At 67.3% G+C, this 112,381-nt stretch carries 104 protein-coding genes (2 of these 104 running past the window's edge); 70 read left to right on the forward strand and 34 right to left on the reverse strand.

The genetic code is table 11. The features are described from left to right. The 14 genes from KBW95_RS03325 to KBW95_RS03390 form a co-directional block, all read left to right on the forward strand. Positions 1-830 carry the 3' portion of a nitric-oxide reductase large subunit gene (locus KBW95_RS03325; protein WP_211527476.1) on the forward strand. The gene continues 1,438 nt to the left of window position 1, outside the view, so 830 of the gene's 2,268 nt are visible here — the last part of the coding sequence; its start codon lies off the left edge, out of view; its stop codon occupies positions 828-830. Between the two features lie 68 nt (positions 831-898). Continuing rightward, the gene (locus tag KBW95_RS03330; RefSeq protein WP_211523733.1) at positions 899-1,162 is read left to right on the forward strand and encodes a DUF2249 domain-containing protein; all 264 of its coding nucleotides are present in this window, start codon (positions 899-901) and stop codon (positions 1,160-1,162) included. A gap of 10 nt (positions 1,163-1,172) precedes the next feature. Continuing rightward, entirely contained in the window at positions 1,173-1,601 is a 429-nt protein-coding gene (locus KBW95_RS03335) for an Rrf2 family transcriptional regulator (protein WP_211523732.1), read from the forward strand. A 9-nt stretch (positions 1,602-1,610) separates the two neighbouring features. After that, entirely contained in the window at positions 1,611-1,859 is a 249-nt protein-coding gene (locus KBW95_RS03340; RefSeq protein ID WP_211523731.1) for a DUF2249 domain-containing protein, read from the forward strand. Further along, positions 1,844-3,142 (forward strand): permease, encoded by a 1,299-nt coding sequence (locus tag KBW95_RS03345; protein ID WP_211523730.1) that lies wholly within the window; start codon positions 1,844-1,846, stop codon positions 3,140-3,142. Before KBW95_RS03340 ends, KBW95_RS03345 begins: the two co-directional genes overlap by 16 nt. Continuing rightward, positions 3,139-3,603, forward strand: a complete 465-nt coding sequence (locus tag KBW95_RS03350; protein WP_211523729.1) for a chemotaxis protein CheW — start codon at positions 3,139-3,141, stop codon at positions 3,601-3,603. The genes KBW95_RS03345 and KBW95_RS03350 overlap by 4 nt, the downstream gene beginning before the upstream one ends. A gap of 184 nt (positions 3,604-3,787) precedes the next feature. Beyond that, a complete protein-coding gene (locus KBW95_RS03355) occupies positions 3,788-4,465 on the forward strand; it encodes a c-type cytochrome (RefSeq protein WP_229429513.1) in 678 nt (225 codons plus the stop codon). Then, positions 4,462-5,760: a c-type cytochrome gene (locus KBW95_RS03360; protein WP_211523728.1), complete on the forward strand. Its 1,299-nt coding sequence runs from the start codon at positions 4,462-4,464 to the stop codon at positions 5,758-5,760. Before KBW95_RS03355 ends, KBW95_RS03360 begins: the two co-directional genes overlap by 4 nt. Before the next feature lie 18 nt (positions 5,761-5,778). Further along, positions 5,779-5,952, forward strand: a complete 174-nt coding sequence (locus tag KBW95_RS03365) for a hypothetical protein (protein ID WP_211523727.1) — start codon at positions 5,779-5,781, stop codon at positions 5,950-5,952. Between the two features lies 1 nt (position 5,953). Beyond that, positions 5,954-6,514, forward strand: coding sequence for a cytochrome C oxidase subunit II (locus tag KBW95_RS03370; protein WP_211523726.1), 561 nt, complete (start codon positions 5,954-5,956; stop codon positions 6,512-6,514). A 13-nt stretch (positions 6,515-6,527) separates the two neighbouring features. Continuing rightward, positions 6,528-8,132 carry a cbb3-type cytochrome c oxidase subunit I gene (locus KBW95_RS03375; protein ID WP_373888752.1) on the forward strand — a complete coding sequence of 535 codons (1,605 nt, stop codon included), beginning with the start codon at positions 6,528-6,530 and terminating at the stop codon, positions 8,130-8,132. Then, positions 8,129-8,920 carry a c-type cytochrome gene (locus tag KBW95_RS03380; protein ID WP_211523724.1) on the forward strand — a complete coding sequence of 264 codons (792 nt, stop codon included), beginning with the start codon at positions 8,129-8,131 and terminating at the stop codon, positions 8,918-8,920. Before KBW95_RS03375 ends, KBW95_RS03380 begins: the two co-directional genes overlap by 4 nt. Before the next feature lie 315 nt (positions 8,921-9,235). Next, the gene (locus KBW95_RS03385) at positions 9,236-9,487 is read left to right on the forward strand and encodes a hypothetical protein (protein ID WP_211523723.1); all 252 of its coding nucleotides are present in this window, start codon (positions 9,236-9,238) and stop codon (positions 9,485-9,487) included. Between the two features lie 130 nt (positions 9,488-9,617). Then, positions 9,618-10,862: a hypothetical protein gene (locus tag KBW95_RS03390; protein ID WP_211527478.1), complete on the forward strand. Its 1,245-nt coding sequence runs from the start codon at positions 9,618-9,620 to the stop codon at positions 10,860-10,862. Here the strand turns inward: KBW95_RS03390 and KBW95_RS03395 are convergent. After that, complete coding sequence (locus KBW95_RS03395) at positions 10,859-11,530, reverse strand: hypothetical protein (RefSeq protein WP_211523721.1); 672 nt, start codon at positions 11,528-11,530, stop codon at positions 10,859-10,861. The genes KBW95_RS03390 and KBW95_RS03395 overlap by 4 nt on opposite strands. A gap of 144 nt (positions 11,531-11,674) precedes the next feature. On the opposite strand from KBW95_RS03395, the gene KBW95_RS03400 reads away from it, so the two are divergent. The 10 genes from KBW95_RS03400 (at position 11,675) to KBW95_RS03445 (ending at position 22,872) form a co-directional block, all read left to right on the forward strand. Continuing rightward, positions 11,675-11,938, forward strand: coding sequence for a hypothetical protein (locus KBW95_RS03400; RefSeq protein ID WP_211523720.1), 264 nt, complete (start codon positions 11,675-11,677; stop codon positions 11,936-11,938). Positions 11,939-12,089: 151 nt separating this feature from the next. Continuing rightward, complete coding sequence (gene pedF, locus KBW95_RS03405; protein ID WP_211527479.1) at positions 12,090-12,560, forward strand: cytochrome c-550 PedF; 471 nt, start codon at positions 12,090-12,092, stop codon at positions 12,558-12,560. A gap of 23 nt (positions 12,561-12,583) precedes the next feature. Then, the gene (locus KBW95_RS03410) at positions 12,584-13,411 is read left to right on the forward strand and encodes an ABC transporter substrate-binding protein (RefSeq protein WP_229429514.1); all 828 of its coding nucleotides are present in this window, start codon (positions 12,584-12,586) and stop codon (positions 13,409-13,411) included. Between the two features lie 79 nt (positions 13,412-13,490). After that, positions 13,491-14,435: a beta-propeller fold lactonase family protein gene (locus tag KBW95_RS03415; protein ID WP_211527480.1), complete on the forward strand. Its 945-nt coding sequence runs from the start codon at positions 13,491-13,493 to the stop codon at positions 14,433-14,435. Between the two features lie 199 nt (positions 14,436-14,634). Then, positions 14,635-16,155, forward strand: a complete 1,521-nt coding sequence (gene adh, locus KBW95_RS03420) for an aldehyde dehydrogenase (protein WP_211523717.1) — start codon at positions 14,635-14,637, stop codon at positions 16,153-16,155. Between the two features lie 53 nt (positions 16,156-16,208). Next, positions 16,209-16,595 carry a DUF779 domain-containing protein gene (locus KBW95_RS03425; protein WP_211527481.1) on the forward strand — a complete coding sequence of 129 codons (387 nt, stop codon included), beginning with the start codon at positions 16,209-16,211 and terminating at the stop codon, positions 16,593-16,595. 40 nt (positions 16,596-16,635) lie between these two features. Beyond that, on the forward strand, positions 16,636-18,369 hold the full coding sequence (locus tag KBW95_RS03430; protein ID WP_229429535.1) for a PQQ-dependent methanol/ethanol family dehydrogenase: 1,734 nt from the start codon (positions 16,636-16,638) through the stop codon (positions 18,367-18,369). Positions 18,370-18,643: 274 nt separating this feature from the next. Next, positions 18,644-19,792 carry a porin gene (locus KBW95_RS03435; protein WP_211527482.1) on the forward strand — a complete coding sequence of 383 codons (1,149 nt, stop codon included), beginning with the start codon at positions 18,644-18,646 and terminating at the stop codon, positions 19,790-19,792. A 12-nt stretch (positions 19,793-19,804) separates the two neighbouring features. Then, positions 19,805-21,874 carry a 4Fe-4S binding protein gene (locus KBW95_RS03440; RefSeq protein WP_211527483.1) on the forward strand — a complete coding sequence of 690 codons (2,070 nt, stop codon included), beginning with the start codon at positions 19,805-19,807 and terminating at the stop codon, positions 21,872-21,874. Between the two features lie 14 nt (positions 21,875-21,888). Further along, positions 21,889-22,872: an FAD:protein FMN transferase gene (locus tag KBW95_RS03445; protein ID WP_211527484.1), complete on the forward strand. Its 984-nt coding sequence runs from the start codon at positions 21,889-21,891 to the stop codon at positions 22,870-22,872. Between the two features lie 5 nt (positions 22,873-22,877). On the opposite strand, the gene KBW95_RS03450 is transcribed toward KBW95_RS03445, so the two are convergent. Next, the gene (locus KBW95_RS03450; RefSeq protein ID WP_229429515.1) at positions 22,878-24,821 is read right to left on the reverse strand and encodes a sigma-54-dependent Fis family transcriptional regulator; all 1,944 of its coding nucleotides are present in this window, start codon (positions 24,819-24,821) and stop codon (positions 22,878-22,880) included. 261 nt (positions 24,822-25,082) lie between these two features. Between KBW95_RS03450 and KBW95_RS03455 the strand changes: the two genes are divergently transcribed. The 4 genes from KBW95_RS03455 (at position 25,083) to KBW95_RS03470 (ending at position 31,595) form a co-directional block, all read left to right on the forward strand. Continuing rightward, a complete protein-coding gene (locus KBW95_RS03455; RefSeq protein WP_211527485.1) occupies positions 25,083-26,408 on the forward strand; it encodes a chloride channel protein in 1,326 nt (441 codons plus the stop codon). Positions 26,409-26,656: 248 nt separating this feature from the next. Continuing rightward, positions 26,657-28,969: a glucosylglycerol-phosphate synthase gene (gene ggpS, locus KBW95_RS03460; RefSeq protein ID WP_211527486.1), complete on the forward strand. Its 2,313-nt coding sequence runs from the start codon at positions 26,657-26,659 to the stop codon at positions 28,967-28,969. 12 nt (positions 28,970-28,981) lie between these two features. Beyond that, positions 28,982-30,046, forward strand: coding sequence for a mechanosensitive ion channel family protein (locus KBW95_RS03465; protein WP_211527487.1), 1,065 nt, complete (start codon positions 28,982-28,984; stop codon positions 30,044-30,046). Positions 30,047-30,167: 121 nt separating this feature from the next. After that, entirely contained in the window at positions 30,168-31,595 is a 1,428-nt protein-coding gene (locus KBW95_RS03470) for a TIGR00341 family protein (protein ID WP_211527488.1), read from the forward strand. Here KBW95_RS03470 and KBW95_RS03475 read toward each other — a convergent pair. Beyond that, complete coding sequence (locus tag KBW95_RS03475) at positions 31,543-32,502, reverse strand: AraC family transcriptional regulator (RefSeq protein WP_211527489.1); 960 nt, start codon at positions 32,500-32,502, stop codon at positions 31,543-31,545. The two genes, KBW95_RS03470 and KBW95_RS03475, sit on opposite strands and share 53 nt — an antisense overlap. 129 nt (positions 32,503-32,631) lie before the next feature. On the opposite strand from KBW95_RS03475, the gene KBW95_RS03480 reads away from it, so the two are divergent. Continuing rightward, complete coding sequence (locus KBW95_RS03480; RefSeq protein WP_211527490.1) at positions 32,632-33,168, forward strand: carboxymuconolactone decarboxylase family protein; 537 nt, start codon at positions 32,632-32,634, stop codon at positions 33,166-33,168. A gap of 40 nt (positions 33,169-33,208) precedes the next feature. Here KBW95_RS03480 and KBW95_RS03485 read toward each other — a convergent pair whose 3' ends face one another. Next, positions 33,209-33,418 (reverse strand): hypothetical protein, encoded by a 210-nt coding sequence (locus tag KBW95_RS03485; protein ID WP_211527546.1) that lies wholly within the window; start codon positions 33,416-33,418, stop codon positions 33,209-33,211. On the opposite strand from KBW95_RS03485, the gene KBW95_RS03490 reads away from it, so the two are divergent. Beyond that, positions 33,345-33,641, forward strand: a complete 297-nt coding sequence (locus KBW95_RS03490) for a LysR substrate-binding domain-containing protein (RefSeq protein WP_229429536.1) — start codon at positions 33,345-33,347, stop codon at positions 33,639-33,641. The two genes, KBW95_RS03485 and KBW95_RS03490, sit on opposite strands and share 74 nt — an antisense overlap. Before the next feature lie 4 nt (positions 33,642-33,645). Here KBW95_RS03490 and KBW95_RS03495 read toward each other — a convergent pair whose 3' ends face one another. Further along, positions 33,646-34,386 (reverse strand): ABC transporter substrate-binding protein, encoded by a 741-nt coding sequence (locus KBW95_RS03495; RefSeq protein ID WP_211527491.1) that lies wholly within the window; start codon positions 34,384-34,386, stop codon positions 33,646-33,648. 292 nt (positions 34,387-34,678) lie between these two features. On the opposite strand from KBW95_RS03495, the gene KBW95_RS03500 reads away from it, so the two are divergent. The 3 genes from KBW95_RS03500 to KBW95_RS03510 all read left to right on the forward strand — a co-directional run bounded on the left by KBW95_RS03500 (position 34,679) and on the right by KBW95_RS03510 (position 39,630). Next, entirely contained in the window at positions 34,679-36,898 is a 2,220-nt protein-coding gene (locus KBW95_RS03500; RefSeq protein WP_211527492.1) for an NADP-dependent malic enzyme, read from the forward strand. Between the two features lie 172 nt (positions 36,899-37,070). Further along, entirely contained in the window at positions 37,071-38,060 is a 990-nt protein-coding gene (locus tag KBW95_RS03505) for a peptide-N-glycosidase F-related protein (RefSeq protein WP_211527493.1), read from the forward strand. A 124-nt stretch (positions 38,061-38,184) separates the two neighbouring features. Next, a complete protein-coding gene (locus tag KBW95_RS03510; RefSeq protein WP_211527494.1) occupies positions 38,185-39,630 on the forward strand; it encodes a sorbosone dehydrogenase family protein in 1,446 nt (481 codons plus the stop codon). Between the two features lie 52 nt (positions 39,631-39,682). Here KBW95_RS03510 and KBW95_RS03515 read toward each other — a convergent pair whose 3' ends face one another. After that, positions 39,683-40,111: a hypothetical protein gene (locus KBW95_RS03515; RefSeq protein ID WP_211523701.1), complete on the reverse strand. Its 429-nt coding sequence runs from the start codon at positions 40,109-40,111 to the stop codon at positions 39,683-39,685. 318 nt (positions 40,112-40,429) lie between these two features. Between KBW95_RS03515 and KBW95_RS03520 the strand changes: the two genes are divergently transcribed. Both KBW95_RS03520 and KBW95_RS03525 read left to right on the forward strand, forming a co-directional pair. Continuing rightward, positions 40,430-40,867 carry a universal stress protein gene (locus tag KBW95_RS03520; RefSeq protein ID WP_211527495.1) on the forward strand — a complete coding sequence of 146 codons (438 nt, stop codon included), beginning with the start codon at positions 40,430-40,432 and terminating at the stop codon, positions 40,865-40,867. 3 nt (positions 40,868-40,870) lie between these two features. Further along, on the forward strand, positions 40,871-41,983 hold the full coding sequence (locus KBW95_RS03525) for a 6-phosphofructokinase (protein ID WP_211527496.1): 1,113 nt from the start codon (positions 40,871-40,873) through the stop codon (positions 41,981-41,983). Here the strand turns inward: KBW95_RS03525 and KBW95_RS03530 are convergent. Beyond that, a complete protein-coding gene (locus tag KBW95_RS03530; protein ID WP_211523698.1) occupies positions 41,980-42,600 on the reverse strand; it encodes a TetR/AcrR family transcriptional regulator in 621 nt (206 codons plus the stop codon). The two genes, KBW95_RS03525 and KBW95_RS03530, sit on opposite strands and share 4 nt — an antisense overlap. Positions 42,601-42,608: 8 nt before the next feature. Continuing rightward, positions 42,609-44,048: a PLP-dependent aminotransferase family protein gene (locus KBW95_RS03535; RefSeq protein WP_229429516.1), complete on the reverse strand. Its 1,440-nt coding sequence runs from the start codon at positions 44,046-44,048 to the stop codon at positions 42,609-42,611. A 183-nt stretch (positions 44,049-44,231) separates the two neighbouring features. Here KBW95_RS03535 and KBW95_RS03540 point away from each other — a divergent pair, with 183 nt between their 5' ends. The 7 genes from KBW95_RS03540 to KBW95_RS03570 are packed head-to-tail and all read left to right on the forward strand — an operon-like array spanning position 44,232 to position 53,847. Further along, a complete protein-coding gene (locus KBW95_RS03540) occupies positions 44,232-45,548 on the forward strand; it encodes an aspartate aminotransferase family protein (RefSeq protein WP_211527497.1) in 1,317 nt (438 codons plus the stop codon). A gap of 5 nt (positions 45,549-45,553) precedes the next feature. Further along, a complete protein-coding gene (locus tag KBW95_RS03545) occupies positions 45,554-47,047 on the forward strand; it encodes a CoA-acylating methylmalonate-semialdehyde dehydrogenase (RefSeq protein ID WP_211527498.1) in 1,494 nt (497 codons plus the stop codon). A gap of 15 nt (positions 47,048-47,062) precedes the next feature. Further along, entirely contained in the window at positions 47,063-48,439 is a 1,377-nt protein-coding gene (locus KBW95_RS03550; RefSeq protein WP_211527499.1) for an NAD(P)-dependent oxidoreductase, read from the forward strand. Beyond that, positions 48,427-49,716, forward strand: coding sequence for an NAD-dependent dihydropyrimidine dehydrogenase subunit PreA (gene preA / locus KBW95_RS03555; protein WP_211523694.1), 1,290 nt, complete (start codon positions 48,427-48,429; stop codon positions 49,714-49,716). The genes KBW95_RS03550 and preA overlap by 13 nt, the downstream gene beginning before the upstream one ends. Position 49,717: 1 nt before the next feature. After that, on the forward strand, positions 49,718-51,187 hold the full coding sequence (locus KBW95_RS03560; RefSeq protein ID WP_211523693.1) for an NCS1 family nucleobase:cation symporter-1: 1,470 nt from the start codon (positions 49,718-49,720) through the stop codon (positions 51,185-51,187). Between the two features lie 15 nt (positions 51,188-51,202). Next, positions 51,203-52,597, forward strand: a complete 1,395-nt coding sequence (hydA, locus tag KBW95_RS03565) for a dihydropyrimidinase (protein ID WP_211523692.1) — start codon at positions 51,203-51,205, stop codon at positions 52,595-52,597. Between the two features lie 11 nt (positions 52,598-52,608). Continuing rightward, complete coding sequence (locus KBW95_RS03570) at positions 52,609-53,847, forward strand: Zn-dependent hydrolase (RefSeq protein ID WP_211527500.1); 1,239 nt, start codon at positions 52,609-52,611, stop codon at positions 53,845-53,847. Here the strand turns inward: KBW95_RS03570 and KBW95_RS03575 are convergent, their stop codons facing one another. From KBW95_RS03575 to KBW95_RS03585, 3 genes are all read right to left on the reverse strand, one after another. Continuing rightward, positions 53,848-55,287, reverse strand: coding sequence for a CitMHS family transporter (locus KBW95_RS03575; RefSeq protein WP_211527501.1), 1,440 nt, complete (start codon positions 55,285-55,287; stop codon positions 53,848-53,850). Positions 55,288-55,422: 135 nt separating this feature from the next. Beyond that, positions 55,423-56,832, reverse strand: a complete 1,410-nt coding sequence (locus KBW95_RS03580; RefSeq protein WP_211527502.1) for a sensor histidine kinase — start codon at positions 56,830-56,832, stop codon at positions 55,423-55,425. Next, positions 56,829-57,527 carry a response regulator gene (locus KBW95_RS03585; RefSeq protein ID WP_211523688.1) on the reverse strand — a complete coding sequence of 233 codons (699 nt, stop codon included), beginning with the start codon at positions 57,525-57,527 and terminating at the stop codon, positions 56,829-56,831. The genes KBW95_RS03580 and KBW95_RS03585 overlap by 4 nt, the downstream gene beginning before the upstream one ends. Positions 57,528-57,666: 139 nt before the next feature. On the opposite strand from KBW95_RS03585, the gene KBW95_RS03590 reads away from it, so the two are divergent. Continuing rightward, positions 57,667-58,641: a tripartite tricarboxylate transporter substrate binding protein gene (locus tag KBW95_RS03590; RefSeq protein WP_211527503.1), complete on the forward strand. Its 975-nt coding sequence runs from the start codon at positions 57,667-57,669 to the stop codon at positions 58,639-58,641. Between the two features lie 4 nt (positions 58,642-58,645). On the opposite strand, the gene KBW95_RS03595 is transcribed toward KBW95_RS03590, so the two are convergent. Beyond that, positions 58,646-59,113: an Lrp/AsnC family transcriptional regulator gene (locus KBW95_RS03595; RefSeq protein WP_211523686.1), complete on the reverse strand. Its 468-nt coding sequence runs from the start codon at positions 59,111-59,113 to the stop codon at positions 58,646-58,648. A gap of 124 nt (positions 59,114-59,237) precedes the next feature. Here KBW95_RS03595 and KBW95_RS03600 point away from each other — a divergent pair, with 124 nt between their 5' ends. Further along, positions 59,238-62,777 (forward strand): indolepyruvate ferredoxin oxidoreductase family protein, encoded by a 3,540-nt coding sequence (locus tag KBW95_RS03600; RefSeq protein ID WP_229429517.1) that lies wholly within the window; start codon positions 59,238-59,240, stop codon positions 62,775-62,777. Between the two features lie 21 nt (positions 62,778-62,798). On the opposite strand, the gene KBW95_RS03605 is transcribed toward KBW95_RS03600, so the two are convergent. From KBW95_RS03605 to KBW95_RS03640, 8 genes are all read right to left on the reverse strand, one after another. After that, positions 62,799-63,074 (reverse strand): hypothetical protein, encoded by a 276-nt coding sequence (locus KBW95_RS03605; protein ID WP_211523685.1) that lies wholly within the window; start codon positions 63,072-63,074, stop codon positions 62,799-62,801. A 129-nt stretch (positions 63,075-63,203) separates the two neighbouring features. Beyond that, a complete protein-coding gene (locus KBW95_RS03610; protein WP_211527504.1) occupies positions 63,204-63,548 on the reverse strand; it encodes a four-helix bundle copper-binding protein in 345 nt (114 codons plus the stop codon). A gap of 105 nt (positions 63,549-63,653) precedes the next feature. Next, complete coding sequence (locus KBW95_RS03615) at positions 63,654-63,992, reverse strand: copper-binding protein (protein ID WP_211523683.1); 339 nt, start codon at positions 63,990-63,992, stop codon at positions 63,654-63,656. A gap of 38 nt (positions 63,993-64,030) precedes the next feature. Then, the gene (locus KBW95_RS03620) at positions 64,031-65,422 is read right to left on the reverse strand and encodes a multicopper oxidase family protein (RefSeq protein WP_211523682.1); all 1,392 of its coding nucleotides are present in this window, start codon (positions 65,420-65,422) and stop codon (positions 64,031-64,033) included. Between the two features lie 14 nt (positions 65,423-65,436). Continuing rightward, entirely contained in the window at positions 65,437-66,852 is a 1,416-nt protein-coding gene (locus KBW95_RS03625; RefSeq protein WP_211527505.1) for a TolC family protein, read from the reverse strand. After that, on the reverse strand, positions 66,849-67,133 hold the full coding sequence (locus KBW95_RS03630) for a hypothetical protein (protein WP_211527506.1): 285 nt from the start codon (positions 67,131-67,133) through the stop codon (positions 66,849-66,851). The genes KBW95_RS03625 and KBW95_RS03630 overlap by 4 nt, the downstream gene beginning before the upstream one ends. Positions 67,134-67,216: 83 nt before the next feature. Then, positions 67,217-67,609: a hypothetical protein gene (locus KBW95_RS03635; RefSeq protein ID WP_211527507.1), complete on the reverse strand. Its 393-nt coding sequence runs from the start codon at positions 67,607-67,609 to the stop codon at positions 67,217-67,219. Positions 67,610-67,852: 243 nt separating this feature from the next. After that, complete coding sequence (locus KBW95_RS03640; protein ID WP_211527544.1) at positions 67,853-69,487, reverse strand: sensor domain-containing diguanylate cyclase; 1,635 nt, start codon at positions 69,485-69,487, stop codon at positions 67,853-67,855. Positions 69,488-69,801: 314 nt separating this feature from the next. Between KBW95_RS03640 and KBW95_RS03645 the strand changes: the two genes are divergently transcribed. Then, positions 69,802-69,981, forward strand: a complete 180-nt coding sequence (locus tag KBW95_RS03645) for a hypothetical protein (protein ID WP_211523678.1) — start codon at positions 69,802-69,804, stop codon at positions 69,979-69,981. 5 nt (positions 69,982-69,986) lie between these two features. Here the strand turns inward: KBW95_RS03645 and KBW95_RS03650 are convergent, their stop codons facing one another. After that, positions 69,987-70,898 carry a LysR family transcriptional regulator gene (locus KBW95_RS03650; protein WP_211523677.1) on the reverse strand — a complete coding sequence of 304 codons (912 nt, stop codon included), beginning with the start codon at positions 70,896-70,898 and terminating at the stop codon, positions 69,987-69,989. Positions 70,899-70,974: 76 nt separating this feature from the next. Between KBW95_RS03650 and KBW95_RS03655 the strand changes: the two genes are divergently transcribed. Continuing rightward, complete coding sequence (locus KBW95_RS03655) at positions 70,975-71,346, forward strand: cupin domain-containing protein (RefSeq protein ID WP_211523676.1); 372 nt, start codon at positions 70,975-70,977, stop codon at positions 71,344-71,346. Between the two features lies 1 nt (position 71,347). Here KBW95_RS03655 and alr read toward each other — a convergent pair whose 3' ends face one another. After that, positions 71,348-72,478, reverse strand: a complete 1,131-nt coding sequence (alr, locus tag KBW95_RS03660; RefSeq protein WP_229429518.1) for an alanine racemase — start codon at positions 72,476-72,478, stop codon at positions 71,348-71,350. Beyond that, positions 72,475-73,767, reverse strand: coding sequence for a D-amino acid dehydrogenase (locus KBW95_RS03665; protein ID WP_211523675.1), 1,293 nt, complete (start codon positions 73,765-73,767; stop codon positions 72,475-72,477). The genes alr and KBW95_RS03665 overlap by 4 nt, the downstream gene beginning before the upstream one ends. A 103-nt stretch (positions 73,768-73,870) precedes the next feature. Here KBW95_RS03665 and KBW95_RS03670 point away from each other — a divergent pair, with 103 nt between their 5' ends. The 3 genes from KBW95_RS03670 to phbB all read left to right on the forward strand — a co-directional run bounded on the left by KBW95_RS03670 (position 73,871) and on the right by phbB (position 77,444). After that, positions 73,871-74,356 (forward strand): winged helix-turn-helix transcriptional regulator, encoded by a 486-nt coding sequence (locus KBW95_RS03670; RefSeq protein ID WP_211523674.1) that lies wholly within the window; start codon positions 73,871-73,873, stop codon positions 74,354-74,356. Positions 74,357-74,456: 100 nt separating this feature from the next. After that, the gene (locus tag KBW95_RS03675; protein ID WP_229429519.1) at positions 74,457-76,610 is read left to right on the forward strand and encodes an ATP-binding protein; all 2,154 of its coding nucleotides are present in this window, start codon (positions 74,457-74,459) and stop codon (positions 76,608-76,610) included. A 111-nt stretch (positions 76,611-76,721) separates the two neighbouring features. Next, on the forward strand, positions 76,722-77,444 hold the full coding sequence (gene phbB / locus KBW95_RS03680) for an acetoacetyl-CoA reductase (RefSeq protein WP_211527509.1): 723 nt from the start codon (positions 76,722-76,724) through the stop codon (positions 77,442-77,444). A gap of 5 nt (positions 77,445-77,449) precedes the next feature. On the opposite strand, the gene KBW95_RS03685 is transcribed toward phbB, so the two are convergent. From KBW95_RS03685 to KBW95_RS03695, 3 genes are all read right to left on the reverse strand, one after another. After that, positions 77,450-78,616, reverse strand: coding sequence for a diguanylate cyclase (locus KBW95_RS03685; RefSeq protein WP_211527510.1), 1,167 nt, complete (start codon positions 78,614-78,616; stop codon positions 77,450-77,452). Positions 78,617-78,759: 143 nt separating this feature from the next. Beyond that, positions 78,760-79,581, reverse strand: a complete 822-nt coding sequence (locus KBW95_RS03690) for a metallophosphoesterase (protein ID WP_211527511.1) — start codon at positions 79,579-79,581, stop codon at positions 78,760-78,762. 51 nt (positions 79,582-79,632) lie between these two features. After that, entirely contained in the window at positions 79,633-80,568 is a 936-nt protein-coding gene (locus KBW95_RS03695) for an NADP-dependent oxidoreductase (protein ID WP_211523669.1), read from the reverse strand. Positions 80,569-80,693: 125 nt separating this feature from the next. Between KBW95_RS03695 and KBW95_RS03700 the strand changes: the two genes are divergently transcribed. Beyond that, complete coding sequence (locus KBW95_RS03700) at positions 80,694-81,236, forward strand: flavin reductase family protein (RefSeq protein ID WP_211527512.1); 543 nt, start codon at positions 80,694-80,696, stop codon at positions 81,234-81,236. Between the two features lie 9 nt (positions 81,237-81,245). On the opposite strand, the gene KBW95_RS03705 is transcribed toward KBW95_RS03700, so the two are convergent. Continuing rightward, the gene (locus KBW95_RS03705) at positions 81,246-81,704 is read right to left on the reverse strand and encodes a hemerythrin family protein (protein WP_211523667.1); all 459 of its coding nucleotides are present in this window, start codon (positions 81,702-81,704) and stop codon (positions 81,246-81,248) included. A gap of 99 nt (positions 81,705-81,803) precedes the next feature. Next, a complete protein-coding gene (locus KBW95_RS03710) occupies positions 81,804-82,640 on the reverse strand; it encodes a universal stress protein (RefSeq protein ID WP_211523666.1) in 837 nt (278 codons plus the stop codon). Between the two features lie 145 nt (positions 82,641-82,785). Between KBW95_RS03710 and KBW95_RS03715 the strand changes: the two genes are divergently transcribed. Together KBW95_RS03715 and KBW95_RS03720 are read left to right on the forward strand one after the other, a co-directional pair. Continuing rightward, positions 82,786-83,550 (forward strand): ThuA domain-containing protein, encoded by a 765-nt coding sequence (locus KBW95_RS03715; protein ID WP_211527513.1) that lies wholly within the window; start codon positions 82,786-82,788, stop codon positions 83,548-83,550. Between the two features lie 26 nt (positions 83,551-83,576). After that, positions 83,577-83,927, forward strand: coding sequence for a hypothetical protein (locus KBW95_RS03720; RefSeq protein WP_211523664.1), 351 nt, complete (start codon positions 83,577-83,579; stop codon positions 83,925-83,927). Between the two features lie 11 nt (positions 83,928-83,938). On the opposite strand, the gene KBW95_RS03725 is transcribed toward KBW95_RS03720, so the two are convergent. From KBW95_RS03725 to KBW95_RS03740, 4 genes are all read right to left on the reverse strand, one after another. Beyond that, positions 83,939-85,771: an ABC transporter ATP-binding protein/permease gene (locus tag KBW95_RS03725; RefSeq protein ID WP_211527514.1), complete on the reverse strand. Its 1,833-nt coding sequence runs from the start codon at positions 85,769-85,771 to the stop codon at positions 83,939-83,941. A gap of 161 nt (positions 85,772-85,932) precedes the next feature. After that, a complete protein-coding gene (locus KBW95_RS03730) occupies positions 85,933-86,220 on the reverse strand; it encodes an antibiotic biosynthesis monooxygenase (RefSeq protein WP_211523662.1) in 288 nt (95 codons plus the stop codon). Further along, positions 86,217-86,696, reverse strand: a complete 480-nt coding sequence (locus tag KBW95_RS03735; RefSeq protein ID WP_211527515.1) for a MarR family winged helix-turn-helix transcriptional regulator — start codon at positions 86,694-86,696, stop codon at positions 86,217-86,219. Before KBW95_RS03735 ends, KBW95_RS03730 begins: the two co-directional genes overlap by 4 nt. Before the next feature lie 96 nt (positions 86,697-86,792). Continuing rightward, entirely contained in the window at positions 86,793-89,285 is a 2,493-nt protein-coding gene (locus KBW95_RS03740; RefSeq protein ID WP_211527516.1) for an EAL domain-containing protein, read from the reverse strand. Positions 89,286-89,505: 220 nt separating this feature from the next. Between KBW95_RS03740 and KBW95_RS03745 the strand changes: the two genes are divergently transcribed. Both KBW95_RS03745 and KBW95_RS03750 read left to right on the forward strand, forming a co-directional pair. Next, the gene (locus KBW95_RS03745; RefSeq protein ID WP_211527517.1) at positions 89,506-90,465 is read left to right on the forward strand and encodes a LysR family transcriptional regulator; all 960 of its coding nucleotides are present in this window, start codon (positions 89,506-89,508) and stop codon (positions 90,463-90,465) included. Positions 90,466-90,590: 125 nt separating this feature from the next. After that, the gene (locus KBW95_RS03750) at positions 90,591-91,157 is read left to right on the forward strand and encodes a YceI family protein (RefSeq protein WP_211523658.1); all 567 of its coding nucleotides are present in this window, start codon (positions 90,591-90,593) and stop codon (positions 91,155-91,157) included. On the opposite strand, the gene KBW95_RS03755 is transcribed toward KBW95_RS03750, so the two are convergent. Together KBW95_RS03755 and KBW95_RS03760 are read right to left on the reverse strand one after the other, a co-directional pair. Then, on the reverse strand, positions 91,147-91,542 hold the full coding sequence (locus tag KBW95_RS03755; protein ID WP_211523657.1) for an MAPEG family protein: 396 nt from the start codon (positions 91,540-91,542) through the stop codon (positions 91,147-91,149). The two genes, KBW95_RS03750 and KBW95_RS03755, sit on opposite strands and share 11 nt — an antisense overlap. 94 nt (positions 91,543-91,636) lie before the next feature. Beyond that, positions 91,637-92,857: a metal-dependent hydrolase gene (locus tag KBW95_RS03760; RefSeq protein ID WP_211527518.1), complete on the reverse strand. Its 1,221-nt coding sequence runs from the start codon at positions 92,855-92,857 to the stop codon at positions 91,637-91,639. 126 nt (positions 92,858-92,983) lie between these two features. Between KBW95_RS03760 and KBW95_RS03765 the strand changes: the two genes are divergently transcribed. The 16 genes from KBW95_RS03765 to KBW95_RS03840 form a co-directional block, all read left to right on the forward strand. Beyond that, positions 92,984-95,806, forward strand: coding sequence for a type VI secretion system Vgr family protein (locus KBW95_RS03765; RefSeq protein ID WP_211523655.1), 2,823 nt, complete (start codon positions 92,984-92,986; stop codon positions 95,804-95,806). After that, on the forward strand, positions 95,806-97,359 hold the full coding sequence (locus KBW95_RS03770; RefSeq protein WP_211527519.1) for a hypothetical protein: 1,554 nt from the start codon (positions 95,806-95,808) through the stop codon (positions 97,357-97,359). Before KBW95_RS03765 ends, KBW95_RS03770 begins: the two co-directional genes overlap by 1 nt. A gap of 25 nt (positions 97,360-97,384) precedes the next feature. Next, positions 97,385-98,374: a hypothetical protein gene (locus tag KBW95_RS03775; protein ID WP_211523653.1), complete on the forward strand. Its 990-nt coding sequence runs from the start codon at positions 97,385-97,387 to the stop codon at positions 98,372-98,374. A 59-nt stretch (positions 98,375-98,433) separates the two neighbouring features. After that, positions 98,434-98,697 (forward strand): PAAR domain-containing protein, encoded by a 264-nt coding sequence (locus KBW95_RS03780; protein ID WP_211527520.1) that lies wholly within the window; start codon positions 98,434-98,436, stop codon positions 98,695-98,697. Positions 98,698-98,862: 165 nt separating this feature from the next. Continuing rightward, positions 98,863-100,491 (forward strand): PAS domain-containing methyl-accepting chemotaxis protein, encoded by a 1,629-nt coding sequence (locus KBW95_RS03785; RefSeq protein ID WP_211527521.1) that lies wholly within the window; start codon positions 98,863-98,865, stop codon positions 100,489-100,491. 63 nt (positions 100,492-100,554) lie between these two features. Further along, positions 100,555-101,991, forward strand: a complete 1,437-nt coding sequence (gene hemN, locus KBW95_RS03790) for an oxygen-independent coproporphyrinogen III oxidase (protein ID WP_211523650.1) — start codon at positions 100,555-100,557, stop codon at positions 101,989-101,991. A gap of 10 nt (positions 101,992-102,001) precedes the next feature. After that, entirely contained in the window at positions 102,002-102,757 is a 756-nt protein-coding gene (locus KBW95_RS03795; RefSeq protein ID WP_211523649.1) for a sulfite exporter TauE/SafE family protein, read from the forward strand. Next, complete coding sequence (locus KBW95_RS03800) at positions 102,754-105,213, forward strand: heavy metal translocating P-type ATPase (protein ID WP_211527522.1); 2,460 nt, start codon at positions 102,754-102,756, stop codon at positions 105,211-105,213. Before KBW95_RS03795 ends, KBW95_RS03800 begins: the two co-directional genes overlap by 4 nt. Continuing rightward, positions 105,214-105,363: a cbb3-type cytochrome oxidase assembly protein CcoS gene (ccoS, locus tag KBW95_RS03805; RefSeq protein ID WP_211523647.1), complete on the forward strand. Its 150-nt coding sequence runs from the start codon at positions 105,214-105,216 to the stop codon at positions 105,361-105,363. A gap of 153 nt (positions 105,364-105,516) precedes the next feature. Next, complete coding sequence (gene ccoN / locus KBW95_RS03810; protein ID WP_211523646.1) at positions 105,517-106,974, forward strand: cytochrome-c oxidase, cbb3-type subunit I; 1,458 nt, start codon at positions 105,517-105,519, stop codon at positions 106,972-106,974. Positions 106,975-106,992: 18 nt separating this feature from the next. Further along, on the forward strand, positions 106,993-107,607 hold the full coding sequence (gene ccoO / locus KBW95_RS03815; protein WP_211523645.1) for a cytochrome-c oxidase, cbb3-type subunit II: 615 nt from the start codon (positions 106,993-106,995) through the stop codon (positions 107,605-107,607). A 1-nt stretch (position 107,608) separates the two neighbouring features. Continuing rightward, positions 107,609-107,785, forward strand: a complete 177-nt coding sequence (locus tag KBW95_RS03820) for a cbb3-type cytochrome c oxidase subunit 3 (RefSeq protein ID WP_211523644.1) — start codon at positions 107,609-107,611, stop codon at positions 107,783-107,785. Beyond that, the gene (gene ccoP, locus KBW95_RS03825; RefSeq protein WP_211523643.1) at positions 107,778-108,713 is read left to right on the forward strand and encodes a cytochrome-c oxidase, cbb3-type subunit III; all 936 of its coding nucleotides are present in this window, start codon (positions 107,778-107,780) and stop codon (positions 108,711-108,713) included. Before KBW95_RS03820 ends, ccoP begins: the two co-directional genes overlap by 8 nt. After that, positions 108,710-110,089 carry a cytochrome c oxidase accessory protein CcoG gene (gene ccoG / locus KBW95_RS03830; RefSeq protein WP_211523642.1) on the forward strand — a complete coding sequence of 460 codons (1,380 nt, stop codon included), beginning with the start codon at positions 108,710-108,712 and terminating at the stop codon, positions 110,087-110,089. The genes ccoP and ccoG overlap by 4 nt, the downstream gene beginning before the upstream one ends. A gap of 13 nt (positions 110,090-110,102) precedes the next feature. After that, on the forward strand, positions 110,103-110,627 hold the full coding sequence (locus KBW95_RS03835) for a FixH family protein (protein WP_211523641.1): 525 nt from the start codon (positions 110,103-110,105) through the stop codon (positions 110,625-110,627). Positions 110,628-110,773: 146 nt separating this feature from the next. Beyond that, a protein-coding gene (locus tag KBW95_RS03840; protein ID WP_211527523.1) for a DUF885 family protein crosses the window boundary here: on the forward strand, positions 110,774-112,381 show its 5' portion. The gene runs 228 nt beyond the window's last position; 1,608 of the gene's 1,836 nt are visible here — the first part of the coding sequence; its start codon is at positions 110,774-110,776; its stop codon lies off the right edge, out of view.

Raw genomic sequence — 112,381 nt, forward strand, 5'->3', positions numbered from 1 at the left:
GGTGGCTGGTGCACCTGTGGGTGGAGGGCTTCTTCGAGGTCTTCGCCACCGCCGTGATCGCGCTGCTGTTCACCCGCCTGGGCCTGATCCGCGCGGCCTCGGCCAACAGCGCCATCGTGCTCGAGACCATCGTGTTCCTGTTCGGGGGCATCCTCGGCACCCTGCATCACCTGTACTTTACCGGCACCCCGACCTCGGTGATCGCGATCGGTTCGATGTTCTCGGCGCTGGAAGTGGTGCCGCTGTCGCTGATCGGCCTCGAGGCCTGGCGCAACTACCAGCGCACCCAGGCCGCCGCCTGGGTCCGCAACTACAAGTGGGCGATCCTGTGCTTCATCGCGGTCGGCTTCTGGAACACCGTCGGCGCCGGCCTGCTCGGCTTCGCCATCAATACCCCGATCGCGCTGTACTACATGCAAGGCCTGAACATGACGGCCGCCCACGGTCATGCCGCCCTGTTCGGCGTCTACGGCATGCTGGGCATCGGCCTGATGCTGTTCTGCCTGCGCGGGCTGAGCGCGCGCGCCGCCTGGTCGGACGCGCTGCTGCGGCCCATGTTCTGGCTGCTGAACATCGGCCTGGCCATGATGGTGTTCCTGTCGCTGGTCCCGGCCGGCATCTACCAGGCGGTCGCCAGCATCAGCAAGGGCATGTGGTACGCCCGCTCGGCGCAGGTGATCCACTCGCCCTTCATGGAGAACATGGTGTGGCTGCGGGTCCCGGGCGACGTGGTGTTCGCCGTGGGCACCGTGTTCCTGGCGCTGTTCGTGCTGCGCCTGATGCGCGGCGGGCGCAGGCCGGTGGCGGAAGCGCTGCCGGTGCGGGCCTGATGTCCGCCTGATGTCTTACCCCGGCCGCGCCGCGGCCGGATTATCGAAATCATCGAAAGGAGTTTCCCATGTCGCACAATTGCTCTGAACCGAACGTCTCCAACCGTACCTGGGTGTTCGACGCGCGCGGCATCGCACGCCGCTTCCGCCATGCCGCGATCTTCGGCGCCCTGCGCGCGCTGCTCCCCGGCGAAACCATGCGCTTTTGTAACGACCACGATCCGCTGCCGCTGCTGGCGGAGCTGGGCGAACACTTCGGCGAACGCCTGAACGTCGTCTACCACCGCCGCTCGCCGGGCGACGTGGTGATCGACTTCGTGGTGCGCGCATGAGGAGCCGGCCGTGCGCCTGACGGAATTCACCGACCATGCCTTGCGCCTGCTGCTGTATCTGGGCCAGCACCGCGACCGCATCGTGACGGTCGACGAGATCGCGCGCCGCTACGGCATCTCGCGCAACCACCTGGCCAAGGTCGTCAACGAGCTCGGCGCCTGCGGCCTGATCGACACGCTGCGCGGCCGCAGCGGCGGCATGCGCCTGGCGCGGGACCCGCGACTGCTGCGCATGGGGGAGGTGGTCCGGCGCACGGAGCCCAATTTTCATATGGTCAAATGCTTCGCCGGCGAGGCGAGGGAATGTCCTTTCGACGCCGACTGCCGCCTGCGCGCATCGCTGGCGCGCGCCACCGCCGCCTACCTGCACGAACTCGACCGCGTGACCCTGGCCGACCTGCTGTCTCCCTGCCAGGACCTTGACCCGGCCCCGATCTGAGGAATCATCATGAGCACCCATTCGACCGCGACGATCCCGCTCGACGTCTCCGGCCTGCTGCCGCCCGAGCCGATGGAGCAAATACTGGAAGCGCTGGCGGCCATGGCGCCGCAGCAGCGTCTCCAGGTGCTGATCGACCGCGAGCCGCACCCGCTGTACAAGATCCTCGACCGCCATGGCTACGGCTACCGGACGAGCGTCCGGGCCGACCACCGGTTCGACCTCCTGATCCAGAAAATCCCATGCAACGATCCCTGACCTATACGGCGATGCCGCCGATCCAGGTGCCGCTTCCCTTCCTGCTGGCGGCGCCATGCTTCGCCCTGGCGGCGGCCCTGCTGCTGGCCTGGCAGGGCGAAACGGCGCTCGCCTCGCGCTGGACGCCCGTCACCCTGGCGATGACGCACCTGCTGACCCTGGGTTTCCTGACCATGACCATCGTCGGGGCGCTGTTCCAGCTGCTGCCGACGGTCGCCGGCGTCGGCATCCCGCTGGCGCGCCCGGTGGCCGCCTTGTCCTGGGGCGCGCTGGCACTGGGCACGCTGCTGCTGGCCGGCGCGCTGGGCCTGGGCCTGGGGCCCGCTGCCTACCAGGCGGCGGCAGGGGTGCTTGGCCTGGCCGGCTTCGTGGTCCTGGCCGCGGTCGGCACCGCGATCTCGCACAAGATCGCCCCGGTCGCCAGGCCGCTGGTGCGCGGCGTGCGCCTGGCCTCGGCGGGGCTGGCCGTCACCATCGGCCTGGGCGCTTCCCTGGCCCTGTACCTGAGCGGCATGGGGCCGCTCGACGCCCCGCTGCTGACCGACATCCATGCCTCCTGGGGCCTGGTCGGATGGGTGGTCGCGCTGACGGCGACGGTGTCCTTCCAGGTCATCCCGATGTTCCAGGGGACCCCGGCCTATCCGCGTTCGCTCGAATCCTGGCTGCCCGCCGCGCTGGTGGCGCTGGTGGCAGGGTGGAGCGCCGCGGCCCTGGCGGGCGTGGGCGCGCTGCGCCTGGCGGCGGAGGCCGGCGTGGCCCTGCTGCTGCTGCGCTATGCCGGCGCCACGCTCCTGTTCTTCCGCAAGCGCAAGCGGCCGGCGGACGTGGGCACGTATTACTGGGTCCTGGCGATGGGCAGCCTCGCGCTGGCGGCGCTGGTCCATTTCCTGCCGCTCGGCGCCGACCAGCGCCCGCTCCTGATCGGCATCCTCGTGATCGCCGGCTTCGGGATGTCGGCCGTGAACGGCATGCTGTACAAGATCGTGCCTTTCCTGGTCTGGTATCACCTGCAATCCGACGCGTCGCTGCCGCGGGAACGGGTGCCGGCGCTGAAGAACATCCTCGATGGAGAACGTGCGCTGAGGCAGTGGCGCTGGCATGTGGTGGCGCTTGGACTGCTGGCCGCGGCGCCGTTTGCACCCGCCGTGCTGGCGCGGCCCGCCGGACTGTTCCAGGCCCTGGCCATGCTGCTGCTGATCCGGGACCTCGGCGGCGCGGCCGGACAGTATCTGTCGCTGCGCAGGCGGCAGTCAGGGACCGTGGTACAGGGGCACGCGCTGTGACCGTTCCGCAAGCCTCGCGCGTGTATACGCCGGTCCGCTGCCTCAGGTTTGCGGCCCTGGGCGCCGACCTGGCGGCAGAAACCGTCCATATCAGCGGCGTGATCGGAATTTCAGCCATGCACGCCGTTACTCGTCACGAACCCGGTTACGTCATGTTGCACGAGGGAAGCCTGATTCCGCTGGTCGACTACCGCAGGCCCGAGTCTCGGCAATGCCCCATGGCGGGGGCGCCGGCCCTGGTCGCCATGGTCTATCGCAGGAAGTTTGCCCTCGTGGTCGACCGGATCGAGGGTGGGCTCGACGTCGAGTGCGCGGAAATCGCGCCCCCGTCCGATGCGCTGGCCTGCCGGTTTCCCTATCTGACCGGCCGCATCTCCCGGGCTGGGGCCGACATTTACCTGGTCGACGTGGAGCGTCTGCTCGGGCCAGCGATCGAAAAGCATCTCCTGAAACCCAGGTGAAGCAGCATGGGCGGAACGATGCTGGCCCAGCCAGCACGGCTAGCACGTCAACGAACCGTGCGTCAGGTCTGCCGTACCGATGGTACTTTTCGAACAACCTTGCCCATATGTAGAAACTGTCTGGAGTCTCCACATGGATTGGCGCCCGATTCTCGTCATCAGTTTGGTGATTGCCTTACCTGCCATGGCCCAGCCCCAGGCCGGCCCGGCCGGCGAGCGTATTCCAGACACGATGGAGGCGCGGGTTGCGGCCTGCATCGGCTGCCATGGCGCCGCCGGGCGGGGCGTCGACAACGTCTATTTTCCCCGCCTCGCCGGCAAGCCGACCGGCTACCTGTACAATCAGCTGGTGGCCTTCCGCGACGGCCGCCGCAAGTACGTGCCAATGAACTACCTGCTGGCCTATTTGCCCGACAGCTACCTGTACAAGATGGCGGAACACTTCGCCGCCCAGAACCCGCCGCCGCTGGCCCAGCCTCCCGTCAACGCCTCGCCGCAACTTCTGCGCGATGGCGAGCGCATCGTGACCCAGGGTGTGCCGGGCAAGCGCCTGCCGGCCTGCGTCGCCTGCCACGGCGCCGACCTGGCCGGCCGCGAACCGGGCATTCCTGGCCTGCTCGGACTGCGCGCCGACTATGTCAGCGCCCAGCTCGGCGCCTGGCGCTACGGGGTGCGCACCGCGCTTGCCCCAGATTGCATGCAGGTGATCTCGTCCACGCTCAGCGAGCCGGAGGTGGCTGCCGTTGCGGCCTACCTTGCCTCGCGCCCGGTCACCAATGCCCGTCCTGCGAAGACGGCCCCGGCCGCGCTGCCGCTGCGCTGCGGGAGCCAGCACGCGAGCCAGGGAGGAGCGCCGAAATGAACCCGATCCGATTCTCTGCACGGACGGCCCGGTGGCTGGCGCCCGCGCTCCTGCTGGCGGCCATGCAGGCGCCCGCACCGGCGCAGCAAACGGCGCGGCCGGCCGCGCGGCCGGCAGGCAGTGCACAGCAGGCGCTGGTCGAACGCGGCAAGTATCTTGCCCAAGCGGGGGACTGCATCGCCTGTCACACTGTCCCTGGCGGCAAGATCTTCTCGGGCAACCGGCCGATGCCCACGCCCTTCGGCACGCTCTATGCCCCCAACATCACGCCCGACCCGCAGACCGGGATCGGCAAGTGGACCGCCGACGATTTCTTCAAGATGATGCGCACCGGCCGCTCGCGCAACGGCGAGCTGCTGTATCCGGCCATGCCCTTCGCGAGCTACACCAAGGTCACCCGCGCCGACAGCGACGCCATCTTTGCCTACCTGCGCTCTGTGCCGCCGGTGCGCCTGGCCTCTCGCCAGCATGACCTGCGCTTTCCCTACAATAACCGGGCGCTGCTGATCGGCTGGCGCACGCTGTACTTCCAGGAGGGCGAATACGTCCCCGACAAGACCAAGTCGGCCGAGTGGAACCGCGGCGCCTACCTGGTGCAGGGGCTGGGCCACTGCTCGATGTGCCATACCCCGATCAATGCGCTGGGCGGCTCCTCGCAGGAACGCGCCTTCCAGGGAGGCCTGATCCCGATGCAGAACTGGTATGCGCCCTCGCTCACCTCGAACAAGGAGGCAGGGCTGGGCACCTGGGAGATCCAGGACATCATCGACCTGCTGCAGAAAGGCGTGTCGAACCGCGGCACCGTCTACGGCCCGATGGCCGAGGTGACCTTCAACAGCCTGCAGTTCATGACGACGGAAGACGTGCGCGCCATGGCGGTCTACCTCAAGAGCCTGCCGGCCGACCAGCCGATGCAGAGCGACCCGGCGAACGCCCCGGCGCGCGCCAACCTCACCCAGCAGTTCACGCAGGGCAAGCGCGTCTACGACGCCCAGTGCGCCAGCTGCCACGGGGCCCAGGGTCGCGGAAAGCTGCCCCACTATCCGCCGCTGGCCGCCAACCAGTCGATCACGATGACCTCGGCCGTCAACCCGATCCGCATGGTGCTCAACGGCGGCTATCCGCCGGGCACCCGCCGTAATCCGATGCCCTACGGAATGCCGCCGTTCTTCCATTCACTGTCGGACGGGGAGATCGCCGCCGTCGTCACCTATATCCGCACTGCCTGGGGCAACCGCGGCGCGCCGGTGAGCGAACGTGAAGTCAACGAGCTGCGCTCGGCAACGGTTGAATGAGTCCATCGAGGAGAGTCCATGATCCTGGAACCGAGGGAAAGCGACGCCAGCTTCGACCAGCAGCGCGTCGACGCCGTGGTCGCACAGGGGCCGCGCGGCGCCTTTGCAGTGGCCGGCCTGGCGGTCGCCATCGTGATGGCGATGTGGGTGGCCTTCTATGTGCTGGTCTACCTGGCGCGGGGAGGGGACTGAGATGGCCCACGACGCCTCGCCCGGCGCGGCGGTCGCCCATGGCGCCGAGTCGCGCTGGGCCATCCTGGTCGGCGCCATCGTCCTGTTCCTGGTCGGGATGATGGCCTACATGAGCCTGCACTGGGCCGCCATGCCGCCGGTGCGCACCGAGACCATCGATCCCGGCACCCTGCACATCTCGGGCGAATTCATCGAGAGCAACCTGGGCTCCAGCGTCGAGCCCGACGGCACGGTCATGGTGCGCGTGCTGGCCAACCAGTATTCGTTCACCCCCTCCTGCCTGCTGGTGCCGAAGGACACGCCGGTCCACATCCGCGGCACGGCGGCCGACGTGGTGCACGGCTTCTCGATCAGCAAGAGCAACGTCAACGTCATGCTCCTGCCCGGCTATATCTCCAATTTCCGCACGAAGTTCGAACAGACCGGCGAGCACGTCATGCCCTGTCACGAATACTGCGGGGTGGGCCACGCCGCCATGTGGGCGAAGGTGAAGATCGTCGAGAAGGCCGAATTCATGCGCCTGGCCGCGAACGGAAGGAGGCTGAGCTGTGTTGGACAATGACACCAGGCGCCTCGTGCTGGCGCACTTCTGGATCGCCTTCATCGCCTTCTTCGTGGCGCTGCTGCTGGGCGAATGGCAGATGTACATCCGCAGCCCGCTGCGCGACTGGATCGGGAATCCCGAGCTGTACTACCGCGCGGTCACGGCCCATGGCTCGGCGATGGGCTACGTGTTCCCGACCCTGGTGGCGATGGGTTTCGGTTACGCCATCGTCGAACTGGCGCTCAAGCAGACCCTGGTCGGCAAACGCTGGGCCTGGATCGGATTCTTCCTGGTCGTGCTGGGCACGGTGACCGCCATGGTGCCGGTCTCGATGGGCCTGGCCACGGTGCTGTACACCTTCTACCCGCCCCTGATCGGCAATGCGTTCTACTACATCGGCGTGGTGCTGGTCGTGGTCGGCTCGTGGATCTGGGTGGCGCTGATGTCGCTCAACCTGTATGTCTGGAAAAAGGCGAATCCCGGCGCCGCCGTGCCGCTGCCGATGTTCGCCAACCTGGCCGGCGCCTACCTGTGGGCCTGGACTTCGCTGGGGGCGGCGATCGAGATCCTGTTCATGATCCTGCCGGTCGCGCTTGGCTTCAAGAACACCATCGATGCCGGCCTGGCCCGCGTGTTCTTTTCCTGGACCCTGCATGCGATCGTGTATTTCTGGCTAATGCCTGCCTACATCGCCTTCTATACGCTGGTGCCGCGCGCCATCGGCGGGCGCCTTTACAGCGACAAGATGGCGCGCATCTCTTTCGTGCTGTTCCTGGTGTTTTCGATGCCGATCGGCGTACACCACCTGTTCCAGGACCCGCAGGTGGGCTCGGGCATGAAGTTCCTGCATGCGGTCTTCACGGGCATGGTCTCGATCCCGACCTTCCTGACCATCTTTACCATCACCGCCTCGGTCGAGATCGCGGGACGCCTGCGCGGCGGGCGCGGTGCCTTCGGCTGGGTGAAGGCGCTGCCCTGGAAGAACCCGATGATGCTGGCGGTGGCCTTCTCCTTCATCCTGCTGGGCTTCGGCGGGGCGGGCGGCCTGATCAACATGAGCTACCAGCTCGACTTCGCCGTGCACAACACGCAGTGGATCACGGGGCACTTCCACCTGATCTTCGGCGGCGCCATCGTCATCATGTACTTTGCGCTGGCCTACGACTTGTGGCCCCACCTGACCGGCAAACAACTCGCCAGCGGCCGCCTCATGCGCACCCAGCTGTGGCTGTGGTTCGTCGGAATGATCGTGCTGACCTTCCCCTGGCACGTGGTCGGCGTGCTCGGCATGCCGCGCCGCATGGCCTACTTCGACTACAGCAATCCCGAGATCGCGCCCCAGGCCATTACGGTGATCATCACCTTCTTCGGCGGCCTGATCCTTGTCGTGTCCGGTCTGCTGTTCCTGCTGGTGCTGCTGGGCGGCCACCGCAGCGGGCGCATCGAGCTGCCCGAATTTCGCTTCAGCCAGGTGGCGCACAACGAAGGGCGGCTACCGGCCGCGCTGAACGGCTACGCGCTGTGGCTGGCGCTGATGATCGGCCTGTCGATCGTGAACTACGGCTACCCGATCAGCCAGCTGATGGCGCTCAAGCAGACCTCGGTGCCGGCCGTGCCGGTAGGGAGCCAGCCATGAGCGACGAAAGAATCTTTTCCCTGCGCAACCGCTGGTTTGCCGGGAGCGTGGGCGCGATCCTCGTGATCGCCTTGGTGGCCGCCTTCATCGGACTCGTCTGGCTGCCGAAGGCCCACGAGCGCAATGTCATGCAGAGCATGTGGGAGGCGATCTGCAGCGCCGTCGGAGCGCCGGCGCCTTTCCGGGCGGCCGGACTGCCGGCGGAACAACAAAAGTACCCGAGCAGCGTCATCGTCAACGCGCACATGATGGAGGTGGGCGAGGCGTCGGTTGGTAGGGGCGCGACCTTGGCGATGGCCTGCACCATGTGCCACGGCGCGCGCGGCACCAGTCCGGCCGGCACGCCCCACCTGGCCGGGCAGCCGGCCTCCGCCACGTACAAGCAGCTGCGCGATTTCCTTTCCGGCCACCGGCCGAGCGCCATCATGCAACCCCTGGTGGCCGAGCTGGACGACCAGGACATGCGCGACCTGTCCGCCTATTACGCCTCGCTCGAGCGCGAACGCATCGCCGACATCGCGCCCTCGGCCAGCGGAACGCCGCGGCTGGTGCGCAACGGCGATCCGATGCGCAGCGTCGGCGCCTGCTCGTCCTGTCACAGCCCGCATGCGGTGAGGCCGGCGACGCCGGTGCTCGAAGGGCTGTCCGAGGCCTATCTGAGCGACCAGATGCTCGCCTTCCGCGACGGACGCCGGGCCAACGACATCAATGGCCAGATGCGCAATGCCGTCCGCAACCTGAACGATGCGGAAATTGCGGAGCTGGCGCGGTACTATGCCGGACGCTAACATGCCAAGCACAGATTCGGTTTCGAATTCGTAACGCAAGCTCGCGCGGTGGGTCTTTCCTGTCTGCGGATCTTGCGCCAGATGCCTATTGCTAGAGTCTCAGTTCCTTGCTTGATGAAGACCAAGGTGAACGAACTCAAGAGGCGAAAATTGTGGTTCTCGCCTAAGTGTTTGAAATTGTTGAGTATAATACGCCCTGCAAAGCCGTCTAGACGGGTTCGACTCCCGTCCTCGCCTCCAGAATCAAGACAATCGCCGGCTCAAGCCGGCGATTGTCATTTCTGGCTTCACATTTGCTATTTTGCGAACATCACCATGTTTTACGGAATCAAGACAGTCAAGGAAGCGCTCGCGTTGATGCTGCGCGTCTGGCGCGAAGCTATCGTTTTTTTCCTTAGTATCGAGTTGTGGCTGATGGTCCTGGTGGCCGGCGCCACCGTCGGCGGGGTGTGGCTGGCGTTCACGGGCGATGTGCGCGGCATGCTGGCGCTTAGCCTGGCTGCCGCTTATCTGCTCGGGCGTGTGGTGCTGCACGCGAAGCGCATCCTCTCCTGGCCTTTCCTATAAGTCGCGGAGTGGGCCAGATCCTTCGCCGGCGACACGTGTAGTACTGGTCTGGATCAGGGGAATGGCGTCATAATGCTTGTCATTTCGGCCAATCGTATGGCCAGCATGCGTCCAACCAATGAGAGCCCCGATGTCAACCTCGAAGTTTTCCTTTAGACCGCTGTCGTTCGCGCTTCCGGCAGCGATCCTCGCCACGCTGGCCGGCTGTGCCGCCCAACCCGTCCCGCAGCCGCCGACGCAGATCGGGGTTGCCTCCTTTAACATGGCCTGGGCTGGTTCGCAGCAGGACTTCGACCGCCACGCCGCCGTCTGCCAGGCCGTCTCCTGGTGCGATACACGTCCCCGGCGCGAGCGGGGACAGGCGTCCGCCAGCGAAGAAGCCGTGCGCGCAGCGAAACAATGCGCCGCCGACACCGAGCGCCTGGCGGGAGGGCCCGCGCAGCTGGCCATGATGCCCCCATGCTCCGCCTACCAGGGCCGTGGCGCCTCGGCGCCGCTGGCCAGCAGCGACTACGCCGCCAAGCTGGCCGGCCTGCAGGCGACGATCAACAACCTGATCGCGACGCAGCAGGTGCGCGTGATCGCCTTCCAGGAAGTGCGCTCGGCCGAGGTCATCAAGCAGCTGCTCGGCCGCCACGCCGGGCGCTTCAGCGTGTGCGACGCGCCGCACGAGGGCTTCCAGACCGTGGCCTTCGCCTGGGACCGCAGCCTGGGCCAGGAGCCCGGGCGCTGCAGCGTGGAGACAGGCCTGGCGGTGAGCGACAATCCCGCTGATCCGGAAGCGCGCAAGGTGCGCCCGGGCCTGGCGCTCGAGCTGCAACTGCCGGGGCGCCGTATCAGCTTCCTGAATGTGCACCTGAAGTCCAGCTGCGCCAACATCGTGCCGACACCTATCTATCAGGCGCGCCTGCTCGACGATCGCGCCGGCGCCTGCCAGGTCCTGAACCGCCAGGTGGCGCCGCTGGAGCGCTGGCTCGACAAGGTCGCGCAGCGCAGCCCCGAGTTCGTCCTGCTGGGCGACTTCAACCGCCGCATCGACGAAGAGGCCGCCGCCGCGATCCGCCCGGATCAGGTGCGCGCGGACGGCAGCAATCCGGCCGGCGTGCCGAAGCAGGATGCGGACGGCAAGGTGGCGACGCGCTACCTGTGGCAGGAGCTGAACGACGGCACCCGGTCCCTCAAGCAGGTCCCCTTGACGGGCGTCGACGCGAATTGCCGCGGCTTCTCGGGCCTGGACCATATCGTGCTCAGCGGCCCGCTCGCGGCGCTCCAGCCCGAGGGGCTCGGCTCGCGCAAAACGGCGGTAGTGCAGACGCCGGGACAGCGTATCGAGACCAGCGATCACTGCCCGCGCAGCGTCAATCTGGTGTTCTAGTCTGTGCGGAGCGCGCCGGATCCGGCATGTGCAGGCTGGCGCGCCACCCCATTCCTGACCGTCATCGTGGCGAGCCGCGGCTCGCGCACCTGGAAGGCCGCCATGTCTTGCGCGTACTCGTCGAGCACCTCGAGGGTCCTCCTCACCGGCGCATAGCCGTTGCCTTTTTCCGTCCACCAGGTCTGCATCTGCACGCGGCCCGCATAGGTCACTTCGCCTTCCACCACCTCGATCACGGTGTCGTCCTTCGGCCCCACGACCTGCTCGTTACCCGGCGTACCCACCGTTAAGGATCTCAGGTAGTACTTGCCCGGCTTGACCGGCTTGAGGAAGGCCGGGTAGCCGCGGTCGGTCCTGGCCGGCTGCTCCACGTTCACATAGCCTGCGAACGCCCCGCCGCCCCGAAGCACCCAGAACGGCGACCCGGCCGAACCCCGCACCGTGTCGAAGTAGACGATCGTGCTCCCGGCCGTCGACATGGCGGTCGGCTGGTCGTTGCTGTGCAGGCGGTTGGCCTGCACCACCATCGTCGCCACCAGGCCGTAGCCCGGCTTCATCAGCGGCACGTTCGCATCGCCGAGGCGGTGCGCCGGCCCCGTCTCGCAGGCGGTGAGGGCGAGCAGGGCGGCGGAGAGCAGTACTGGGCGTGCGGACAAGGGAAAACGCATGGAGGCTCCTCATGAGGTAGTCGGGCAAAGCTGCGCCATTGAAGTTGCAATTATGCAATAATCTTCAGCCGGAGAGGGCGTCCCGGCCCACATTATTGAGCATGCATAAGGCGTGCGGTCTGCCGTCCGCCAAAGGAAGAAACGATGAAATTCAAGGACTTGATCGTGAACAGGGCAGAACGCTTTTCGCTGGGCGTGGAAGAGGCATCGGGACGCTATTTCCTTTCCGTGCCGGTCCGTAACGATTTTGCCGAGTACGAGGAATACTACGCACTGACACCTGGCCAGTTCGAGCGCTTCCGGCAAGACCGCGCGGCGGCATCCGCTTTCGCATCGGCCTGCCGCCGGCGTGAACACGACGCGCTGTTGATGGTCCAGCCTGGCGGTTCGCGCGGCGTGGCCAACTAGTTTGCGCGCCGCCTGTCCCTGAACGTCGCACCGCCGGCTGGCACAACTGTTCCAAGCTGCAACAGCTTGGCATCCTCATCGCCGGGCCGGCCCATGGCACACCAATTGCTCCTGTTCGATTACCCAACTCGATAACCAGCAGGAGACAAGCATGAAGCACCCCATCCGCGTTTTCGCCGCCGCACTCGCACTCGCCGCCGCCATCACCCCCGCCTTCGTGCAGGCGCACGGCCCGGTCACGCCGCAAGCCGTCGACACCAAGGGCTTGCCCGACCTGGGCAAGCAGTGGCGCGACGAGAATCCCTACCGCGCCAATCCTCACGCGCTCAAGGTCGGCGCATCGGCCTATAACCAGAACTGCGCCCGCTGCCACGGCCTGGAAGCGGTATCGGGCGGCATCGCGCCGGACCTGCGCCAGCTGGACCGCGACTGCACCGGCATGAAGAACGCCGCCAAGAAGGCCGCCTGCTACAAGGAGATGGACAACTATTACCTCACCTCCGTGCGCAACGGGAAGGTGCGCAACGGCGCCGTGTACATGCCGCCCTTCGAAGGGGTGTTCAACCAGGAAGCGATGTGGGCCATCAAGACCTACCTCGAATCGCGCCGCGAGTCCAACTGATCCACCAACCGTAGAGGCCAAGCATGAGCAAGCGTTTGATGAGCCGGCGCCGCGCGCTGCTGGCATGCGCCGCCGCGGCATTCGCCGCCGCCGCCCCGGCACGCGCCGGCTGGGACAAGATCCGCGAAAGCGGCGCGCTGAAGGTGGCGGTCTACAACGAGTTCGCTCCCTTTTCCGACAAGGGAGCGGGGATTGACGTGGACCTGGCCCAGGTCCTGGCTGCGAAGCTGGGCCTGCGCCTGAGCCTGATGCCTTTCCCGGCGGACGAGGAGGTCGCGGACGACCTGCGCAACATGGTGTGGAAGGGCCATTATCTCGGCTACGGCCCGGCGGACGTCATGCTGCACGTGCCGGTCGACAGCCGGCTGATGGCCGACAACCCGCAGGTCAGGATCTTCGCACCCTATTATGTGGAGAGCCTGCGCCTGGCGCGCAGTGCGGCGGCGATCCCGCAGCTGCAGGGCGTCGATTCGCTGGCCGGCAAGCGCATCGGCGTCGAGAAGGTCTCGATCGCCGGCATGCTGATGCTGGGCGAGGCGCGCCTGCGCGAGCAGGTCCGCATCTATCCGACGGCGGGCGAGGCCCTGGCCGCGCTGAAGGCGGGTGCGCTCGACGCGGTGCTGGCCAAGCGCTCCGAGGTCGAAACGGCCCTGCGCGACGATCCGGCCTTTCCGGTCGAGGAGCTGGCTTTCCAGCGCATGCCGCGCAACGGATGGGCGGTCGGGATGGCGGTCCGCAAGGACAACGAGGACCTGGCGCGCCGCCTGCAGGCTGCCGTCAACGAGATGACCGCCAGCGGCGAACTGGCGGCCCTGTTCGAGAAGCATGGGGTGAAGGCCGTGCGCCCGTGACCGGCTTGCGCCGCAATGGCACGGCGCTTGCATTTGCCTCCGTACCGCGTCTCCCGGACGCTTCTACGAAAGGCCGATCATGTCTTCTCTTCGCGTTTGCCTGGCCCTGGCCGGCATCCTGTCCGGCGCTGCCGCCCTTGCCGCGCCGCTTGCCTACATCCCCAACGAAAAGTCCGCCACCCTCAGCGTGATCGACACGGCCACCGGCACGGTGGTGCGCGAAATCGCCGCCGGCAAGCGCCCGCGCGGCATCGCCGCCGATCCGCAAGGCCGCATCCTGTACGTCACCGACGCCGGCAGCAGCGCGCTGCTGGCGCTGGACGCCGCTGCCGGCACCACGCTCGCTACCATCGCCCTGGGGAAGTCGCCGGAAGGCGTCAGCGCGTCCAGCGACGGGCGCTTGCTGGCGGTGGCGGTCGAGGAGGGCAACAGCGTGGCCCTGATCGACGCGGCCAGCCGGCGCATCCTGGCCGAGATCCCAGTGGCGGGCAAGAACCCGGAACACGCCGTCTTCAGCCCCGACGGGCGCTGGCTGCTCGTCAGCGCCGAGGACGCGGAGCAGGTGGACGTGATCGATGTCGCGCAGCGCCGCCAGGCGGGTTCGGTCGCGGTCGGCCTGCGCCCGCGCGGCATCGGCTTCAGTCCCGACGGCAGCCGCGCCTATATCGCCTGCGAGCTGGCCAACGCGGTACACGTGGTCGACATGGCCGCCCGGCGCAGCCTGGCCGTGATCCCGGCCGGGAAGAACACGGCCGGCGTCGCCGTGCACCCGGGCGGCAAGCAGGTCTATGTCTCGAACGGCGCGGACGGCACCGTGATGGTGGTCGATGCCGTGCGCAACGCCGTCACCGCGACCATCCCGGTCGGCAAGCGGCCATGGAACATGGCGCTGACGCCGGACGGGGCGCGCCTCTACGTTGCCAACGGGCGCTCGGACAGCGTCTCGGTCATCGATACCGCCACGGGACGCCGCCTGGACGATATCGCCGTCGGACAGCTGCCCTGGGGAGTGCTGATCCGCTGAGCCTTCCCGCCGCTGTCACAGATTGCAACAGATGTACCAGAAAGGGGCGCGCCTTCTTCGGCGCCTGCTCGCCCGGCCGGGCTTCTCCCTGCGGGAGCGCGGCGAAAACGGGGCTGGCACGGCCCTTGCGAAAAGGAAGTCGTGGTCAACACAAGCCCGTTCCACCGACGGACAACTCAACACAGACATAGAGGATGACATGAATCTCGCGGACATCAACAAGCTGGGCGTCGCCAATCCCTTCAAGCAGCGCTACGACAATTTCATCGGCGGCCGCTTCGTCGCGCCGAGCAAGGGCGAGTACTTCGCCAATATCACCCCGATCACCGGCCAGCCCTTCTGCGAAGTCGCGCGCTCCACGGCTGAAGACGTGGAAGCCGCGCTGGACGCCGCCCATGCCGCCAGGGACGCCTGGGGCAAGACCTCGCCGGCCGAGCGCGCGCGCATCCTGAACAAGATCGCCGACCGCATGGAGGAAAACCTCAGCCTGCTGGCCACCGCCGAGACCATCGACAACGGCAAGCCGATCCGCGAGACGACGGCGGCCGACATCCCGCTGGCGATCGACCACTTCCGCTACTTCGCAGGCGCCATCCGCGCCCAGGAAGGCTCGATCGCCCCGATCGACCACGAGACCTACGCCTACCACTTCCACGAGCCGCTGGGCGTGGTCGGCCAGATCATCCCCTGGAACTTCCCCATCCTGATGGCGGTCTGGAAGCTGGCGCCCGCCCTGGCGGCCGGCAACTGCGTGGTGCTCAAACCCGCCGAGCAGACCCCGGCCTCGATCATGGTGCTGATGGAGCTGATCGGCGACCTGCTTCCGGCGGGTGTCATCAATGTCGTCAACGGTTTCGGCCTGGAAGCCGGCAAGCCGCTGGCCTCCAGCAAGCGCATCGCCAAGATCGCCTTCACCGGCGAGACCGGCACCGGCCGCCTGATCATGCAATACGCAGCGCAGAACCTGATTCCCGTCACCCTCGAGCTGGGCGGCAAGTCGCCCAACATCTTCTTCGAAGACATCATGGACGCCGACGATGCCTTCTTCGACAAGTGCCTGGAAGGCTTTGCCATGTTCGCGCTGAACCAGGGCGAGGTCTGCACCTGCCCCTCGCGCGTGCTGGTGCAGGAATCGATCTACGAGGCCTTCATCGAACGCGCGCTGGAACGCGTGGCCGCGATCAAGCAGGGCAATCCGCTCGACAGCGCGACCATGATCGGCGCCCAGGCCTCGCAGGAACAGCTGGAGAAGATCCTGTCCTACCTCGACATCGGCCGCCAGGAAGGCGCCCAGGTGCTGGCGGGCGGCGAGCGCCATGTGCAGCAGGGCGAACTGGCAGGCGGCTACTACGTGCGCCCGACCGTGTTCAAGGGCGATAACGCGATGCGCATCTTCCAGGAAGAGATCTTCGGGCCGGTGGTCTCGGTCACCACCTTCAAGGACGAGGAGGACGCGCTGCGCATCGCCAACGACACCCTGTACGGGCTCGGCGCCGGGCTGTGGACGCGCGATACGGCGCGCGCCTTCCGCGTCGGCCGCGCGATCCAGGCCGGCCGGGTGTGGACCAACTGCTACCACCTGTACCCGGCGCACGCGGCCTTCGGGGGCTACAAGCAGTCGGGCATCGGGCGCGAGAACCACAAGATGATGCTCGACCACTACCAGCAGACCAAGAACCTGCTGGTCAGCTACAGCCCCAACGCACTGGGCTTCTTCTGAGGCGTGAACCCGCGCCGGCATGGCGCCGGCGCGACCTGGACATAGGAGCAAGCATGAGCACCTCGATCGACCGCGTCTGCGCCACGCCCGCGGCGCTGGCCTTCATCGGCGAACTGCGCCGCCGCCATGGCCCGCTGATGTTTTTCCAGTCGGGCGGCTGCTGCGACGGCAGTGCGCCGATGTGCTACGCCTCCGGCGACTTCGGCTTGAGCGACACCGATGTCTATCTCGGCAACCTGGACGGCGCGCCTTTCTACATGGGCATCGAGCAGTTCGGCTACTGGGAGCACACCCAGCTGGTGATCGACGTGGTGGACGGGAACGGCGGAATGTTCTCGCTCGATAACGGGACCGGGCGCCGCTTCCTGACGCGCTCGCGGCTGTTCACCGACGAGGAATGCGCGCTGCTGCGCTCCCTGCCGGTGCAGCAGGGATTTTGAATGCAACGATAACAACAAGGAGACGATGATGAAGAACACCATGCTAGCCGTACTCACCGCCACGGCGGGCGTCCTCGGAACGGTGCAGGCCGTCGAGGTGACGAATGCGATGATCGACAACGATGCGAAGGACCAGAAGAGCGTGCTCTCCTTCGGCATGGGCACCAACGGCCAGCGCTATTCGACCCTCACGCAAATCAACACCGGCACCGTGAAGAACCTTGTGCCCGCCTGGTCGTTCTCGTTCGGCGGCGAGAAGCAGCGCGGACAGGAGTCGCAGCCGGTGATCCACAACGGGAAGATGTTCGTGACCGCGTCCTATTCGCGGATCTTCGCGATCGATCTCAAGACCGGCAACAAGCTGTGGAAATACGAGCACCGCCTGCCGGACGGGATCATGCCCTGCTGCGACGTGGTCAACCGCGGCGCCGCGCTGTTCGGCAACCTGGTCATCTTCGGCACCCTCGACGCGCAGCTGATCGCGCTCGACCAGGACACCGGCAAGATCGTGTGGAAGGAAAAGGTCGACGACTACGCCGCCGGCTATTCGATGACCGCGGCGCCCCTGATCGCCGAGGGCGTGCTGCTGACCGGCGTGTCGGGCGGCGAGTTCGGCGTGGTCGGCCGCGTCGAGGCGCGCAACCCCGCCACCGGCGAACTGCTGTGGGTGCGCCCCACGGTGGAAGGCCACATGGGCTACCGCTACGACAAGGACGGCAAGGAGATCGAGAACGGCGTGTCCGGCACGGTCAACAAGTCCTGGCCGGGCGAACTGTGGAAGACCGGCGGCGCCTCCACCTGGATGGGCGGCACCTACGACGCCACGACCAAGCTTGCCTACTTCGGCACCGGCAACCCGGCGCCGTGGAACAGCCACCTGCGCCCGGGCGACAACCTGTACTCCTCGTCCACCGTGGCGCTGGACGTCAAGACCGGCCAGATCAAGTGGGCCTACCAGAACACGCCCAACGACTCCTGGGATTTCGACGGCGCCAACGAGTTCGTCACCTTCGACATGAACGGCAAGCGCTATGGCGGCAAGGCGGACCGCAACGGCTTCTTCTACGTGATCGACGCCAGCAGCGGCAAGCTGCAGAACGCTTTCCCCTTCGTGCGCAAGATCACCTGGGCCAGCGGCATCGACCTCAAGACCGGCCGCCCGATCTACGTGGCGAGCAACCGCCCCAGCGACCCGACCAAGGGCGACGGCAAGAAGGGCTCCATCGTGTTCGCGGCGCCGGCCTTCCTGGGCGCGAAGAACCAGATGCCGATGGCCTACAGCCAGCAGACCGGCCTGTTCTACATCCCGGCCAACGAGTGGGGCATGGATATCTGGAACGAACCGATCTCCTACAAGAAGGGCGGCGCCTTCCTTGGTGCGGGCTTCACCATCAAGCCGCTGTTCGACGACTACATCGGCGCGCTGCGCGCGGTCGATCCGAAGAGCGGCAAGATCGTGTGGGAGGCGAAGAATACGGCGCCGCTATGGGGCGGGGCGATGGCGACCGCGGGCGGCCTGGTGTTCTACGGCACGCCGGAAGGCTTCCTCAAGGCCCTCGATGCGAAGACGGGCAAGGAACTGTGGAAGTTCCAGACCGGCTCCGGCGTGGTGGCGCCGCCCGTCACCTGGCAGGACGGCGATACGCAGTATGTGGCGGTGGTGTCCGGCTGGGGCGGGGCGGTGCCACTATGGGGCGGCGAGGTCGCGAAGAAGGTCAACTTCCTCGAGCAGGGCGGCTCGGTGTGGGTGTTCAAGCTGGCCGCGAAAGGGTAAATCTGTTTAACGGAAGGGCTGCGTGCATTGGGTCCGTGCACGCCTGCCATGTTTGCTGACGGTTTCGGCCGTCAGCTTTTTTTTTGCCGTTTCGGGCAGCCGCCCAGGCGACCCAGAACGGCGCAGCGAACAGTCCGACTGATCCGTACTGGGACAAGCGATCGCGCGCAACGCCCGATTCGACGGGCGAAACGCCCAGGCACGCTCCTTGCCATTTCCTTCATGTGCATCACCAGATGCCCACACCCACAAAAAACAATGCGAGGAGACACACATGAAGAAGATCTGCGTACTGGCCGCACTGTCGGCATGCATCCAGCCTGCACTGGCGGTCGACATCAAGGCCGGCGAATGGACCGTGTCGGTCGGCGGCATCGTCAACGCCTACGCCACCGCGGTGGATTGCAAGGGCGATGCGGTCGGCGGCCTGGCGCTGGCCGGCCAGGGCCTCGGCTGCGGCGGCGAGGACAGCCGCACCACCATCGGCAACGGCCTGCTGCCCAACGCCCTGATCGCATCGGCGTCGTCGCAGCAGGGCGGTTTCGACGTGAAGGCACTGGTCGGCATCTACGCCGCCACCGCCACCGACAGCGCGATCGCGCAGAACAGTACGGTCGACGTGCGCCAGGCCTTTTTCACCTTCGGCCGCGCGGACCTGGGCACCTTCAAGCTGGGCCGGGACTACGGCATCTTCGGCAGCCATGCGATCCTTGGCGACATGACCCTGGTCGGCGCCGGCGCACCGGTGCAGGCGACCCAGCGCGGCCGCGTCGCGCTCGGCCACATCGGCGCGGGGTACAGCTATCTCGGCACCTATGGCCAGATCGCCTACACCACGCCCGCCAGCAGGGGCTTCACTGCCGACATCGCGGTCATGAGTCCCGTGGCCGATACGCCGGTGGTGGCCGGCTCCGCCTATTCGTCGACCTCGTCGCCGCAGTTCCAGGCCCAGCTCAAGATGAGCCAGGGCGGCTTCAAGGGCTGGATCGGCGCCAAGGCGCAGCGCTTCAACGGCGTGGCTTCGGGCACGCCCGACCTGTCGATGCGCGGCGTCGAAGCGGGCGCGTCCTTCGATGCCGGCGCGGCGGGGCTGCTGGTCAACGTCCAGAGCGGCAAGGGACTCGGGGTGCTGTCCGACGCCGACCAGGGCGAGGTGCGCACCACGCACTTCCTGGTGCAGGGGACCTACAAGGCCACCGACAAGCTCAAGCTGGGCATCGGCTACGGCAAGAGCCGCAACAAGGAGGCCGCGCCCGGCACCGGCGGACTGCGCTCGAACGCGAACCTGACCGTCGGCGCCTACTATGCGCTCAACAGCGTCATCACCCTGGTCGCGGAAGCCGGGCAGACGCGCTCCGAAGCCTTCGCCGGCCAGGAAGCGCGCATGAACGGCGTGTCCTTGGGCGGCATCATCTTCTTCTGACGGGCGACTCCCATGCGCGCGTTCCGCTGTCTGTTGTTGCTGGCGCTGCTGCTTGCCGGCGCGGCGCGTGCCGGCGTGCTCACCAGGGAAGAGGTGGCGCGGCGCTTTCCGGCGCCGATCGTGGTGGGCGTCAAGGCCAGCGAAGTGCCGGCCTGGCCGCTGTTCAAGCAGAACGGCACGGCGACGGAGCTGGTCGGCTATGTGTTCGAATCCATCGACCTGGCGCCGGTGCCCGGCTTTACCGGCGTGCCGCCCAACCTGCTGGTGGCGATCGACCCCAAGGGCCGCTTCATCGAGGTGGCGGTCCTGTCCCAGCACGAGCCGGTATTCATGGAGGGATTGGGAGAGGGGCCGCTGCACGCGTTCGTGGCGCAGTACGAAGGCGCCTCGCTGGGGCAGAACATCGATGTGGGCGGGCCGGGCGGAGCAGGGCGGGTGCGGCTCGACGGCGTGTCCAAGGCCACGGCGTCGGTCCGCATCGTCAACCAGAGCGTGCTGTCGGCCGCCTTGCAGGTGGCGCGCGCCAAGCTCGGCTTCGCGCAGGGACGCGATCCCGGCCAGGTCGCGCGCATCGACCATGCGGTGTTCCGGCCCATGGACTTGCGCGCGCTGCGCGAGGCCGGCATGGTCGCGCACCTGCGCGTACTCAACCGCGACGCCGAGAAGCTGTTCGCGGGCAGCGGCGGGGAAGGCCTGGACCAGGAAGCGCTGGCCCGGCCGGACGAGGTCTTCATCGATCTCTACCTGGCCTGGGCCTCGGTGCCCGCGGTCGGCCGCAACCTGCTCGATGCCGCCAGCTGGAAGCGGCTCCAGGGCAGGCTCGACAGCGGCGACCATGCGCTGCTGGTGATGAGCACGGGCCGCCATGGCATCCTGGCCGAGGATTTCGTGCGCGGCAGCGTGCCCCAGCGGATAACGCTGCGCCAGGATGGCTGGCCGATCGAGATGCGCGACCTCGACCTCGACCTGAAGCTGCGGGAGGCGTTGCCGGTGACGGAAGTGCTGGCGCTGCGCGTTATTGGCCAGGCAGGGCTGGATGCCGCACGGCCGCTCGATTTCAGCTTGCCGGTGACGCGCAACAAGGGCATCGTCTATCCGGAACGGATCACGCGCGAACTGCAGCTGGCGTACCGGTTGCCGGAACACCTGTATCACCCTAGGGAAGCGCCGTCCCCGGCCTGGCAAGCGAGCTGGCGCAGCCGCTTGCCGGACCTGCTGGTGCTGGCGGCCGCGCTCGCGCTGCTGGCCGTCGCGCTGGCGCAGTCCGGCCGCCTTGCAAGAAATGCGAGCCGGTTCGCCTGGATGCGCGGTGCGTGGCTGCTATTCACGGTCGCCTTCATCGGCTATCACGCCCAGGCCCAGCTCTCGATCGTCAACCTGACTGGGGTCCTGCAGGCGCTGCGCGCAGGGCGCGGCCTGGACTTCCTCCTGTTCGATCCGATGTCGCTGGCCTTGTGGGCCTTCGTGCTGGTGTCGCTGCTGCCGTGGGGACGCGGGACCTTTTGCGGCTGGCTGTGTCCCTTCGGCGCGCTGCAGGAACTCGCGGGCCACCTCGGCCGCGCACTGCGCTTGCCGCAGCTTGCGGTGCGCCGCGTCCTCGACGCGCGCCTGCGGCGCATCAAGTACTTGGTGCTGGCCGCGATCCTGGGCGCCGCCTGGTTCGCGCCGGCGCTGGCGGACAGGCTGGTGGAGATCGAGCCCTTCAAGACGGCGGTCACGCTGGCCTTCGACCGTGCCTGGCCCTTCGTCGCATGGGCGGCAGCGCTGCTGGCGCTGGCGATGGTCTCGACCAAGTTCTTCTGCCGCTACCTGTGCCCCTTGGGTGCGGCGCTGGCGCTGGCGGGGCGGGTGCGCATGCTCGACTGGATCAGGCGCCGCGCGGAATGCGGCGCGCCTTGCCAGACCTGCCGCCACCGCTGCGGCTACGGTGCGATCCGCGCGGACGGAAGGATCGACTACCGCGAATGTTTCCAATGCATGGACTGTGTGGTGATCATCGAGAGCGACAGCCTGTGCGCTCCGCGCATCCTCGACAAGAAGCGCGGCCGGACAGTGGCCATCCTGCAGGTGGCGGCAAAATGAGGGAGATGGCGGCGATGCACAGACGAAGCTTTATCGCGGCGGCGCTCGGGTCGGCGAGCGTCCTCGGAGACACCGCGCAGGCAAGGGCGCCGCGCACCCGGCTCCACACCGGCGCGGCGCTGGCCTTCGGCACCACGGTGGCCGTCACGGTCCGCCACGAGGATGAACGCGTGGCGCGGCGCGCGATCGATGCGGCGCTGGCGGCCGTCGGGCGGATCCAGCGCCTGATGAGCATCTATGATCCGGGCAGCGAGGTATTCCGCCTCAACCGCGACGGTGTGCTGGGCGCGCCGGCTCCCGAGCTGCTGGCCGTACTGCGCCATGCGCGCGACTTGTCGCAGCTGACCAATGGCGCCTTCGACATCACGGTCCAGCCCTTGTGGGAAGCCTGCCGGCAGGCGTTCGGCCAGGGGCGGCCGCCCTCGGCGGCGGAGCGCGAACGTGCCCGCGCCCTGGTCGGCTGGCGGCAAGTGGAGGCCAGCCCGGAGCGCGTGCAGGTGCGCAAGCGCGGCATGCGCATCACGCTCAATGGCCTGGCCCAAGGCTACGCCGCCGACCTGGCGCTGCGCGCGCTCAGGCAGCATGGCGTGGCGCATGCATTGCTCGACACCGGCGAGTTCGCATCAAGCGGCGCGGCGCAGGACCGGCCGTGGGCGCTGGGCGTGCCCGATCCGCGCGCACCTGGCAGGCTGGCGGCGTCCTTCGCCCTGGACGGCCGCAGCGTGGCGACATCGGGCGACTACGAAGCCGCGTTCACGCGGGATTTCGTCCACCACCATATCTTCGATCCCGCCACCGGCAGTTCGCCGGCGGACCTGGCCAGCGTGACCGTGCTGGCGCCCACGGCGCTGGAGGCGGACGGACTGTCGACCGCCTTCATGGTGATGGGCGCCCGCTGCGCCCACAGCCTGGCGGCGCGCCTGGGCGGCGTGGATGTGCTGACCATCGACAAGCGTGGCCAGGCCTGGCGCTCGCCGGGTTTTCCGGAGCCCTTGTGATGAAACTACTTCAGGTGCGGCAGCTTGCGGTAGATGGTGTTGCGCGAGACGCCGAGTGCGCGCGCCGTGGCCGACACGTTGCCGCCGTGCGCTTCCAGCGACTTGAGGATCACGGTCAGCTCCATTTCGCCGAGCTGGACGCCGTTCGCCACCATCTGCTCGGCGCTGGGCACCGCTGCAGCCTCCGGCTCCTCCGGCATGCTGTCGATGTCGTCGAGGAAGTCGTCCGGCATGTGTTCGATGCCGATCTCGGGCTCGTCGCCGGCCATGATGATGGCGGTGCGCAGCAGGTTGGTCAGCTGGCGGAAGTTGCCGGGCCATTTGTGGCGCCGGAACAGGCGCAGCACCTCGTCCGATACAGCGTACTGGCGGGTTTCGCATTCGGTCGCCAGGATCTTGCGCACCACGGTCTCGAGGTCGGTGCGGTCGCGCAGCGGCGGCAGCTTCACCACCAGGCCGTTGAGGCGGTAGTAGAGGTCTTCGCGGAACAGGCCCTGGGCGATGCGCTCGCGCAGGTTGTGGTTGGTGGCGCAGATCAGTTCCACATTGACCGGGATCGACTTGCTGCTGCCGAGCGGCGTGACCATGCGTTCCTGGAGCACGCGCAGCAGGTGGGCCTGCAGGCTGACCGGCATGTCGCCGATCTCGTCGAGGAAGAGGGTGCCGCCGTTCGCCTGCAGGATCTTGCCGGTCGCGCCCTTCTTGCGTGCCCCCGTGAAGGCGCCGTCCTCGTAGCCGAACAGCTCGGACTCGATCAGGGTTTCCGGAATCGACGCGCAGTTTACCGCCACGAACGGTCCCATGGAGCGCGGCGAGTCGTTGTGGATGGCCTGGGCCAGCAGTTCCTTGCCGGTGCCGGTCTCGCCCATGACCAAGATCGGGATGTCGCGCCCGAGCACCTTGTTGACCTTGTCGATCACTTTTTCCAGCTGCGGGTCGCCGGTGTTCAGGTAGCGCAGGCCGGAAAGGCGCCGCGACCTGGCCGGGGCCGGGGGAGCCGGCGCAGGGACCTGGGCATGCTCGTCCGGGCTGGTGAGGGCGTGCACCCCGCTGCCCAGGCGCAGTTCCGCGCGTGCGCGCACCCGCACACCGTTGTGCATGCACAGGTCGAGCAGGCCGGGCGCGGCGGTGCGGTAATGGTCGAACAGGGCGGACACGGGCAGGCCGAAGAGCGAGCTGAATGTGTGGGTTTGCAGGGCGGGGAGGGACAGGCCGAGCTGGAACAGGCCGTTGCGGTTGGCCGCCAGGAAGCGCCCGCCCGGGCTGAAGGCCGCCATGCCTTCCATCAGGGTGCCGAGGAATTCCGCGCGGGTATGGAAGCGCAGGATGATCGCATGCTCGAAGTTCGCCGCGAACAGCTGGTTTTCGATCATCAGCGCGGACATGCGCACCAGCGCCATGGTGTGCTTGTGGTAGCTGCGGCGGTCGGAACTCACGTCCAGCACGCCGATGACGGTGCCCTGGTGATCGGTGATCGGCGCGGCCGAGCAGGTGAGGAAGTGGTTGGCGGCCAGGAAGTGCTGGTCGGCGTGCACGAGCGAGGGCGCGCGCTCCGCGATGGCGGTGCCGATCGCGTTGGTGCCCATGCGTTCTTCCGACCAGCCCACGCCGGCCGAGAGCGCGACCCGGTTCGCCTTTTCGATGAAATCGGCGTCCCCCAGGGTGTGCAGGATCACGCCCTGGGCGTCGGTCAGCAGGATCATGTTGTGGGTGTTCATGATCTGCTGGTAGAGCGTTTCCATGGCCGGCACCGCGTGGGTGTGCAGCTGGGCGTTCTTCTCCAGCAGGAAGGACAGGTCGTTGCGCGCCAGCGGATTGAAATCGGGACGGGCGCCCGGACACAGGCCGTAGCCCGCCGAGCGCTGGTGCGAGATTTCGATGACGGCGGTCGCTTCTCCTTCGACGCTGCAGGTGGCCGCTGCCAGGCGGGAAGCCGATGACGCCGGCATTGGATCTCGATGCATCATTCCATGTCTCCTTTCGGCCCGGTGGGCGGGCTCTCGTGCTGGAATCGCTGTTCCATAATGTAACACCTGTACCAGGACGGAACATCTCCCCTATGCGGAATTCGTGGGACAAGCCTGATTCAGATGGTCTGGTGGAAAGCTATGCAAATGCGATGCCACGTTCGGGGTGGGGATTGCATTGAGGGAAACTCGATTTCTACAAATGTATATATAATGAGCGGCTTGCGACCTTGACGCTCCACCATGCCTCCCGATCCTTCCCAGCACGACGTCCGCACTGCCTTCCGGCGCGAAATCATCTCTCCGCATCTTTGGGCCACCCGCGCCGTGGTCGTCAGCACGGCGGCGCTGGCCGGGCTCGTCGTGGTGGGCTTCACCTGGCTGGCCGAGGCGGCGTTCGCAGTGTTCCGGGGCCTGGAAGGGCAGGCCTGGTGGCTGCCGATCGCATGGACGCCCTTGTGCTGCGCGGCGGTGGTCTGGGCGACCCGGCGCTATGCGCGCGGCGCGGCCGGGTCCGGCATTCCGCAAGTGATGGCGGCGCTCGATCCCGCGCTGTCGGGAGGCCGCCGGCCGCTGCTCGTCTCCTTGCGGCTCAGCATGGCGAAGATCGGCCTGACCTCCGCAGGACTGCTGGGCGGCCTGTCGCTCGGCCGCGAGGGGCCGTCGGTGCAGATCGCCGCCGGGGTGATGCTGGGCGCGCGCCGCTGGCTGCCGAAGGGCAGCGGCGTCAGCGCCCACTCGCTGCTCGTTGCCGGGGGCGCGGCGGGGATCGCGGCCGCCTTCAACACGCCGCTGGCAGGGGTGATGTTCGCCATCGAGGAGCTGTCGCGCTCGCCCGAACAACGGAACAGCGGCCTGATCGTCGCCGGCATCGTGCTGGCCGGCCTGATCGCCGTGTCGGTCCATGGCAACGGCACCCATTTCGGCGTCATCCACCCCGGGCCGATCGGGCTCGCGCTGCTGTGGCCCGGCCTGCTCGCGGCCCTGGCCAGCGGCTGCGCCGGCGGCCTGTTCGCGCGCCTGCTGCTGACCTGCCTGCGCGGCCAGTCGCCCGATGCGCCCAGCCGCTGGCGCGCGCGCCATCCGGTGTGGTTCGCGGCCGGCTGCGGGCTGTTGGTAGCGCTGATCGGCGCGCTCAGCGGCGGCGCGACCTACGGCAGCGGCAACGAGGCGACCCGCAGCCTGCTCGAGAACGAGGCCAGCCTGCCGGGCGCATTCACCTTCTTCAAATTCGTCGCGACCTGGCTCACCGCATGGTCGGGCGTGCCGGCGGGGATCTTCGCGCCTTCGCTCTCGATCGGCGCCGCCCTCGGCCACGACATCGCGCTGCTGACCGGCTATACCCACGGCGCCGCCCTGATCGCGCTGGGCATGGTCGGCTTCCTGGCGGCCGCCACCCAGGCGCCGTTGACCGCCTTCATCATCGTCATGGAAATGGTCGACGGCCACAGCATGGTGCTGAGCCTGATGGCCTGCGCGGTCGTGGCCAGCACCGTGTCGCGCGTGCTGAGCCCGCCGCTGTACGGGGCGCTGGCCGCGATCCAGTTGCCGCCGAGGCCGCTGCGCTGAATGAGTGCGAATTGCATTTTTGGACATTACATTTGTCCAAATAATGTTTACTTGATATAATTCAACGAGCTCGCCGGAGCAGGGAGTCCTCCTTCCGGCGCAGCCGCAACACCTCGCTTGTTTCCATTCCTGGCAATCGGACGGCGCCGCATGGCGTCCGATTGTGTTCGCCTTGTGGCGGCTTCGCCGCCACTCCCACCAGGTCGGCGCAGCAGCGCCGAGCGCATCGCTCTGAAAGGACGAAGACGATGACCAATTCCGTACCACCGCAATGGGCGCCTCGCCCGCATCCGCATCACTTTGTACTCGCCACCGATCTCGACGGCACACTGCTGGCCGGCAGCGTCCTTGCACGCCGCCAGGTGCGCGAGCTGTTCGCCGCCAGGGAATCGGGCGCCACGCTCGTGTTCGTCACAGGGCGCGGGCTCGAATCGATCCTGCCGCTGCTGAGCGACCCGACGATTCCCACGCCCGACTACATCATCGCCGACGTCGGCGCCACCATCGTCGACGGCGCGCTGCGCCCGGTCGGCGACCTGCAGGACGAGATCGCCGCGCGCTGGCCCGGCTCGCAAGCCGTGTTGCGCGCCCTGGCCGGCTTCCCCGGCCTGGTGCGCCAGAGCGTGCCGCAGGAACGGCGCTGCTCCTTCGTGGCGCGCGCGGAGGATGTGACGCCGGCCCTGCGCGCGGCGGTCGGGGAGCTCGATTGCGACCTCCTGATGTCGGCGGGCCGCTACCTCGACGTGCTGCCGCGCGGCGTCGGCAAGGGCCCGGCACTGCTGCGCCTGGCCCAGGCGGCCGGCTTCGATCCCGCCACGGTGGTGGTCGCGGGCGACACGCTGAACGACTTGTCGATGTACGAGACCGGCCTGCGCGGCATCGTGGTCGGCGGCGCCGAGCCGGCGCTGGTGGAACAGGTGCGCAAATGGCCGCTGGTGCACGTGGCCGCCGGCGAAGGCTGCGACGGCATCCTGGAAGGGCTCGCGCGCCACGGCGCGATCGCGCCGGCCGTAGCGCCCGCCGCGCTCCCGGCCCCGCGCGGCGGGGCGGAACTGGTGATGGTCTACCACCGCCAGCCTTTCGACGAAGTGCTCGAGGACGGCGTCGTCCGGCGCCGCCGGCCGCGCAGCCCGAACGGCATCATCCCGACCCTGCTGCGCTTCTTCGCCGGCGAGCGCGCGGGATCCTGGGTGGCGTGGTCGCAGCAGGCCAGCCGCGATCCGGAAGGCTTCGCCACCCACGTGCAGGTCGATCCCGAGCGCTATCCGCTGCTGCAGGCCGCGCGGGTGGCGCTGACGGCCGAGGACATCGACATCTTCTACAAGAAGTTTTCGAAGGAAGCCTTCTGGCCGATCATCTTTTCCTTCCCCGACAAGGCCGAGTTCCGGCAGGCGCACTGGGAACGCTTCCTGGAAGTGAACCGCCTGTTCGCCGAGCAGGCGGCGCGCGAGGCGGCGGAAGGGGCGCTGGTCTGGGTGCACGACTACAACCTGTGGATGGTGCCGGCCTTCCTGCGCCCGCTGCGGCCCGACCTGCGGATCGCCTTCTTCCACCACACCGCCTTCCCCTCGAGCGACGTGTTCAACATCCTGCCCTGGCGCCGCGAGATCGTCGGCAGCCTGCTGCAGTGCGACTACGTGGGCTTCCATATCCCGCGCTACGTCGAGAACTTCGTCGACGCGGTGCGCAGCTATGCGCCCGTGGACGCCCGCGGCAAGGTGGCGTGCGCGCCGCGCTTTCTCACCTATGGATGCGCGCTCGGCGTCGATACCATGACTACCGCGATCGAGGCGGGTGGACGCCGGGTCGGCCTGGGCGCGCATCCGGTCGGCACCGACGTCGCCATGATCGAGCGTGTCGTGGCCGGCGCGCCGCTGCGCGAGCAGGCCGCGGCCATCGAAGCCTACCTGGGCGGTGCGACCGGCATCGTGTCGATCGAACGCCTCGACTATGTCAAGGGCACGCTCGAGAAACTGCAAGCCTTCGAGCGCCTGCTGGAACGCCATCCCGAGCACATTGGCAAGGTCACCTTGCTGAACGTGATCACGCCGGCCGCGCCGGGCATGGAAATCTACGAGAGCCTGCGCGTGGAAGTGGACCGGGCGGTGGGGCGGATCAACGGCCGCTTCTCGACCCTGGACTGGGTGCCGGTGCGCTACTTCTACCGCTCGCTGCCGTTCGAGGAAGTGCTGGCCCACTACGTGGCCTGCGACATCGCCTGGATCACGCCGCTGCGCGACGGCCTGAACCTGGTCGCCAAGGAATTCGTCGCCGCCAAGAAGGCCAGCGCGCGTTCCGGTGTGCTGATCCTGTCGGAGTTCGCCGGCGCGGCGGTCGAACTGCACGGAGCCCTGCTGACCAATCCCTACGACGCCAACGCCATGACGGCCTCGCTGCACCAGGCCCTGAGCATGGGCGAGGACGAGCGCGCCTACCGCACCGCGCGCATGGCCATGATCGCGGAAGAGCACGACGTGGCGCGCTGGGGCAGGGACTTCATCGCCGCCGCCGGCGGCGATGCAGCGGAACTGCAAGCCGCCCCCGAACCACTGGCCGCCTGAGAGGAGCACGCCATGGACTACCTGATACTCGGCAACGACCTGCTCGCCTGGGCGATTGCCCTCGGCATCGCCGCGGCGGTCTACCTGCTGCTGCACATCGCCAAGCGCCTGATCGTGCGGCGCCTGCGCGCATTCACGCGGGCGACCTCCACCTACCTGGACGACCTCGCGGTCGGCGTGCTGTCGGCCACCCATCCGCTGTTCCTGCTGGCGCTGGGCTTGTATGCTGGATCGCACTGGCTGGACCTGCCCGAAAAAACTACGACACTCCTCAGCCGCCTGGCCATCGCGGCGCTGCTGCTGCAAGTGGCGCGCTGGGGCGACGTCGGCGTGCACGGCTGGCTTCAGCACTACCGGACCCGGCGCAGCGCGCAGGATGCGGCCAGCACCACCTCCACCGCGGCGCTTGGCTTCGTGGCCCGCACCGCGGTCTGGGTGATCATCGTCCTGATGATCCTCGATAACTTCGGGGTCAACATCACGACCCTGGTCGCCAGCCTGGGCATCGGCGGCATCGCGGTCGCGCTGGCCCTGCAGAACGTGCTGGGCGACCTGTTCTCCTCGCTGTCGATCGTGCTCGACAAGCCCTTCGTGGTGGGCGATTTCATCGCGGTGGACGACATCTCCGGCACGGTCGAATACGTGGGCCTGAAGACCACCCGCATCCGCGGGCTGGGCGGGGAGCAGGTGGTGTTCTCGAACAGCGACCTGCTCGGCAGCAGGATCCGCAACTTCAAGCGCATGGAGACCCGGCGCATCGTGTTCGCCATCGGCGTCACCTACGAGATCGGCAGGCAGCAGCTGCGCGCCATTCCCGCCATCCTGCGCGAGGTCGTGGAAGCGCAGCCGCAGGTCAGGTTCGACCGGGCGCACTTCAAGTCCTACGGCGCTTCCTCGATCGATTTCGAGACCGTGTACATCGTGCAGACGGCGGACTACGGCGCCTATATGGACATCCAGCAGGCGATCAACCTCGCGCTGTTCGACCGTTTCGCAGAGGAAGGCATCGACTTCGCCTATCCGACCCAGACCGTGTACCTGGCGCGGGCCGGGACCAGGCCCGAGGCGGGGGCGTAGGGAAGGGCTGTCGGCAGGCGGATACAAAGCTTGCCGCTCTGGCAGCATCGCGGCAAGAAACATTTGTACAAACGGAGATTCCCGGCGAAAATCTCGGCTTTCCATCAGGGAACACCGCGACATGAACCTGCCCGAGACGACATCCCGCACGGCCTCCCTGCGCGAGGCCATCGCCCACCGCTTCAGCCTGCTCGACGACAAGGCCGACGACGACGAGATCGACCGCAGCCTGCGCGCTGGCGTGGAGCTGCGCGGCGCCACGCCCTGGATCCTGATGTTCGCGATCGTGATCGCTTCGGTCGGCCTGAACACCAACTCGAACGCGGTGATCATCGGCGCGATGCTGGTCTCGCCCCTGATGGGACCGATCGTCGGGCTCGGCTACGGCGTCGGCATTCACGATTTCGCCCTGGTGCGCCGTTCCTTGGTGAACCTGGGGATCGCGGCCGGCATCAGCCTGCTGACCTCGACCTTGTACTTCATGCTGACGCCGCTGGACGAGGCCCAGTCCGAGCTGCTGGCGCGCACCACGCCTTCCCTGTGGGACGTCTTGATCGCGCTGGCCGGCGGCCTGGCGGGCATCATCGGCCAGACCCGCCGCGAAAAATCGAACGTGATCCCCGGCGTGGCCATCGCGACCGCGCTGATGCCGCCGCTGTGCACGGCCGGCTACGGCCTCGCCAATGGCGACTGGTCGGTGTTCGGCGGCGCCTTCTATCTGTTCTCGATCAACTGCGTGTTCATCGCCTTCGCCGCGGTGGTGGTCATCGAGTTCCTGCGCCTGCCGCACCGCAAGTTCCTCGACCCGCGCAGGGAGCGCCACGTCAAGCGCGCGCTGCTCGCCATCGTGCTGCTTACCGGCCTGCCCAGTATCTACCTGGCGGCCAGGCTGGTCGACAACGAAGTCTTCAAGAACCGCGCGCGCGAGTTCGTGCGCAGGGAATTCAGGGCGGCCCAGGTCCACGTGCTCGACACCAACGTGGTGCCCGGCACGCGCGACATCGAAGTCACCCTGATCGGCGCCCGCCTGCCGGCGGCCGCGATCAAGACGATCGAAGGACGCCTGGCGCCGGCCGGCCTGCAGGATGCGCGGCTGTCGGTCCACCAGGCCCAGGCCGAGACCGACAACAAGATCGACGTGCGCAGCCTGAAGGCGGACATCCTGGCCGACATCGTGCGCAACAACCAGCAGGCGCTGCAGGACAAGGATGCGCGCATCGCCGCGCTCCAGGCCCAGCTGAGCGGGCAGCAGGAATGGGTGGAGCAGGCTGGGGCGGTCACGCGTGAATTCGAGGCCCAGTATCCGCAGTGCGGCAACGTGCTGGTGGGCCGCGCGGTGGCGCCGGAGGCTGGGCAGGGCGCACTGGTCCCGATCCTGAGCGCCGACTGCCGGCGCCGGCCCGGCGCCGCCGATATCAAGCGCATCCACGACTGGCTGAAGGTCAGGACCGGCGACGCCGGAGCGAAGCTGGTGCTGTCGGCGACCCGCGGGAAGATCATGCGCCGGGAAGCCCTGGCGACTGGCCCGGCGCCGGCATCGAAAGGCTAGGCTTGCGGCGGAATTCGCCCGGCCCCACCCCCTGGCTGCGCTTGAAAACGCGGTGGAAGGCCGCTTCCGAGCGGTAGCCGGCCGCTTCGGCGACATCCGCGACGGGACGCTTGTCCCTTGCCAGCCAGAGCGCCGCCTGCGCCATGCGCAGCTGGGTGAGTACCGCGGCGGGGGTCTGGCCCGCCACCTGGCGGAAGGCGCGCGCGAAGGTGGCGCGCGACATGAAGCAGGCTTGCGCCAGATCCTCGACCAGCCAGCCATGGCCCGGCTGTTCCAGCATCTTGTGCAGCGCCGTTCCCAGGCGGCGATCGGCCAGCAGCGCCAGCAAGCCCGGGAGGGCCGCGTTCCCGTCCAGCCAGGCCCGCAGCAGCAGCGCGAACAGCGCCGCCGACAGCTGCGCGGTCACGATGCTCGAGCCGGGACGTGCTCCATCGGTCTCGCTGCGCAGCATCATCATCAGCGCATGCAGGCCGGCAAAGTCCGGCCGGCCGGCAGTGCGCACCACCATCACTGCGGGCAGGGCAGGCTGCAGCATGCGCCGGGCAGTGCCGTCGAAGATGAACTGTCCGCACAGGATCCCGGTCAGCGCACCGTCCCCGCTGTTCGCCTTCCAGCGCACGAGGTCGGGACCGGGCACCTCATGGATGGGCGTCGCTTCGGCGGCGGGCCCCGCGTGCAGCCGGTGCGCGCCACCATGCGGAAAGACCACGATGTCGCCGGCGCCGAGTTCGAGCCGCTCGCCGCCGGGCGCGTCGACCGCCGCATGGCCATCGACGATCAGGTGGTAGGGCGCCACCCCCGGCGCCGCCGGCGGGTCGTCCAGCACCCATGGCGCCGCCAGGCTGCAGCGGATGTCGAGCGTGGTCCTGAGGGTGCACAGCGAAAGCAGGCGGCTGAGGGTATCCATGGCTGGCTGAGACGAATGAGCAAATAAGTGCCCGTTTTGGGCATTCAAGATCCAAGCCTCGCAGACTACACTGATTTCCATGCCAGAACAATTCCTGGCATTTCACTGACCACATTGAAAGGAAAGACCATGTCCCGTCTGCATACCGTCAAGCCCGACCAGTCCACCGGCCGCGCCGCCGAACTGTTCGCCGCCATCAAGTCCTCGATCGGCGTGGTGCCGAACGCCTACGCCACGATCGGCTCGAACAGCCCGGCCGCGCTGGAAGCGGCCCTCGGCCTGGACCAGGCGCTGCGCAAGGGCAGCCTGTCGGCGAAGCAGATCGAAGTCGTCAAGCTCGCCGTCAGCGCGCTCGCCGAATGCGACTATTGCCTGGCCGCCCACTCCCTGATGGGCAAGCGCGCCGGCCTGAGCCTCGAGGCGATCAAGGCGATCCGCAGCGGCAGCCCGAGTGGCGATGCGGCCGTCGATGCCCTGGCGGACTTCGCGCGCCGGGTGGCTGGCAGCGCCGGCACCGTGCCGGCAGCGGTGCTCGAGGAGGTGAGGGCGGCGGGCTACAGCGATGCCCAGGTGGTCGACATCCTGCTGGCGGTGGCCGGGATCACCTTCACCAACCTGCTCAACCGGGTCAACGATACGGTCGTCGACTTCCCGGCGGTGAACTGAACAGCGCGTCCGGCGGCCGCGCGGCCGCCGGGTGCTGCGATCACTTTTCCTGGAACGCTTCGGTGCGCTTCTTCTTCACCGCCACCAGCGCCACCAGCGCCACCAGCACCACCAGCACCACCAGCACCACCAACACCACCAGCAGGGCGGTCGCGCACAGCAGGGCCAGCCGCCGGATGCTGGACCAGGCCTTCGAGCGCCACGGCCTGGCGCGGCCGCGGGTCCAGATCGAATCGAACGTGCTGAACATGGTGCTGCCGATCGTCGAGAAGACCCATCTGCTCGGCTTCGTGACGCGCTATAACCTGCGCTCGGGCCGGACCCGCCTGCGCGAAGTCGAGCTGCCCGAGACGACCATGAAGCGCAGGCTGGGGCTGACCTACCGGAAGGCAGGGTATATCTCGCCCGTCATGCAGCGGATCTCGGCCCTGGTGCGGGAGAAGGGTGCGTCCTTCCTGGACGGGCAGGGCTAGTCCATCACAGGGCCGGGGCCGGGGGCGCGACCGAGGCGCCCTGGATGCCGTGCCGCTGCAGCGCATCGGCCACGAATCCGCTCGCCTTCATGGCTTCGACGAACTGCGCCAGGAAGGCCGCCGCTTCATCCCCGCGGCTTTTCGGCGTACCCATCGCTTGCTGGATCACCATGAAGCGTCCGTCCAGCAGGCGCAGGCCGCCCAGGCGCTGGGCATCCGCTTCGAGCTGCTGTTTGACGCCAGCCGCAACTTCCGCTCCTTCTTGCAGGAAGGTATCGACCACCGCAGGCGAGCTCGGGGCATGCACGATGCGCGCATGCCGCAGGCTGCGCGTCAGGTACAGATCGTAGGCGCTGCCTTTGCCGACGACCACACGGTGGGCGGCATCGTCGACCTGTTCGTTGGCGCGGATCGGCGACTCCTGCTTCACCATGTAGCAGCCTTCGATCAGCACGTAGGGCGCGGTGAAGGCAATGTGCTCGCCGCGTACGGGATCGACGGCGAAGAAACCGATATCGGCGTTCTCCGCCACCACGACATCCACCGATTTGCCGGCGGTGTCCACGACCACCAGTTCCAGTTCCGTATCGAGCAGCCGGGCGAACTCGGTTGCCAGGTCGACCGATACGCCGCGGGCCTGGCCCGCCGCGTCACGGCAGGCGAGGATGGGGTTGCCCAGGTTGATCGCGGCGCGCAGCTTGCCGCTTGGAGTGAAGGCTGCTTGGATCGAAGGATTCAGGGTCATGGCATTGGTCGTGTGTCGAAGGTGGTCTCCAGTGTATCAGTATCAACTTTGAGAAAAATGCATCGCTGTTGACAGCAGTGTCCGCTCTTTTGGTAATCTGTCAGGTATAGCGCAAGACCGATGCCGCCATACCGGTGGGTCGATCAATGAATGCCGGTTATCTCTCCGGCATATCCAAGCTGTTCAGCTGCACCAGTAAACGAGCCTGGAGCGCATCTGCAACACCATGCCATGCACGAGCGATTCGAGGCGAATCGCAACCGAATTCCCCATCCACACATCAGAAAACGCTATGAGCACAGAATCCAGTCTTAACGAAGTCGCAGATACCCAGCTCCGCGCCGACGCCCTCGAATACCACCGCAGCCCCGTGCGCGGGAAGATCGAAGTGGTCGCCACCAAACCCTTGTCGAACCAGCGCGACCTGTCGCTCGCCTATTCGCCGGGCGTGGCCTACGCCTGCGAAGAAATCGCCGCCGACCCGAACACCGCCGCCGACTACACCTCGCGCGGCAACCTGGTGGCCGTGATCAGCAACGGCACGGCCGTGCTGGGCCTGGGCAATATCGGCCCGCTGGCCTCCAAGCCGGTCATGGAAGGCAAGGGCTGCCTGTTCAAGAAGTTCGCCGGGGTCGACGTGTTCGACCTGGAACTGGCGGAGAACGATCCGGACAAGCTGGTCGAGGCCATCGCCATGCTGGAGCCGACCGTGGGCGGCATCAACCTGGAAGACATCAAGGCGCCCGAATGCTTCTACATCGAGAAGCAGCTGCGCGAGCGCATGAACATCCCCGTCTTCCACGACGACCAGCACGGCACCGCGATCATCTCCACGGCCGCGCTGCTCAACGCGCTGAAAGTGGTCGGCAAGGACATCGGCCAGATCAAGCTGGCCGCTTCCGGCGCCGGCGCGGCGGCGATCGCCTGCCTGGACATGATGGTGCTGCTGGGCGTGAAGCGCGAAAACATCTATGTCACCGATTCGCGCGGCGTGATCCATGTCGGCCGTGAAGCCAACATGGAAGCCAACAAGGCGCGCTACGCGCAGGACACCCAGGCCCGTACCCTGGCCGACATCGTCGATGGCGCCGACGTCTTCCTGGGCTGCTCGACGGCGGGCGTGCTGACCGGCGAGATGGTCAAGACCATGGCCGCGCAGCCGGTGATCCTGGCGCTGGCCAACCCGGAACCGGAAATCCGTCCGGAGGTCGCGAAAGCGGCGCGTCCCGACTGCATCGTCGCCACCGGCCGTTCGGACTACCCGAACCAGGTCAACAACGTGCTGTGCTTCCCCTACATCTTCCGCGGCGCCCTCGATTGCGGCGCGACCCGCATCACCGACGAGATGAAGCTGGCCTGCGTGACCGCCATCGCCGAGATGGCCGAAGCGGAAGCCAGCGACGTGGTGGCCTCGGCCTACGAAGGCCAGGACCTGAGCTTCGGTCCCGACTACATCATCCCCAAGCCTTTCGATCCGCGCCTGCTGGCGGCGATCGCGCCGCGCGTGGCCGAAGCGGCCGCCGCGTCGGGCGTGGCGGCCCGTCCGATCGAGGACATGGCGGCCTACCGCGACAAGCTGGCCCAGATGATCTACCACACCGGCTTCTTCATGAAACCGGTGTTCAACAAGGCCCGCGCCACCTTGCGCAAGATCGCCTACGCGGAAAGCGCCGACGTGCGCGTGCTGCGCGCGGTCCAGACCGTGGTCGACGAAGGCCTCGCCAAGCCGGTGCTGATCGGCCAGGCGGACAAGGTCGAGCGCGCGATCAAGGAAGCCGGCCTGCGCCTCAAGCGCGATGCCGACTACACGCTGGTCGACGCCGAGGGCGACACGACCCTGCAGGGCACGCGCCTGCTGAAGTCGGGCCAGGTCGATGGGCTGATCTGCGGCATGCGGGGCAGCTACGACAGCCACCTGGTGCACGTGCAGAACGAGATCGGCACCGCTCCGGGTGTGGGCGTGCTGGCGGCCATGAATGCGCTGGTGCTCGACAAGTACACGCTGTTCATCACCGACACCTATGTGAACGACCAGCCATCAAGCGCCGAACTGGCGGAGATCGCGCGCCTGGCGGCGGCCGAAGTGCGCCAGTTCGGCCTGGAGCCGAAACTGGCCCTGCTGTCGCATTCCTCGCTGGGTTCTTCCGAGCGCCCGTCGGCGCGCCGCATGCGCGAAGCGAGCGCGCTGCTGAAGGAAGCGGCGCCGGAACTGTCGGTGATCGGCGAAATCCACGGCGATGCCGCGCTGTCGGAAGACATCCGCTCGATCTACAAGATCGAGGATGGCTTCGCCGGCAGCGCCAACCTGCTGGTGATGCCCTCGGTCGATGCGGCCAACATCCTGTTCAACGTGCTCAAGGTCACGGCGGGCAAGGGCGTGACGGTGGGCCCGATCCTGCTCGGCGCCGCCAAGCCGGTGCACATCCTGAGCCCGAGCGCGACCGTGCGCCGGATCGTCAACATGACGGCGCTCGCGGCGGCCGACATCGGCAATGGAGAGCAGGCGGCGTAAGCAGTCCGCCTCCTCGCGCAGCAGATACGGGCCCGTTCAGGGCCCGTTTTTTTACTAAATCCTGCTAAACCTTGCCCGAAAAACGGAATTGTGTAGAACCGGGACGTCCTCCTCTGTATAAGTTCCGCAGCTCATCCTGGAGCACATGACCACTAGAAAAAAGGGAGCGGATATGCTGATTTCACGGCAATGGCGAAGCATCGCGGGCGCATTGATGTTGACGGCGGCGCCGGGCGCCATGGCGCAGACCGCATGGAACGAATTCAACTCGTCCCAGCGCACCGTCGTTTTCGATACGGGCACGGCGTTCGCGGGCGCGGACAGCTTCAAGCGTGCCGTGATCAACCTGGACCTGGCCTGCCCGAGCGCCGGCAAATGCGGTTCGTGGGACGTGCAGGGCTTCGTGGAGCTGAAGCAGCCCGACGGGAACTGGATCCATGTGGCGCGCTTCATCACTCCCTACGGCGTGCCGGCCACGTACAGCTTCGACGTGACTGACCTGCAGCCGATCTTCGCAGGGCGGAGCAAGGTCCCGATGCGCGTGACGATCGATATCTGGGAAGGCGCGCCCAAGGGCTGGATCGCCAACTGGAGCTATTCCGTGGTCACCGGGACGCCGGAGCCCAGGCCGGTCGCGGTGGTGCCGCTCTGGAATGACGCCGCCTTCAACGGCGCCTCGCAAGCCGAATACGGCAAGTCGGCGGCCACCGCAGGCAGCCTCCCGGCGGTGCCCGACAAGACCGTGACCTTGCCCGCCAACGCGAGCAAATTCAAGATCCGCACCCTGGTGACTGGCCACGGCCAGGGCGACGCCTATAACGCCGCCGAGTTCTACGACAACAACCACGCCATCACCTGGGCGAAGCATCCGTCGACCCTGAATGCCCGCATCTGGCGCACCGATTGCGCGACCTCGACCGTGAGTCCGCAAAAAGGGACTTATACCTATTCCCGTGCGGGCTGGTGCCCGGGCGGCGTCGTACAGCCGTGGCTGAGTGCGGACCTCGCGCCCAACTTGCCCGCGCCCGGCAGCCAGGTGACTTTCCACTACCAGGTCGACTACGGCAAGCCGCCCTACGTCAACCAGCAGCAGACCTATGACAATAACGGCCACACCATGCCGTTCTACAACGTCAGCGCGGTACTGATCGGCTACCAGTAACACTGTCTGCGCGCGGGACCATCGCCGGCCCGTCCGGCGATGGTCAACGATGAACCTTTCCGGACCCACGAGGCATTAACCGTCGGTCTAGTCAACGGCCGTCCGGCCAAGGAAAGGGCACGTCATGAAGCCAAGCACGATGTTCCGCATATTGATGCCGGCGCTGGCCGGCATGGTCGCCACCGCCACCGCCGCCGGCGCCCAGGCGCCGGCCCCACTGGCCGATCCGATACCGGGCCAGTTGGCGCAGAGCCACGCCAGGGTCGCCCTGGAAACGGTCGTCTCCGGCCTGGTCTCCCCGGTGGCCGCCGCCGTCGCGCCGGGCGACCGCCGCCACCTGTACGTGGCCGACCAGATCGGCCTCGTGTGGCGCGTCCACATCGCCAACCGGGCCGAGGATGGCGACGACGACGACGACGACGACGACGTCGGCTCGCGCCAGCCCGAACAGTTTCTCGACGTACGCAGCCTGCTGGTGAGCCCGCTGGGACTGGGACCGGGCAAATACGACGAACGCGGACTGCTCGGCATCGCCTTCCATCCGCAATTCCGCTTCAACGGCCTGTTCTATACCTTCACCTCCCAGCCGGTGAAGGGCGCGGCCGACTTCAGCACGATGCCGGCGGGCGCGGCGCCGAATTGCCAGAGCGTGGTGACCGAATGGCGGGTCCAGCGTCCCGGCCGGCGCAACAGCCCAGTCGACCTGGGCAGCGCACGCGAACTGATGCGTATCGACAAGCCCCAGTTCAACCACAACGGCGGCGCGATCGCCTTCGGTCCCGACCAGATGCTGTACATCTCGCTCGGCGACGGCGGCGCAGGCGACGACGAGGGCGTGGGCCATGTCCCCGGCGGCAATGCGCAGAGCCTGGCGCCGGGCAATGTGCTCGGCAAGATCCTGCGCATCGACCCGCTGGGACGCAATGCGGCCAACGGCAGGTACGGCATCCCGGCCGACAACCCCTTCGTCAACCGCGACGGCGCCGACGAGATCTTCGCCTATGGTTTCCGCAATCCGTTCCGGATGTCCTTCGACCCGATGGGACGCCTGATCGTGGGCGACGTCGGCCAGAACCAGGTCGAGGAAGTCGATGTCGTGACGGCCGGCGGCAACTATGGCTGGCGGATCAAGGAAGGGACCTTCCTGTTCGACACCGGCGGCCCGGATGCGCCGGGCTTCGTCCATGCCGATAGTCCCGGCCTGCCGGCTGGCCTGATCGATCCGATCGCCCAGTACGACCACGCCGACGGCGCCGGCGCGCCGCCGAGCCGTGTCGCCGTCATCGGCGGCTACGTCTATCGGGGCAACCGGATTCAGCAGCTGAAAGGGCAGTATGTATTCGGCGATTACTCGGGCAGGGGCGGGCCGACGCCGCAAGGCCATCTGTTTGTACTTGGCAGGAACAACCGGGTCGAGAACCTGACTCCGGTCAACCGGAATCCCTTCGACCTGGCGATGCTCGGTTTCGCCCAGGACCAGCGCGGTGAACTCTACCTGCTGGCCAACGGCACCGGGACACTGCTCGGCACGACAGGGGTGGTCATGAAGTTCGTACGGGCGCGGCGCTGAGGCGCGCTGGCCCGGCTACGGACCGGCGGCGTAAGGGCGCCGGTCCGGTTGCTCACCGTTGCGCCATGGTCGCCTTGATGACGATGACCTGGGCCAGGCGCGGATCGCTCGATTCGGGCACATAGCTCATCAGCATGTCGTCGCCGTGGGCGCCGCGGTTGAACTCCATGGTCACATTGCCGTCGGGGGAGACGAAGCGGTCGGCCGATTGGGCCACCAGCTGGATCGGGCGGCGCCTGTCGATGCGCGCTTCGATGCCGTTCCCGGTCGGTTCGATCTGCATGCGCCAGCCATTCGACATGGCATAGCGGCCGGCCACCCGGTCCTGCTCGTCGGACTGGATCCGGTAGGTGGGCGCCGTCGCCGTCACTTGCACGGTCGAGCTTGGCGATATGGCGGGATACGGTAGTTTTCCTGACTGGGCTCCTGCATCGGCCATCAGCAGCAGGCAGACAGGGACTGCGAGGTAACGGGTACGCATGATGTGCTCCTTCAAGACTTGAATTGGCCTTCATGGCGCAGGACGCCTTCGGGCATGCTTCGCACCCTGGTCTTCGCCAGTAGCGCTACTCCCAGTCTAAGGCGGTGGCCGCCAGGCACAAGCGTTATCCGTTGGGTATCACGAAACGATCTTGAGCGCCCAGCGCTCAGATCAAAGGGATATGACACAGGAAACGTGCAGGTCCCCGGAATTACGGATCACGATCGACCGATGAACTCGATACGGATGGGCCTTGCGTATTCTGCGCGACCGCATATGCTGGAGAAAAGGGCATCGCTGCCCGCAAGGGAGAATGATATGTACAAGCGCATACTTCTGCCGACCGACGGTTCCGAGGCGTCCGGGCGCGCCGTCCAGGCCGGCATTGATTTCGCCAGGAGCGTCGGGGCCGAGGTGGTCGCCATGACGGCCACGCCGGCCTTCCATACCTTCAGCGTCAGCGCCGAGATGCTGGAACAGACTCCTGAAACCTATGAAGCGGCCAGCGCCGCGCGGGCGCAGCGCCTGCTGGACGAGGCCGCCGCCGCCGCACGCGATGCCGGCGTGCCCGCGACCAGCCTGCGGGTGGTGGCGGACAGTCCGTACGAAGCCATCATCGCCACCGCGCGCGAGCGCGGCTGCGACCTGATCGTGATGGCGTCCCACGGCTACCATGGCATCAAGGGCCTGCTGCTTGGCAGCGAGACGCATAAAGTGCTGGTCCACAGCGCGATTCCGGTCCTGGTGCACCGCTAGGCCATGGGGTCGCTCATCCGGCGCCTGGCCATTGTCACCGGCGGGGGCGACGCCCCCGGGCTGAATGCAGTGATCCGCGCGGCCGTGCTGGCGGCCGACCGCCTGGGCTGGGAGTGCTACGGCATCCGCGACGGCTTCAACGGCCTGCTGGCGCCCGAACTCTGCCTCGGCGAGCCGGTGCCGCAACTGTTGGCCGACCATGTGCACGGCATCGGCCATCTCGGCGGCACCATCCTCGGCAGCACCAACCGGGGCAATCCGTTGCGCTATCCGACGCGGCGCACTGACGGCAGCCTGGCGGAGGAAGACCGCAGTGGCGAGCTGGCGGCCTTGCTGCGCCGGCGCGGCTTCGACGCGCTCATCGTCGTGGGCGGGGACGGTTCGATGGAAATCGCCGCGGCCCTGGAGCGCAAGGGCGTGCGGGTGGTGGGCGTGCCCAAGACCATCGACAATGACCTCGATTGCACCATCCAGACCTTCGGCTTCGACACCGCGGCCGGCTTCGCCACCGAATGCATCGACCGCCTGCATACGACCGCGGACAGCCAGCACCGCGTGATGGTGGTCGAGGTGATGGGGCGCTACGCCGGCTGGATCGCGCTGCACGCGGGGATGGCGGCCGGCGCGCACGCGATCCTGCTGCCCGAACTCGACTTCGATATCGACGCCGTCGCGGATGCGGTGCGGCGGCGAGATGCGCGCGGACGGCATCACGCCATCGTGGTGGCGGCCGAAGGCGCCCAGCCGCTGGGCGGCCAGCGCGTGGTGCAGGCGGCGGCCGAAGCGGGGCACGCCGAGCGCCTGGGCGGCATCGGCGCCTGGGTCGAGGCGCGGCTGGCCGAGCGTACCGGCAAGGAGTGCCGCAGCGTGGTGCTGGGCCACCTGCTGCGCGGCGGCAGCCCGTCCGCCGTCGACCGCGTGATCGCCGCGCGCTTCGGCGCGGCGGCGGTGAGGGCGCTGGCGGCTGGGCAATCGGGCGTAATGGTGACCCTGGGCGAGCACGAGATCGGCACCGCGCCGCTGGCCGAGGTGGCCGGCCGCACCAAGCGCGTGCCGCTCGACGGCGACACGGTGCGCACGGCGCGCGATCTCGGCATCTGCCTCGGCGACCGCTAGCGCGTGCTTGTTACGGCCCGCACCGCCAGGTCGCCGATGGTGCGCTCGGCGTCCTCGAAATCGGCCGCCGCCAGTTCGTCCCGGTCCAGCACCAGCGCCATCTGGGCGGCGAAGTCGGCATAGGACTGGGTCATCGCCCACAGCGCGAACAGCAGGTGGGTCGCGTTCACCGGCGCGATGCGGCCCTCGCGGATCCAGCGCTCGAACACTTCGATATCCCGGCGCAGCAGCGGCACCACGCGTTCGCGGATCTGCTCCCCGTAGAACTTGGCGCCGCCGATGACTTCCATCGCATACACGCGCGAGGCCCAGGGCTGCTCGCGCGAGAAGCGCAGCTTGGCCGCGACATAGGCGCGCAGCACATCCGCGGGCGCGCCTTCGGCCTCGGCCAGGTGCTGCATGCGCTCCAGCCAGTCGTCGAGCACGTCGTCGAGCACGCGCCGGTACAGGTCCTGCTTGGCGGGGAAGTAGTAGAGCAGGTTCTGCTTCGAGATGCCGGCATGCTCGGCCACGGCGGCGATGCTCGTGCCTTCGAAGCCGCGTTCGGCGAACAACCGGGTGGCGGCGGCGAGGATCGTGGTCTCGAGCTTGTCGCGGCGTTTGACGTTGATATCCATGTCGATCCTCAGCGCTGGGTGCGCAGGAAGGCCAGCAGCCGTTCGTCGTCCGCATAGGCCGCGTTGAAGCGGAACCAGATGCCCTGGGGCTGGCGCTGGGTGAAGAACTCGCCCGGCGCGAGCAGGATGCCGGCCTTGAGGGCGGCGTCGGCGATGCCGCGCCCGTTGCGCGTGGCAATGGGCGCATCGAGCCATCCGGCGCTGACGAACATGCCGCCGCGCGGCTGGGCCAGGGGCGCCATGCCGACGCCGCGCAAGGATTCAAGGGTGCGTTCCCGCGCATCGGCCAGCTGGCGCGCGAGGCGTTCGACCATGCGCCGGTAGCCGCGCGTGCCGATGGCGTCGAGCACGGCGCGCTCGTTGATCTCGGAAGTCGTCAGCCCGGCCACCATTTTCACGCGCAGCAGTTCCGGCAGCAGCGAGGCCGATGCGCACAGCGAGCCCACCCGCAATACCGGCGACAGGGTCTTGGAAAAGCTGCCGACCCGGATCACGCGGCGCAAGCCGTCCATCGCCGCCAGCGAAGCTTCTCCGGGCAGGGCGAGTTCGCGGTAGATATCGTCTTCCACCAGCCAGAAGTCGAACTGCTCGGCCAGGCCCAGCAGATGGTGGGCCTGGCGCTGGGTGAGCGAGGTGCCGAGGGGGTTCTGCAGCACGGTGTTGACGAACATGAGCTTGGGGTGGTGCTCGCCCGCCTGGCGCGCGAGTTCGTCGAGGTCGAGGCCCTGGGCGCCGCGATGGACGCCGACCGGGACGCAGCCGTGGTGGCGGATCAGGGCCAGCAGGTTGCTGTAGCCGGGGTCTTCCACGAAGACCACGTCGCCGGGGCGGGTCAGCGTGCGCAGCACCAGGTCGAACGCGTGGGTGGCGCCATGGGTGAGCAGGATCTGGTCGGCGTCGACCGGGAACAGCTCGCTGCTCAGGCTGGCGGCGAGCTGCTGGCGCAGGGCCGGGAAGCCGAGCGGGTGGCCATAGCCGCGCAGGCGGCCGGCCGGGATCTTCATCGCGTGGCGCACGGCGTCGAGGATGGTGTTTTCGCCGTACCACTCGGGCGGCAGCCAGCCGGCGCCGACCGGCAGGGCTTCCGCCTGGCCGGAATACAGGTCGGGGGCGAGGGCGTCGATCTCGGACACCAGGCCGGGCTGCGACGGCACCGGGGCGGGCTGGGGTTGTGGGCGCGCGACGAAGAAGCCCGAACCGCGGCGCGAGGACAACAGGCCGAGCTGGTGCAGGCGCTCGTAGGCTTCGACCACGGTGAAGGTGCTGACCGCGTTGTACTTTGCGAATTGTCTAACCGAGGGCATTTTGGTCCCGGCGCCCAGTTGGCCTTCGCTTACCATCGCCGAGATGGCCGCCACGATCTGGTCGACCAGGCCGCCGCGCTTGCCTCGGTCAATGTCGAGCTGCGGCCAGGCCGCGCCTTTGTGCTTGCATGAGACATCTTCCATCAACACCGCTTCTTCCATCATCGCGCTCCGCTCGACGGGTTAAGAACTGTACAGGCCGCGTGACCAGTACGGTTGGTCGCTTTTGCCGGTGGTGTATCTGTTGCCAATGTTGCCTTGCTATCTATTATTGACCAGTATTTTGCCAATTGGTAAAAATTTTGCCGCGACGGCGAAGGAGACCGCATGAACGAGTCCAGGCCCCAGTCGATGTCCTCATTTTGGATGCCATTCACGAACAACCGCGACTTCAAGACCAGTCCGCGCCTGCTCGTGTCGGCCGAAGGGATGTATTACCGCGATGTCGACGGCAATCCCATCCTCGACGGCACCGCCGGGCTGTGGTGCGTGCCCTGCGGCCACGCCCAGCCGCGCATCACCGAGGCGATCGCCACCATGGCCGGCCAGCTGGATTTCGCGCCGACCTTCCAGATGGGGCACCCGGCGGCCTTCGAGCTGGCCGAACAGCTGATGGACTACACGGGCCACAAGTTCGGCCACGTCTTCTACACCAACTCCGGCTCCGAGGCGGTCGACACCGCGCTCAAGATGGCGCTGGCTTACCACAAGGCGCGCGGGGAGGGCGGCCGCACCCGCCTGATCGGCCGCGAGCGCGGCTACCACGGGGTCGGCTTCGGCGGGCTGTCGGTGGGCGGCATCGGTCCCAACCGCAAGCAGTTCGGCCCGCTGCTGCCCGGCGTCGACCACCTGCCGCATACCCACAACCTGCTCAAGAACGCCTTCTCGCGTGGCGAGCCGGACTTCGGCGTGGAGCTGGCGGACGAACTGGAACGCCTGGTGGCGCTGCACGACGCCTCGACCATCGCGGCCGTCATCGTCGAGCCGGTGTCGGGGTCGACCGGGGTGCTGGTGCCGCCCAAGGGCTATCTGAAGCGCCTGCGCGAACTCTGCGACAAGCACGGCATCCTGCTGATCTTCGACGAAGTCATCACCGGCTTCGGCCGCCTGACGGCGCCCTTCGCCAGCGATTACTTCGGGGTCGAACCGGACATGATGACGGTCGCCAAGGGCCTGACCAATGCCGCCGTGCCGATGGGCGCCGTGTTCTCCAAGCGCCACATCCACGACGCCGTCATGGACGCGCCGGCGGGCATCGAACTGTTCCACGGCTATACCTATTCCGGCCATCCGCTGGCCTGCGCGGCCTCGCTGGCCACGCTCGAGGTGTTCCGCGAGCAGGGCATCCTCGACAACGCCCGCGAGATGCAGCCTTACTTCGAGGACGCGCTGCATGCGCTGCGCGGCCTGCCGCATGTGATCGACCTGCGCTCGATCGGCCTGGTCGGCGGCATCGAGCTGGAATCCATCCCCGGCAAGCCCGGTGCGCGCGCCTACAGCGCGCTCAAGAAGGCCTTCGCGGACGGCCTCCTGATCCGCACCACCGGCGACATCATCGCGCTGTCGCCGCCGCTCGTCCTGGGCAAGCAGCACATCGACGAATTGTTCGGCAAGCTGGCGACCGTCCTGAAGAACCTGGATTAAGACCTATGACCTTCATCTCGCATTTCATCAACGGCCAGCAGCTCGAGCGGCCCAGCCTGCGCCAGGCCGATGTCTACAACCCGGCGCGCGGCGCGCCTTGCGCCACCGTGGCGCTGGCGGACCACGAGGACGTCGACGCGGCCGTGGGCGCCGCCCATGCGGCTTTCCCGGCCTGGGCGGCGACGCCGCCGCTGCAGCGGGCGCGGGTGCTGTTCAATTACCTGCAGCTGTGCCGCGCGCATACCGACCAATTCGCGGCCCTGGTCACGCGCGAACACGGCAAGACCTTCGCTGACGCCCAGGGCGAAGTGGCGCGCGGGATCGAAGTCGTGGAATTCGCGGTCGGCATCCCGCAGCTGCTCAAGGGCGAGTTCACCGACCAGGTGGCGCGCGGCATCGACGCCTGGTCGATGCGCCAGCCGCTGGGCGTGGTGGCCGGCATCACACCCTTCAACTTCCCGGTGATGGTGCCGATGTGGATGTTCCCGATCGCGATCGCCTGCGGCAATACCTTCGTGCTCAAACCCTCGGAGCGCGACCCCTCGGCCTCCTTGCTGCATGCGCGCCTGCTCAAGGATGCGGGGCTGCCGGACGGAGTGTTCAATGTGGTCCAGGGCGACAAGGTGGCGGTCGATGCGCTGCTCGACCATCCCGATGTGCAGGCGGTCAGCTTTGTCGGTTCGACCCCGATTGCCGAATACATCTACGCGCGCGGTTCCGCCAAGGGCAAGCGCGTGCAGGCCCTGGGCGGCGCCAAGAACCATATGGTGGTGATGCCCGACGCCGACATGACGATGGCCGTCGACGCCCTGATCGGCGCCGCCTACGGCTCTGCGGGCGAGCGCTGCATGGCCATCTCCGTCGCGGTAGCGGTGGGCGAGGCGGGCGACCGCCTGGTGGCGGCGCTGGCCGAGCGCACGGCCCGGCTGAAGATCGGCGACGGCATGCAGGACGGCGCCGAGATGGGGCCGGTGATCACCAGGGCCGCCAAGGAGCGCATCGAGCGCCTGATCGGCCAGGGCGTGGAACAGGGCGCGACACTCGTCGTGGACGGGCGCGGCCACCAGGTCGCGGGCTGCGAGAAAGGCTTCTTCGTGGGCGGCACCCTGTTCGACCACGTCAAGCCGGACATGACGATCTACAAGGAAGAGATCTTCGGGCCGGTGCTGTGCGTGGTGCGCCTGCCGGACGTGGGCAGCGCCGTGGAACTCATCAACGCCAACGAATACGGCAACGGCGTCGCCATCTTCACCCGCGACGGCGGCGTGGCGCGCGAGTTCGTGCGCCAGATCGAAGTGGGCATGGTGGGCGTAAACGTGCCGCTGCCGGTGCCGATGGCCTTCAACAGCTTCGGCGGCTGGAAACGCAGCCTGTTCGGCGACCATCACGCCTACGGACCGGAAGGCGTGCGCTTCTACACGCGCCACAAGGCAGTGATGCAGCGCTGGCCGGATAGCGCCAGTTCCGGACCGCAGTTCGCTTTCCCGCAGATGAAATAGACATAAGGGACGCCTATGCTCGACTCACTCCAACACTTGCCCTCCGCCGCCGGTTCGAGCAGCGAACTGGCCGCCCATTTCACCGACCTGGCCCCGCCGCTCACCGCGCGCCAGGCGGCGGTCGAGGCGGCCCGCTGTCTCTATTGCTACGACGCGCCCTGCATGAACGCCTGCCCCACCGATATCGACGTGGCCGGCTTCATCCGCAATATCCATGAGCAGAACATCGATGGCGCCGCCTACGGCATCCTGAAGGCGAACATCTTCGGCGGCAGCTGCTCGCGCGTCTGCCCGACCGAGATCCTGTGCGAGGACGCCTGCGTGCGCAACAACCCGGCCGAGCGCGAGCCGGTGCGCATCGGGCTGCTGCAGCGCTACGCCATCGATCATGCCCATTTCAATGGCCACCCGTTCCAGCGCGCCCCGTCCACCGGCAAGGTGGTGGCCGTGGTCGGCGCGGGGCCGGCGGGCCTGTCCTGCGCCCACCGCCTGGCCATGCTGGGCCACGACGTGGTCGTGTACGAGGCGCGCGAGAAGGCGGGCGGCCTGAACGAATACGGCATCGCCAGGTACAAGCTGCCGGGCGACTTCGCCCAGGCGGAGGTGGACTTCCTGCTGGCCATCGGCGGCATCGAGATCGCCTACGGCCGCAAGCTGGGCGTGAACCTGAGCCTGGCCGAGCTGCACGCCCGCTACGACGCGGTCTTCCTCGGGATCGGCCTGGGCGCCAGCCGCGCACTCGGCCTGACGGGCGAGGATGCGCCTGGCCTGATGGCGGCGATCGACTATATCGCCGCGCTGCGCCAGGCGAGCGACCTGGCCAGCCTGCCGGTGCCGCGCCGCGCCATCGTCATCGGCGCGGGGAATACGGCGATCGACATGGCGGTGCAGATCAAGCGCCTGGGCGCGGCGGAGGTGACCCTGGTGTACCGGCGCGGCATGGAATCCATGAGCGCGACCGGCCACGAAATCGAGATCGCCAAGGCCAACCAGGTCCAGATTCGCACCTGGGCCGCGCCGCTGGAGGTGCTGCTGGACGACACCGCCAAGGTGGCCGGCATGCGCTTCGAGCAGACCCGCATCGAGGACGGCCGGCTGGTGCGCACCGGCGGCTATCTCGAGATCGCGGCGGACGCGGTGTTCAAGGCCATCGGCCAGGGCATGAGCGAAGAGGGGCTACAGGAGCCGCTGGCGCGGGAACTGTCGCGCGAGGGCGAGCGCATCTGGATCGACGAGCGCTTCCGCACCGCGCTGCCCGGCATCTACGCCGGCGGCGATTGCGTGGCGCCGGGTCAGGACCTGACGGTGCAGGCGGTCCAGCATGGCAAGCTGGCAGCGCTCTCCATTCACAACGATATCCAATCGACATCGGAGGCAGCATGGCCGACCTGAGCATCGACTTCTGCGGCATCAAGTCGCCGAACCCGTTCTGGCTGGCCTCGGCGCCGCCGACCGACAAGGCCTACAACGTCGTGCGCGCCTTCGAGGCCGGCTGGGGCGGGGTGGTCTGGAAGACCCTGGGAGAAGATCCGCCGGCGGTCAACGTCTCCTCGCGCTATTCGGCCCACTACGGCAAGAACCGCGAAGTCCTCGGCTTCAACAACATCGAGCTGATCACCGACCGCAGCCTGGAGATCAACCTGCGCGAAATCACGCAGGTGAAAAAGGACTGGCCGGACCGGGCCCTGGTCGTGTCCCTGATGCTGCCCTGCGAGGAAGCGCCCTGGGCCGCCATCCTGCCCCTGATCGAGGCCACCGGCGCCGACGGCATCGAGCTGAATTTCGGCTGCCCGCACGGCATGCCGGAGCGCGGCATGGGCGCGGCCGTGGGACAGGTGCCGGACTACGTGCAGATGGTGACCGCCTGGTGCAAGAAGCACACGCGCCTGCCGGTGATCGTCAAACTGACGCCCAACATCACCGATGTGCGCGCCCCAGCCCGGGCCGCGCTGGCTGGCGGCGCCGATGCCGTCTCCCTGATCAACACCATCAATTCCATCACCCACCTCGACCTGGACCGCATGGTGGCTTTCCCGGTGGTCGGCGGCGCCAGCACCCACGGCGGCTACTGCGGCTCGGCGGTCAAGCCGATCGCGCTCAACATGGTGGCCGAGATCGCACGCGACCCGGCGACGCGCGGCTTGCCGATCTCCGGCATCGGCGGCATCGGCAGCTGGCGCGACGCGGCCGAGTTCATCGCCCTGGGCGCGGGCTGCGTGCAGGTATGCACGGCGGCCATGCTGCATGGCTTCCGCATCGTCGAGGAAATGAAGGATGGCCTGGCGCGCTGGATGGACAGCAAGGCTTACGCGGACATCGCCGCCTTCTCCGGCAAGGCGGTGCCCAATACCACCGACTGGAAATACCTGGACATGAATTACCAGGTAATCGCCCGGATCGACCAGGACAAGTGCATCCAGTGCGGCAAATGCTACGTGGCCTGCGAGGACACCTCGCACCAGGCCATCGCCCGCGCCGTCGACGGGGCCGGCAAGCGGCGCTACGAGGTCATCCGCGACGAATGCGTGGGCTGCAACCTGTGCGAGATCACCTGCCCGGTTGAGGCCTGCATCACGATGGTGCCGCAGCAGACCGGCAAGCCCTATATGAACTGGACCGAGGATCCGCGCAATCCCCGTGCGGAGACGGCTGCGGCGAAGGTGGCCTGATATGAGCCACAGCGCCGAACTCTGGAACGCCGACCTGGCCCCCACCACGGCCGCGCAGCGCACCTGGCGCTGGTACCATTTCGCGGCCCTGTGGGTGGGGATGGTGATGTGCATCCCGGCCTATACCCTGTCGGCCAGCCTGATCGACGCCGGCATGTCGGGCTGGCAGGCCGTGTTCACGGTCTTCCTGGCCAACGCCATCGTGCTCGTGCCGATGCTGCTGATCGGCCACGCCGGCACCAAGTACGGGATTCCCTACGCCGTGCTGGCGCGCACTTCCTTCGGCACGCGCGGCGCCCGGCTGCCGGCGCTGATGCGCGCCATCGTCGCCTGCGGCTGGTACGGCATCCAGACCTGGTTCGGCGGCAGCATGATTTATACGCTGCTGGGGGTGATGAACGGCGCGCCCATCGGCGGCGAGCCGCTGCCGGGGCTGGGCATCAACCTGGGCCAGCTGGCCTGCTTCCTGGCTTTCTGGGCGATCCAGGTCTGGTTCATCGTGCACGGCATCGAATCGATCCGCAAGCTGGAGACCTATACGGCGCCATTAAAGATCGCGATCTGCTTCTTGCTGCTGTGGTGGGTGTATGACAAAGCGGGCGGCTTCGGACCGCTGCTGGACCGTCCTTCGGAATTCGCCCCGGGCGGCAAGAAGGCGGGGCAGTTCTGGCAGGTGTTCTGGCCCTCGCTGACGGCCATGGTCGGATTCTGGGCGACCCTGGCGCTGAACATCCCCGACTTCACCCGCTTCGCCCGCAGCCAGCGCGACCAGGTGGTCGGCCAGAGCGTCGGCCTGCCGCTGCCCATGGGGCTGCTGGCGGCGCTGGCCGTGATCGTGACCTCGGCCACCGTGGTCTTGTACGGCAAGGCCTTGTGGGACCCGGTCGACCTGGCCAGCCGCATGACCGGCATCGCGGTGCTGGTGGCGCTGATCGTGCTGCTGGTGGATACGGTCAGCGTGAACCTGGCGGCCAACCTGGTCGGCCCGGCCTACGACTTCTCGGCGCTGGCGCCCAGGCGCATCAGCTACCGTACCGGCGGCTACATCACGGCCGGGCTGGCGCTGGCCATGATGCCCTGGAAGATCCTGGAATCGACCCAGAACTACATCTTCACATGGCTGGTCGGCTATTCGGCCCTGCTGGGGCCCATCGCGGGCATCCTGATCGTCGACTACTACCTGATCCGCAAGACGGAGCTGGATGTCGCCCAGATGTACCGCGAGGACGGGATCTACGCATACAGGAATGGCTGGAACATGGCGGCCGTCCTCGCCTTCGTGCTCGGCGTGCTGCCGAACATTCCCGGCTTCCTGAACGCGGCCTTCCCCGACGCCTTCCCGGGCGTGGGCGAGACCTTCAAGACCATCTATACCTATGCCTGGTTCGTCGGCCTCGCCATCGCGGCGCTGGTGTACGGAACCATGATGAAGGCGCGCGCCGTGCCGGCGCTGGCGGCCCCACAACCTTAACCCGAGGGAGCTCGTATGACCGTGATTATCCGTGGCGGTACCGTGGTAAACGCCGACCGGGCGCACCAAGCCGACGTGCTGTGCGAAGGCGACAAGATCGTCGCCGTGGGAGAGAACCTGGAAGCCCCCGGCGGCGCCAAGGTAATCGACGCGCGCGGACAGTACGTGATGCCGGGCGGGATCGACACCCACACCCACATGCAGCTGCCCTTCATGGGCACGGTCACCGCCGACGATTTCTACACCGGCACCGCGGCCGGCCTGGCGGGCGGCACGACCACCATCATGGACTTCGTGATTCCCGACCCCAGGCAGTCGCTGCTCGAAGCCTTCCATACCTGGCGCGGCTGGGCGCGCAAGGCGGCCAGCGACTACACCTTCCACGTGGCCGTCACCTGGTGGGACGCCTCGGTGCACGAAGAGATGGGGGTGCTGGTGCGCGAGCACGGCGTCAACAGCTTCAAGCACTTCATGGCCTACAAGAACGCCATCATGGCGGACGACGAGACCCTGGTGAAGAGCTTCCGCCGCGCCCTGGAGCTGGGCGCGATCCCGACCGTGCATGCGGAAAACGGCGAACTGGTCTACCAGCTGCAGCAGGAACTGCTGGCCAAGGGCATGCGCGGCGCCGAGGCGCATCCGCTGTCGCGCCCACCGGAAGTAGAAGCGGAGGCGGCCAACCGCGCCATCGCCATCGCCAACGTGCTCGGCACGCCGGTCTACATCGTCCACGTGTCCTGCGCCGAATCGCTCGACGCCATCACCCGCGCCCGCGCACGCGGCCAGCGCGTGTATGGCGAAGCGCTGGCCGGCCACCTGGTGATCGACGACAGCGTCTACCGCCACCCGGACCCGGAGTTCGCGCGCGGCCACGTCATGAGCCCGCCGTTCCGCAGCAGCCACCACCAGCAGGCGCTGTGGCAGGGCCTCCAGGGCGGCAACCTGCACACGACCGCGACCGACCATTGCACCTTCTGCGCGGCCCAGAAGGCGGCCGGCAAGGACGACTTCACCAAAATCCCGAACGGCTGCGGCGGCGTCGAGGAGCGCATGGCCGTGGTCTGGGATGCCGGCGTCGGCAGCGGGCGGCTGACTCCGTCGGAGTTCGTGCGGGTGACTTCGACCAATGCGGCCCAGATCTTCAACATGTACCCGCGCAAGGGCCTGGTGGCGGCGGGGGCGGATGCCGACATCGTGGTCTGGGACCCGGAAGGCAAGCGCACCATCTCGGCCGCGACCCAGCATTCGAAGGGCGGCTTCAATGTATTCGAGGGCCGTACCGTGCGCGGCATCCCGACCCATACCATCGCCGCCGGCAAGCTGGTGTTCGAGCGCGGCGAGCTGCGCGCCGAGGAGGGCGCCGGACGCTACGTGACCCGCCCGGCCTTTTCGGCTGTGTCCGCGTCCTGAGGGGAGCTGAGATGAACGAATTGCGTATCGACGGCAAGCGCCTGTGGGCCTCGCTGATGGAACTGGCCCGGATCGGCGCGACGGAAAAGGGCGGCGTCAAGCGCCTGGCCCTGACGGATCTCGACCGCCAGGGCCGCGACCTGGTGGTGAGCTGGGGCCGGGAAGCGGGCATGACAGTCACCATCGACCAGATCGGCAACGTCTTCATGCGCCGCGAAGGTCGCAACCCGGCCTTGCCGCCCATCGTCACCGGCAGCCACATCGACACCCAGCCGACCGGCGGCAAGTTCGACGGCAACTACGGCGTGCTGGCCGGGCTGGAAGTGGTGCGCACCCTGAACGATTTGCAGATCCAGACCGAGGCGCCGATCGAGGTCGCGTTCTGGACCAACGAGGAAGGCTCGCGCTTCGTGCCGGTGATGATGGGCTCCGGCGTGTTCTGCGGCGCCTTCAGCCTGGAGACGGCCTATGCCGCCCGCGATACCGAGGGCAAGAGCGTGGGCGAGGAACTGGAGCGGATCGGCTACCGCGGCGACGAAGTCCCGGGCCGCCACCCGATCGGCGCCTATTTCGAGACCCATATCGAGCAGGGGCCGGTGCTGGAGGATGCGGGAAAGGTGATCGGCGTGGTGCCGGCCGTGATGGGCCTGTCGTGGTACGACTGCCTTGTTTCCGGGATGGAAGCCCACGCCGGGCCGACGCCGATGGGCCTGCGGCGCGATGCGTTGCAGGTGGCCACCATCGTGATGCAGGAAGTGGTGAGGATCGCCAACCGCTACCCGCCCTACGGCCGCGGCACGGTGGGAATGGTGCAGGTGTTCCCCAACAGCCGCAACGTGATTCCCGGCCAGGTCAAGTTCAGCATCGACCTGCGCAACGTGAGCGACGAGCTGCTGAACACCATGCACGAGGAGATGCTGGCCTTCGTGGCGCAGACGCGCCGGGAAACCGGATTGGGGATCGAGGTGGAGCGGGTGTCCTATTATCCGCCTTGCCCCTTCCACCCGGACTGCGTGGGCGCGGTGCGCAAGGCAACGGAAAAGCTGGGCTACTCGACCATGGACGTCGTGTCCGGCGCCGGCCACGACGCCATCTACGCCGCCCGGGTGGCCCCGTCAGGCATGATCTTCGTCCCTTGCAAGGACGGGATCAGCCACAACGAAATCGAGGACGCGCAGCCGGACCATCTGGAAGCCGGCTGCAACGTCCTCCTGCATGCGATGCTGGAAAGAGCTGGGATCGCGCGCTGATCAGAGATTCCCGACCAGCGGGATCACACCGAAGACCACGGCAGCGACCAGCAGGACCAGCGACGCCGTGATCGACCACTTCAGGGTAAAGCGCTGGTGGTCGCCGAATTCGACCTTGGCCATGCCGACCAGCAGGTAGGTCGAGGCGACCAGGGGGCTGAGCAGGTGGACCGGCTGGCCGATCAGCGAGGCGCGGCCGATTTCCGCCGGGCTGATGCCGTACACGGCGGCGGCCTTGGCCAGGATCGGCACGATGCCGAAGTAGAAGGCGTCGTTCGAGATGAAGAAGGTGAAGGGAATGCTCAGCAGCCCGGTCACGATGGCCAGGTAAGGGCCCATCCAGTCCGGCACGGCGGCGATCACGCTGAGGGCGATGGCGTCCACCATCTTGGTGCCCTGCAGGATGCCGACGAAGATGCCGGCGGCGAAGATCAGCGACACGACCGGCACCGCATTGACCGCGTGCGCCGCGATGCGCTCCTTCTGGTCTTCCAGGCGCGGGTAGTTGATCATCAGTGCGATCGCGAAGAAGATCATGAACAGCGCCGGCAGCGGCAGGGCGCCCTTGATCAGCAAGCCAAGCAGCAGGGCCGTGAGCGCGAAGTTCATCCAGATCAGTTTCGGGCGTGCGAAGGCCGGATCGGAATCCGTGGTGTCGGTTTCCCTGGCCTGGACGGTGCTGTCCTCACCCACCGAGCTTGCATGGGCGATCCACTGGCCGGTGGTGCCGTCCATCTCGCCGGACGCCGCGAGGCTGGCCTGGGCGGGCTTCAGGGCGCTGACGTTGCTCGCCTGCCTGATGCTGGCCTGGGCGGCCAGCCGCACCGTGCCGATGCGGGCGCGCTCCTTCTTGCCCAGCACATAGGCGACGACCAGCACCCAGCAGACGCCTGCGACCATCGGCAGGATCATGGGAACGAAGATGGTGCTCACATCCACGCCCAGGGCGCTGGCGGCGCGCGCCGTGGGGCCGCCCCAGGGCAGGATATTGAAGACGCCGCCGGCCAGCATGATCACGCAGGCGAGGATCAGCTGGTTCATGCCGAGGCGCTTGTACAGGGGCAGCATGGCCGCGACCGTGATCATGTAGGTGGTGGCGCCGTCGCCGTCGAGCGATACGAACATGGCCAGCACCGCGGTGCCGACCACGATCTTGACCGGATCGCCCTGGACCAGGGTCACGATGCGGCGGATCAGCGGGTCGAACAAGCCGGCATCGATCATGATGCCGAAGTACAGGATCGCGAACATCAGCATGACGCCGGTCGGCGCCAGGTTCTTGATCCCGGTGAGCATCATCGGGCCCAGTTCCGCGCCGAAGCCGCCGATCAGGCCGAAGGCGATGGGCACGACGATCAGTGCGACCATGGCCGGCAGGCGCTTGGTCATGATCAGGAACATGAACACGATGATCATCGAGTATGCCAGGATGGTCAGCATGGAATTCTCCTCAGAAGTGCTGCGGTGCAGCTGTCGTCAATAGTTCTTATTGGCCGGCGGATCTGGGGCGAATGGTTCGGCGCAGTCCCGGCCTTGTTGCGCCAACTATAGGCGGGGCTGGCTTTCAGTTAGCTTTCAGTGCGGCGCAAACAGGACGCTGACTTTCAGGCCGTGGGAATGGGGGGCGCGTTCGAGCGCCAGGGTGGCGCCGTGCATGGTGGCGATGTCGCGCACGATGGCCAGGCCCAGGCCGGTGCCGCCGGGGTTGGCCTCCAGGCTTGCCTGGGCGCGGTAGAAGGGCATGAAGACCTTTTCCATTTCGGCGTCAAGGATGCCCGGCCCGCTGTCGGTCACCTCCAGCAGGACGCCGGTCTCCGTCCGCGCCACGCGCAGCTGCACGCTTCCTCCTGGCGGCGTGTAGCGGATGGCGTTGTCGGCCAGGTTGGATACCAGCTCGTGCAGCAGGAGTTCCTGCCCATGGACGGTGGTGTCGGCGCCGTCCTCGGCCTCCAGCGCCAGGTCGATCCCTTTCTGCACCGCCAGCGGCGCCAGCTCCAGCCCGACCTGGCCGGCCACGGCGGCCAGCGAGACGGGGACGCTGGCCACGCTTCCGTTGCCATGCTCGATGCGGGCCAGGGTCAGGAGGCGGTTGGCCAGGTGGATGGCGGAATCGGTGGTGCCGGCGATCGAGCGCACGATGGCGCGCATGGCGGCCGGATCGTCCTCGCGCAGGGCCAGCTCGGCCTGGGTCTTGAGCACCGTGAGAGGGGTGCGCAGCTGGTGCGAGGCGTCGGCGATGAAGCGGCGCTGGCTGGCGATCAGGTTCTGCATGCGCGTCATGGCGCCGTTCATGGCCGTCACCAGCGGCCGCACTTCCTTGTGCACCAGGGCCGGGTCGACGTCGGACAGGTCGGACAGCGAACGCGTCTCGACCTCGTTCTTGAGCGCCATGAGGGGACGCAGCACCAGGCGCACCGCGAACCACACCAGGGTCGCCACCGCCAGCACCAGCAGGGCCTGGCGCCACAGGGTATTGATCAGGATCCGGCGCGATAGCGCGCGCCGGGCGTCGAGCGTCTCGCCCACCTGGATCAGGGCGATGCCGCGCATCGAATCGTCGAACACCGGCTGGTGCAGGGCCGCGATGCGCACCGGCTCGCCGTTGTATTCGGCATGGTAGAAGCGCACCAGGGCCGGATACAGGTCGGAGCGCGGCACGCCCTCCGGCACCGGCGGCAGGTCGTCGTAGCCGGAGACGGTTTCCCCGTTCGGCCCGGTGACCTTGTAGTAGATGCGGCCCAGGGTGTCGGTCTCGAAGCTGTCCAGGGCGACGTAGGGCACGTCGGCCACCACCTTGCCGTCGCGTACCGAGACCCGCTCGGCGAGGGCGCGCGTGGAGGCCAGCAGGGAACGGTCGTAGGCGATGTCGCCGGCCTCCAGCGCGTCGCGGTAGAGCGACACGGCATTCACGGCGACCAGCGCCACCAGCGGCAGGATCAGCCAGCGCAGCAGCTGGTTGCGCAGGCTGCCGGGTGCCTTTCTCAAGCCTGGCGCTCCTGCAGCAGGTAGCCGATGCCGCGCAAGGTCACGATCGCGGCGTTGCCGTCGGCGCGGCGCTCCAGCTTCTTGCGGATGCGGTGGATGTAGAGCTCGATGGCGTCGACGTTGGCGTCGTCGACCAGGGCGAAGACTTCGTCGAACAGCTTGTCTTTCGAGAGCGCGCGCCCCGGGCGTGCGATCAGCGCTTCCAGCACCGCATGCTCGCGCGGCGTCAGGGCCAAGGGCTCGCCGCAGTAGTGGAACATGCGCGAGACGGTGTCGAAACTGAGGCCGCCGCAACGCTGCACCAGGTTCTCGTTGCCGCCGCCGCCGAAGCGGCGCCGCAGCAGCGCCTTGACGCGCGCCTCCAGCTCCGCCAGTTCGAAGGGCTTGGCCAGGTAGTCGTCGGCGCCCAGGTTCAGGCCCTGCACCTTTTCCTCCAGGCCGCCGCGCGCGGTCAGGATCAGCACCGGCGTGCCGCCGCGCGCGCCGCCGCGCGCGCGCAGGCGGCGCAGCACGTCCAGCCCGTCCATCTTGGGCAGGGTCAGGTCCAGGATCACCAGGGCGTAGTCCTGGGTGTGCAGCAGGGCGTCGGCGTCGGCGCCCGTGGCCGCGCATTCGACGGTGAGGTTGGCGTCGCGCAGGGCCTTGGATACCCAGTGCTGCAGCTCGACGTGGTCTTCGACTAGCAGGATTCTCATCGCGCCAGTGTAAGCGCAAAATCCGCGCGCCGGGGCCTCCGGCGGGCCGATAAGGGATTTCCACAACGTCCGGGAAGCCTGAAAGCGAACTGAAAGCCTGGCCGCTGTACACTCGGCCGCCACGCGCTATGATGAGCCCATGAAGATGCTGCGCACCCTCCTGTTACCGCTTCTGGCGGCCGCCTGCTGGCAGGCCCAGGCCAGGCAGCCGGCCGGCGCCGAATGCCTGGTGCCGTCCAAGCCGGGCGGCGCCATGGACCTGACCTGCAAGCTGGCCCAGCATGCCTTGCCCGGCGAACCGGGCGCGCCCGCACTGAAGCTGAGCTACATGCCGGGCGGGGTGGGCGCCGTGGCCTGGCATACCCTGGTCTCGCAGCGCCGCAGCGAGCCGAACACCCTGGTCGCGTTTTCCGGCGGCTCGGTGCTGAACCTGGCGCGCGGCAAATTCGGCAAGGCCAGCGCCGACGACGTGCGCTGGGTCGCGGCCTTCGGCACCGACTACGGCATGATCGCCGTGCCTGCCGGCTCTCCGTACCGCTCGCTGGGCGAACTGCTCAAGGCGCTCAAGCGCGATCCGCGCCGCGTGCTGGTCGGCATGTCCGGCACCATCGGCAGCCAGGACTGGATGAAGATGGCGCTGCTGGTCCGGCAGGCCGGCGTCGAGCCGCGCAAGCTGCGTTTCGTGGCCCTGGAAGGCGGCGGCGAGCAATTCGTCGCCATGCAGGCCGGCCACGTCCAGGCGATTTCGGGCGACACCTCCGAAGCCCTGCTGTACGCCAGCCGCGGCCAGGTGAGGGTGCTGGCGGTGCTGTCCGAGCAGCGCCTGCCGGGCATCCTGGCCAGCGTGCCGACCGCGCGCGAGCAGGGCTACGACGTGGTGTGGCCGGTGATCCGCGGCGTGTGGATGGGGCCGGACGTGCCGGACGCCGACTACCGGCGCTGGGTCGCGGCCTTCGCCCACATGGAAACGCGTCCCGACTTCGCCCGCATGCGCCAGGAGGCGGGCCTGTATCCGTTCTCGCTCACCGGCGAGGCGCTGACCCGCTACGTCAAGCAGTCGATCGCCGACTACAACCGGCGCGCCATCCAGTTCAAGCTGGTGCGCGAGCGCTGATCCGCTAGAGCGGCAGCGCGGTCTCGTACTTCACCTCGCGCAGCGCCACGCTGGTATTCACCTGCGAGACGCCGTTCAGCTTCACCATCACGTTGTGCAGGAAGTCGTGGTAGGCGTCCATGTCGGCCACGACCACCTTGACCAGGTAGTCCGAATTGCCCGTGGTCTCGTAGCACTCGACGACTTCCGGGCGCAGGCGCATCGCTTCCTCGAACTGCTCGACCACCCCTTCCGCATGGCGCAGCAGCGAGACGTGCAGCAGGCAGACCACCGCCAGCCCCAGCTTGCGGCGGTCGAGCAGGGCGGTGTAGCGCAGGATGACGCCGTTCTCTTCCAGGTCCTTCTGGCGGCGCCAGCAGGGGCTGGCCGACATGCCCACCTTCTCCGCCAACTCGTTCGAGGAAATCCTGCCGTTCTTCTGCAATTCGCACAGGATTTTCATCGATGCGTGATCCATCGACACGTTTTTCATATTTGAGGCCAGTTCTAGAAATGTTTTTGCAATTCTAGTACTGAAAACCGAAAAGATAGAAAAAATATTTCGCCCCGTGCGGCATATCCTTCTGTCATCTTTTCGACTCACACAATAAGAAAACATGGACACGACGATGGAGACCTCTGCGCCGATCCGGCTGGCAGACCCGGACTATGCGCTCACCGACAACCTGACCCGCCAGCAGGGCCGGGTGTTCCTGACCGGCACTCAGGCCCTGGTGCGCCTGCTGTGCATGCAGAAACGCTGCGACGAAGCGCAGCAGCTGAACACCGCCGGCTTCGTCAGCGGCTACCGCGGCTCGCCGCTGGGCGCGGTCGACCAGGAGCTGTGGCGCGCCCGCAAGCTGCTGGAACAGCACAAGGTCGAATTCCTCCCCGCGATCAACGAAGAGCTGGGCGCGACCGCGGTGATGGGCTCGCAGCAGGTCGAGGCCAACCCGACCCGCAAGGTCGACGGCGTGTTCGCCATGTGGTACGGCAAAGGGCCGGGCGTGGACCGCGCCGGCGACGCCCTCAAGCACGGCCATGTCTACGGCTCCTCGCCGCACGGCGGCGTGCTGGTCATCCTGGGCGACGACCACGGCTGCGTGTCCTCGTCCATGCCGCACCAGAGCGAACAGGCGCTGATGGCCTGGGGAATGCCGGTGATTAATCCCGCCAACATCCAGGAATACCTGGAGTTCGGCCTGTACGGCTGGGCCCTGTCGCGCTACACCGGCGCCTGGTGCGGCTTCAAGGCGATTTCCGAGACGGTGGAAGGCGGCGCGGTGGTCGAGCTGCCCGCCATGCCGCGCTTCGTCGCGCCGACCGACTACGCGCCGCCGCCGGACGGCCTGCACAACCGCTGGCCCGATTTGCCGGGCCTGGCGCTGGAGCAGCGCGTGGCGGCCAAGCTGGAAGCGGTGCAGGCCTTCGCCCGGGCCAACTCGATCGACCGCCTGGCGGTGCCTGCGCCGCAGGCGAAGATCGGCATCGTCAGCGCCGGCAAGGCCTGGCTCGACCTGCTGGAAGCGCTGGAGCGCATGGGCCTGAGCCTGGAGAAGCTGGAAGCCCTGGGCGTGCGCCTGTACAAGCCCGGCCTGACCTATCCGCTCGAGCACAGCCGCCTGGCGGCCTTCGCCGCCGGCCTGGACGAGATCCTGGTGGTGGAAGAGAAGGGCCCGGTCATCGAACAGCAGGTCAAGAACCTGTTCTACAACCTGCCGGCGGGACAGCGCCCTGTCGTCATCGGCAAGACCGACCCCGAGGGGCAGCCCCTGCTGTCGGCCCTGGGCGAACTGCGTCCTTCGCGCATCGCCCCGGTGCTGGTGCGCTGGCTGGCGCCGCGCTTCCCGCAGCTGGAGCTGGCGCGCATGCTGCCGGCTTTCTGCGCCGCAGAGCTGCCATCGAACAGCGCGGACGGCATCCGCCGCACGCCGTATTTCTGCTCCGGCTGCCCGCACAACACCTCGACCCGCGTGCCGGAAGGCAGCCGCGCCCTGGCCGGCATCGGCTGCCACTTCATGGCCACCTGGATGAAGCGCGACACCTACTACCTGTCGCAGATGGGCGGCGAGGGCGTCAGCTGGGCCGGTTCCGCGCCCTTCGTGGGCGAGAAGCACATCTTCCAGAACCTGGGCGACGGCACCTTCTACCATTCGGGCTCGCTGGCGATCCGCCAGGCCATCGCGGCCGGCATCGACATCACCTACAAGATCCTCTACAACGACGCCGTGGCGATGACCGGCGGCCAGCCGGTGGACGGCAGCCTGTCGGTGCCGCAGATCGTGCAGCAGGTCTGCAGCGAGGGCGCGAAGAAGGTCGTGGTGGTGACGGACGATCCCGGCCGCTACGAGGGCGTCAGCCTGGCGGCTGGCGTCACCGTGCACCACCGCGGCGAACTGGATGCGATCCAGCGCATGCTGCGCGAGATTCCCGGCGTGACGGTGCTGGTCTACGACCAGACCTGCGCCGCCGAAAAGCGCCGCCGCCGCAAGAAGAACACGCCGGACAAGACCGTGTTCCCGGACCCGGCGCGCCGCATGGTGATCAACCCGGCCGTGTGCGAAGGCTGCGGCGACTGCGGCGTGCAGTCCAACTGCCTGTCCATCCTGCCGCTGGAGACGGAACTGGGCCGCAAGCGCCAGATCGAGCAGTCTTCGTGCAACAAGGATTACTCCTGCGTCGAAGGCTTCTGCCCGAGCTTCGTCTCGGTGCTGGGCGGATCGCTGCGCAAGCCGGCCGGCGTATCGCTGTCGCTGGCCGACCTGGAGCAGGCGCTGTCGGCCTATCCGGCGCCGGCGGCGGATGCGCTGGCCAAGCCTTACGAGATCCTGGTGGCCGGCGTCGGCGGCACCGGCGTGGTCACCGTGGGCGCCCTGATCACCATGGCGGCCCACCTGGAAGGCAAGGGCGCCTCGACCCTGGACTTCATGGGCTTCGCGCAAAAGGGCGGGGCGGTGCTGTCGCATGTGCGGGTGGCGTCCTCGCCCGAGCGCCTGCACCAGGTGCGCATCGACCTGCGCCAGGCGGACGCGGTGTTCGCCTGCGACCTGGTGGTGGCGGCGATGCCGGACGGCCTGGCCGTGATGCGCGAGGGCCATACCCGCGTGGTCGCCAACGAATACGAAATCCCGACCGCCGACTTCACCCGCGAGCGCGATGCCACGATCAACAAGGACGGCCTGCTCGAGAAGCTCGGCAAGGCCGCCGGTGAGGCGAACCTGCTGCGCCTGAACGCCCAGCAGATCGCGGCGCGCTTCCTGGGCGACACCATCGGCAGCAACATCCTGCTGATGGGCTATGCCTGGCAGCAGGGCCTGGTGCCGGTGAGCCTGGCCGCATTGATGCGGGCGATCGAACTGAATGCGGTGGCGGTCGACATGAACAAGCGCGCCTTCATGCTGGGCCGCCTGGCCGCCGCGGACGAGAAGGCGCTCGACCGGCTCACCCAGACGCCCCAGGTCATCCAGTTCAGCGCCCCCAAGTCCCTGGCCGATACCGTCGCCTTCCGCGTCGATTGGCTGACCCGCTACCAGAACGCGGACTATGCGCGCCTGTACCAGGAAGCCGTGGCCGCCGTCGAGCAGCGCGAAGCGGCGCTGGAAGGCGCCGGTTCGCGCAAGCAGCTCAGCAAGATCGTGGCGCGCAACCTGTTCAAGGTGATGGCCTACAAGGACGAGTACGAAGTGGCGCGCCTGCATGCCGACCCTGTGTTCCGCGAGCAGATCGCGGCGCAGTTCGACGGCGACTACAAGCTGGCCTTCCACCTGGCGCCGCCGCTGCTGGCACGCCGCAAGCCGGGATCGGATGTGCCGGCCAAGATGCAGTTCGGCGCGTGGCTGATGCCGGTGTTCGGCGTGCTGGCCCGCTTCAAGGGCTTGCGCGGCACGGCTTTCGACGTGTTCGGCTATACCTACGAGCGCAAGCGCGAGCGCGCCATGCGCGACCGCTACCTCGGCTTCGTGCGCGATCTGGCGAGCGGCCTGAATGCGGAGAACAAGGACGCGGCGCTCAAGCTGGCGCAGTTGCCGGATGCGGTGCGCGGCTATGGCCACATCAAGGAAGCGGCCATGGATGCGATGGATGCGCAGTGGGCGGAGCTGATGGCGAACTACCGCCATCCTCCGGCGCGCGTCATCCAGATCAAGCGCCAGGCGTAATCGCCGGCCGGCACGGAAAGCTCAGTGCCGGCCGCGATCCCATCCGCGATGATGGCCGCGTCCGTGGTGGCCGCGCCAGTGATGATGGCCACCGCCGTGGTAGCGCGGGCCGCGGTCGTAGTACGAGAAGCCCAGGTCGAGGCTGACCGGCGGGTAGGCGTAGGCCGGACCGCCGCTGTAGCCATAGCCGCCATCGTAGGCCGAGTAGGGCGGCGCATACACGCAGCCGCCGAGGCCGGCTGCCAGCAGGAGCGAAATGACGAGGCGTTTCGCGACGCCTTTGGTCTGCGTTTTCATGGCAGCCTCCCCCGTGGACGTAAGGGACAATCAGGAACGATGACCCATTCTAGCGCCGCGTCCGCGCGGGATTCCAAGACGAATTTGTAAGTAACTGCTACTAAGTAACAGCCACCTCCGGGCCTGGCCTCAGATGTGCTTTTCCCTGGCGTGCTTGTCGCATTCCGCGGCGCAACGTTCGCAGGCGGCCTGGCATTCCGCGCAGTGCTTGTGCATGGCCGCATGCTGGGCGCACTTGGCGGCGCAGGCGCGGCAGATGTGGGCGCACAGGGCGCAGAAGTCGCCGTGGTGGGCCGAGCCGCGCGCCAGCGCATTGATCGTGGCCGCGCAGATGTCGGCGCAGTCGAGGTTGACCGGTATGCAGTCTGTCGAGCCGTCACGGACGTCGCCGGCCACGCAGGCCTGGCAGGCCCGCAGCGCTTCCTGGCAGGCTTCGATACACGACTGCACATTTGCCATTTCAGATCCGCTCATCGCTTGCTCCTCATCGGGTCGGTAGGGTCCAATGGTAGCGCAAGGCCGGGACGCTGCTCGTTCGATTCCTGTATGAAAGTCGACGGCGGATCCGATGCTGCATCCTTACTGCGCAGCCTGGAGCTGGACTACGGTGAGGGCGCCGTTGACGCGGTCGGCGCTGAAGCGAACCTTGTCTCCAGCCTTCACCTGGTCCAACATCGCTGCGTCCTTCACGCGGAACACCATCGTCATCGGCGCCATGTTCAGGTTCTTCAACTCGCCGTGGCGCAGGGTGATCTTGCCGGTTTCCCTGTCGATCTTTTTAACCTCGCCGTCCGCCAGTTCGGCCGTGGCGGCCGGACGGGCGTGGCCGTCGCCGTCATGGCCGCCATGCTGGGCGAAGACGGCGGTGCAAGCCGCGCTCAGGACGAGCGCCGCGGCGATACGGGTGATTGCTTTCATGGTGATTCCTTTCGTTTGTCTCGGTGTTATTGGTCTGCTTAATGCTTGCCATGGTGACCGACGGGCTTGCGCACCTTGATCTCGACTTCCCTGGCATTCTTTGACGGCATCGCGTGGCCACCGTGATCGTGACTGCGCACGGCCGCCGGTGCTTCGCCCTTCCATTCGTAGGCGACGGTGCCGGCCGGGTGCCTGTACCAGCCCGGATCGCTGTAGTCGCCGCGCTTCTGGTCCTTGCGCACCTTCACCACGGTGAACATGCCGCCCATCTCGACGCCGCCGAAGGGGCCCTGGCCGGTCATCATCGGCAGGGTGTTTTCCGGCAGCGGCATCTCCATGTCGCCCATGGAACCGCCCTTGTCGCCCATGACCATGTAGTCCGGGACCAGCTTCGAGATCTTTTCCGCCACGCCGCGGTGGTCGACCCCGATCAGGTTCGGCACGTCGTGGCCCATGGCGTTCATGGTGTGGTGCGATTTGTGGCAGTGGAAGGCCCAGTCGCCCGGCGCATCGGCGATGAACTCGATCGCGCGCATCTGGCCCACCGCGATGTCGGTGGTGACCTCCGGCCAGCGCGACTCGGGCCGGGTCCAGCCGCCGTCCGTGCCGGTCACCTCGAACTCGTGGCCGTGCAGGTGGATCGGGTGGTTGGTCATGGTCAGGTTGCCGACACGGATGCGCACGCGGTCGTTCTGGCGCACGTTCATCGTGTCGATGCCCGGGAAGACGCGGCTGTTGAAGGTCCAGAGGTTAAAGTCCAGCATCTCGTTGACCTTCGGCGTGTAGCTGCCCGGGTCGATGTCGTAGGAACCCAGCAGGAACACGAAATCGCGATCGACGGCATGGTGGGCCGGGTTCTTCGGGTGCGTGACCCAGAAGCCCATCATGCCCATCGCCATCTGCACCATCTCGTCCGCATGCGGGTGGTACATGAAGGTGCCCGGCCGGCGCGCCACGAATTCGTAGACGAAGGTCTTGCCGGGCGCGATCGGCGGCTGGGTCAGGCCGGTGACGCCGTCCATGCCGTTCGGCAGGCGCTGGCCGTGCCAGTGGATGCTGGTGTTCTCCGGCAGCCGGTTGGTGACGAAGATGCGCACGCGGTCGCCCTCGACCACCTCGATGGTCGGGCCCGGGCTCTGGCCGTTGTAGCCCCACAGGTTGGCCTTCATGCCCGGGGCGATCTCGCGCACCACGGGTTCGGCGGTCAGGTGGAACTCCTTGACGCCATTGTTCATGCGCCAGGGCAGGGACCAGCCGTTCAGGGTGACGACCGGATTGTAGGGGCGGCCGTTGGGCGGCGGCGGAGGCGGCTGGGTGGCCGCGCTGTTCATGATCGGCGCTTCCGGCAGGGTGGCGGCGCCGGCGCGGCTCACCAGGCCCGCGCCCACCAGGGCGGCGGCGCCGGTAAAGAAATTGCGACGGGAAGTCATTGCTGTGTCCTTGTTCAATGTGCGGGAGCGGCTTGTGCCGGAGCGGCGCTGCCGAGGGTAACGGTTGATCCGCCGGCGCCGCTGACAGCGGCCTGGAGGTCGGTCTCCGCGACCCAAAAGTCGCGCTGGGCCTCGATGGCCGCGTTCACGCCGGCGATCTGGGCGCGCGCGTCGGCCAGCAGCTCGAACACGCTGACCAGCATGCCGTTGTAGCGCAACAGGACTTCTTCCGAGATCTTCTTGCGCAGCGGGACCAGTTCGTCGCGGTGCTGCTTGGCGATGTCGAAGCTGGTGCGGTAGGCGGAATAGGCTTCGCGCACCTGCGAGCGGGCGTTGACCGCGATGCCGGCGGTGCGGTGCACCGATTGCATGTAGATCGCCTCGGCCTTGGCCACGCGCGCGCCGCCCCAGTCGAACAGCGGCAGGGCCAGTTCGATCTCGTAGCCGGTCTCGCGCGGTTCGCCGCTCTTGCTGGCATTGACGTAGCCCGCTTCCAGCACGTTGACGAAGCCGGTGGCCTTGGTCAGCCCCAGGGCGCGCGCGGTCGATTTGGCTTCCAGCTGGGCCAGGCGCAGGTCGAGGCGCTGCTGCATGGCGAGCGCTTCGATGTTGCCGGCCTCGCGCGGCGCGGCCGGCAGCTCCGGCAGACGGTCAGGCAAGGTGAAGGCGGTGTGTTCGCCCCACACGCCCAGCAGGCGCGCCAGGCGTTCGCGCGCGGCGGTGGCGTTGTGGCGGGCGCGCGCCAGCTGGGCCGCGGCCTCCGCCGAGAAGGCCTGTTCGCGCGCCTGGTCCAGGCCGCTCAGGTTGCCCACCTGGGCCATGCGCCGGGCCAGCTCGCCGCTGGCCTGGGCCGCTTCGTGGACCTGCTGCGCATAGGCGGCCGACTGCCTGGCCGCCACCGCATCGAAATACGCCTTGCGCGTGTCGGCGGCCAGCTGCACCGCGCTGGTGGCGGCGACCAGCTTGGCGCCTTCGAAGCGGCGCGCCTCGATGTCGCGCCGGATCGGCATGGTCAGCAGGCCGACCAGGTCGAACATCACACTGCGTTCGATCTCGGTTTCGCCATGGGCGGCCATGCGGCTGAAGCTGAAGCCGGGATTGGCGATTCGGCCGGCCTGCACCAGGTCGGCCTCGGCCACGCCCAGGTCGGCCAGCGAGGCGCGCAGCGAGCGGTTGTTGAGCAGGGCGACGCGCACCGCCTGGTCGGCGCCGAGCGGCTCCTTCAGCAGGCGCGCCAGCTCGGCCTGGGCGGCCTCATCGCCGCCGCCGGCCGCCGGAAGGCGGACGTCCTGGCCGGTGCGCTCGGCGGTCAGGGCCGAGACGGCATCCATGCCGCCGTCCTTCGAGAAGCTGGCGCAGCCACCCAGGGCCAGCGTCAGCAGCGCCGCGCAGATGGCGCGCGGGACAGGCAAGGTGGAAAGGGCGCTCATCGCTTTCCCTCGCTGTGGTGGTGTTTGCTGTGATCCACGGGCGCCGGCGCGGTCGGCGCGCCATGCTCGTGGCCAGGCTGGCCGCCGACCGTGTCGTTGGCGGCGCGCCAGCGCTTGTCGGGTGTCGCCGCATCCTGCACGGGCGGCGTGGCGATGACGGATTCATACACGAGCGGCGCCACGGCGGCGCCGGGATCGGCCGGATCAGCGGCGCGCTGGGGCTGTGCGGCCAGCGGCGCGGCCAGCAGGGCGCCGATGGCGGCCCAAAGCGTGTGTTTCATGGTGCATCCTCAAAATCGGAAACGGTCGCGTGCCGGGAGCACGCGGGTGCGCGCAGGAAGGGCGGAAGCCCTGGCTGCTTCGATCAGGCGGAGTGACGCCGGGGAGGCCGCTGCGGACCGTCCGGAATGAAGCCCGCGGCGAAGGCTGCGGGCGTGACGACGACGGATTCGGAGCCGTCGAAGGAAAGAAGCGGCATATACGCCGAAGGCGGGGCGACCGCCCCGACGCAGAAGACGGAACAGGCGCTGCAGGACGAATGCGTCTGCGTATCCGCCTCGGGGACATCGTCCGCCTGGACGGCCTCGTGATGCCCATGGTGCGCATGCGCCTGGCCGGCGCCGTGCTGCGCCTTGGCCTCCACCTTGGCGGCCTGGTGCTGCGGCATGCAGGACATGCCGACGCCCGCCGCCACCGCATGCAGCGGGAGCACGGCCATCAGGAGCCACACCAGGAATGTCTTGAATGCGCGGGTCATAGGTGCGGCGAGTATAGCACGGCGTTTTTGCCAGGGGACGGCCTTAAGCATGCTTAAAGCACGCTGAATAATCCGCTTGACCTTGCCATTATGGGAAGCCGCAGAGTGCGGAATTCCAACCCCGAGGAGGCTAGATGAAAGCGCAAGAATTGCCGCTGGCGCCGCCCGTCCCGCGCTGCCCGCCCTGCCTGTTTTGCCGCTACCGGCGCGCCGGTGTGCCGCCTGTGCAGACGCCGCCCGACCCTAGGAAGCCGCCTGCCTGAGCGGCTTGGGGCGCACCGTGCCGAGTTTTCCGGCGCCGGCCGGGTTGACGGCATAGCCATTGCGTCCGGCCGCCTTCACGCCATACAAGGCCTCGTCGGCCGAGCGCATGATCGCCTCCATGCTGGTGGCCTGGGTGGCCACGGCGATGCCGATGCTGGCGGTAACGCGCACGGCCTGGCCGCCGGCGTGGAAGGGCGGGGCCATGGCGGCCATGATCTTGGCGCCGATCATGTGCGCCTCGTCGGCCGCCTGCAGCTGCTCGAACACGATCACGAACTCGTCGCCGGCCAGGCGCGCGACGGTGTCGGCGGCGCGCACCGACGCCGCCAGCCGCTGCGCGAACTCGACCAGCACCGCGTCGCCCGCCGCGTGGCCGTGGGTGTCGTTGATGTCCTTGAAGTGATCGATGTCGAGGAAGGCGACGGCCACCGGTTCGCCGGAGCGGCCGCTCCTGGCCAGGGCGGCGGGCAGGAAGTCCTCGAACATGCGGCGGTTGTAGGCGCCGGTCAGCACGTCGGTGGTGGCCTGGCGCTGCAGGGTCCGTTCCGACTGCTGGCGGTGGCGCGACAGCCGGTACAGGGCGCGGCTGAGCAGCCCGAATTCGTCGCGCTCCTGGGTGTCGAACACCTCGATGCCGGCGGCGCCCGCGTCGTGCGCCTCGATGTTCCGCTGCAGCTTGTCGAGCGGCTCGAGCAGGATCTTCACCAGCGCCCAGCCGAACAGGCCGGCGAGCACGGTGAACAGGCCGGCCGCGGCGAAGGAGTTCAGGCGCACCGAGACCATGGGTGCGAAGGCGCTGCGCAGCGGATACGACACCGCGATGGTCCAGTCCACGTGCGACAGGCGGCGCCAGGCCACCAGCGCGCGCGAGCCGCCGTCGACCATGTCGGTGCGCCAGCCCTCGGGCGCCGCGCGCACCGCATGCAGCACCGGCTGGGCTTCCTCGCCGGGACGGGCCAGCAGCAGGGTCTTGTTCGGGTGGTGCACCACGGTCCCGTCTTTCGCGACGATGAACAGGTAGCCCGCTTCGCCCGCGCGCAGGGCGTCGATCTGGGCGGCGAAGGACGGGCGCAGCAGGTCGATCCCGCCCAGCAGGACGGCGACGATATTGCCGCGCCGGTCGATCACGGGCTGGGTGACCGAGACCACCGGGCGCCTGGTCAGGGCGCTGCGAAAGGGCTCGGACACCACGCTCTCGCGCGCGGCCATGGTCTGGCGGAAGTAGGGCCTCCGGCTGACGTTGATGAACTTGTCCTGGCGGTCCCGCAGGCTCGCCACGCGGTCGCCGCGCGCATCGTAGGCGGCGACGTTGACGAATTCGTCACGCAGGCTGTCGTGCGATTCGAGCAGGGCCTGGATCTCTTGCGGGCCCAGCTCGCGCGTCAGCGCTTCTTCGGCGACGGCGCGCAGCAGCTGCTGCTTGTGGCGCAGGTCGTTGTCGATATAGGCCGCGGCGCCGCCCAGGGCCAGCAGCTCCTGCTTGGCGATCATGCGCTCGATCTGGAAGTCGGCGAACAGCAGCGAGATGCCGCCGACCCCGACGGCCGCGATCAGCACCATGCCGGTGACCAGCACCGAGAGTTTGACCTTGAAACTGGAAAAATGATGGAGCATCGGGGGCACGGCGACTCCTGCGCGTCAATATCGGCGAACGAATCCGGCGGAGTCAGGGCCAGGTGGGCAGTCTGCGCATGAGTAGGGCGCATGACTGTGATAATTGGTGAGTATATCGGAACTGCGGTGTAAGTTTCCGTATATACAGATTTGTTGCTCATATACATCGTTACCGATTGCAAGATGTCATCGCGAAACAACAAGGGCGGGCGAGATAGTTGATTTATGAATGGCGATCATCATGGATCGCAATTTGATTTCTATCTCAAAGAGCCCATACTGGTAAGCAAGATCAACGCACCCGGAAAAACACCATGTCGACCCTGAGCCTCCGCACCACCACCCACGCCACCAGCTTCGCCCGCGCCGCTGTCGACGCCGTCCGTGGCCTGTTCACCGCCTCGAACGACGTCTGGGCGCTGTACCGCATGAACCACGGCGCCGACTCGGTGTCGCCGGCCGTCCTGCGCCGCCTGGCCGAGCAGGCCAAGTAAGAAAGTCAGCCGAGTCCGAACTGCAGGCGCGCCAGGTCGATGAAGGCGCGCGTCTGCGCCGGCAGCCAGGCGTGGCTTGAAAACAGCAGATTGACCTCGAGCGGCGCCGGGCGGTGCGCCGCCAGCACTTCCACCAGCCGCCCGGCCTCCAGCTCGGCCTCCACCAGCAGCAGCGGCGCCTGGATCAGGCCGAATCCCGCCAGCGCCGCATGCACCAGCGACTGGCCGTCGTCGATCACGGCGACCGCACGCCAGGAAGCCGATTCCGGCACCAGCTCCACCGGCCGCGCACGGCCGGTTTCCGGCAGACGAAACAACACACCTTCATGCCCGGCCAGCTCGGCCGGCTGACGCGGCACGCCCGCGCGCTCCAGGTAGGCGGGACTGGCGCACACCACCAGCGGCGTCGCCGCCAGCCCGAGCGCACGCACGCTGCTGTCCTTGAGGCGGCCGAAGCGCAGCGCCAGGTCGTTGCGGTCGCGCACCAGGTCGCTGTGGACGTCGCTGACGTTCAGGCGCAGCTGTACCAGCGGATGGGCGGCGCGGTAGCGCGCCAGCAGCGGCGCCAGCCAGGGCAGGCAGCCGCCCGGCAGCGACAGCCCCAGCTGCCCCGTCAGTTCGGCGGGCGCCGCCAATTGTTCCTGCATCTGGTCGAGCTGGGCGATCAGGGCGTCGTAGGCTTCGAAGGCTTCCTGGCCGCGCCCGGTCGGCGCCATGCTGCGCCTGTCGCGCGCCAGCAGCTGCACGCCGAGTTCCGCTTCCAGCCGCGCGATGTTCTTGCTCACTCCCGAGGGCGTCAGGCCCAGCAGGCGCGCCGCGCTGGTGATGCCGCCGGTGCGCACGGTCTGCACGAAGCAGCGCTGCTTGATCAGGTCCTGGGCGCCGGTGTTGACTTTGAGTCCAGATGGTTTCGCCATGTTGTGCCGTTCCCTTTGTGCCGGCGCGCGCGGATAATTCCCGCATTCCCTACCCACGCAGCGAAAGGAGCAGCCCATGCAAGTCCGCCACGTCGATTCGATCCCGGTGTTCGCACTGCCCGGCATCCGGCACCAGACCCTCGCCTCGCAGGCGGGCGGTATCCAGGCATTCGAAGTCTGGCAGCAGACGCTCGCGCCGGGCAGCGCGACCCCGCTGCACCGCCACGACTGCGAGGAAGTGGTCGTTTTTACCGGGGGTGAGGGAATTATGCACCACGCGGGAACCGAGACGCCATGCGCGGCCGGCACGGTGCTGCTGTGCCAGCCCAACGAATTGCATCAGATCGTGAATACCGGCGGCGAGCCGCTGACCCTCTATGGGATTCTGTCGGGCTCGCCGGTGCCGGTGGTGGATGCCGAGGGCAGGGAGATCCCGCTGCCCTGGTGACTCAGGCTGTGTAGTTGCGGTGGAAGCGGCGGCCCAGGCGGGTCAGCAGCTCGTAGCCGATGGTGCCGGCCTGGGTAGCGACGGCGTCCACCGGCTGCTGCTCGCACAGCAGCTCGACCAGCTGGCCCGGCGCCACGCGGGCTTCCGACAGGCCGGTGACGTCGAGGGTGATCGAATCCATCGACACCGTGCCGGCGAAGGGCACGGCCACGCCGTCCACGAAGGCCTGTGACTGGCCGGTGAGGGCGCGCAGCCAGCCGTCGGCATAGCCGATCGCGATGGTGGCGATGCGGCGCGTGCCCTGGGCCACGTAGCGCGCGCCGTAGCCGACGACGTCGCCGTCCGCAATGCTGCGCACCTGGACGATGCGCGCCGCCAATGACACCGATTGGCGCAGCGGATTGGGCTTGCCCGGATGCGGATTGATGCCGTACAGGGCCGCGCCCGGGCGCAGCAGCTCGTAGTGGTAGGCGCTGCCCAGGAACACGCCCGAGGAATTGGCCAGGCTGGCCGGCACGCCCGGGAAGCGTTCGCGCACCTGCTCGAAGCGCAGGCGCTGGCGCTCGTTGAGCGGGTGGTCCGGCTCGTCGGCGCAGGCCAGGTGGCTCATCACCAGCCGGACGTCCAGGCCGGACAGCCAGTCGGGTTCAAGCGACAGCGCTGCCAGGTCGGCGGGCGCCAGGCCCATGCGCGACATGCCGGTGTCGACCTGGATCGCGGCCGGCAGGCGCCGCCCGAGCTGCCGGGCGCTGGCGCGCCATTCCCGCAGCTGGCCCGGATCGTTCAGCACCGGCACCAGGTCGTACTGGTAGAAATCGGGCGCGGTGCCGGCGGGCGGGCCGTGCAGCACGTAGATCGTGCAGCCGTCCGGCACCAGCTGGCGCAGGCGCATGCCTTCGGCCACGTGGGCGGTGAAGAACACCTTGCAGCCTTCCTCGGCCAGGGCCGGGGCCACCTGTTCCATGCCCAGGCCATAGGCGTCGGCCTTCATCACGGCGGCGCAAGTGGAGGAGGGCGCCTGCGCCGCCAGCAGCCGGTAGTTGGCGCGGATGGCCGCCAGGTCGACCGTCAGGATCGCGCCGGCGCGCGCCAGCTCGCTGGCGGCGCGCATGGTCGTCGAGTCGCGGTTCATGCCTGGGCCAGTTCGCCTTGCGGATAGCCGTTCGGGGTGCCGGCGTAGCGGAACACGGCCAGGTCGTCGGCGCGGATGGCCGGCGACTTGCCGCCCACCAGGTCGGCGATCACGCTGGCCGAACCGCAGGCCATGGTCCAGCCCAGGGTGCCGTGGCCGGTGTTGACGAACAGGTTGCCCAGCGGGGTCGCGCCCACCACCGGGGTGCTGTCCGGAGTCATCGGGCGCAGGCCGGTCCAGAAGCTGGCCTGGCTGGTGTCGCCGCCGCCCGGGAACAGGTCGTTGACCACCAGTTCCAGGGTTTCGCGGCGGCGCGGGTTGAGCGCCTTGCTGTAGCCGGCGATTTCGGCCATGCCGCCCACGCGGATGCGGTCGTCGAAGCGGGTGACGGCGATCTTGTAGGTCTCGTCGAGGATGGTCGACACCGGGGCGCGGCTGGCGTCCGTGATCGGCACGGTGATCGAATAGCCCTTGAGCGGATAGACCGGCAGCGGGAACCAGCGCTGCAGCAGCAGGCGCGAGTAGCTGCCCAGCGCCAGCACGTAGCGGTCGGCGCTGAAGGTGCCCTTGTCGGTGACCACGGCGCTGACCTGGCCGCCGGTCTCGACCAGGCTCCGGATGCTGACGCCGTATTCGAACTGCACGCCCAGGGCGCGCGCCATCTCGGCCAGCCGGGTCGTGAACATCTGGCAGTCGCCGGTCTCGTCGTTCGGGAGGCGCAGGCCGCCGACCAGCTTTTCGCGTACGTGGGCCAGGGCCGGTTCGGCCTGGGCCAGCTGTTCGCTGGTGAGCAGCTCATAGGCCACGCCGGCCTGCCTGAGCACTTCGATGTCCTTGCCGGCCGCGTCGAACTGGGCCTGGGTGCGGAACAGCTGCAGGGTGCCTTGCTGGCGGCCTTCGTACTCGATGCCGGTTTCCTGGCGCAGCGCGCGCATGCAATCGCGGCTGTACTCGGCCAGGCGGACCATGCGCTCCTTGTTGACGGCGTAGCGGTCGGCGGAGCAGTTGCGGTACATCTGCCACATCCAGGACAGCTGGAACAGGCTGCCGTCCGGGCGGATGGCCAGCGGCGCATGGCGCTGGAACAGCCACTTGGCCGCCTTCAGCGGGATGCCCGGGGCCGCCCAGGGCGAGGCATAGCCGGGCGAGATCTGGCCGGCGTTGGCGAAACTGGTTTCCAGCGCAGGGCCGGGTTGACGGTCGATGACGGTGACTGCATGACCGGCTTTCGCCAAATAGTACGCGGTGGTGACGCCGACCACGCCGCTGCCCAGCACGATGACTCGCATAGCTTCCCTCGAAGAAGAGACAAAGATTCAGTAAAGGTTGCCATGGTAGCGCTGGTGCTGCCATAATTGTTTCTGTTAATACACTCGTTTTTAGGAAAAAGTCATGCGCGTGCAAAAAGCCTCGAGCCGGGTCCTGGACCGCATCGACCTGCACATCCTGGCCATCCTGCAGCAGGACGGCCGGATCGTGATGAAGGACCTGGCGGAGCAGGTCGGGCTTTCGCTCACGCCCTGCATCGAGCGCGTCAAGCGCATGGAGCGCGACGGCGTGATCAGCGGCTACCACGCCCGCGTGAATCCCCAGGCGCTGGGCCTGCAGATCCTGGTCTTCGTCGAGATCACCCTGCACCAGAAATCCGAGAAGGCCTTCGACCGCTTCAAGCGCGCCATGTTCGCCATTCCCGAGGTGCTGGAATGCCACCTGGTGTCGGGCGACTTCGACTACCTGATCAAGGCGCGCATTCCCGAGATGTCCGAGTACCGCCGCCTGCTGGGCGAGATCCTGCACGTGGCCGACGCCGGCCAGTCCAAGAGCTATGTGGTAATGGAAGAGCTGAAGGAAACCCTGGCGCTGTCGATCGAGCGCTAGGCCGGCGACGGGCCGGCTGCGGTTCGGCTCTATAATAGGATTTTTCCTACCGGGCTCACCTATGCGCGCTCATGAAGGGCACGCCCTGTCCCTCCGTCACATGCTGATCTTGCTGACGGCGATCGGCTTGCTGCCGCTGGCGCTGCTGGGAGTCTGGGCCATCCACGGGGCCGAGCGCTACCACGAGCAGGAGCAGGAGCGCCTCATGCTCAACCATGCGCGCGCCCTGTCCAGCGCGGTCGACACGGAGCTGGACGGCACCGTCAACGCGCTGGCCTCGCTGGCGCGCAGCCCGGAATTCGCCGCCGGCGACCTGCGCGGCTTCCATGAACTGGCGCGCGTCCAGGCCCAGCCGAACTGGCTCGGCGTGATCCTCGCCGACGATCATGGCGTCGCCCTGCTGCGCACCATGGCGCCCTTCGGCGCGCCGGCGGCGCCGACCGCCGACCCGGACAGCCTGCGCCGCCTGTTCACCCTGCGCCACCCCGTGGTGGGACGCGTATCGCGCGGAGGCGGCGGCCGTCCGGCCGTCCCGGTGCGCATCGCGGTCGAAGGTCCCGGCCGCAAGCTGTATGCGCTCACCGCCGTGATCCGGCCCGACCGCTTCCTCGACGTCATCGCGCGCCAGAAGGTCCCGGCCGATTCCGTCATCTCGGTCATGGACGCCGGCGGGCTGGTGGTGGCCCGCTCGCGCAACCAGGACAAGACCGTCGGCAAGCCTGCCAGCCAGAGCCTGCAGGCCCTGATGCGCAGCGCCGGTCCCGAGCGCGTGGGCCGCACCGTCACCATCGAAGGCGCCGACGTGCTCACCGCCTACACCACGTCCTCGCGCTACGGCTGGTCGGTGGCGCTGGGCGCCCCGAACGCCGCGCGCGGCTATGCCTTCATCGAACGCTTCGCGCTCTACGTGGCGGGCATCCTGGCCAGCTTCGGCGCCTGCATCGGCATCGCTTCCTGGCTGTCCAGCCGCATCGTCGGCACCATCCACGGCGTCCAGGCCGCCGCCAGCGCGCTGGGCGAAGGGGAAGTCGTCAAGGTGCCGCCTTCACGCATCAAGGAATTCCGCCAGATGGGACAGGCCCTGGAAGCGGCCGCCGGCCAGCGCGCGGCCCATGAGCGGGAACGCGCGCGCCTGCTGGCCACGCTGGAGCAGGCGCTGGCGCGGCAGGAAGAGGCGCTGGACCAGGCGCGCAATGCTGGCGAGGCCAAGGACGCCTTCCTGGCCATGCTCGGGCACGAGCTGCGCAATCCGCTCAGCCCGATCCTGGCCGCGCTCGACATGATGGACCTGCGGCGCGAAACGGCCGCCCAGCGCGAGCGCGCCATCATGCGGCGCCAGGTCGACCATCTGAAGCGCCTGGTCGACGACCTGCTGGACGTGTCGCGCATCACCTCCGGCAAGCTGCGCATCGAGCCGCGCCCGCTGAACCTGGCCGAGGTGGTGCGCCACGCGGTGGCCGAGCGCGCCGGCGAACCGGTCGCGCTGGAGGCGCCGGAGGCGGTCTGGGTCGAGGGCGACGAGACGCGCCTGGCCCAGGTGCTGGGCAACCTGCTGTCCAACGCGGCGCGCTTCGGCAGCAGCGCCACCCGGGTGAGCCTGCGCGAGGAGGACGGCAAGGCCGTGCTCGCGGTGAGCGACAACGGGGTAGGCATGACGCCGGGCATGCTGGGCCAGGTGTTCGAACCTTTCTTCCAGGCGCCGCAGCCGCTGGCGCGCCGCACCGGCGGCCTGGGGCTGGGCCTGGCGATCGTGCGCAAGATCGTCGAGCTGCACGGGGGCAGCGTCGCGGCCCGCAGCGGCGGTCCCGGCCTCGGCAGCCGCTTCGAGATCGTGCTGCCGCTGGGACGCCCGGCGGAGGCGCCGCTTGCGGTGCTGGAGCAGCGGCAGGGCGCGCGGCGGCGTATCCTGGTGGTGGACGACAACGAGGATGCGGCCGCGCTCACCGCCGCGCTGTTCGAGGACATGGGCCACGAGGTCGAAGTGGCGCACACGGCGGCGCAAGCCTTGCGCGCCGCGGGGCGGCAGCTGCCGGCCGCCGCCATCCTCGACATCGGCCTGCCGGACATGGATGGCTACGCGCTGGCCCGGGCCCTGCGCGGCCGGCCCGGAGGAGACGGCGTGCGGCTGGTGGCGCTGACCGGCTACGGCCAGAAGGAGGACGTCGAGCGGGCCCTGCGCGCGGGCTTCGACGTCCACCTGACCAAGCCGGCCAATGTCGAGGCCTTGCGCGGCGCCCTGGACGCTGCCGCCTGACCGCGACGACGGCGGAACGTCGGTCCTGCAGCTTTGACGCAGATCAGATGCGCACCCGCGCGCCCGGCCATAGTGGCAGGGCGACGGCATGGATGCCGGAGGGGAGAAAGCATGGGCAGAACGGCGATCGTGACTGGGGCAGCGCGTGGACTGGGCAAGGCAATCGCCCTGGCCTTGCGCGATGCCGGACACCGGGTAGCGGCCAACTACCTGGTCGACGAAGCGGAGGCGCGGCAGTTCCAGCAGGAACACGCCATTCCCGTGTTCCGCTGGGACGTGTCGGACGCCGCAGCCTGCCGCGAGGGCGCGGCGCGGGTCGAGGCCGAGCTGGGACCGGTCGAGATCCTGGTGAACAACGCCGGCATCACGGCCGACGCGATGTGCCACAAGATGAGCGAGGAGCAGTGGTGGAGCGTGATCCACACCAACCTCGGCTCCATGTTCGCGATGACGCGCCCGGTGGTCGAAGGCATGCGGTCGCGCGGCTTCGGCCGCATCGTGAACATCAGTTCGATCAATGCGCGCAAGGGCCAGGTTGGCCAGTGCAATTATGCGGCGGCCAAGGCCGGCATACTCGGCTTCACCAAGGCGCTGGCGCTGGAGAATGCGGCGCGCAATGTCACCGTCAACGCCATCGCGCCCGGCTACTGCGACACGCCGATGGTGGCGGCCATGCGGCCCGACGTGCTGGAAGCGATCACGGCCGGCATTCCCGCCGGGCGCCTGGGCACGTCCACGGACATCGCACGCACGGTGGTGTTCCTGACGGACGATGCGGCCGGCTTCATCACGGGCGCGACCATCGACGTCAATGGCGGGCAGTACCTGGCCTAGCGCCCTCAGGCGCGCTGGCCGTGCAGGGCGCTGGGGGCCAGCAGGGTGCGGTTGCGGCCAGAAGACTTGGCCCGGTACAGGGCCACGTCGGCTTCGCGCAGCAGCTCGCCCCAGGCGCCATGCTTGTCGAGCACGCTCACCCCGATGCTGATCGTGCAGCGCATCGGTCCGCTGGTGGAGTTCATGCGCAGGGCGGCGAAACTGGTGCGGATGCGCTCGGCGCAGGCGAGCGCCTCGCCGGCCCGGGTCTCGGGCATTACGCACACGAACTCCTCGCCGCCGAGGCGGCCGATGTAGTCGCTGCCGCGCAGGCTGCGCAGGCAGGTCGCCACCAGCGCGCGGATCACGGCGTCGCCGGCGGCATGGCCGTGGCGGTCGTTGACGCCCTTGAAGTAGTCGATGTCGATCATGGCCACCGCCAGCGGGCGTCCGTGGCGCAGCGCCAGGGCCAGGTCGCGCTCGGCCAGTTCGGTCACGTAGGCGCGCGACAGGGCGCCGCTCAGGCTGTCGTGGCGGCAGGCGTCGAGCAATTGCTGTTCGCGCAGCCAGACATCGCGCCGCAGGCAGCCATTCACGCGCGACAGGCTCATGGCCAGCAGCAGGGCCGCGCCGCAGGCCGCCAGGCCTGCCAGCCACATCGGCGCAGGCAGGGCGACTGCGCCCAGTACGGCATAGAGCAGCAGCGGCGCCGCCAGCACCAGCAGGCAGCGCAAGGGACGGGGATCGACCAGCCCGATGCTCAGCATCGAGGCGACCAGTGCCGGCGTGCCGTGCATCAGGCCGTTCTCGTAGGTGCTGGCGCAAAGGAACAATGCCGCCGTATGGGTGGCGTAGAGCACGATGCAGCGCCAGGTGGGGGACCAGGGAATCCGGGTGCTGAACCAGGTCAGGGCCCCGGCCGCGACCAGCGACAGTCGCAGCAGCAGCAATTGCGCTCCTTGCGGATGGCCGAGCAGCACATCCCAGACGCCCAGCATCAGGACGCAGGCGCCCAGGGCCGGCCCAAGCGCCGGCAGCAGGCGCTCGACAGTCTGGTCGGCGCACAGGTTCAGCTGGCGCGTCTGCTCCGGTGTCAGCGGCGGCGCGCGCCGGCGCCGGCGCCCGAATGGGCCGAATCGCGGTCCGCTGCGCAGCTCGGATCGCGGCGGCGGATGAGGGAAAAACACGGACATCGTATTGCCTTTGCCCACATGAGCAACTGAATCGACTGCTATATCCGCGAAGGATGGCGAGCCCCTGGCAATACCTGCTTGATGTGGATCAAACCGACCCGTCGCGCTGTCAACCGATTCGCGTAATTGACAGCGTACACCGATTAGAGCTCGATGACGAGGTCCGGCCGGAACGCTTCCTGTTCGCCCTTGCTGAGGTAGCCAAGCGGGTTGGCGACCACGCGGCAAGACCAGGCGCGGCCCTTGTCGTCCCCCGTGACCACATAGTCGTTGTGGCAGTGCAAGTGACCGTGGACCCAGATGTCGGCCAGGGCCAGCATGTCGTCCATGGCGTTGCAGAAACCGGCGGTGCCCGGCGTGATGCCGTAGCGCGGGTCGGCGCTTTCCAGGCTGGGGGCGAAGTGCGTGACCGCCACCGTGACGCCGTCGAAGGGGACGCTCAGCGCGCTGCGCAGCCAGGCCTGGCAATCGAGCGACATGTCGCGCATCTCCTCGGCCAGCACCGGCACGCCGGCCTTGAGCGTGGTGTTCTTGCTGAGGTAGTAGTTGGCGGCGCGAAAGGCCTTGGAGCGCTGCTGCATCTGCTTCGTCAATTCCTTCTCGCGCACGGCGAGGGCGTCGAAGTCGGCCCACAGGGTGGTGCCGATGAAGCGCACCCGGCCCAGCGTGACCACTTCGCGGTCGAGCCAGACGATGCCCAGGCGCTCGCAGGTGGCGCGCAGGCGGGCATAGGTCTCGTCGAACTCGAGCCCGTCGAATTCATGGTTGCCCGGCACATACAGCACGGTGCGGCCATCCTGCGGCGCGAAGCGTTCCAGGCCGAAGTCGGTACTCTCCAGGCGCGAGCCGGCCTGGTAGGAACCGATGTCGCCGGCCAGGATCACCACATCGGTGCCGGCGGCGATGACGGGCTGGAAAGCCGGATAGCGTTCGAGGTGCAGGTCGGAAAAGAGCTGGATGCGCATGGTTCGCGCAGTATAGCGGCATCCATCGGATCTTGCCCTTCGGTATGGGGTTCAGGGGGTGCCCACGTAGAGCACGATCTTGCCGACGGCGCGTCCGCTTTCGCTCAATGCATGGGCGGCGGCGATGTCGCGCAGCGCGAATTCGGCGCCGATCACAGGACGCAGGCGGCCGCTGTCCACCATGGCCGCCAGCCGGGTCAGCACCGGCGCATTCGGCCCGATGAAGACGAATCCCTGGCGCACACCGCGCGCGGCGGCCTGGTCCGCGTCCGGCGGGCTGATAATGGAGACCTGGATGCCGCCCGGCTTCAGCACCTGCCAGGAATCCTCCTGCACCTGGCCGCCCAGGGTGTCGAACACGGCGTCGACCGGCTCGACCACATCGGTGAAGCGAGCCGTGCGGTAGTCGACGACCTGGTCCGCACCCAGCGATTCCACCAGCGCCCGGTTGCGCTCGGAAGTGGTGGCGATCACGGTCGCGCCCAGGTCCTTGAGCAGCTGGATGGCGAGTGAGCCGACGCCGCCCGAGCCGGCGTGCACCAGCACCCGCTGGCCGGCCTGGACCGCGGCGGTGTCGACCATCGATTCCCAGGCCGTGATGCCGGCCAGGGGCAGCGCAGCGGCTTCCACGTGCGAAATCGTGGCCGGCTTGCGTGCGCACTCGCTGGCGCGGATGGCCACGAACTCGGCATAGGTGCCGTTGCGCGCCAGGTCGGGGCGCGCGAACACGGCGTCGCCCTCGCGCCAGTTGCTGACCTCGCCGCCCACGGCCACCACCACGCCGGACACGTCCCAGCCCAGGGTCAGGGGCAGCGGATGGGGAATCATCTGGGCCAAATAGCCTTCGCGCACTTTCCAGTCGACCGGATTGACCGAGGCCGCCACCACCTTGACCAGGACTTCGTCCGGAGCGATGTCGGGGATGGGAATGTCGTCGAGCGACAGCGCGTCGCGGTTGCCGTACTGGTGAATTCGCACTGCGAGCATGATGGGTTCCGGTTGGTTGGCGTCCGGCCGATTCTACGCGGGACAATGCAGTGGCATCGCGCGCTTGCGCGCCGGAATTTCCTGGCGCATGCCATCATGCCGGCGTCGTCCGATGAGGAGCAGCGATGGCAGGCAAGCAAGCGATGGCCTTGCACGAAGTGCGGCGCTACCTGGAACCGGGGCCTGTGGTGCTGGTGTCGTCCGCCTGGCGAGGCGAACGCGACATCATGGTGATGGGATGGCACACAGTGATGGAATTCGATCCCTCGCTGATCGGCTGCGTGATCTCGTCGGCCAACCACAGCTTCGGCCTGATCCGCGCCAGCGGCGAATGCGTGATCAACCTGCCGACCACCGCGCTGACCGAGCAGGTGCTGCAGGTAGGCTCGACCTCGGGGAGCGAGCTCGACAAATTTGAAGAATTCGGCCTCACGCCCGAGCAGGCTGAACGGGTGGCGGCGCCGGCGATCCGCGAATGCCATGCCCGGTTCGAATGCCGGCTGCACGACGACAGCCTGGTCGACAAGTACAACTTCTTCATTTGGGAGGTGGTCGCCGCCCGCGCTGCAGCCGTGCCGCGCCATCCGGAGACCCTGCATTACAAAGGCGACGGTGTGTTCATGGTCTCTGGCAAGATCATCCGGCGCCGGCGGCCGGGCCTGAAGTAGGCGGGACCGTCAGCGTGCGTGGCGGGGATGCGGCGGCACATGCACCAGGGCCGCGCGCGGGCCGCGCACACGGACGCGGTGGGGCGCAGGGTGGGCCGCCATCGCCAGCGCCAGGTCGGTGGTCAGCCGGTGCAGGGAGAGCACGTCACGCAGGGCCGCCAGCACCTGGCGGCCGAGCTGGACGTCGCCGTCCTCGACCAGCGGCGTCACGCGGTGCAGCGCCGCCAGCAGGGTGGCGTTCTCGGCCCGGTGGTCGTGCAGGCTTTCGTAGGCGAGGGCTTCCATGACCATCTCCTCGTGGCGAAAGCCGGCTTCGACCGCGGCGACCAGGGAGGGGAACTCGCGCACGAAGCGCTCGTCCGGCGCCGAGGCGGCGTGCAGGAGGCGGGTGCACAAATGCTTGCGTGCATGGCGGATGGCGGCGCAGATGGCGCGCGTGCTGCTGGGCGGAAGTCGGGTGGCGGTCATGGCAATCCGGATTGGATGAAGAATGGTGTGAATAGGGCAGTCTCGCTGTCTGCTCAGACGATGTACTTGAGCTGCATCAAAGTTTCTGGAGAAGCCGGCTCAGTGCGCACACAGCAGCGGCACCGGCGCCCGGCGCAGGAGCGCCTGCGTCGCTCCGCCCAGCGCCCATTCGCGGTAGCGGTTGTGGCCGTAGGCGCCCGCCACCAGCAGGCCGGCGCGGGTGTCGTGGGCCAGCGCGATCAGGGTGTCGCCCGGCGTGTCGCGGGTACGCTCGACCACCACCTCGACCTGTACGCCGTGGCGCGCCAGGTAGAGCGCCATGTCCGCGCCCGGCTCTTCGCCATGCAGCTCCGACAGCGCCTCCGGATTGACCAGCACCAGGCGCACCAGCGGCGCAGCCTGCAGCAGCGGCAGCGCCGCCTGGATGGCGCGGATAGCCTGCAGGCTGCCGTCCCAGCCGATCAGGGCCGTGCCGGGAAGGGGGGCGCCGCGGTAGGCGGCCGGCACCACCAGCACCGGGCGCGGACCGTGCAGGGCCAGGAACTCGGGCAGGTGACGCGCGCCGCCCGTATGAGCGCCGGGCGGATCGTCCTGGCTCAGCACCACCAGGTCGGCGTAGCGCGAGTGCAGCAGCAGACCGTAGCGGGTGTTGTCATCCACCAGGCGCGATTCGACAGAGTCCGCACCCAGCCGCGCGGCCTGCTCTTCGAAGGGCTGGAGCTTGGTAGCGACATCGTCGCGCAGCGCCTGGTAATCCTCGCTCGAGATCGGCATGGCCATCGAACTGTTGAGGATCGCGAAATTGGCCATCGAGATGCCGGTCGCGGCGCTGCCGACCAGGTGGGCGCCGTGCCCGGCTGCGAGCAGCGCGGCGGCGCGCAGGCGGCTGTCCTGGTGCGGGCCGCCGTCGACGTGAACGATGATGGTCTTGTACATGGTGCGCCTCCATCAAGGTATGGCGTTCACCATCCACTCTACGCCTTGCCGGCCGCGCTGTCAGCCCGCGTTACACGATACCGAATTGACAACCGGAAAGGATTCCATTAGCGTGGCCTGTCCTTTTCCTGTTCACCTGATGCCGATGAAAACGCTGGTCCAACTCGCCGCGCTGTGCGGCATCCTGGCCATGCCGGCCGCCCAGGCCGCCCAGTTCAAGGTCTTGCTGTTTACCAAGACCGCCGGCTGGCACCATGAGGCCGTGCACGAGGGCGTCACCGCGATCCAGGCGCTGGGCAAGCTGCACGACTTCGAGGTGTTCTGGACCGCCGACGCCGGCCGCGTGATGAACGACGCCGAGCTGGCCAAGTACCAGGCGGTGGTCTTCCTGCTCACCACGGGCGACGTGCTGGACGACCGGCAGCAGGCCGCCTTCGAGCGCTACATCCGGCGTGGCGGCGGCTACGTGGGCGTGCACAGCGCGGCCGACACCGAATACGGCTGGCCCTGGTACACGAAGATGGTGGGGCACATGTTCCACATCCACCCGGAAGTGCAGACGGCAGTGTTGAAGGTGGAGCAGCGCAACTTCCCTGGCATGGAGCGTTTCGCGCCGCGTTCGCTGGCGACCGACGAATGGTATGAATACGGTCCGCCGCGTGCGAAGCTGAACTATCTGCTGAGCGTCGACGAATCGACCTACAAGCCGGAGGCCGACTGGGGCGACAAGAAAGGGAAGGGCATGGGCGCCTTCCATCCGGTGGCCTGGTACCAGGACTACGACGGCGGGCGCGCGTTCTACACCGGGCTGGGACATTTGGCGGCGACTTACCGAGATCCGGTCTTCCGGCATCACCTGTATGGAGGCATCTACTGGGCTGCGACGGGAAAAGGCTTTCGCGCCGACTGATGAATGAAGACCGTGGAGAGATTGCAATGTTTGAGATTTTCGCCAAAGACAGCTTGATCGGTCATTCCGCACTGGAGCATGGCGATGCGCCCATGGGCGTCGCCTTTGGCATCTTCAGGCCGGCGGAAGGCTATCGCCAGATCCAGCGTGCGTGCCAAGTAAATCACGACCAATCCCGCCTGGCGCTGAGCGCCAGGACACCTGAAGGCGTGCCCATTCCGTGTGAAGGGGTGAATATCATGGATGTGTCGCATGAGTTCGAGGATGGCGATCCTGGCAATATCGAGGTGAGCGTCCTCGGTATCCCCTATCCACGTTACGAGGAGCTGTTTCCCGGCCACGTCGCGGATTATCAAAAGCGGTTTGGCGACCTGTAGGAAGCGCAGTATCAGGCCGCCACCGGCTGTGTATCCGTCATTTTTCCGCGCGATGGGTCGATCGGTCCATCGAACTGGTAGCTGCTTGCTTCATGCACTTCCCATCCGCCTTCGCCGGTCAAATGCAGCACATGCGTATGGTGACGCAGCACCGCCGCGCGGTGCGCGATGCTGATCAGGGTCGCCCCGCTGGCGCGCAGGCGTTCGTAGAGCGAAGCTTCGTTCGCACTGTCGAGCGCGCTGGTCGCTTCGTCCAGGATCACGATGCCCGGCTTTTGCACCAGCACGCGGCCAAAGGCCAGGCGCTGCTGCTCGCCGACCGACAGCAGTTTCTCCCAGTCGTTCACGGCGTCCAGTCCGCCCACGCGTTCCGCCAAACAAGGCAGGTGCACCTGCTCGAGGATGTCCAGCAGCTGTTCGTCGCTCAGGCTGCATTCCGCGCTCGGATAGATGAGCTGGCTGCGCAGGGTGCCCGCCTGCAGATAGGGCTTCTGCGGCAGGAAGAAGAAAGCTTCCAGCGGCGGACGATGGATCGTGCCGCTGCCGGTCTGCCACAGGCCGGCGATCGCCCGCAGCAGCGAGCTCTTGCCGCAGCCGCTGTCGCCGGTGATGAGCAGGGCATCGCCCGGCTTCAGGCTGAGGCTGAGCTCCTTGATGAGCACGCGATCGGACCGCGGCGGGTGCAAGGTCACCGATTCCAGCGCGAGGTGCTTGCCCGGCTGGGTCTGGATGCCCGCCTGCTGGCCATCGTCCTTGATCGCGCCCTCGGGCAGCACCAGTTTGGACAAAGCCTGCAGGCGGTCGATGCCCGCGACGAAGCGGCTCAGGCTCTCGAAGTTCTCGACGATGACGCCGACCGCCGCGAGCACGGCGGTAAACGCGCCGGCCGCCTGCACCGCGCGGCCCACTTCCAGTTCGCCCGACAGCACGCGCTCCGCCAGGATCATGCCCGGCAACACCAGCGTGAGCTGGCTGAAGGTGCGCTGGAACAGGTTGAGCGAGCGCTGCTTCCTGATCAGCCTGGCGAAGTTCTGGATCACCGTCTCGAACCTGCTGTCGATATGCGCGCGTTCCTGGGCCTCGCCGCGATAGAAGGCGATCGACTCGGCATTCTCGCGCACGCGCATCAGGCTGAAGCGGAAATCGGCCTCGCGCCGCAGCTGCCAGAAGTTCAGGTGGATCAGCGGGTTGCCGAACACATAGAGGGCGACCACGGTGCCCGTGATCGCATACACCGCCAGCACGCCCACCAGCAGGTGCGAGATCGACCACAGCACGGCGCTGAACGCCACCAGCTGCATGATCGAGCCGAGGAAGATCAGCAGGAAGTGGATCGACCGGCCGGTGAAGGTGTTGATGTCTTCGCTGATGCGCTGGTCGGGATTGTCGATCTCGCTGTCGGCGCCCAGCGCATAATACTTGCGACCCTTCAGGTAGCCGTCGAGGAAACGGCCGGTCAGCCAGCGCCGCCACTGGTTGGCGAACAGGTCGCGCATGTAGTAGTAGAAGGCGTAGACCGGCACCGCGAAGGCCAGGGTGAGCAGGCAGGCGCGCACTGCCGTCCAGAAACGGTCGCCATTCTTGCCCGCCAGCGCAGAAGTCATTTCGCCGGCCTGGTTGTTCAGCATCACCGCCAGCTTGGTCTCGACCAGCATCAGCACGATCAGCAGCAGCAACAGCGACCAGGCCGTCTTCTTCTGATCGCCCAGCCAATACGGCTTGGCGACGCTGACGAACTGCTTCCATGCAGCGAGCGACAAGGGCGGCGCCCGGCGTCTGCGTTCTGGCGCCGCCGGAACCTTGTCCGTGGCGGCGTCGATGGTGGCGGAGGGTGGCGTGTTCATGGTGTCGATCCCGTTCACCGGCATGTTGTTGCCGTCGTCAGCGAGACCCGGCTCTTCATGTTCGGCCGAGTCACAGCCCCAGCATACGACGCGTCAAGCAGCCGTTCGGTGCGGAAACAGACATAGCGCTCGCCCATGTGCGGGAGCGCCGCCGCGAGGCGCTACACGGCGGTGTAGTGCTCCACGGTCGGGAAAGGATCGTAGAAATGGTGCAGCAGCCGCTTCCACTCCTGGTAGCCGGCCGACTGGCGGAAACCGATCGTGTGGTCTTCCAGCGTTTCCCAGTTCACCAGCAGGATGTAGCGGCTGGGCCGTTCCAGGCAGCGCTGCAGCTGGTGCGACAGATAGCCCTTGTTCGAGGCAATGATGGGAGCAGCCTGGCGGAAGGCGGCCTCGAAATCGGCCTCCTGGCCGGCACGGACGTCGAGCACGGCGACTTCGAGGATCAATCCGTCTCTCCCACGCTGTCCGCCGCCGGCTTGTCGAGCAGCTCGTGCACGCCGCTGGTGACGACCGCACCCATCATGGCGCGCATGTGCTCGGCCTCGGTCGCGCCGAAGCGTTCGGCGAACAGCTGCTGCGCCCGTTCCCAGGCAGGACGCGCGGCCGTGATCACCTCGCGTCCGCGCTGGCTGAGTTCGATGACCCGCTCGCGCCGGTCCTGCTCGCTCGACCTGATCACCACGAGTTCCTCGCGCACCAGCGGCTGCAGGTTGCGCGCCAGGGTCGTGCGGTCCATTACCATGGCCTTGGCCAGCTGGTTGACATTGGCGGTGCCGCGCAGCAGCTTGGCCAGGATCGAAAACTGGGTGATGCGCAGGCCGGTGCCGCTCAGCATCTGGTCGTAGAACGAGGTCAGGTAGCGCGAGGCCTGGCGCAGGGATGAGCAATAGCAGGGCGTATGGGCAAGCTGATCAATATTCATGGGGCATACATGCGGCAGCGGCGCGATTGCGAAAAACGCAGTATAGCCTTGTGCGCACGCAAGGGCCGTTCGTACGGCCGTGCCGTGATGCCAAGCCTAGTGCGCCGCCCCCGCATGCCCGCAGCGCAGCGCGTGCTGGCGCATCCAGCCCGGCAATTCGTGGGCCGGCAGGGGCGGCGCCACGTAGTAGCCCTGGGCCTCGTCGCAGCCGGCGGCGAGCAGCGCGTCCCAGATCTCGCGCGTGGCGGTGCCCTCGGCCACCACCGACAGCCCCAGGTCGTGGGCCAGGTCGATGGTGGCCTTGACGATGGCGCCCGCCCGGCGGTCGCGCAGCATGTTGGTGGTGAAGCCGTGGTCGATCTTGATCACGTCCACCGGCAGCATGGTGAGGTAGTTGAGCGAGGAATAGCCGGTGCCGAAATCGTCGATGAACAGCCGGAAACCCATGCTGCTGAGGGCCTGGAGCTGGGCGATTGTGGCATCCGGGTCGACGATCAGGCTGCTTTCTGTGATTTCCAGGCCCAGCCAGGCGGGATCGGCGTCCCAGCCGGCGAGCAGGGCGCGCAGGTCGCCCGGCAGGGTGCCGCTCATCAGGTTACGGGTGGAGAGGTTGACCGCGATCGGCAGCGCCAGGCCTTCCTGGCGCCAGGCGTGCGACTGGCGCACCGAGGCTTGCAGCATGGCGTTGGTGAGCGCATGGATCAGCTCCGTCGACTCGATCAGGGGCACGAATTCGCCCGGCGGCACCATGCCCAGTTGCGGATGGTGCCAGCGCGCCAGCGCTTCGGCGCCGATCACTTCGCCGGTGGCCATCGCCACCTTGGGCTGGCAATACAGCTCGATCTGGCCTTCGGCGACCGCGTTGCGGAACTGGCCGAGCAGGGCCAGGCGCTGGGGGTCGTAGGGGTCCTGGGCGGGATCGTACATCATGGTCTTGCGCCCGCCCTGCCTGGCCTGGTACACGGCCACGTCGGCCTTGCGCAGCAGGTCGGTCGGGTTGCGCGCGTGGCCCGGCGCCAACGCGATGCCGACCTGGGCGCTGATCTCGTAGCGCACGCCGGCGACCAGGAAGGTGGTGTCGAACACCCGCGCGATGGCCTCGGCCACCGCGGCCGCGTTGTAGGCGCGCACGCCGCGCAGCACGGCGATGAACTGGGCGTTGCCGGTGCGCGCCAGGTGGATGTCCTCGCCCAGCTCGGTCTTGAGGCGGCGCGCCACGTCGCGCAGCAGGTCGTCGCCGTTCAGGTGGCCGAGGGTCAGGTTGATCTCGCGGAAGCGCGCCAGCGCCACCGTGAGCACCGCTACCGGCTCTTCCAGCCCGCGGCTCTCGCCGAAGGCGGTGTCCAGGTAGCGGCACATCGCCACCCGGTTCGGCAGTCCGGTGAGCTCGTCGCAGAAGGCCAGGCGCTCGATTTCCTGCTCGGCGCGGGTCATGTCGGTGACGTCGCGGATGATGCCGACGATGCGCACCGGCTGGCCGTCCTCGTCGCGCACCACGTCGGCCTGCGAATGCACGTAGCGCACCTCGTGGTCGCCTTCGACGATGCGGTAGCGGTGGTCGTAGCGCTCGCCCGGCGTCTTCAGGGTATGCTCGCGCGCCGCCGCCACCGCGGCCACGTCTTCGGGGTGGATGCGCCGGAACAGCTGTTCGAGCGTGAACGGCCCGCCCTTGCCGTTGCGCCCCGGGTCGATGCGGAAGATCCGGTAGGTCTCGGCGGAAGTGGTCTCGATCAGTCCCGTGCGCAGGTCGGCCGCCCAGGTGCCGATGTGCGCGATCTCCTGCGCGTGCTGGAGGTCGGATTCGGTCTGCAGCAGCTGGTCGCGCAGGCGGCATTCCTCGGTGATGTCGACGGTGGCGCAGGCGAACCAGTCGGGCGAGCTCAGGTCGCCGCTGATGCGCCGGCAGCTGGTGCGCAGCACGTGCTCGCTGCCGTCGGGCCAGGTCAGGTGCAGGCTGGTGTCAAAAGGGTGGCCATCCAGGATGCAGCGTTCGATGGCCAGCGCGAAGGCGGGGCGCTCGTCCGCGTGCACCGGCGCCAGCAGCCGCTCCATCGAGGGCATCACGCTGGCCGGCTCCAGGCCCAGGTTCTTGTATTGCTGGACCGACCAGGTAAGGCGGGCGGTGGTCAGGTTCATGGTGCAGCAGCCCAGGCCCGTCACCTCCTGCGACACCTTCAGCACATCCTGCAAATGGGCCAGCTTGGCTTCGGCTTCGGCCGCTTCGGAATGGTCCTGCATGGCCAGCAGCACCGGCGCCGGATGCTCGCAATTGAGGCGGTAGCACTGCAGCTGACAATGCAGGCAGGCGCCGTCCTTGCCGATGTGGGTGAGCGCCGGCAGCTGGGCCTCGCCGTCGCGCGCGGCGGCCGTCACGGCGCTCCGCACACGCTCGTGGTCCGGCGCTTCGAACAGGGCCAGCAGGTCGGCTTGCGCCCATTCCTCGGGCGTGTAGCCATAGGTGGCGCCGGCGCAGGCATTGGCTCCCAGCACGTGCAGGGACGCGCTGTCGCATACGACGAGCGGCGCCGGAGCGCGCTCGAACGCGATGCGGCACCAGTCGCTGTCGATGGCGTGGAACCCGGCTTCCATGGCAGGCCTCCGTTCTTCCTTGTCTCCGAATGGGGTAGGGAATTGCTGAACTGATAAGACTAATATGAGCCCTCCGCGCGCCGGCGTCCAGCGATTTCGTGCGATTCCGGCGCCGGCTGCCATAAATCGTGGCTGTACGGCGCACGGAACTCCGCTGCAGGCTGCGCTTGCCGGGACCGATGGGCGCTGGCATGATTCAAACTATTTGAACCAATCCTCCATGACAAGCGCCCGCGACGCCCTCACACCCGCCTCCCTGGCCATGCTCGAAGCGATCGCCGAGCATGGCAGCTTCGCGGCCGCCGCGCGCGCGCTCGGCATGGTGCCGTCCGCGCTGACCTACCGCGTGCGGGTGATCGAAGAAGCGCTGGACGCGCTGCTGTTCGACCGCAGTTCGCGCCGCGCGCGCCTGACCGAAGCGGGCGCCGAGTTGCTGCGCGAGGGCGCACGCCTGCTGGACGAAGTCGACGCCATCGCCAACCGGGTCAAGCGCGTGGCCACCGGCTGGGAATCGCATTTCAGCATCGCGGTCGACAGCGTGATCGACCGCGACACCATGATGGAACTGTGCGCCGCCTTCTTCGCACTGGAGGCGCCGACGCGCCTGAAGCTGCGCTCGGAGACCCTGTCCGGGACGCTCGACGCGGTGCTGAGCGGGCAGGCCGACCTGGCGCTCGGGGTGGCGCTCGACACCCGCAACCGGGTCGGGCTGCAGCGCGAAACCATGGGCACGATGGAGTTCGTGTTCGCGGTCAGCCCCTCGCATCCGCTGGCCGCGCTGCCGGAACCGCTGGGCGAGGATGCGGTGCGTGCCCACCGGGCGGTGGTGCTGGCCGATTCCGGCGCGCGCGGCGGCGGCTTGAGCGTCGGCCTGCTGGCCGGGCAGGAAGTGTTCACCGTGAGCGATGCGCGCGCCAAGCTGGAGGCCCAGCTGCGCGGACTGGGCGTGGGCTATCTGCCGCTGCCGGTGGCCCGTCCCCACCTGGAGAGCGGCGCCCTGGTCGCGCGGCGCCTGGACCGTCCCGAGCACCGGCTGACCTTCTACTGCGTCTGGCGCAACGACCGCAGCGGGCGGGGCAAGGCCCTGCAGTGGTGGCTGGAGCAGGTGCGCAGTCCCGTCACCCGGGCCGCGCTGCTGGGTGAACGGACGGCGCCGGGCCGGAAGCGCGCATTCAAATAATTTGAACATAGTTGTCGGATTTGTTGTGCGAACACTCATCCGGAACGACGCATAATCATGGTTTCCAGCGTCGCCGGCCTTGTTGCGCCAAGGTGACGCGGCATTTCAACGAATTGGAGTCATGAATGAAGAAACTGTTTGCCTTCCTGGTCGCCGCCGGTGTGTCGCTGGGCGCCGCCGCCGCTCCTGAAACCTTTGTGATCGACGGCAGCCACACCTTCCCGCGCTTCGAGTACAGCCACTTCGGCTACTCGAACCAGGTGAGCCGCTTCGACAAGACCAGCGGCAAGATCGTGCTGGACCGCGCTGCCAAGAGCGGCTCGGTGGACGTCGTGATCGATACGACCAGCGTGAACACCGGCTTCCCGGTCTTCAACAGCCATCTGCAGGCCGAGGACTTCTTCGACACCAAGAAGTACCCGACCATCACCTTCAAGTCGAACAAGCTGAATTTTGACGGCGACAAGCTGGCTTCGGTCGACGGCAACCTGACCATCAAGGGCGTGACCAAGCCCGTGCGCCTTGACGTCACGTCCTTCCAGTGCATGACGCACCCGATGCTCAAGAAGGACGCCTGCGGCGCCAACGCGGTCACCAAGATCAAGCGCAGCGAATTCAACGCCGGCAAGTACGCGCCTTATGTCGGCGACGAAGTGACCCTCACCATCCCGGTCGAAGCGGTCAAGGAATAAGGATCGCCGCCAGCACCATCCCCAGTCCCGCCAGGGACAGCGTCCACACCAGGGTGCGCACCACCGGCACCCCGGCCGCGTACAGCGGCACGTAGACGATCCGGCCCGCCAGGTAAAGCCAGCTGCCCCACAGCGTGAGCTCGCCAAGACGACCCGCCGAGTGGGCCACCAGCACCGCCGCCGCGAACAGCGGCAGGGTCTCGAACAGGTTGGCCTGGGCGCGCTGCAGGCGGGCCGTGACCGGCCGCGGTGGCGGCGCTTCGCCGTCGCGCGCGCCCACGTTGTAGGCCGCACCCGTCTCCTGGGTGCGCAGCAGGGCCGGCAGCAGGATCTGGACCAGGGCCAGCACCAGCGTCCATCCAAGTATCGTCAGTTCGGTATTCATCGTCTTCCCCCCGCTAGAAACTCATCAGGACAGCATCGCTGCCCTGCGATCATACGCGTCCCGAGCCTGACGCGGCATTAGATATGCAACCGGTCTAGCCGGCACCCAGTCCAAGTAGGTCAGCGCGCGGCCGTCCCCAGGCTGGCACAGGCGTGGGACAAGGCTGGCCTGCCAGCCGGGCATAGGGCAGGGTCGAAAAATTCGGTTGGTCCGGTTCGCCGAAACGCAGGTCCGTGGCATTGCCGCCCGCCAGCGAGGGCACGCGTGCGAAGCGGGTCCAGGCGTCGAAATGACAGTTGTTGCGCTGGAGTGCGCGCAGCCCGGCCAGGCTCCCGGTGTGTTCCATCCGCCATGCCAGGGCCGTAGTCCGGCCGCCAGGCTGGCCACCGAAACGCGCCGGACACTGCGACACCGGATTCAGATCGGGAGCAAGACTCAGCACGCCGACGCGCACGGCGTAGCTTCCCGCACCTGCGTCGTCGCTGACGGTGGCGAAGGCCCAGCACAGCGGATTCGACGGGAAGGCCGAGAGCGGCAGGTCGAGCACGCGGCCGCCGGGATCGCGCTGGGCCAGTTCGGCCCGGATCTGCGCGCGGGCGAGATGCGCGCCCAGCGCCTGCACGCCGATGAATCCGATACAGGCCAGCACCGCCGTCACCAGGGCGGCGGTGCCGCTCCGCCTTGCAGCGAGCATGACCGCACCCGCGACCCCGGCCAGCAGAACCAGCGAGCCCCATTGCAGGAAGCCCATCCAGGCGAAGGCAGCGAATGCCGCGGCCAGCAAGACCAGGGGCGGCCAGCGCCCGCGCCGGGTGGCCACCATCGCCATCGCCGTCCCGAAGGCGGTCCAAAACACCGGTTCGACGATGAAGACCAGGTCGCCATACAGCCAGCGCGCATCGAAGGGATGGAAGGGATGCACGCCATACACGTTGAGCCCGTCGAACCCCATGTGCAGGACGATCCCCAGCACGCCGGTGGCGATCAGTCCGCGCCGCGCCGTGCGGCTCTCCAGTAGCAGGCGCCGCACGCGCGGCCAGAGCAGCCACATCAGGGCGAGCAGCAGCGCCACCTGGGGCAGGCCCCAGAGCAAGGTGTGGGTATGGCCGCGGTGATGCATGAGGTAGCCCAGCGGCGGCGCCAGGAGCGGGGTGAGGATCAGGTCGAGATCGGGGAAATTGCTGGCGAGCAGACCAGTGGTGAGGAGGGCGCGGCGCCGGGTGCGGCCGCGCATGGGATCGGGTTCGGCCGGCAGCGCGCGCTCGACCAGTTCGCCGAGCGCCAGGCCGACGAGGGAGTGGGTGAGGTTATCCATCCAAGGGTATGACAGTTAAGAAATCCAATGAGTTGGCGCACTACGTCGCAATGATAATCGTCAATGTCAGGAAGTGTCTTGAATGGCATGTTTCTTGTGCAATCTTTCCCCACGAAGAGATCACACATGAATGTCCTGAACGTGGCCGAGCTGTCGTCCGGCCTGACACAATTGCACCGGCCGATTCGTCTGCGTCTTGCTCACCAAGGCGCCATCGTGAAAGACCTCCTGCACATCAAGCACGCCTATGGCCAGGAGACGATGTGCGGCGGCATTGAATATCGGTTGCTCTGCGTTTCCACACAAGCAGCCTTGCCGTTGAAAGAACTCATTGCGCTGTCAGCGGAACTCCAGTTTGTGACCGATCGAGGCCATTTGCGTACGGTGTGTGGCATCGTGTCCCAAGCGTTTGCTGGACAAAGCGACGGCGGATTGGCTTCGTATCAGTTGGTCGTGTCCGACGCGTTGAGCTTGATGGAACAGCGCGTCAACACGCGGATTTTCCGCAATATGAACGAAGTCGACATTTCTGCAGCCCTGGTAGGTGAGTGGCGCGCCACTAACCCGATTCTCGCCGCGGCATTCGAGGTCGACACCTTGGGCATCAGGGACATTTACCCGCCTCGTGAATTCATCATGCAGCACAACGAGTCCGATGCTGCGTTCTTGCGGCGGCTCTGGAAGCGGCAGGGAATTGCCTGGTTTATCCGGCCCGGCCGTCACCGTGTATCGGAAGATACCGCCAGCCCGGTACATACGCTGGTGCTGTTCGATGCGCCGCTGTCGCTGGCACAAAATGCAGCGGGAACGGTGCGCTTTCATCGGGACGCCGGCACCGAAGCGCGTGATGCCGTCTTCAACTGGTGCGCTGCGCGGCACCTGAAGGCGGGCAGCCTGACCCGGCAAAGCTGGGACTACCGCCAGGGCCGCATGATGCTTGCGCAATCGACCGCGATCATCGAACAGGGAAAGGCCGGGAACCAGTTTGCGTTGAACCTGGACGACCACCAGATCGACGCACCGCATGTCGGGGATGACAGCAATGACTACCGCAGGCTGGGCGACCTCCGAATGCAGCGTCTTGAGTATGAGACCAAGTGCTTTTACGGGGAGAGCGGTGTCCGCGACCTGCGTGTCGGTGAATGGTTTCGACTGGATGGTCATCCGGACATCGACACGCACCGGGGCCAGGAGCGCGAATTCGTGGTGACGGAGCTGTTCTTGGCGGCAGAAGGCAACCTTCCTAAGGACTTCGACGAGCGGGCGGAGCGGCTGTTTACCGCCAATGCCTGGCGCCAGGGAGTATCGAAAGTCGCCCTCGACCATGCCAGCGGCAAGCGCGATGTCCGGTACACCAACCGCTTCGCATGTGTCCGGCGCGGCATACCGATCGTGCCGGCTTACGATCCGCGCACCGATCTGCCGTCTGTCCACTTGCAATCGGCTCTGGTAGTCGGCCCTCCTGGGGAAGAAGTGCATTGCGATGAGCTTGGCCGCATCAAATTGCGGTTCCCCGGCATGCGCGAACAAGACCATCCCGGTGGAGCGGGCGCCAGCAACACCGATCGGGACTCGGCCTGGGTACGCGTTGCCTCGCATTGGGCCGGCGACGGCTGGGGAAGCAGCAGCCTGCCCCGTGTCGGCGCTGAGGTCCTGGTGGATTTCCTTGGCGGAGACCCGGACAAGCCCATCGTCGTGGGACGCGTGCACGGTGGCTTGGCGGCTCCCCCGGCGTTCAGCCATGCGGGTCGGTTGCCCGGCAACCGTTTTGTCGCCGGCATCAAGAGCAAGGAAGTCCAGGGGATGCGCTACAACCAGTTGCGGCTGGATGACACACCCGGGCAGATCAGTGCGCAACTGGCCAGTGAACATGGGCACAGCCAATTGAACCTCGGATGGCTGACGCACCCGAGACGAAACGGTGAGGGGCAGGCTCGCGGCGAGGGCGCGGAATTGCGCAGTGACCAGTCCGTCGTGCTGCGTGCTGCGAAACTGATGTTGTTGACGACCCAGGCAATGCTTGGCGCGACAGGGAAGCAACTGGAACGGAAACCGCTGCAAGCCCTGCTCGAAGCATCGCAAGGACTGCTGAAGGAAATGGGGGAGTTCGCGGAGCAGCACCAGGCCATGCCGGTCGACCTGGCGCCGCATCGTCAGCTGGCGGACGACCTGGCCGATGCGGAGCAAGCTGGCGCGCCGCTGATCGCCCAGTATTCCGAGGGCGGGTTGGTGAACGCATCGCCGAAGTCGGTCGTCAGCTACAGCGGCCGCCAACAGAATATCGTGGCGCAGCAGCATATCCAGGCCGTTGCCGGACAGCGTGTGAACATCCAGGCCGGCCAGGGCATGTCGCTGTTCTCGCATCAGGATGGCATGAAGCATATTGCGCGTGCCGGCAAATTGGAGATGCAGGCCCAGCAGGACAGCATCGGCATCGCCGCCGCTCAGGACGTGAGGATCAGCGCCAGCCAGGGCGACATCGTGATCGCGGCCAAGAAGAGCATTACGCTGTCTTGCGGCGGCGCGTATCTCAAAATCGCCGAGGGCAACATCGAGCTTGGTTGTAGTGGCGCCTTCACTGTCAAGGCGGGCGTGCACAAGTGGGATGGCCCGGCCGAACAAGAGACGCAGCTGCCGTTCTTCCCGGCGGCGGACCATACCAACTGGCTGAAGCTCGACCTGGATGGCTACCAGGGGGCGCCGATGGCCGGCGTGCCCTACACCTTGTATTTCGCAAACGGCCAGCAAAAGCAGGGAACGCTCGACGGCAATGGCATGGCTGAAGAGCGCAACCTGCCGGACACGGTCGACAAGCTCGTCTATCACAACTCACCCTCCGCCAAAGACGAACCGCGGCCGGTGGTCGCCGACCTGATGGCCAAGCTCGAACCGCTCATGGCCCAGGAACCGAACATGGTCAATGCGCCCCAGAACCGCGGAGGGAAGTAATGGCGGACACCGACGAAACCCTCGACGCGCTGAACGAAGTCCACGGGCAGGAAAAGCCGGACGATGTCGGTTTGGGCGAGTGGATCTGGGGCGCGCTCCAGGGCGACTTCAGTACCGAGCGGTCGGCCGGGCAAATCGGCTTCGACTTGGTCGTATCGCTGATCCCGATTGTAGATACCCTGTGCGACCTGCGCGACTTGTGTGCGAATCTCCGAGAGTATCGTAAAGACCCTTCCAACAAGGTCACCTTGTTCTTCATCGCGACAACGGTGGTCGGCTTCACTCCGGAAGTCGGGACCGTCGTCAAAGGTGCACTGCGCTTGACTTGGGTCTATTTGAAGCCGCTGATCAAGCATGCGGACGACATCGCCAATGCGAGCAAGCTGGTGGCAGCCGCCAACCGGGCCTGCGATGCCGCGCTGCCGAAAATCACCGAGTTCCTGCAGTACAACCGCGTGGCGAAATGGGCGACGGATGGGAAGCTGCCGGATATTTACCAGTTCGTTTCGAAGACTATTCGTGAGGCGGCGGACAAACTCAGTCCCGCGGTGCTCGGAGGGCTGTTGAACGACAAGTTCAATGACCTGAAGAGCTTGCTGGAGAGAATACGGCCGATTGTGCCAAGCACGGTTCGTGAGCGGATCGATGATCTCCTGAAGAACATCGAGGCGAAGCGACAAGCGATGAGCGGCGCGATCCAGTCATTCACCCAGCCAGTGCGGACCGTGCTGAAGATCTTTGCCAAAAGGCTGGAAGACAAGGCGGTGAAGGTTGAGGTCTATCGAACGAATCGGGGATGGATTGCTCCTATCTCCGAAGCGGGGGCAGCCAGGCTGATCAACGCTAAACCGCCGAAATGGGCGAAAAAGCGACCGCGCACAATGAAGTTCCCACCACTAAAGCCCCAGGATCTTCGAACGCAAGCATTAGTCAACGCTCACCCGGACCACCCACGGATTCAGGACTGGATGATTGCAACGTTCTCAAAAGCTAAGGGTGGGATGCGAGCTGACGCGATCAAAGGACCAGCGAAGCTGTATCGTGTCGTGGATCCTTCCAATGAAGGCGCAGGCATCTTTTGGATGACCGAAGCAGAATTCAAGGCCATCAAGGACCGGGATGGGTGGCGTAGCCGGTTTGCCGTCAAGCCGGATTGGAACCAGAATGGCTGGGTTGTCGAATATGAGATTAAAGCGGGTGAATCGTTGCCCGTCTGGCGCGGCCCCGCCGCAAGCCAGAAGCTCGAGGGAACCGACTATTACTTGGAGGGCGGTGGAGAGCAGGTCTTATTCTATCCAAGTAGCCGAGATGAGATGGTAAAGGCCATGCCGAGAATTGATCGGGTGACTGGCAAGCCTCTTATGGATGGTGCCGGCAATGAGGATCGCCGAGTCGACTTTACTGACGTGACCGGTGCGACAGCCCCTACAAAACTTCGTGCCCGAATCACGGACCGACGTATAAAGGGACCGATTGAAACTGGATGGGGCGCGACGGACTATACACCCCAGGAAGCTCAAAGAATTTTACTTACTGCACCTACCGCATCGTAACCTATTCGACGAGGAGAACGAATACATGCGAAATCTAAACTTGGAGGCCTCCATCTGGAATTTGTTCACGTCGGCTGAATTCTTTGAAGGAGCTGCCCGCGAATGCGATGCGACTATGGAGTGGTTTGGCACTCTCGCTGTCTCAAGGCAGGTCGTAAATTTTGGTAGAAACAACCAAATTTTTGATAAGTTCAAACAGCGCGCGCGCGACTTTAGACGTGGCGCTGAATTGGCACGGCTGGGTGACTACGAATTGATGTGGGAAATTTCCGACTGCATTAGAGGTGACATACGAGGCATCATGGAGCAGCCTTTGCATAGCTGGATGACTGCAGCCGAATACAACGAATTTAGTAACGTTCGGGTTGATCGATTGGCGGCCTATGCCCGCGTGATCAACAGCGCACTCACCAATGCATTTGCAGGAGCAGGGAGTTTCTTCGAGCTGGATCCCCTTGATCCCGAGTGGGCTGAACGACGGAATGATGATGATGGCTTTCCAGGTGAGGAGATTGTAGGAGTATATAACCGGAGTTTTACTTGGTTTAACGAACCGCTGTTTCCCAAACTCCCCGATCCACTCCTGGAGTATGTAATCGACAGGTCGATCACATGCCGGACCGGAGAAGAGGTGCCGTGGACGGGTGTCTGGTACCCCGGCACGGGCTTGGCCCACCATAGCCTTACCTTCGCCATCAGGGGATTGAGAATGCAACCTGTATATCAGTTTATAAAGACGGCAGAGGAACGCGGACCTTACCCTGGCGGCGGAAATTACTTCACCCCTGAGACACTTGCAGTGGCAACGGAATGGCACCCGGTCATTCTCTCTAACCGTCAAGCTAAGAACGATGGCGACCTGCGAGCCAAGGCAGGGGAACCCTGCCCGAAAGCAGGTGTCTGGCAACCGCTGGACGTTGATGCACTGCCGCGAACCTATCAGGCAGGCGAATCGATGGCCAACCTCGGATCCGCATATGGCTTGACCGTTTGGCGTTGGCTGGCTGATCGATAGATTCGGGCTGCCCACCCGCCCAAGCGAACAGCTTTTTATGACGACTGTGGAGGATGACCATGAAAGGTGTAATCCGACTTGGTGACTCGACCAGCCACGGCGGCAAGGTGATCGCCGCCTCCGGCACCGCGTTTGTCCACGGTATCGCGGTAGCCCGCAAGGGGGATGCGTGCGTTTGTCCGATCAACGGCCACTCGCCGTGCGTGATCGCCGAAGGGGATCCGATGGTGCTTGTCGAAGGGATTCCGGTGGCTTTCCAAGGACACAAGACGTCGTGCGGTGCAACGCTTACCTCTTCCGTCGCGACATCAGGAAAGGTTTGACCGACCGAGGCGAGTTCGACTCTTCAAGATTCTTTTGCTAAGTATTGTTGCCGCTACTTTCTAACTTGTTTGAGCTTTTTGATCTAGGTCAAAAATTTTGTGAATGTCGCTCAGTAGAATGCAAACCTTGGAATTTTGCCATTCGGCAACACAAGGAGAAGTGTCGTGCGTAACAACCAGCCGGTCACCGGCATCGAGTACCTGTTGAAAGAGGGCCAGTCCATCGTGTCGAAGACCGACACCAAGGGCCGCATCACCTACGTGAACCCGAGCTTTGTCGAGGTCAGCGGCTTCGACGAGTCTGAATTGCTGGGCAAGGCCCATAACGTGGTGCGCCACCCGGACATGCCCCCGGAAGCCTTCGCCGACCTGTGGCGGACCCTGCAGGCAGGCGAGCCGTGGACCGGGCTGGTCAAGAACCGCCGCAAGAACGGCGACTTCTACTGGGTAGTGGCGAACGTGGTGCCGGTCAAGGAAGCCGGCCGGGTCACCGGCTACATGTCGGTGCGCACCGCGCCAACGCGCGAGCAGGTGCGCGCCGCCGAGGAGCTGTACCGCAAGATCCGCAGCGGCGAAGCGAAGCACCTGGTGATCGTGCGCGGCCAGGCCGTGCGCGCCGGCTGGCGCAGGAAAGTGGCGGCCCTGCGCGAACTGCCGCTCACGCGCCGCCTGGGCCTGATGATGTCGGCCCAGGCCGCGCTGATGGCCGGCCTTGGCGCCACGTCCGACAGCGGCGCCTGGCAGGCGCTGGCCGCCCTCGGCACGGCGGCTACCCTGGCCGCATGGGCGGACCTGCACCGCTCCATCGCCCGTCCGCTGAGCCAGGCCACCAGCGCCGTCTACGCGCTGGCCGGCGGCGACCTGGCCACCAGCTGCGACATTGAGGGCAGCGGCGGCAACGGCGAGATCGGCCGCCTGCAGCTAGCCCTGCGCCAGCTGAACATCAACCTGAAAGCCATCGTCGGCGACGTGCGCCGCAACGTCGGTTCGATCGAGCACGCCACCCGCGCCATCGCCGCCGGCAACAGCGACCTGGCCGGGCGCACCGAGGCGCAGGCGGCCAGCCTGGAGCAGACTGCCGGCAGCCTGGGCCAGATCGCCGCGGCCGCAGGCCAGAACACCGAGAACGCGGTGCGCGCCGACCAGCTGGTGGTGGGCGCCACCACCGTGGCCGGACGCGGCGGCGACGCCGTCGAGCGGGTCGGCAATACCATGGGGCGGATCAGCGAGTCCTCGACCCGCATCGCCGACATCATCGGCCTGATCGACGGCATCGCCTTCCAGACCAATATCCTGGCCCTGAACGCCGCCGTCGAAGCGGCGCGGGCAGGGGAGCAGGGGCGCGGCTTCGCCGTCGTCGCCGGCGAGGTGCGCAGCCTGGCCCAGCGTTCGGCCGCCGCCGCCAAGGAAATCAAGGCCCTGATCGAGACCTCGGGCCAGCACGTCGAGCAGGGCAACGCCCTGGTGGGCGACGCCGGCCAGACCATGCGCGAGGTGGTCGCCTCGGTGCGCGACGCCGCCGCCATCATGCACGCCATTACCGCCGCCAGCCGCGAACAGGGCGAAGGCATCGCCCAGGTGAATGCCGCCATGGCCCAGCTGGACAGCATCACGCGCCAGAACGCCACCCTGGTCGAGGAATCGGCCGTGGCCTCCGGCAGCGTCGCCGACGAGGCTGCACAGCTGGTCCAGGCCCTCTCCGTGTTCAAGTTCGATGACGGAATGCGCATGCCCGTACGGCAGTCTCGGCCGTATTTGATGCAAGTCAAGGATTTGGCCGAAGCAGATCAATAAACTGCAAGCTGATCGTGTCGCATTGCATTTCCGCAATGCGGCCAGCAGCTGGAGTTTATTGTCATGCTCGTTGAAGCGCTTCCGTCTTCGGCCCCCTCGGCCCCACTCGTATTCACTCCCAGCGTCGAATTCGACGCTGACCTGCTCGGCCGGCTCAGCAAGTCCGGCCCGCGCTACACCTCCTACCCGACCGCCGACCGCTTCGGCGCCGAATTCGGCTACCGCGACTACCTGCACGCTGTCGCCGGCGTGCGCACCCGCGGCAGCAAGCGTCCGCTCTCGCTCTACCTGCACATTCCGTTCTGCGACACGGTGTGCTACTACTGCGCCTGCAACAAGATCGTCACCAAGCGCCGCGACAAGGCTGCGCTCTACCTGTCCTACCTGAAGCGCGAGATCGAGATGCAGGGCCTGCTGTTCGCCGGCATGAACGAGGTCGAGCAGCTGCACTTCGGCGGCGGCACCCCGACTTATCTCTCCGACGAGCAGATGGGCGACCTGATGGCACACCTGCGCCGCAGCTTCCGCTTCGCGCCCGACGAAAGCGGCGAATACTCGATCGAAGTCGATCCGCGCACCGTTTCGGCCGAGCGCGTGCACAGCCTGCGCCGCCAGGGTTTCAACCGCATCAGCCTGGGCGTGCAGGACTTCGACCCGGACGTGCAGCAGGCCGTCAACCGCGTCCAGCCCGAGCATGAAACGCGGGCCGTGATCGACGCGGCGCGCGCGGCGGGCTTTCGTTCGGTGAGCATCGACCTGATCTACGGCCTGCCAAAACAGACCCTGGACAGCATGCGCCAGACCCTGGACAAGGTGGTCGCCGCCGACCCTGACCGCATCTCGGTCTACCACTACGCCCACATGCCGCACCTGTTCAAGCCGCAGCGCCGCATCAACGCGGCCGACATGCCGGACAGCGACACCAAGCTGCGGATGCTCCAGTTATGCATCGAACACCTGGGCGCGGCCGGCTATGTCTATATCGGCATGGACCATTTCGCCAAGCCGGGCGACGACCTGGCCGTGGCCCAGCGCCAGGGCCGCCTGCACCGCAATTTCCAGGGCTACTCGACCCATGCCGATACCGACCTGGTGTCCTGCGGCGTGTCGAGCATCAGCGCGGTGGGCGCCACCTATAGCCAGAACGTCAAGACCCTGGACGAGTATTACGACGCCATCGACGCCAACGAGCTGCCGGTGGCGCGCGGCGCCCGCCTGTCGATGGACGACCTGCTGCGCCGCGCCATCATCCAGAAGCTGATGTGCCAGTTCGAGCTCTCGGTGCCCGCCATCGAGCAGGCCTTTCCCATCGTGTTCGCGCAGTACTTCGCCAACGAGCTGGCCCAGCTGCGCCAGCTCGAGCGCGACGGCCTGGTGACGCTGGGGCCGGAATGGCTGAGCGTCACGATGAAAGGGCGCCTCCTGATCCGCAACGTGTGCATGGTGTTCGACCGCTACCTGGCGGAACGCACCGGCCCGCGCCATTCGCAAACCATCTGAGGCCGCCTACATGCCAGGTATCGCCCTGTTTCCCGTGTTTCTGGTCGGCCTGCTGGGCAGCGTCCACTGCGCCGCCATGTGCGGCGGCATCGTCGGCGCGCTGTCGGTCGGCGGCGTCCGTCCATCCCTGCCTGCCGCGCCGGCCTTCCCGGTACCGGTGCGCACGGTGACGGCCACGCCCGCCGCCAACGTCGTGGCCTACAACACAGGACGCATCGCCAGCTACATGGCGGCGGGGGCGCTGGCGGGCGGGGCGGCCGGGTTCGCGGCGCTGCCCGGCCTGCAGGAGGCCGCCTACTGGGCGGCCAACCTGATGCTGGTGGCGCTCGGCCTGTTCCTGATGGATGCCTGGCGCGGCCTGGCGCGGCTGGAGCAGGGCGGCCAGGCGCTGTGGCGGCATGTGCGCCCGCTGCTGCGCCGGGTCGGACCGCCATCCACGCCAGGGCGCATGCTGGCCGCCGGCGCCCTGTGGGGCTGGCTGCCCTGCGGGATGGTCTACAGCGTGCTGGTGACAGCCATGCTGTCCGGCTCCGCGCTGGACGGTGCGGCGGTGATGCTGGCCTTTGGCTTGGGCACCTTGCCCATGCTCGCCGCGCTCGGCCTGGCGGGCCAGCGCCTGCGCGGCCTGCTGCGGATGGGCCGCGTGCGCCTGCTGTGCGGTCTGGCCATCGCCGGCTTCGGCCTGGCCGGCCTCGCGCGCGCCGCCGGCGGCCTGCCGGAGAGCTGGGTCCATCTGGTGTGCTTCGGCACGGGGAGCGCGGCATGAGCGCGGTGCTGGCGCAAGTACGCGCCGACGTCCCGGCGCAGGCCGAGGTGCCGCTGCGCGAGGCGGCGCCGGTGGCGGTACTGGACAGCTGCTTCCACTGCGGCTTGCCGGTCCCGGCCGCGAGCCGCTGGCATGCCGTGGTCGACGGCGCGGCGCGCAGCATGTGCTGCCCCGGATGCGCGGCGGCGGCCCAGGCCATCGTGGACGGCGGTTTCGCCGACTACTACGCCACGCGCACCGAGTACGCGGCCCCCGTCGAGCACAGCGCCGACGCGCCGGAGCTGCTGCTCTACGACGGCCAGGAAGGCCAGGACGAGGCGAGCTTCGCGGTCGAGGGAATGCGCTGCGCCGCCTGCGTCTGGCTGATCGAACGCCGCCTCGGCCAGTTGCCGGGCGTGCTCGAATCCACCCTGAACGTCGCCACCGAACGCCTGCACGTCCGCTGGGACCCGGCGCAGTGCAAACCCAGCGTCATCCTGCGCACCCTGCGCATGATCGGCTACACCGCCTACCCCTACGACGCCAGGCAGCACGGGGAGCAGCTGGAAAAAGCGCGCAAGAAGCTGTTCCGCCAGCTGTTCGTGGCCGGTCTGTCGATGATGCAGGTGATGATGTACGCGGTCCCGGTCTACCTGGCGACCGACGGCACCATGGATGCGTCGATGACGGCGCTGATGCACTGGGCCTCGCTATTCCTGACACTGCCGGCCGTGCTGTACTCGGCCCAGCCTTTCTTCGGCGGCGCCTGGCAAGACCTGAAACGCGGGCTGCCTGGCATGGATGTGCCGGTGGCGCTGGGCATCGCCGCCGCCTTCGCCGGCAGCTGCGCGGCCTTGTTCACGGGCCGCGGCGAGGTTTACTTCGATTCGGTGACGATGTTCGTGTTCCTGCTGCTGGGCAGCCGTTACCTGGAACTGGGCGCGCGCCGCAAGGCCGCCAGCGCCCTCGAGCGCCTGCAGCAGGGCGTGCCGGCAGCGGCGCTGCGCCTGCGCGGCGACCCGGCGGCGCGCGATTCCGAGCTGGTGGCCGCCGGCGCGCTGCAAGTGGGCGACCTGGTGCTGGTCAAGGCCGGCCAGGCGATTCCGGCCGACGGCGTCATCGTCGACGGCGACACCGAGGTCGACCTGGCCCTGCTCACGGGCGAGAGCCGCACCCAGCGCAAGACGGTGGGCGACTGCCTGCCGGGCGGCGCCGTCAACGCGGCCCAGACCATCGTCCTGCGCGTGAGCTCGACCGCCACCGACAGCACCCTGGCGATGCTGGTGCGCCTGGTCGAGAAAGCCGGGCAGGGCAAGCCGGCGCTGGCGCTGTGGGCCGACCGCGTGGCCGCCTGGTCGGTGGTGGCCCTGCTGGTGCTGACCGTGGCCGTGTTCTTCGCCTGGCAAGCCGTCGAGCCGGCGCGCGCCTGGCAGGCGGCGGTGGCGGTGCTGGTCGTGACTTGCCCGTGCGCGCTGTCCCTGGCCACGCCGACCGCGCTGGCCGCCGCCACCGACCGCCTGCTGCGGCGCGGCGTGCTGGCGGTGAAGCCGCACACGCTCGAGACCTTCGAGCGCGCCACCCACATCGTGTTCGACAAGACCGGCACTCTGACCCTTGGCCGCCCGGTGCTGCGCCAGGCGGTGCCGGTCAGCGCCCAGACGGCGGAGGCCTGCCTGCGCATCGCGGCGGCGCTGGAAGCCGACAACCCGCATCCGATCGCCCAGGCGATCCGCGAAGCCGGCGGCGCGGCGCCCGGCCTGGCCGAGCAGCTGCGCTATGTTGTGGGGCAGGGCGTGGAGGGGTGCATCAACGGTCGCCTGTACCGTCTCGGCAGCGCGGCCTTCGTGGAAGGCGTGGCCGGGGGAGTGGCGCGTTCCGCGGCGCCGACCGGGACCACCTCGGTGTGGCTGGGTACGACCGGCGGCTGGCTGGCGCGCTTCGACCTGTCGGATGGGCTGCGGCCGGAGGCGGCGGAAGTAGTACAGCGCTTCAAGGACGGCGGCAAGACCGTGGTCCTGCTGAGCGGCGACGAGCAGGGCGCGGCTCAGGCCGTGGCCGGCCAGCTCGGCATCGCCACCGCCCTCGGCGGAAAGCTGCCGGACGAGAAGCTCGCCTTCGTGCGCAGCCTGCAGATGCAGGGCGCGGTGGTGGCCATGGTCGGCGACGGCATCAACGATGCGGCCGTGCTGAGCGGCGCGGACGTGTCCTTTGCCATGGGGCGCGGGGCCGAACTGGCCCAGCTGCATGCGGACGGCGTGCTGCTGGGCGACGGGCTGCTGCCGCTGGCCGATGCGGCCGACACCGCACGCCGTACGCTGGCGGTGATCCGCCAGAACCTGATCTGGGCCTCGGTGTACAACCTGGTGGCGATTCCGGCGGCGGCGTCGGGCTTGCTGAATCCCTGGATGTCGGGTATCGGCATGGCGGCCAGTTCCGCGCTGGTGGTGCTCAATGCCCTGCGGCTGAGGACGGACTGAATGGAAGCCTTGTACTTGTTGATACCCTTGAGTATCTGCCTCGTCGCGCTCGCGGTGTGGATCTTCTTCGGCGCGGCCGACAGCGGGCAGTTCGAGGATCTCGAAGGGCCAGCCCTGAGGATCCTGCGGGACGACGACCTCGTGCAGTAAGGCCGGCATCGCATCGCCGGCCTGTGCACCAAGACGCAACACTGCGCTCCATACCTCAACCGATACAGAACAATTTGATTCACATCAAGGATTTTTAAGGTTCAGAAAAGCACACTCCTGATTGTCATCCATATGATTATTCAGGAGAGCATCTTGGACAGCAGTCTCAACTATAACTACAAGATCGTGCGCCAGTTCGCCATCGCGACCGTGGTATGGGGCGTGATCGGCATGGCTGCCGGCGTCTTCATCGCCGCGCAGCTGGCCTGGCCCGCACTGAACTTCGACATCCCGTGGCTCAGCTACGGACGCCTGCGTCCGCTGCACACCAACGCGGTCATCTTCGCCTTCGGCATCTGCGGCCTGTTCGCCACCTCGTACTACGTGGTCCAGCGCACCTGCCAGGTGCGGCTGTTCTCCGACAAACTCGCCGCCTTCACCTTCTGGGGCTGGCAGGCCGTGCTGGTCTCGGCCGCGATCTCGCTGCCGATGGGCTTCACCCGCGGCAAGGAATACGCCGAGCTCGAATGGCCGATCGCGATCCTGATCACCGTCGTGTGGGTCGCCTATGCCGTGGTCTTCTTCGGCACCATCGTCAAGCGCAAGGTCAAGCACATCTATGTGGCCAACTGGTTCTTCGGCGGCTACATCCTGGCGGTCGCCATCCTGCACGTGGTGAACGGCATGGCGATCCCGGTGTCCGCCATGAAGTCCTATTCGGTCTACGCGGGCGTGCAGGACGCCATGATCCAGTGGTGGTACGGCCATAACGCGGTGGGCTTCATCCTGACCGCCGGCTACCTGGGCATGGTGTACTACTTCATCCCCAAGCAGGCCGAGCGCCCGGTGTATTCCTACCGCCTGTCGATCGTGCACTTCTGGGCCCTGATCTTCACCTACATGTGGGCCGGCCCGCACCACCTGCATTACACAGCGCTGCCCGACTGGACCCAGTCGATCGGCATGGTGTTCTCGCTGATCCTGCTGGCGCCGTCCTGGGGCGGCATGATCAACGGGATGATGACCCTGTCGGGCGCCTGGCACAAGCTGCGTTCGGACCCGCTGCTCAAGTTCATGATCGTCTCGCTGTCCTTCTACGGCATGGCCACCTTCGAGGGCCCGATGATGTCGATCAAGACCATCAACTCGCTGTCGCACTACACGGACTGGACCGTTGCCCACGTCCATGCGGGCGCCCTGGGCTGGGTCGGCTTCATCACCATGGGCTCGATCTACTACCTGATCCCGCGCCTGGCCGGCAAGAAGCAGATGTACAGCATGGCCCTGGTCGAGACCCACTTCTGGGTCGCCACCATCGGCATCGTCCTGTACATCGCCTCGATGTGGATCGCCGGCGTGATGCAGGGCCTGATGTGGCGCGCGGTGAACCCGGACGGCACCCTGACCTATACCTTCGCCGAAAGCGTCAAGGCCACCTACCCGTACTACGTGATCCGCTTCACCGGCGGCTTCCTCTACCTGTCGGGCATGGCGCTGATGGCCTGGAACACCTGGATGACGATGCGCGGCACGGCCAACGTCGACGCGCGCATCCCGACCGCACCCGTCAAGCCGCACCTGGCCGCTGCCGGCGCAGCGGTCCACGCTTAAGACATTGAGGAGCATGTAATGAAATTCACCCACGAGTGGATCGAGAAGAACCCCTGGCTCCTGATCGGCCTGGTCCTCCTGGTCATCTCCTTCGGCGGCCTGGTCGAGATCGTGCCGCTGTTCTTCCAGAAATCCACCACCGAGCCGGTCTCGGGCTTGAAGCCATATTCACCGCTGCGCCTGGCGGGACGCGACATCTACATCCGCGAAGGCTGCTACAACTGCCACTCGCAGATGATCCGTCCCTTCCGCGCCGAGACCGAGCGCTATGGCCACTACTCGGTGGCGGGCGAATTCGTCTACGACCATCCCTTCCAGTGGGGCTCGAAGCGCACCGGCCCGGACCTGGCCCGCGTCGGCGGCCGCTACAGCGACGAATGGCACCGCACCCACCTCGACAACCCGCGCGACGTGGTGCCGGAATCGAACATGCCGGGCTATCCGTGGCTGGCGAAAAACAAGCTGGTCGCGGCCGAGATCCTGCCCAAGATGCGCGCCATGCAGCGCATCGGCGTGCCCTACACGGATGCCGAGGTGGCGGCCGCGCCGGCGGAGCTTAGCGACAAGACCGAACAGGATGCCCTGATCGCCTACCTGCAAGGCCTGGGCACCCAGATCAAGACGAGGAACTGAGATGGCACTGCAACAGATTTTCGATAACGCGAGCAGCCTGATGACCGTGGTGAGCTTTACCACCTTCCTGGGCATCCTGGCCTGGACCTACGTGCTCCACAAGAACAAGGACTTCGAGGCGGCAGCGGCGCTGCCCTTCGCCGACGAGTTCACGGAAGAGGAGCACGAACATGGCTGATTTCTTCAACGGCTTCTGGCACTGGTACATCGCCGTCATCACGGTGCTGTCCATCCTCGGCTGCGGCATCCTGCTGTGGTCGCAGTCGGTGCACAAGGTCAAGCTGGACGCCAATGGCGAGCCGCAGAAAACCACCGGCCACGTCTGGGACGAGGACCTGACCGAGCTGAATACGCCGATGCCGCGCTGGTGGATGTGGATGTTCTACCTGACCATCGTGTTCGGCCTGGCCTACCTGGTGCTGTATCCGGGCCTGGGCAGCTACGCCGGCAAGCTCGGATGGAACTCGAAAGGCGAATACCAGGCGGAGCTCAAGCAGGCCAAGGCAGATTTCGGCCCGCTGTTTGCCCAGTACGCGAACCAGAGCCTGGAGGCGGTGGCGGCCGACCCGCAGGCCCAGGCCATCGGCGAGCGCCTGTTCCTGAACTACTGCGCGCAGTGCCATGGTTCCGACGCGCGCGGCAACAAGGGCTTCCCGAACCTGAGCGACAAGGATTGGCTGCATGGCGGCGAGCCAGCCACCATCAAGGCCACCATCATGAACGGCCGCATCGGCACGATGCCGGCGATGGGCGCTGCGCTGGGCTCGGACAAGGACGTGGAAGCGGTCGCGCATTACGTACGCAACCTCTCGGGCCTGACGGCCGACCCGGTCAAGGTCGCCTTCGGCAAGCCGAAGTTCGCCGCCTGCGTGGCCTGCCACGGCGCGGAAGGCAAGGGCAACCCGATGATGGGGGCGCCCAACCTGGCGGACAAGACCTGGCTCTACGGCGGCAGCGCCGAGACGGTGATGGAAACCATCCGCAAGGGCCGCACCAACACCATGCCAGCCTTCGGCGAGTTCCTCGGCGAAGAAAAGGTGCATGTGCTGGCGGCCTATGTGTGGAGCCTGTCCAACGACACCACGATCAAGACGGCATCGAAATGAACGCCCCCCAGGAAGCTGTCATCCACATGTACGCCGCGCGGGAGGAGATCTACCCGCGCGAGATCAAGGGCCGCTACGCGTCCTTGCGCTGGGCCTGCGTGTGGCTCACCCAGCTGCTGTTCTACGGCCTGCCGTGGCTGAACATGCACGGCCGCCAGGCCGTCCTGTTCGACCTGGCCAGCCGCAAGTTCTACCTGTTCGGCATCGTGTTCTGGCCCCAGGACTTCATCTACCTGGCAGCGCTGCTGATCATCTGCGCCTACGGCCTGTTCCTGGTGACGGCGGTGGCGGGGCGCGTGTGGTGCGGCTTCGCCTGCCCGCAGACGGTGTACACCGAAATCTTCCTCTGGATCGAGCGCAAGATCGAGGGCGCGCGCAGCGCCCGCATCCGCCTCGACCGTCAGCCCTGGACATTGGAGAAGATCGGCAAGAAGGGCGCCAAGCACCTGGCGTGGGGCGCGGTGGCGTTGTGGACCGGTTTTACCTTCGTCGGCTATTTCACGCCCGTGCGCGAACTGAGCTTCGACGTGCTGGGATTTACGCTCGGGCCGTGGGAAACCTTCTGGGTCCTGTTCTACGGCTTCGCCACCTACGGCAACGCGGGCTGGCTGCGCGAGCAGGTGTGCAAGTACATGTGCCCCTACGCGCGCTTCCAGAGCGCGATGTTCGACAAGGACACCCTGATCGTCACCTACGACGCGGCGCGCGGCGAACCGCGCAATGTCCGGCCCAAGGCGCAAGGGGCAGGGGACTGCATCGACTGCAGCATGTGCGTGCAAGTGTGCCCGACCGGGATCGACATCCGCAAGGGCCTGCAGTACGAATGCATCGGCTGCGCCGCCTGCGTGGATGCCTGCAACAGCGTGATGGACAAGATCGCCAAGCCGCGCGGCCTGATCCGCTACGCCACCGAAAACGGCCTGGCGCACAAGCTGAACCCGGCCGCGATCCGTAACCGTATGCTGCGCCCGCGCGTGCTGGTCTATACCGGCGTCCTGGCCGCGCTGGTGATCGGCATGGCGGCTTCGATCGCGCTGCGCAATCCACTCAAGCTGGACGTGATCCGTGACCGCGGCTCGATGGGCCGCGAAGTGGACGACGGCATGATCGAGAACGTCTACCGCTTGCAGGTGATGAACACGAGCGAGCAGGCCCAGCGCCTGCACATTGGCGTGGCCGGCATTCCGTCGGTGAGCGTGGCCGGCGAGGAGGTGGTCGAGATCGACGCGGCCAGCACGCGTGCGGTGCCGGTGCGCGTGCGCATCGAACCGGGCGCGGCCAGGCCTGGCTCGAACAGGATCGATTTCACGGTGAGTTCGGTGGCGGATCCGCACCTGGCGGTGTCCGAGGACGCCGTCTTCATCGTGCCGAAGTAAGAAGGAGCTGAAGATGCAAACCGCAATTCATCCGCTGCCGCGTAGCAGCGCCGCACCCTGGTACAAGCACCGCTGGCCGTGGTTCCTGATGATCGGCCCGGTGCTGGTGCTGGTCGCCGGCGCGATCACGGCCTGGCTGGCCGTCAGCCGTCCGGACGCGCTGGTGGTGGGCGACTACTACAAGCAGGGCAAGGCGATCAACCAGGACCTGCGCCGCGACCGTGTCGCGAGCAGCCTCGGGCTGGCCTTCGAGGCCCGCCACGACGCCCGGTCCGGCCGCCTGCAGGGGCGCCTGGACAGCTTCGGCAAGCCGGTCGTGGCGCCTTTCCACATCCGCCTGGCGCATCCGACCCAGCCTGGGAAGGACCTGGTGCTGGAAGCGCTGCCCGATGCCCAGGGCCGCTTTTCGGCGGCGCTGCCGGCGCTGGAGCCGACCCACTGGCAGGTGGTGGTCGAAGGCGCCGCGCGCGACTGGCGCCTGGCGGGCAGCTGGAGCCCGGCAAAGCTGGAAACGCTGGTGATCGAGTCCGATCGCTGAGCGCCGGCCCGGTGCGGACCTGTATGTACGCAGCCGGGCAACAGCGCGCGTTGTTGCTTTGTTCTCTTCCGTGTTAGATTCCTCGACGGCAACTGCAGTGATGCTCACTGCATACAGATCAACGATAAGGAAGAGAGACCCCCGAGATGCCATCGTCCCGCCAGCGCAGCCTGCGCGCCACCATCGCCGCCCTGTTCATTCCCGCTGTCCTCGCCGGCGTAAGCCTGCCGGCCGCCGCGCTCGCCGCGCCTGCCGCGGCGTCGGCCACTGCCGCCAAGCCGCATAAAGCCTTCGACGTCTGGGCCGACAAGTTCGCCGAGGATTGGGTGCGCCTGAGCCCGCAGCTGGCGACCATGACCCAGTACTTCAGCGGCGCCGAGCAGGCGAAGCTGGACCGCGAGCTGACGCCCCTGACCGCCGCCCACCGCCAGAAAGTGGTCGCCTTGGCCAAGGCCGGCCTGGCGCGCCTGGACAAGTTCAAGTCGGCGCCGCTGGACGACAGCCAGAAGATCTCGGCCGCCGTGATGCGCTGGTCGCTGCAGAACACGGTCGCCAACGAGCCCTTCGAGGACCATTCCTTCATCTTCTCGCAGTTCAGCGGCGTGCAGGTAAGCCTGGTCAACTTCATGACCACCACCCACCCGCTGCGCAACAAGGCCGACGTCGACAGCTACCTGGCGCGCCTGGAGCAGGTCGGCGCCCGCATGGACGAAGCGCTGGCGCGCGGCCGCGCCGCCGCCGCCAAGCAGCTGATCCCGCCGCGCTTCATCCTCGAGCGCGCCCAGTTCCAGGTCGACCACTTCCTCAAGCCGGCGGCAAGCCAGAACGTGCTGGTCACGACCTTCGAGCAGCGCACCGCCGAGCTGAAGGACCTGGCGCCGGAGGCGCGCGCCGCCGCGATCGCCCGCGCCACCCGGATCGTCGAAGAGAAGATCCGCCCGGCCTATGGCCGCGTGAAGGACTTCATGGCCGAGATCCACCCGCGCACCGGCGACGTGGCCGGCATCTCGCGCCTGCCGAACGGCGCCGCCGCCTATGCCCGCGCGGTGGAGAACTACACCAGCACCAAGCTCACCCCGGAACAGATCCACGAAATCGGCCTGCGCGAAGTGGCGCGCATCGAAGGCGAGATGGACAAGCACCTGCGCTCGCTCGGCCTGCTCGAGGGTGACATCGAAACCCGCATGAAGCAGCTGGACGAGCGCTTCCAGCCGAAAGGCGAGGGCGATCCGCGCCCGGCCATCATCGCCAGCTACGGCGAGATGGTGCGCGACGCCGAGAAGCGCAGCGCCTCGCTGTTCAACCTGAAGCCGCGCGCCCCGGTCGAAGTGCGCCGCGAACCGCCGCTGACCGAGCCTTCGGCGGCCGCCCACTACTCGCTGCCGGCGCCGGACGGCAGCCGTCCGGGCATCTTCTGGGTGCCGTTGCGCGGTCCGAAGTTCGACATGATCCGCATGCGCAGCCTGGCCTACCACGAAGCCGTGCCCGGCCACCACTTCCAGCTGGCGATCCAGCAGGAACTGACCGGCATCCCGAAATTCCGCAGCCAGCGCATCTTCAGTGGCGGCAGCGCCCACGCCGAAGGCTGGGCCCTGTACACCGAGCGCCTGGCGGTGGAGCAGAACTGGTACGAAGGCGATGTGCCGGGCCTGCTCGGCGCGCTCGGCTCGGAGCTGTTCCGGGCACGCCGCCTGGTGGTCGACACCGGCCTGCACGCCAAGGGCTGGACCCGCCAGCAGGGCATCGACTACGGC

This window comes from Massilia sp. ZL223, assembly GCF_018119395.1.
Classification (GTDB): Bacteria; Pseudomonadota; Gammaproteobacteria; order Burkholderiales; family Burkholderiaceae_D; genus Telluria.

Coding starts and splice junctions, on each gene's coding strand:
- KBW95_RS03330 (WP_211523733.1), top strand. CDS start 899: ATGTCGCACAATTGCTCTGAACCGAACGTCTCCAACCGTACCTGGGTG.
- KBW95_RS03340 (WP_211523731.1), top strand. CDS start 1,611: ATGAGCACCCATTCGACCGCGACGATCCCGCTCGACGTCTCCGGCCTG.
- KBW95_RS03345 (WP_211523730.1), top strand. CDS start 1,844: ATGCAACGATCCCTGACCTATACGGCGATGCCGCCGATCCAGGTGCCG.
- KBW95_RS03355 (WP_229429513.1), top strand. CDS start 3,788: ATGGCCCAGCCCCAGGCCGGCCCGGCCGGCGAGCGTATTCCAGACACG.
- KBW95_RS03360 (WP_211523728.1), top strand. CDS start 4,462: ATGAACCCGATCCGATTCTCTGCACGGACGGCCCGGTGGCTGGCGCCC.
- KBW95_RS03365 (WP_211523727.1), top strand. CDS start 5,779: ATGATCCTGGAACCGAGGGAAAGCGACGCCAGCTTCGACCAGCAGCGC.
- KBW95_RS03370 (WP_211523726.1), top strand. CDS start 5,954: ATGGCCCACGACGCCTCGCCCGGCGCGGCGGTCGCCCATGGCGCCGAG.
- KBW95_RS03380 (WP_211523724.1), top strand. CDS start 8,129: ATGAGCGACGAAAGAATCTTTTCCCTGCGCAACCGCTGGTTTGCCGGG.
- KBW95_RS03385 (WP_211523723.1), top strand. CDS start 9,236: ATGTTTTACGGAATCAAGACAGTCAAGGAAGCGCTCGCGTTGATGCTG.
- KBW95_RS03390 (WP_211527478.1), top strand. CDS start 9,618: ATGTCAACCTCGAAGTTTTCCTTTAGACCGCTGTCGTTCGCGCTTCCG.
- KBW95_RS03395 (WP_211523721.1), bottom strand. CDS start 11,530: ATGCGTTTTCCCTTGTCCGCACGCCCAGTACTGCTCTCCGCCGCCCTG.
- KBW95_RS03400 (WP_211523720.1), top strand. CDS start 11,675: ATGAAATTCAAGGACTTGATCGTGAACAGGGCAGAACGCTTTTCGCTG.
- pedF (WP_211527479.1), top strand. CDS start 12,090: ATGAAGCACCCCATCCGCGTTTTCGCCGCCGCACTCGCACTCGCCGCC.
- KBW95_RS03410 (WP_229429514.1), top strand. CDS start 12,584: ATGAGCAAGCGTTTGATGAGCCGGCGCCGCGCGCTGCTGGCATGCGCC.
- KBW95_RS03415 (WP_211527480.1), top strand. CDS start 13,491: ATGTCTTCTCTTCGCGTTTGCCTGGCCCTGGCCGGCATCCTGTCCGGC.
- adh (WP_211523717.1), top strand. CDS start 14,635: ATGAATCTCGCGGACATCAACAAGCTGGGCGTCGCCAATCCCTTCAAG.
- KBW95_RS03425 (WP_211527481.1), top strand. CDS start 16,209: ATGAGCACCTCGATCGACCGCGTCTGCGCCACGCCCGCGGCGCTGGCC.
- KBW95_RS03430 (WP_229429535.1), top strand. CDS start 16,636: ATGCTAGCCGTACTCACCGCCACGGCGGGCGTCCTCGGAACGGTGCAG.
- KBW95_RS03435 (WP_211527482.1), top strand. CDS start 18,644: ATGAAGAAGATCTGCGTACTGGCCGCACTGTCGGCATGCATCCAGCCT.
- KBW95_RS03440 (WP_211527483.1), top strand. CDS start 19,805: ATGCGCGCGTTCCGCTGTCTGTTGTTGCTGGCGCTGCTGCTTGCCGGC.
- KBW95_RS03445 (WP_211527484.1), top strand. CDS start 21,889: ATGCACAGACGAAGCTTTATCGCGGCGGCGCTCGGGTCGGCGAGCGTC.
- KBW95_RS03450 (WP_229429515.1), bottom strand. CDS start 24,821: ATGCCGGCGTCATCGGCTTCCCGCCTGGCAGCGGCCACCTGCAGCGTC.
- KBW95_RS03455 (WP_211527485.1), top strand. CDS start 25,083: ATGCCTCCCGATCCTTCCCAGCACGACGTCCGCACTGCCTTCCGGCGC.
- ggpS (WP_211527486.1), top strand. CDS start 26,657: ATGACCAATTCCGTACCACCGCAATGGGCGCCTCGCCCGCATCCGCAT.
- KBW95_RS03465 (WP_211527487.1), top strand. CDS start 28,982: ATGGACTACCTGATACTCGGCAACGACCTGCTCGCCTGGGCGATTGCC.
- KBW95_RS03470 (WP_211527488.1), top strand. CDS start 30,168: ATGAACCTGCCCGAGACGACATCCCGCACGGCCTCCCTGCGCGAGGCC.
- KBW95_RS03475 (WP_211527489.1), bottom strand. CDS start 32,502: ATGGATACCCTCAGCCGCCTGCTTTCGCTGTGCACCCTCAGGACCACG.
- KBW95_RS03480 (WP_211527490.1), top strand. CDS start 32,632: ATGTCCCGTCTGCATACCGTCAAGCCCGACCAGTCCACCGGCCGCGCC.
- KBW95_RS03490 (WP_229429536.1), top strand. CDS start 33,345: ATGCTGGACCAGGCCTTCGAGCGCCACGGCCTGGCGCGGCCGCGGGTC.
- KBW95_RS03485 (WP_211527546.1), bottom strand. CDS start 33,418: ATGTTCAGCACGTTCGATTCGATCTGGACCCGCGGCCGCGCCAGGCCG.
- KBW95_RS03495 (WP_211527491.1), bottom strand. CDS start 34,386: ATGACCCTGAATCCTTCGATCCAAGCAGCCTTCACTCCAAGCGGCAAG.
- KBW95_RS03500 (WP_211527492.1), top strand. CDS start 34,679: ATGAGCACAGAATCCAGTCTTAACGAAGTCGCAGATACCCAGCTCCGC.
- KBW95_RS03505 (WP_211527493.1), top strand. CDS start 37,071: ATGCTGATTTCACGGCAATGGCGAAGCATCGCGGGCGCATTGATGTTG.
- KBW95_RS03510 (WP_211527494.1), top strand. CDS start 38,185: ATGAAGCCAAGCACGATGTTCCGCATATTGATGCCGGCGCTGGCCGGC.
- KBW95_RS03515 (WP_211523701.1), bottom strand. CDS start 40,111: ATGCGTACCCGTTACCTCGCAGTCCCTGTCTGCCTGCTGCTGATGGCC.
- KBW95_RS03520 (WP_211527495.1), top strand. CDS start 40,430: ATGTACAAGCGCATACTTCTGCCGACCGACGGTTCCGAGGCGTCCGGG.
- KBW95_RS03525 (WP_211527496.1), top strand. CDS start 40,871: ATGGGGTCGCTCATCCGGCGCCTGGCCATTGTCACCGGCGGGGGCGAC.
- KBW95_RS03530 (WP_211523698.1), bottom strand. CDS start 42,600: ATGGATATCAACGTCAAACGCCGCGACAAGCTCGAGACCACGATCCTC.
- KBW95_RS03535 (WP_229429516.1), bottom strand. CDS start 44,048: ATGGAAGATGTCTCATGCAAGCACAAAGGCGCGGCCTGGCCGCAGCTC.
- KBW95_RS03540 (WP_211527497.1), top strand. CDS start 44,232: ATGAACGAGTCCAGGCCCCAGTCGATGTCCTCATTTTGGATGCCATTC.
- KBW95_RS03545 (WP_211527498.1), top strand. CDS start 45,554: ATGACCTTCATCTCGCATTTCATCAACGGCCAGCAGCTCGAGCGGCCC.
- KBW95_RS03550 (WP_211527499.1), top strand. CDS start 47,063: ATGCTCGACTCACTCCAACACTTGCCCTCCGCCGCCGGTTCGAGCAGC.
- preA (WP_211523694.1), top strand. CDS start 48,427: ATGGCCGACCTGAGCATCGACTTCTGCGGCATCAAGTCGCCGAACCCG.
- KBW95_RS03560 (WP_211523693.1), top strand. CDS start 49,718: ATGAGCCACAGCGCCGAACTCTGGAACGCCGACCTGGCCCCCACCACG.
- hydA (WP_211523692.1), top strand. CDS start 51,203: ATGACCGTGATTATCCGTGGCGGTACCGTGGTAAACGCCGACCGGGCG.
- KBW95_RS03570 (WP_211527500.1), top strand. CDS start 52,609: ATGAACGAATTGCGTATCGACGGCAAGCGCCTGTGGGCCTCGCTGATG.
- KBW95_RS03575 (WP_211527501.1), bottom strand. CDS start 55,287: ATGCTGACCATCCTGGCATACTCGATGATCATCGTGTTCATGTTCCTG.
- KBW95_RS03585 (WP_211523688.1), bottom strand. CDS start 57,527: ATGAGAATCCTGCTAGTCGAAGACCACGTCGAGCTGCAGCACTGGGTA.
- KBW95_RS03590 (WP_211527503.1), top strand. CDS start 57,667: ATGAAGATGCTGCGCACCCTCCTGTTACCGCTTCTGGCGGCCGCCTGC.
- KBW95_RS03595 (WP_211523686.1), bottom strand. CDS start 59,113: ATGAAAAACGTGTCGATGGATCACGCATCGATGAAAATCCTGTGCGAA.
- KBW95_RS03600 (WP_229429517.1), top strand. CDS start 59,238: ATGGACACGACGATGGAGACCTCTGCGCCGATCCGGCTGGCAGACCCG.
- KBW95_RS03605 (WP_211523685.1), bottom strand. CDS start 63,074: ATGAAAACGCAGACCAAAGGCGTCGCGAAACGCCTCGTCATTTCGCTC.
- KBW95_RS03610 (WP_211527504.1), bottom strand. CDS start 63,548: ATGAGCGGATCTGAAATGGCAAATGTGCAGTCGTGTATCGAAGCCTGC.
- KBW95_RS03615 (WP_211523683.1), bottom strand. CDS start 63,992: ATGAAAGCAATCACCCGTATCGCCGCGGCGCTCGTCCTGAGCGCGGCT.
- KBW95_RS03620 (WP_211523682.1), bottom strand. CDS start 65,422: ATGACTTCCCGTCGCAATTTCTTTACCGGCGCCGCCGCCCTGGTGGGC.
- KBW95_RS03625 (WP_211527505.1), bottom strand. CDS start 66,852: ATGAGCGCCCTTTCCACCTTGCCTGTCCCGCGCGCCATCTGCGCGGCG.
- KBW95_RS03630 (WP_211527506.1), bottom strand. CDS start 67,133: ATGAAACACACGCTTTGGGCCGCCATCGGCGCCCTGCTGGCCGCGCCG.
- KBW95_RS03635 (WP_211527507.1), bottom strand. CDS start 67,609: ATGACCCGCGCATTCAAGACATTCCTGGTGTGGCTCCTGATGGCCGTG.
- KBW95_RS03640 (WP_211527544.1), bottom strand. CDS start 69,487: ATGCTCCATCATTTTTCCAGTTTCAAGGTCAAACTCTCGGTGCTGGTC.
- KBW95_RS03645 (WP_211523678.1), top strand. CDS start 69,802: ATGTCGACCCTGAGCCTCCGCACCACCACCCACGCCACCAGCTTCGCC.
- KBW95_RS03650 (WP_211523677.1), bottom strand. CDS start 70,898: ATGGCGAAACCATCTGGACTCAAAGTCAACACCGGCGCCCAGGACCTG.
- KBW95_RS03655 (WP_211523676.1), top strand. CDS start 70,975: ATGCAAGTCCGCCACGTCGATTCGATCCCGGTGTTCGCACTGCCCGGC.
- alr (WP_229429518.1), bottom strand. CDS start 72,478: ATGAACCGCGACTCGACGACCATGCGCGCCGCCAGCGAGCTGGCGCGC.
- KBW95_RS03665 (WP_211523675.1), bottom strand. CDS start 73,767: ATGCGAGTCATCGTGCTGGGCAGCGGCGTGGTCGGCGTCACCACCGCG.
- KBW95_RS03670 (WP_211523674.1), top strand. CDS start 73,871: ATGCGCGTGCAAAAAGCCTCGAGCCGGGTCCTGGACCGCATCGACCTG.
- KBW95_RS03675 (WP_229429519.1), top strand. CDS start 74,457: ATGCTGATCTTGCTGACGGCGATCGGCTTGCTGCCGCTGGCGCTGCTG.
- phbB (WP_211527509.1), top strand. CDS start 76,722: ATGGGCAGAACGGCGATCGTGACTGGGGCAGCGCGTGGACTGGGCAAG.
- KBW95_RS03685 (WP_211527510.1), bottom strand. CDS start 78,616: ATGTCCGTGTTTTTCCCTCATCCGCCGCCGCGATCCGAGCTGCGCAGC.
- KBW95_RS03690 (WP_211527511.1), bottom strand. CDS start 79,581: ATGCGCATCCAGCTCTTTTCCGACCTGCACCTCGAACGCTATCCGGCT.
- KBW95_RS03695 (WP_211523669.1), bottom strand. CDS start 80,568: ATGCTCGCAGTGCGAATTCACCAGTACGGCAACCGCGACGCGCTGTCG.
- KBW95_RS03700 (WP_211527512.1), top strand. CDS start 80,694: ATGGCAGGCAAGCAAGCGATGGCCTTGCACGAAGTGCGGCGCTACCTG.
- KBW95_RS03705 (WP_211523667.1), bottom strand. CDS start 81,704: ATGACCGCCACCCGACTTCCGCCCAGCAGCACGCGCGCCATCTGCGCC.
- KBW95_RS03710 (WP_211523666.1), bottom strand. CDS start 82,640: ATGTACAAGACCATCATCGTTCACGTCGACGGCGGCCCGCACCAGGAC.
- KBW95_RS03715 (WP_211527513.1), top strand. CDS start 82,786: ATGAAAACGCTGGTCCAACTCGCCGCGCTGTGCGGCATCCTGGCCATG.
- KBW95_RS03720 (WP_211523664.1), top strand. CDS start 83,577: ATGTTTGAGATTTTCGCCAAAGACAGCTTGATCGGTCATTCCGCACTG.
- KBW95_RS03725 (WP_211527514.1), bottom strand. CDS start 85,771: ATGAACACGCCACCCTCCGCCACCATCGACGCCGCCACGGACAAGGTT.
- KBW95_RS03735 (WP_211527515.1), bottom strand. CDS start 86,696: ATGAATATTGATCAGCTTGCCCATACGCCCTGCTATTGCTCATCCCTG.
- KBW95_RS03740 (WP_211527516.1), bottom strand. CDS start 89,285: ATGGAAGCCGGGTTCCACGCCATCGACAGCGACTGGTGCCGCATCGCG.
- KBW95_RS03745 (WP_211527517.1), top strand. CDS start 89,506: ATGACAAGCGCCCGCGACGCCCTCACACCCGCCTCCCTGGCCATGCTC.
- KBW95_RS03750 (WP_211523658.1), top strand. CDS start 90,591: ATGAAGAAACTGTTTGCCTTCCTGGTCGCCGCCGGTGTGTCGCTGGGC.
- KBW95_RS03755 (WP_211523657.1), bottom strand. CDS start 91,542: ATGAATACCGAACTGACGATACTTGGATGGACGCTGGTGCTGGCCCTG.
- KBW95_RS03760 (WP_211527518.1), bottom strand. CDS start 92,857: ATGGATAACCTCACCCACTCCCTCGTCGGCCTGGCGCTCGGCGAACTG.
- KBW95_RS03765 (WP_211523655.1), top strand. CDS start 92,984: ATGAATGTCCTGAACGTGGCCGAGCTGTCGTCCGGCCTGACACAATTG.
- KBW95_RS03770 (WP_211527519.1), top strand. CDS start 95,806: ATGGCGGACACCGACGAAACCCTCGACGCGCTGAACGAAGTCCACGGG.
- KBW95_RS03775 (WP_211523653.1), top strand. CDS start 97,385: ATGCGAAATCTAAACTTGGAGGCCTCCATCTGGAATTTGTTCACGTCG.
- KBW95_RS03780 (WP_211527520.1), top strand. CDS start 98,434: ATGAAAGGTGTAATCCGACTTGGTGACTCGACCAGCCACGGCGGCAAG.
- hemN (WP_211523650.1), top strand. CDS start 100,555: ATGCTCGTTGAAGCGCTTCCGTCTTCGGCCCCCTCGGCCCCACTCGTA.
- KBW95_RS03795 (WP_211523649.1), top strand. CDS start 102,002: ATGCCAGGTATCGCCCTGTTTCCCGTGTTTCTGGTCGGCCTGCTGGGC.
- KBW95_RS03800 (WP_211527522.1), top strand. CDS start 102,754: ATGAGCGCGGTGCTGGCGCAAGTACGCGCCGACGTCCCGGCGCAGGCC.
- ccoS (WP_211523647.1), top strand. CDS start 105,214: ATGGAAGCCTTGTACTTGTTGATACCCTTGAGTATCTGCCTCGTCGCG.
- ccoO (WP_211523645.1), top strand. CDS start 106,993: ATGAAATTCACCCACGAGTGGATCGAGAAGAACCCCTGGCTCCTGATC.
- KBW95_RS03820 (WP_211523644.1), top strand. CDS start 107,609: ATGGCACTGCAACAGATTTTCGATAACGCGAGCAGCCTGATGACCGTG.
- ccoP (WP_211523643.1), top strand. CDS start 107,778: ATGGCTGATTTCTTCAACGGCTTCTGGCACTGGTACATCGCCGTCATC.
- ccoG (WP_211523642.1), top strand. CDS start 108,710: ATGAACGCCCCCCAGGAAGCTGTCATCCACATGTACGCCGCGCGGGAG.
- KBW95_RS03835 (WP_211523641.1), top strand. CDS start 110,103: ATGCAAACCGCAATTCATCCGCTGCCGCGTAGCAGCGCCGCACCCTGG.